The following is a 109,697-nucleotide window of genomic DNA, read 5'->3' on the forward strand; positions in this document are numbered from 1 at the left end:
ACCCCGATGGGCGGGCCGCCCTTCTGCAGCGGCAGGATGTGGGCGTTGAACAGCGGCATCCGCGGCTCTTCGACCTCGATCGTCCAGTACTTGCCCTTGTAGACGAACGGCCGCTCGCCGAACCAGATCTTCTGGATGATCTCCAAGGACTCCCGGGTCATGTCCCGGGTGTCCGCCCCGTTGATGCCCAGCAGCTTCCAGTCGGCCGGCACCGAGCCCGCCGCCACCCCGAAGTTCAGCCGGCCCTGGCTGACGTGGTCCAGCCAGGCCATGCGGTTGGCGACCACCGCGGGGTTGTGGTAGGGCAGGCAGATGCCGCCGGGCCCCAGCCGGATGCGCTTGGTCTCGCGCAGCGCCTGGGCGATCAGGATGTCGGGCGCGGGGTTGGGCTCCCACGGCAGGGCGTGGTGCTCGCCGAACCAGGCCTCGTCATAGCCGAACTCGTCCATCCAGCGGATGACCTGCAGGTCCCACTCCTGGCAGTCGTAGGGCGACTTGCCCGGCGGGTGGAACGCCTGGCCGAACATTCCAAGCTTCATCAGTGCGTCTCCCTTTCTCGCGGCGCCGCCCAGCCGGAGGTCGCCAGCCCCGCCGCCGGCCTTGCGCGGGTCTTGCCCTGCACGTGGGGCAGCACCTCGCGGCCGAACAGCTCCAGGGCCTTGAAAACCTTGTCGTTCGGCGCGCCTCCCTGCGCAACCTCCATCAGGAGGAGATCGACGCCCAGTGTCTCGGCCATGTTGTTGATGCGCGGGATCAGGTCGGCGGGGTCGCCCAGCAGCACCTGGTCCCCGCGGTCGAGGTCTTCGCCGCGGATCTCCTTGAAGAAATCGGGCACGTTGGTGACCCGCGCCCGGCCGCTCAGCCCGGCAAAGAAACGGTAGTAGTTGGTGGCGAACTGGCCGCCGTCGCGCAGCGCCTCGGCCTTGGTGGGCGCGCAGTACATCTGGGTGATGGCGCAGACCTCGCGCGAGGCGGGGTCGAAGCCGTGCTCGGCCAGGGTGTCGCGGTAGAGGGCGATCTTCGGGGCGATGCCGTCACGGTTGGGCCCGAACAGGGCGGTGCCCAGGTTGAACCCCTTGGAGGCGGCCCAGGTGAAGCTTTCGAGGGTGCCCGACGCCGAGGCGTAGATCGGCGGGTGCGGCCGCTGCACCGGCTGCGGGAAATACTGGTAGTTGTCGACATCGAAGTGCTGGCCGTGGAAGGAGATCGGGCCGGGCTCGGTCCAGGCCTTGACGATGAACTCGGCGGCCTCGCGGTAGCGGCTGTGGCTCTCCTCGATCGGCACCTTCAGCCAGTCGTACTCCTGCATCAGGAAGCCGCGGCCGACGCCGTACTCCAGCCGGCCGCCGCTGAGCACATCCAGCATGCCGTACTGCTCGGCCAGCACGATGGGGTGGTGCAGCGGCAGCAGCGACACGCCGGTGCCGATGCGGATCCGCTTGGTCCGCTGGGCCGCCGCCGCGGCGATGACGCAGGGGTTGCCGAACGAGTAGCCGGCGCAGTGGTGCTCGCTGAACCAGACCGTGTCGTAGCCCAGGTCCTCCAGCAGCTCGACCTGCTGCAGGATGGTCTCGTAATACTCGGCCGGGCTGCCGTGGATATCGGGGTGGTAGTCAATGTTGTAGCAGATGCCGAGCCGCATCGGTTTCCTCTCCCTGGTCCTGTCCTGGCCGTCCTGCCCGGCTTGTCGTCGTCCGGAGCCGGGCCGCACGCGGTTACGTCGCCCTGCGTCTCATCACGAGGGCGAGGAGCTGTCAATAAACTGTACCGGTCGGTTTCGTTATGCCGGCGCGAATTGGGTGAGATGACGCCCGGACGAGGTTGGAGGCGCGGCGCGCGGCGTGGCGGGCGGCCAGGAAGGCGAAGGTCATGGCCGGGGCCAGGGTGACTCCGGGCCCCGGGTAGCCGCGTCCCATCACCGAGGCCGTCGAATTACCGGCGGCGTAAAGCCCCTCGATCGCCTCGCCGCCCGGCCGCAGCACCCGGCCGTCCTCGTCGGTGAGCAGCCCGCCCTTGGTGCCCAGGTCGCCGAGGTGGACCCGGGTGGCCAGGAACGGCCCCTGCTCGATGGTCCCGAGATTGGGGCTGGGGCGGTGGGCGGGATCGCCCCAGTAGTTATCGTAGGGCGTGGACCCGCGGCCGAAGTCCTCGTCGACCCCGGTGCGTGCGAAACCGTTGAAGCGCTCGACGGTGGCGGCCAGGCCCGCGGGGTCGACGCCGCACTTCCGCGCCAGTTCCCCGAGAGTGTCGCCGCGCACGAAGAAGCCGGAATCGAACATCGCCTGCGGCGTCCGGCCCGGCCGCATGGCGCCGAACAGGTAGCGGCGGCGGTGCCGGGCGTCGAGGATCAGCCAGGCGTCCTTGATCCCCAGCCGCAGCATCTCCTGGCCGAAGACGTTGTAGGATTGCGACTCGTTGGTGAAGCGCCGGCCCCCGCCGTCGACGATCAGCGAGCCCGGCATCGACCGCTCCCAGAGAAAGAACCCCGGCTTGTCGCCCGGATAGAGCACGCAGGGGCCCCACCAGGCTTCGTCCATCAGGGCGGTTTCCGCCCCGAGGCCATCGGCGAGCTTGACCACGTCGCCGGTGTCGTCGGGACTGGCGGAGGTGTAGCGGCCGTCGACCCCCTGGTGGGCCATGCGCAGCGCGGAGTCGTGGGCGAAGCCGCCGGCGCAGAGCATCACCCCGGCGCGGGCCTCGATGCGGCGCAACCGGCCGCCCTCCTCCACCTCGACCCCGACGGCGCGGCCGTCCTCCACGACCACCCGGCGCAGGGCGACGCCCAGGCGCACCGGGGCGCCCGCCCGCTGCATGGCCATCATCAGCTGGGCCGCCAGGGCCCTGCCGCCGGTCAGCGGCGTCCAGCCGGCGAGCTGGGCCAGGCGATGGCGCAGCACCACCTTGAGCAGGGTCAGGGTCGAAGTCAGGCTGGTGAAGCCGCGGCCGACCCGGGAGCTCTCGCCGGTCTTGACCGCATAGGGGCGCGGCGCCGGGCGCAGGGTCCCGAGCCACGGGCCCAGGCGCTTGCCGTTGGTGAACACCGGCTCCATCAGCCGGCCCTTGCGTCCGCCGGGCTGTTCGGCGTGGTAGTCCGGCTGGGTCGGCTCCTGTTCCAGCCCCACGCCGTTGTCCAGCAGGAAGCCGATCATCTCCGGCCCGGCGTTCAGCAGGGCCAGCCGCCGCTCGCGCGACGAGGCGGGGCCGGCCTCGGCGACCACCTGGTCCAGGTAGGTCATGGCCGCGTCCACGCTGTCGCCCCCGCCGGCCGCCTGCATCAGCCGGTTGGCCGGGATCCAGATCCCGCCGCCCGACAGGGCCGAGGTGCCGCCCCAGGCCTGGGCCTTTTCGATCACCAGCGGCTTCAGCCCCGCCGCGGCCGCGGTCACGGCCGCGGTGAGCCCCGCGGCGCCCGAGCCCACGATCACGGCGTCATAGGATTCGTCCCACGCCTGCGCCATCGCCGCCCCAAAAGCCCATTGTTTTTGTCGAGTATGAAGAAAAATCCGGTCCTATTGTTCGGGCCTGGGACGGACACGGTCAATACCGGGCCGAACGGCGGTTCGGCGCCTGCGGTCTGGACGGCGGCCGGCGCCAGACCTTATCCTCGCTGCAGCCACATGCGGCGCCGCCAGGGCGCTCGTCCGCAGAACCGGAGGAATTCGAATGACCGCCTACACGCTCGTCGTCATGACCAACCCCGTCGAGGGCCGGGCGGACGAATACAACGACTGGTACAGCAATCAGCATCTGTCCGACGTGCTGCGCCTCCCGGGGGTCATGGCCGCCCAGCGGTTCAAGATCGGCGAAGGCTTCGACGGCCCGCACAAGTACATGGCGCTCTACCAGATGGAGACCTCCGATCCGGCCGGGGTGCTGGCCGAGCTGACCAAGCGGGCCAACACGCCCGAGATGCCGATCTCCGAAGCCATGGACAGGAACGTCAGCATGAGGCTGTTCGAGGGCATCACCCCGCTGATGAAATCCGAATAGTTCAGGCGCCCGGCGGGCCGAAGGCTGCGGCGGAAGCGGGAACGAAAGCCGCCTGGCTCCCCGCTTCCGCCGGGCGATCGCATAGGCCGCGGCCTGATCCTGATATCGCAAGATGCTCCCCCTCCCGGGGAGATGTCTGCCGTCAGGCTGACTGACGGGCCTTTTCCGGCGACGCCGCTTTCCCCCGCCGCCGCCTTGCGGATTTGCCGGCGCGCGGCGCAGCCGTTAAACGGGCCGGGAGGAATTTCCTCAGGTTGCGTCGCCGGCCCGCAGCCCGGAACGGCTGCGCCGCGGCGAAGGCGCTGACGCCGGCGGCGACCGTCCGGCGGCTGCGGAGGTCATTTTTGACGGATCTACAGGACAGCGACCCCGGCGAGGTCCGGCTCAGCAAGGCCCGTCTGGACCGGATCCTGGCCGCCGCCCAGACCATCTTCATGGCGCACGGCTTCAACGGCGCGACGACGGACATGATCCAGGCCGCCGCCGGCGTCTCGAAGTCGACCCTCTACCGGTATTTTCCCACCAAGGAGATCCTGTTCAAGGCGGCCTTCGAGGCCTTCAGCCGCGAGTTCCTGACCAACGTCGGCCGGCTGTGCCGTGAATCGGACGGCGTCGAGACCTTCCTCAACCAGTTCGGCATGGAGTTCCTGCAGGCGCTGATCGCGCCGCGCGGGCTCGACATCTTCCGGCTGATGGTCTCGGAAAGCCAGCGGTTCCCCAAGCCCGGCAAGCTGTTCTACCTCGTGGGGCCGAAGGCCACCGCCGACATGGTCGAAAGTTACCTGGCCCGCGCGCATCGCCGCGGCGAGCTGCATGTGGCGAGCCCCGCCATCGCGGCGGAACATTTCATCGGCATGATCCGCGGCGACCTGCACCTGCGCTGCCTGCTCGGCGTCTCCAAACCCCCCTCCACCGCGCAGCTGAAGCGGTTCGTGGCGGCGACCGTCGCGGCGTTTCTGGCGGCGTACAGGCCGGCCGCCGGCAAGGACCCCGAGCCGCCCTCGGCTCCCTCCTGAGTTGCACCGGACCGCTCGGTCGCAACCGGGAATTCGCTTGCGACGCTTACGACCCAAGTCTTAGATGCCGGCAGAAACACCCAGGCTCCACCAAGAGGGTCGGTCAGAGGGAGATCGAGACATGCGCCGCATCGCCGCCATGCTGTCCGGAGCTTGCTTTTCCGCGTCCGCCGTCGCCGCCCCGGCCTGGGCCCAGGCGCAGGCGCAGCCGGCGGAAGGCAACACCATCAGCGAGGTGGTGGTGACCACGCAGCGGCGCTCCGAGCGCCTGCGGGACGTGCCGATCTCCGTCGTGTCGCAGACCGGCGACCAACTCGCCAAGGCCGGGGTGACCAATGTGAAGGAGCTCTCATTCCTGGTCCCCGGCGTGAAGATCGACCAGACATCGAACTATGTGCAGCCGGCGATCCGCGGCATCTCCAGCGGGGTGGTGGGGCCAAGCACGGACGCGCCGGTGGCGATCTACCTCGACGGGGTGGTGCAGCCCAACCAGATCGCCAACCACTTCGACTTCGCCGACATCGACCGCATCGAAGTGGCCAAGGGCCCGCAGGGCACGCTGTTCGGCCGCAACGCCACCGGCGGGGCGATCTCGATCTTCACCAAGGCGCCGTCGTTCACGCCGACCGGCAACCTCTCGGTGGGCTACGGCAACCTGAACCACGTCACGGCCAAGGGCTACGTCAGCGGCCCGCTGGTCGGCGACGTGCTGGCCGGCAGCCTGTCGGGCTATTACGAGAAGCACGACGGCTATGACTACGACATCGCCCGCAAGCTGCGCACCAAGGGCCTGAACTCCAAGGCGGTCCGCGGCAAGCTGCTGTTCCAGCCCACCGACTGGGCGAAGCTGACCTTCATCGCCTCCTATCAGGATCGTTTCGACAGCGACACGGCGACGGGAATTGCGCCGCTGCGCAACACCGCCGCCAGCCTGGACCCCGCGGCGATCATCGCCACCAAGCCGCACACCATCTCGTTCGACACCGACTCCTTCCTGCACCTCAAGCAGACTACGGCGACCATCCGCGGCGAGTTCGATCTCGGATTCGGCAAGCTCACGACGATCAGCGGCTACAGCAAGGTCTGGGCTCACCTGGCCTACGACGCGGACCGTTCCAACTCCTCGCTGGTCCACGTGGCCTACTCCTATCCGCAGCCCGAGATCATGTACTCTCAGGAGCTGTCGTTCGCCTCGAACAAGATCGGGCCGTTCAGCTACGTGGTCGGCGCCTACTACTATTACGACGACAACAAATTCGCCGCGAACCGGGTGCAGACCTCGATCGATCCCGCCACGGACTTCATCGCCACATCCGTAAACCCGCAGCTCGCCTACGCGGGCTTCGCGGAAGCAAACTACGACATCACCGACCGGCTGACGGTGATCGGCGGCGTCCGCTACAGCTGGGAGCGTCGGGCCAACAAGGGCAAGGTGGGCTTCGGCGTGCAGCCCTCGCTCACCGCGCCCTACATGATCGGACCGGCGATCGACTTCCATGCCTGGACGCCGCGCGCCTCGGTCAAGTATCGCCTGACCGACGACACCAACGTCTATTTCACCTTCAGCAAGGGCTTCAAGAGCGGCGGCGTCCAGAGCACCGCCTTCCTTTCGCCGCCGGCCGCCTGGCCGGGCCTGATCTACCAGCCGGAAAAGATCACCGCCTACGAGGTGGGCCTGAAATCCGCGCCCCTGCCGAACCTCAGCTTCAACGTGGCCGGCTACTACTACGATTACACCAACCTGCAGGTGCAGGTGCAGACCATCACCGGCCTCTCCGAGACCCAGAACGCCGCCACCGCGAAGATCTACGGCCTGGACGCCGACGGCGTGTGGCGAGCCACGAACGACCTGACCTTCAGCGCCGGCGTCTCCCTGCTGCATGCGCGCTACGAGCAGTTCCCCAACGCGGTCGTCCTGCGCCCGGCGCCGCCGCTGCCGAGCGGCGGGTTGCAGGGCAACGTGAGCGTGGTGGTCGACGCCAGCGGCAACGTCCTGCCCCGGGCGCCGGACTACACCTTCAGCCTGGTGACCGACTACACGAAGGACGTCGGGCCCGGCACGTTCGGCGCCAACCTGTCGCTGTTCTATACGGACACCGTCTACTTCGACAGCGACCAGCGGGTGCACCAAGGCCCTTACGGCCTGGCCAACGCCCGGGTCTCATTCAAGCCGCGGGGCAGCAACTTCCGTGTCGAGGCCTGGGTGAAGAACCTGACCGACAAGGACTATATCTCCTCCACCTTCATTCAGAACGTCGCCGACGTGGTGGGCTACGGCCCGCAGCGCACCTACGGCGTCTCGCTGGACTACACATTCTGACCGGACCGCGGCCGGCCGCGGTCACAGAGAAGGAGTCGCGCATGGGCGGGAAGGTGACGCTGGAGGACCGGGCCGAGGTTTCGGACGTGCTGGCGCGGTACTGCTTCTTCGTCGACGAGGGGGAGTCCGACGCCTGGACCGACCTGTGGACCGAGGACGGCGTGTTCGCCGGGGTCACCCCCGAGCCGATCCGCGGCCGCGAGGCGTTGAAGCAGGTGCCGGTCTGGTCGCTCTCGGGCGGCTGCCGGCACAAGCTGGTCAACCCGATCCTGGAGTATGGCGACACGGACGACGAGATGATCGTCCGCTGCTACAATTTCGTCACCGCCTGGCTGAACGACGCCAGCATCAACTCGCTGGCGGTGGCGCGCTATCATCTGCTGCGGCGGGGCGACACCTGGAAGATCAGGAGCAACCAGGTGCGCATGCAGACGCCCGCGGGCTCCGATACGAACAACTATCCCGAGGGCTTCCCCTACCCGGCGAACCAGCCGACGAAGTTCCCGCCGATCTGACCTGACGAGGCGACCCATGGACGGCCTGGAGAAGCTCAAGGCCATCGCGGCCATCCGCCGGCTCAAGGCCCGGCGGGTCCGCTGCATGGACGAGAAGGACTGGCCCGGCTACGCCGCCTGCCACACGCCGGACGCCGTCTCCTACACCTTCCAGTCGCAGGGCTGGGCCGACAAGCCGATCACCGGGGCGCGGGCGATCGCCGATTCGCTGAAGGCGATCCTCGACGGCGAGATCAAGAAGACCACCGCCCACCAGATCCACGAGCCGGAGATCGACATCACCTCTCCCACCACCGCCCGGAGCATCTGGCCGATGGAGGACATGCTTTGGTGGGAGGAGGACGGCGTGAAGAAATGGCGCCACGGCTACGGCCACTACCGCCAGACCTACGAGAAGGTCGGCGGCGAGTGGCTGATCAAGAGCCGGGCGCTGACCCGCATCCGGGTCGATGACGGCGCCGGCGACCAGGTCGACGTCATGACCGCCCGGGGCGGCTCCATCGCCGAGGCCCTGGCCAAGGCCCGCTGATCCGGCGTCTGCGCCCGGCGGACGGCCTCAGGCGCCCGCGGGCGCCGTCCGCGGGCGGCTTAGCAGGACGAGGCGCAGGCCGCCGGCGGCGGCCCCGGCGATCGCCAGCGACCCGATCAGCAGGTACATGCCGTCCGGCCCGAGACCCTTGCGCAGCGGCGCCAGCACCAGCGGATTGACGAAGGCGCCCAGATACATCGAGAACTGCACCAGGCCGATGGCCGCACTGCGCGACGCCGCCGAAACCCGGTTGATCGGCATGGTCATGTAGAGCGGCAGGAAGGCGCCGCACCCCAGCGTGAACAGAGCGTTGCCCGCCGTCGCCAGCCCGATGCTGGGCGCCAGGCCGATGACCACGGCGCCCAGGCCCGTGAGCGCGACGCCGCCGCAGAGCACCGTGCGCTCGCCGAACCGCGCCTGCAGGTGACCGGAGCACAGCGAAGCGACGCCGGACAGCGGCGCGGTCACGCTGATCAGCAGGGCGAGGGTCTTGGTGGAGGTCAGGCCCAGCTGCGAGAACACCAGCGGCAGCTGGGTGCCGCCCATCATCATCATGATGTGCAGCACGAAGATCATCACGAAGATCGGCCAGATGCGCCGCACCCCGCCGTGCTCGCCGCCCTGGCCGGTCTCCGCGACCGCGGTCGCCCGGAAACCGGGGACGACGAGCAGCCCGAGCAGGACGACCGGCGCCGCCAGGCCTGCGAACATCGCGAAGGCCATCCGCCAGCCGAAGGCTTCGGCCAGCGCGCCGGACCCCAGCACCACGGGCATGACGGAGAGGCCCACGGTGGCCTTCCAGTAGCCGATCATCTTCGAGCGGCCGGTCTCGTCGTAGAGCTCGGCCATCAGGGCTATGCAGGCCGTGGTCAGGAAGCCGCCGGAGAAGCCCAGCAGCAGGCGCGTGACCGAGAAGGCCCAGATGTCGCCGAACAGGCCGCCGGCCGAGCCGAACACGCCGACGCCGGCGAAGGCCGCCAGCAGCAGCGGCCGCAGGCCCACGCGGGCCACCATCCAACCGCTGAGCGCGCCCGCCACCATGATGCCCAGGCTGGGCATGGTCATGCCGAGCTGGGCGGCGAGCTCGCCGTCGGCGCCGCCGAAGTGCGCCGCCATCTGCGGCAGGATCGGCGACAGCGTCATGTAGATCAGGCTGGCCACGACACCGCTCGTCAGCACCACCACGAAGACCAGCCGGCGCCGCAGGTCGCCCAGCGCAAGTCCGGCGGGAGTCACCCCCGCCCTGCTCGCCCCCATCACGCGTCTCCCATGCCGGCCTGCTCTTGCAGCCGTGGGGTTCATCTCACCCCCGGGGCGTCGACGCAACGGCGCCGGCGGACCGCATCCGGGCCCGGCGCCGCAGGGCTCAGGCGCCCTTCAGCCGGCGCTCCATGAAGGTGACCAGCAAGCCGTGGGTGCCGGAGGGCCGCACGACGATCTGGCGGTACACCTCCACGTCGGGATGGTGGTTGTAGTTGCCCTCGTACTGGATCTCGAAGCCGTTCCTGACCAGGTAGTCCTTGGCGTCGTCGAGGCTTTCCACCTCGTAGACCACGGTCAGCAACGCGCCCTCGCCCTGCGCCTTGAGCAGGCGGCCCATGCTGTCGGTCTCGTCCTGCGGGCAGACCAGCTCCAGCCCATGCTCCCAGTCGTGCCGGCAGACGATCGGGCGGCCGCTGACGTTGTGGTCCGGGGTGAAGTGGGCGCCGTTGAACAGGCGCTGGAACGTCGCCACCGCCGCGTCGGAGTCCTTGACCACGATTTCCGCGCGGTTGATCCCCAGCACCTTCATGCCCGCTCTCCCTTTTTGATCTGGACCGGCAATCTAGCGCCGGGCGCACCGGCCGGGAATTCGGAATCCACAGACGACGCACGCAACGCGACGCCCCGGCCGGCGCATCGTGGCGGCCCTGCACACCGCCCGGTCCGATTTGACGAGAGCGCTGCGGCCGGCGTCAAAATCGCCGGCCGGCCTTCGATCCGCAGCAGTCCACCCGTTCCCACCCCCCGCCCCCGATTGGAAACGACCGTGAAATTCACCCTCGACATCCCGCTGGGCGTCATCGCGCCCCCTGGAGAATTCCAGTCCCCGGACGCGGTCCGAGAGATGGCGCAGGCCCTGGAGACGGCGGGCGCCGCGGCCTGTTTCGTCACCGACCACCCGGCGCCGTCGGCCACGTGGCTGCACGCCAACGGCCACGACGCGCCGGACCCTTTCACCGCGCTGGCCTTCGCGGCGGCGGCGACCACCAGGCTGCGGCTGCACACCAACATCCTGGTCCTGCCCTACCGCAACCCGTTCATCACCGCGAAGGCGGCCGCGACCCTGCAGGTCTTCTCGGGAGGCCGGCTGATCCTGGGCGTGGGGGCCGGCTATCAGCAGGCCGAGTTCGCGGCGCTAGGCGTCGACTTCACCAGACGCGGCGTCCTGATGGACGAGGCGCTTGAGACCATCAAGCTCGCGTGGAACGGCGGGGCGGTGGTCAAGACGGGCCGCAACTTCGATGCGGCGGGCAACGAGCCCCGTCCGGCGCCCAGGCCGCAACCCGCGGTCTGGATCGGCGGCGGCAGCGACAAGGCGGTGGAACGCGCCGCCAGGTGGGGCGACGGCTGGTCGCCGTTCTTCACCGCGCCGACGCTCAGCGCCAACAACCGGGCGTCCGCGATCCAGGACGTCGCCCATCTCAGGGAGAAGATCGCCGTCCTGCGGGACCTCCGGGCGGAGCTGGGCAGGACCGGGCCCTTCGACATCGTCATCGCGGCCCAGGCGCAGGTCCGGGAGGCCACCCGCGCCGAAGCCGACCGCTACCTGCAGGCCGTCGGCGTCCTCGCCGAGGCGGGGGTGAACTGGATCTCCGCGGGCCTGCCGCACCCGAGCCGGGCGGCCTATCTGGAGTCCGCCCAGTGGTTCGGCGAGGAGGTGATCGTGCGGGCCTGACGGCGGGGTCCAATGCCTTCTGCGCCCGCGGCGATAGATAAACGGTATCGGGACCGATGAACTGACCGGTTGCCATGCGCCCGCCGGCGGCGTGGAATTGGCGGACGAGAATGAAAGCCGAAAGATGCAGTTCTCCCTGGCCGGCAAGATCGCGGTGGTCACCGGCGCCAGCAGCGGCATGGGCCGGGCGATCGCCATCCGCTACGCCGAGCACGGCGCCGACCTGGTGGTGACCGGCCGCGACCGGGCGCGGCTGGAGGACGTCGCGGCCGAGGTGCGGGCCGCGGGCCGCCGGGCCCTGGTGGCGCCGGCCGACCTGCTGGACCCCGAGCAGGCGGCCAGGCCGGTCGCGGCGGCGGTGGCCGAGTTCGGCCGCCTCGACGTGCTGGTCAACAACGCCGGCGGGGCGGGCATGTATGTGGAGCACGGCACGGCCACGCTGTTCGATACGCCGCTGTCGACCGTGGAGAGCCTCTTCAGGCTCAACGCCTTCTCGCCCTTCGTCTCAGCCCAGGCGGCGGCGCGGGTGATGCGGGACCAGGGCGGCGGGGTGATCATCAACGTCACCTCGGTCTCGGCCTATTCGCCGGCGCCGGACGTCCATGCCTATGCGGCGGCCAAGGCGGCCCTGCACGCCTTCGGCGTCGCCTGGGGCAAGGAGCTGGCGGCCTACAACATCCGGGTCAACGAGATCGTCCCGGGCGCGGTGGAAACCCACAACCTCTCCAGGCGGCTGTCCACGCCGGAGGGCCGCAAGGCCATGGAGCGCGGCAATCCGATGGGCCGGCTGGGCCGGCCCGACGACATCGCCGCCGCCGCCGTCTACCTGGCCTCCGACGAGGCGGCCTGGGTCACCGGGGCGGAGATCCGGGTGAGCGGGGGCAGCCGGTGAAGCCCTCGCAGGCCGCGGCGTGAACCGGCTGGCCGGCCAGAGCGCCGTGGTGGTCGGCGCGAGCCGCGGGATCGGCAAGGCCATCGCGCTGGCCCTGGCGGCGGAGGGCGCCCACGTCACCGCGGTGGCGCGGCGCGAGGGCGGCCGCGAGTTTCCCGGCTCCCTGCCCGCCACCATCGAGGAGATCCGCGCCGCCGGCGGCGACGCCGAGGCGGCCTGCTGCGACATCGCCGACAGCGCCGACGTTGCCGCCCTGGTCGAGGCGACCCTGGCCCGCCGCGGACGGATCGACGTGCTGGTCAACAGCGCCGTCTACATCGCCTACGAGCGGCTGCTGGAGCTGACGGACGCGGCCTGGGCGCGCGGCTTCGCCGTCAACGTCACCGGCGCCTTCTACCTGACCCGCGCGGTGGCGCCCTCGATGATCGCGCGGCGCTCCGGCCGCATCATCCACCTCACCGGGTCGGGCGCGCGCGAGGTGGGGGTGGTCAGCGTGCTGACCGGCGCCTCCAAGGCGGCGCTGGAGCGCTTCGTCCGCGGCGCGGCCCATGAGCTTGCGCCGCACAAGGTGGCGGTGAACCTGTTCGACCCCGGCGGCGTGAAGACCGAGCGCGCCGTGGTGCTGCAGGGCGCGGACCGCGACTGGAGCGGCTTCGCCACCCCGGCCCAGGTGGCGCCGGCGGCGGTGCACCTGGCGCTGCAGGACGCGGACGCCATGACCGGACAGATCTACAGCTATCGGGACTTTCGCGGAGGACGCCCATGAGCCTGGAATCGAGAGTGGCTGCGCTGGAGACGCGGCTGAAGCTTCTGGAGGACCAGGAGAAGGTCCGCCAATGCCTGGCCCGCTACGGCTACAACGCCGACCTGGGCCGCTCGGAGGAGTACGTCGCGGTCTGGACGGACGACGGGCTCTACGACCTGGCCGACGACACCAAACTCGCCGGCAAGGCGCAGATCCGCCAGATGATCACCTCGCCCGCCGGCGCCCACAAGTCGGAGATCGAGAACCGCAGCCTGCACACGGTGGGCAACCTGTTCATCAAGATCGAGGGCGACACCGCCTGGGCCGAGGGCTATTCGGTGGTGTTCGTGAAACAGGCGGACGGCGTCAGGCCCTACACCGCAGGCTACAACCACTGGGACTTCGCCCGCGACGGCGACGGCTGGCTGATGAGCCGCCGGCTGCGGCGCGCGATCGGCGGCTCCGAATGGGGCGGCGAAACCATCAAGAGCTACCTGGACGAGCCCCGGTAGGCGCCTGGAGCGCGATTGCTCTGCAGCATGTTTGGTCTCTTCGGACCAGACATGCTCCGCAAGTCTTTGAAATAGAGCGGGTTGAAATTGGTTGATCCGCCTCCGCTCACCCCGGCGAAGGCCCATGGGCGCTAATTAGTAAGGGCGACGGCGCCTTTTTCCTCCCCCCTCCCGAAGAGGACGGGGAGGGGGACCGCCGGCCGAAGAGCCGGTGGTGGAGGGGGCGTAGACTTGGCGCAGTGCGTCGGCTCGCCCCTCCGTCACGCCCTCGGAGTTTATCCTCGTGCCGGCCACAGGCCGGACCCCGGGGGCCGGGGCGAGCGGGTTTTGAGCGGGCGATTCGCCTGAAATCATCGTGCCCCGCCGTTCCACTCGACGTGGGCGCGCACGGCCTGCGTCGACTCGTCGACCCAGCCCTGCTTGCGGGCGAAGCCGATCATCTTGCCGAAGTCCGCCAGCCAGGCTTCGCCGCGCGGCGCGCCCTGCGCCCGCAGCCAGGCGTCGTTCACCCAGGCGTGGCCGTCGTCGACCCGGGCGGCGGCGGCGCCCAGGCGCGCGGCCAGCGCGGAGCCGGACTGCTGTTCGCCGGCCACGCGGACCTCGAAGGCGCGAAAGTTGTCGGCGTCCTCCAGGGTTACGGCGCCGGCGCGCGGGACGTTGACGTACATCGGGTTTCCTCCTGCAAAGGCGTGGTAGCCGGCTCCAGCCGCGCTCCAACCCTGCGATTCGGAGCCTTGAGGTCGGCGCCCACCTTACCCGAAAAAGCTCCGGCCTGTCGGATCAGGCCTCCGCCGGCGCCTTCGGCAAATCGGCGTAATAGCGGGCGTACTGCTGGCGGTACGACAGGATCGGGCCGTCGCCCTCCACCAGCATGGGGCTGGGCTCGAAGCGTTTGTGCTCCCAGATCGGGATGTCCTGCTCGATCTGGAAGACCAGGTTGCGGATCTGGGCCTTGGTGACCCGCATCCTGCCCTCGCTGATGTCCTGAGGGTGGTAGAATTGCTGCCGGATGTGAACGGTCGCGGAGTCGATGGCGGTCTGCTGCTGCGACAGGACGACGTCGCTGATGCCGTAGAAGCGGGTGAACGACTGGCCGGGACCGATGGCGCGCACCTCGATCCGGCCGTCCACCAGGCCGCGCGGGGTCTCCATCTTGGTGGCGACCGAGCTCCTGCGGCTGTAGCCCTCCATATGGTACTCCGGCGTCGGCGGCGACTTGGTGCCGTGCACCGCCCGGAAGTGGGCGTAGTCCATGCCGTTCTCGGTAATCTCCTGGATGTGGATCTTGACGATCCATTCGTGCTGCTCGGTCCTGACCCAGTTCTCCTCGGACAGCTCCGGAATGGTGGCCAGCTCCCACATCGGCTCGGCTTTGTGGGGATGGCGCCAGACGTAGACGACGCCCAGGCTCTCCTGCACCGGCCAGGCGGGCACGCAGGACGTCTTCAGCCTGGGCGGGACCACCCTGGCGTAGGGGATGTCGGTCACGCCGCCGGCGCCGTCGTAGCGCCAGTGGTGGAAGGGGCAGCGCAGGTCGTTGCCGACCACCTGGCCGCCGTAGCCCAGGTGGGCGCCCAGGTGCCGGCAGTAGGGGTCGAGCGCATTCAGGCCGCCGTCCTCGCCGCGCCACAGCACCAGCTCGGCGCCGAAGTACTTCAGGGTCCTGACCTGCCCCGCCGCCACCTCGTCCGACATCGCCACGGCGAACCAGCCGAACGGCAGCGGCAGATCGTAACCCCGCTCTCTGGCGGTTGGCGCCTGGCTCATGAATCCCTCCGCATGACTGCCGGCGACGTCTCGCCGGACCCGACGACTTGGTACTAACTTGCTGTCCCGCCAACAAGCGGATAAGTCCGTTGCAGGTCTGCGGGCCCCTGCAGCAACGCGGCCGCGGCTGCGGCAAGCCGGGGCCATCGACGAGGCAGGGGAGCAAGCATGCCGGTTCCGAAGAACATCCAGGTCATTGATCTGATGATCAATATCCCCACCGACGAGCACAACGCGGCGGGCTACGCCACGTTCGCCGCCCTGCAGCGGGACGAGGAGAGCCTGAAGGGCTTCCACATGCCGGCGCAGTACATGTTCAAGGACATCCCCTCGGTCGGGGCCGATCCAGCCGGGTTCGTCGACGCCATCGTGGGCGAGATGGACAAGCACAACATCGGCCTGGCGATGATCCCGCTGGCCGACGCCCTGCGCCATCCCGAAACCGCGGAGAGGCACCCCGGCCGCTTCGTCCGCCACTCGGCCGTCGACCCCAACAAGGGCATGGAGGAGGTGCGCCGCATCCGCCAGGCGAAGCAGGACCACGACATCAAGGCCCTGACCTACTTCCCGGCCGCGTCCATGCCGCAGGTGGCGATCAACGAGAAGGAGATGTACCCGATCTACGCCACGGCGATCGACCTCGACATCCCGGTCATCGTCAACGTCGGCGTCCCCGGCCCGCGCATCCCGATGCGCTGCCAGCACGTGGAGTTGGTGGACGAGGTCTGCTGGTTCTTCCCGGAGCTGAAATTCGTCATGCGCCACGGCGCGGAGCCCTGGGAAGAGCTCGCCGTCAAGCTGATGCTGAAGTACCCCAACCTCTACTACTGCACGAGCGCCTTTGCGCCGAAGCACTACCCGAAGGCGATCATCGACTACGCCAACAAGCGCGGCGCGGACAAGATCATGTACGCCGGATACTTCCCGGCCGGCCTCTCGCTGGACCGCATCTTCAGCGAACTGGAGACCGTGCCGTTCAAGGAAGAGGTCTGGCCGAAATTCCTGCGCGAGAACGCCGCCCGGGTCTTCAAGCTGTAGGAGGCGCGGGTCCTCACGCCTCAGGGGCGACGGTCAAGGCCAGGCCGTCGAGGGCGGGGACCATGCGGACCTGGCAGCCCAGCCGCTCGCCGGGGCGGGCGTCCAGCGCCTCCAGCATCTCCAGTTCGTCCGGGAACGCAGGCTGCAGCCGCGCGGCCTCCTCCGGCTCGAACTGCACCAGGCAGGTGCCGCAGGAGATGACGCCGCCGCAGACGCCCACGGCGTTGTCGACCCGGTCGCGGATCAGCACCATCAGCACGTCGTCCGCCTGCGCCGGAAGTTCGTGGACCGCGCCTTCGCGGTCGGTGACGGTCAGCTTCATCGGCGGTCGGGGGTTCGGCGCCTGGACAGGTTGCGAGGAGGCGAATGCCGGAGGAGGCATGCCTTTTTCGGACGCCCCGGTCAACGCGGAGGCCGCTGGGGCGGAATACGGCCCGGTCTCCCGACGGCCCGATGCGCGCCCGGCCGCCGCCGAAAAACCTTGACAATCGGCCGGCTTCTTGTTCTCTTTTTGTTCATGGCATTGACGGCGGAAATGGCGGAGCGGCACAGCCGCGTACTGGCGGAGCTCGCCGAGCTCGGGCTTGCGCTGGCCCGTGGGCTCGCTGCGCGGGCGCAGGCTGCGGAGACCACCGAGGCGGCCGAGGGATTGGCGCTCGCCTTCCACCGGTCTCCCGCTCGGTGCGCCTGAGCCTGGCCCTCGAGGTGCGCCTGATGCGGTCAGGAAGCACCGCGTCCTGGCCGCCCGCGCGGCCGGAACCCGCCAGGTCTGCGCCGAGACCGAAAGCGACGAGGCCGAGCGCCTGCTGGACGAACGGGAGGAGCGGCTCGACGAGGAGGCCCTCTACGAGGACTTCGCACAAGACCCCGTGGAAGCCTGCATCGCCCGCATCCGCGCCGGCCTCGGTCTTCCCCCACGGCTCCCGCCAACGATCCCGGATCGCCGCGCTCCACGGGACCGCCGGCCTGCGCCCGGCTCCCCGCACACCCTCGTAGAGCGCCCTGAAAGCCTCCTACCCTTCCGGGAACACCGGCGGCATGTCCGACGCGTGGGCGGCGAACTGCGGGGGCCGCTTCTCCAGGAAGGCCTTCACGCCTTCCTTGCCGTCGCCGACGCTGGTGTAGAACATCGCCAGCGACTCGGCCCGGTGCGCCTCCAGCGGCGTGGCGCTCAGGTGGCGCAGCATCATCTGGCGGATCAGCGCCACGCTCACCGGCGAACGCTCGGTGATCAGGGACCGTGCGAAGGCGCTGGCCTCGTCCAGCAGGGTTTCCGGCGAGGTCACCGCCCGCACCAGCCCCTTCGCATGCGCCTCCCTGGCGTCGAAGATGTCGGCCCGGTAGGTCCACTCCAGCGCCTGCTCGAGGCCTACGATCCGCGGCAGGAACCAGGAGGAGCAGGCCTCCGGCGTGATGCCCAGCCGCCCGAACACGAAGCCGAACCGCGCCTTCTCCGAGGCGAAGCGGAAGTCCATCGGCAGGGTCATGGTGGCGCCGATGCCCACCGCCGCCCCGTTGATCGCGCCCACGATCGGCTTCAGGCAGTTCACCATGGCCAGCGCCACCCGCCCGCCGGTGTCGCGCACCCCCTGCTGGATCGCCGGGTCGTCGAAGCGGTCGGCCAGGTCCGCCGGCGTCGGCCGCTGGCTCTCGTCCAGGCCGAAGACGTTGCCGCCGGTCGACAGGTCCATGCCGGCGCAGAACGCCTTGCCCGCGCCGGTGACCACGATGGCGCGCACGGCGTCGTCGGCGCTGGCGCGGGCGTAGGCCGCCTCCAGCTCGTGGGCCATGGTCACCGTGAAGGCGTTCATCTGCTCCGGCCGGTTGAGGCGCAGGGTCAGCAGGCCGTCCTCGACCTCGTACTGCAGGGTCTCGTAGGTCACGCAGGCGTCCTCCTTCCGATCCTGGCCCTGCATAGGCCGGTCCGGTGCGGATTTCGAGCCGCCGCTAGTCCCCGATCGGCCTTTCCTCGCAGATCCTCAGGCCATAGCCCTCAAGCCCCGCCAGCCGGTGCTTGGCCGAGTTGGACAGCAGGGTCATGTCCCGCACCCCCAGGTCGCGCAGGATCTGGGCGCCGACCCCGTACTCCCGCGTCAGCCGCCCGCCCGGCGCCGCGGCGTTCCAGGGCGGGTCGCCGATCCAGTCGTTGAGCGAGGCGCCGTGGCTGTGGCGCAGCAGGATGATCGCCCCGCCGCCGGCCTCGGAGATGATTCGCATGCAGTTCTGCAGCAGGTGCGCCCGCGGCCCGGTGCGGCCCAGGGCGTCGTCCAGGAACGACATGGTGTGCACCCGCACCAGGGCCGGCTTGTCCGGGGAGATCTCCCCCTTGACCAGCGCCAGGTGCTCGGTGCCCTCGCTGTGGTTGGCGTAGAGCCTGGCGCGCCACTCGCCGCCGTAGTCGCTTTCGAACCGGTATTCCCGGACGCATCTGATCAGGGTGTCGTGCCGGCAGCGGTAGGCCACCAGGTCGGCGATGGCGCCGATCTTGATCCCGTGCAGCTGCGAGAACTGCACCAGATCCGGCAGCCGGGCCATGCTGCCGTCGTCGTTCATGATCTCGCAGATTACCCCGGCGGGGTTGAGGCCCGCCAGCCGGGCGATGTCGACGGAGGCCTCCGTATGGCCGGTGCGCACCAGCACCCCGCCGGTGCGCGCCGTCAGCGGGAAGATGTGGCCGGGGGAGACGATGTCGGCGGCCCCGCACGCCGGGTCGATGGCCACCTGGATCGTGCGCGCCCGGTCCGCCGCCGAGATGCCGGTGGTCACTCCCTCGCGCGCCTCGATCGACACGGTGAAGGCGGTCTGCAGCGGCGCCTCGTTGCGCTGGCTCATGGCGACGAGGCCGAGCTCACGGACCCGCTCCTCGGTGAGCGCCAGGCAGATCAGGCCGCGGGCGTGGCGGGCCATGAAGTTGATCGCCTCGGGCGTCGCCATCTGGGCGGGGATGATCAGGTCGCCCTCGTTCTCCCGGTCCTCGTCGTCGACCAGGATGAACATCCGGCCGGCCCGCGCTTCCTCGATGATCTCTTCCGGGCTCGACAGCGCCTCCCGCGCCGACGAGGTCACGCCGCCGGCCGGCCCGCCGGATCGCCAGATGATTTCGTCGCCCGGGGCAGGCCCTGGGCCGCCGTCCGCGGTAGAAGCGCCCGATCCGTCCTGCATACGCCGGCCTCCGCGCCCATCTATACTTGGGCGTCAGGCGAGCGCCACGTCGACTGCCCGCCGATATCCACCCCTCGCTTCTGTGGCGCGGCCCGGCCACGGTCCAATACCTTTTCCACAGGCGCATCTTGCGGGAACGGCATCGGACCGGCCCTAGGAGGTGGAGAGCGACTGGCCGCGCGGAATCCGCATGAGCAGCAGGAACGGCATGCAGACCAGGGTCACGACGAACATCAGGCGGAAGTCGTCCAGATAGGCCGCCATGGCCGCCTGCCGGTTGATCTCGCCGTTCAATGCGGCCAGGCCCGCGACGGTGGACAGGTCTATCCGCGCGCTGGCGTCGGCGCCCAGGACGGGATTCGAGGGATCGATGCGCCCGCCCAGCTCGGCGTGCAAGACCTGGGTGTTCGAGACGATCAGGGCGTTCATGATCGAGATGCCGGCGCCGGAGCCCATGCTGCGCACCAGGTTGAACACCGACGCGCCCTCGGCCCGCAGCCGCGGGGCCAGCGTCGCGAACGCCAGCGTGCTGAGCGGCACGAACATCAGGCCGATGCCCAGGCCCTGCAGCAGACCTGCGAGCATGATCGGCTCGGCCGGCATGGTGAGGTCGAACTGCGTCATCTGCCAGAGCGAGAAGCCGCAGAGGCCGAAGCCGGCCATCATCACCAGCCGGCTGTCGAGCCGGCCGATGAGCTGGCCCACCACCAGCATGGAGACCATCGATCCCACCCCGCGTGGCATGTTCACCAGGCCGCTGGTCAGCACCGGATAGCCCAGCAGGTTCTGCATCAGCGGCGGCATCAGGGCCAGGGTGGAGAACAGCAGCATCCCCACCACGAAGGCCAGGACGCCGGCCATCATGAAGTTGCGGTCGCGGAACAGCGCCCGGTCGAAGAACGGATGCGGCGCCGTCATGGTGTGGATCACGAAGATCCAGGCGCCGACCAGGGCGGTCAGCCCCTCGATGCACACCTCGCGCGAGGCGAACCAGTCCAGCGACGGGCCGCGGTCGAGCATCAGCTGGAAGCCGCCGATGGCCAAGGCGAGCGCCCCGAACCCCAGGAAGTCGAAGCGCTTGGCCGGCTCGTCGCCGTCGCGGGCCATGAACGTCAGGATGCCGAGGATGGCCATGATCCCCACGGGCACGTTGATGTAGAACACCCACCGCCAGGTGAGCCGGTCCGTCAGGAAGCCGCCCAGCGCCGGCCCCATGACCGGTCCCAGCATGGTGCCCGCGCTCCACAGCCCCATCGACTTGCCGCGCTCGGCCGCCGGGGTGATGTCCAGCATCACGGTCTGCGACAGCGGCATCATCACCGCCCCGAACATTCCCTGCGCCAGGCGGAAGATCACGATCTCCGACAGGTTCGTGGACGCGCCGCAGAGCATGGAGGCGACGGTGAAGCCGATGATGGCGACGATGAACAGCCGCTTGGGCCCGATCCGCGAGGCCGCCCAGCCGGTGAGCGGCGTCGCCACCACGCCGCCCACGATATAGGAGGTGAGCACCCAGGAGATCTGCTCCTGCGAGGCCGAGATGCTGCCCTGCAGGTGCGGCAGGGCGACGTTGGCGATGGTGGTGTCCAGGGAGTTCATGATCATCGCCAGCATGATGGCGATGCTGAGCGGCCATCGATGCGCAGGATCTTTCAGCCTGGATGTCACGCACCTCTCCCTGCCCGCGCGGGCCTGAAATGTCCCCGGCCGCGAGGCTCGCCGCCGGGCCGCGCGGCGGCGGCCGGGATCAGGCTACACCACTTGAGCGTGGCCCGCAGGCCGGCGATAGGCCTATCATCCGCAGCGGGCCGGCCCGGAGGGGCCGCAGGGGGCGTGAGATGAAGCGGCGCAGGCGACGGGGCCTCTTCTCGTTGCGGATGGCCTGGGTCATTCCGGTGCTGGCGGTGGTCACCGTGTCGCTGGGGACCTGGGGCTGGCTCGACCACGGCCAGGACTTCGCCGATTCGCTTTACCGGTCGGGGGCGCTGTTCGCCTACAACGACGTCTACGGCGGCGGCGCGGGCTCCGCCGACTGGCGGTTCCGCACCGCGCGCTGGGCGGGCCTGGTGGTGGTGTTCTCCACCGCCCTGGTGGCGCTGGGCGCGCTCCTGCAGTCGCAGCTCGCCCTGGGCGTCGCGCGGCGCCTGCGCCAGGAGGTGGTGGTCATCGGCGGCGACGGCGTGGCCACCGCCGGCTTCGAGGCCGCCCGCGCCGCCGGCTTCAGCGTCCTGTGGCTGGGCGCACCCGCGCTCAGCGTCTCCACGGCCCGCGCCATCGCCCTGCCCTGGCCGCCGGAGGAACCCACCACCACCGTGCTGGAGCACGCTGTCGACGCCAGCCACATCCTGGTGTCCCTGGACGACGACGCCCTGGCCATGGCGCTGGCGCGGGCGGCGCGCGCCGCCGCGCCGCGGGCGCTGATCACCTTGATGATGCGCGACGTGCGCCTGGCCGAGGACGCCGCGGCCACCCTCAACGAGGCCCACACCCGCGTCCTGTCCCGGGCCGCCATCTCGGCGCGGACCCTGAACCTGGAGCACCCGCCTTTCCTCGTCGCCCGCGACCTGGGTCACGCCCGTATCCACGCCCTGATCGTCGGCTTCGGCCACACCGGCCACGCCATCGCCCGCGACCTGATCGTCAACTGCCGCACCACCTATCTGCAGCCGCCGCGCATCACCGTCATCGACCCCCAGGCCAAGGCGCTGGAGGGAGTGTTCCGGGTCCGCGCCCCGGAGGCCGACGCCTCGGCGGAGTTCGTCTTCATTGAAGGCCAGGTCAGCAGCGTCGCCATCTCCCCCGACCCCATCGCGGTGGCCCGGACCGTGGCCGTGGCCGGCCCCATCACCACCGCCTACGTCTGCCTGGCCAGCGACTCCGAAGCCCTGGCGGCGGCCGGCATGCTGCAGTCGCTGACGCGGGCCATCGACATCGGCCAGCCGGCGATCTTCGTGCGCCTGCGCGATTCCGCCACCGTCGCCGGCCGGAGCGGCGGCGCCCGCGGCCTGGACGCCCTGATCCCGTTCGGCGACCTGGACACCATCCTCGAGGCCAGCGAGTTCCTCTCCGCCCGGCCCGACGCCGCCGCCCGCGCCTTCAACGAGGCTTACCGTCGGTCCCTGGCGCCGGAGGTGCGCGAGGATCCCGCCAACCGCTCGGCCTACGCCTGGGACGACCTCGACGAGACCTTCCGCCAGGCCAACCGCGACGTGGTGGCCCACGTGCCGGCCAAGCTGGCCAGCGCGGGAATCGACCCCGCCCTGTGGCGCGGCGTCCGCGGCCTGCCGGTGCTGAAGACAGGGGCGCTCTACGCCGACGGCGCCGAGCTGGAGGCGCTCTCCGAACTGGAGCACGAGCGCTGGAGCGCGCAACGGCGCATGGACGGCTGGCGCCGGACGGAGCGGCCCGCCAAGGACGAGGCCAGACGCCTGCACCCCTCGCTGGTCCCCTACGACCAGCTCACCGATCCGATCAAGGAATTCGACCGCGGCAACGTCCGCGAGACCCGCCGCGCCTGCTGGCCGCAGAGCGACGGCTGAGGCAAGGGCGCCGACGCCGCTTAGGGTTGCGCTCAGTACGGAACGTCGTCCACCGTGGGCTTGGGCGCGGCCTTGCGCTTCGGCCGCGGCGCGGCCTTGACCGGCTCCGGCGCGGTCTCGGCCGCCGCTTCGGGCTGGAGGGCAACCGCCTCCGCCGGCTGCACGGCGGCAACCGGTCGCGGCGAGGCGGCGGCCGCCGTAGCCAGGCCGGTCTTCGCCTGGGGCTTCCTGCCGAACAGCGCCGGCGAGGCGAGGCCGAGGCCGATCAGCGCCACCAGCACCACCGCGGCGACCGCCAGCATTCCGGCCCGCTTTCTCGGCGCGGCCGGATGCGCGTCGGAACTGTCCGCCGCCGCGAGCGGCGCCTCGGCGCCGATGGTGTCGCGCACCAGCACCGGCGCATCGGCGGCGGGCGGCGGCTCGGGCTTGGGTTTCGGCGGCGGGGGCGCGGCGGCCTTGGGCGGCGGCGCAGGGGGCGCGACCGGGGCGGGCGGCTCCATCGCCGCCAGCGCCTCGACCTTGACCGGCGACGGCGCGGCGCGTTCGCGGAGCTCCGGCGCCTCGGCCTTGGCGGCGGCCAGCACCGGGTCCGGCTGCGCCTGGCCGGGCAGGGCCTGCGCGAGGCGCTCGCTCAGCTGGTCGATGGCCGCTTCCCAGTCGGCAAAGAAGTCGATCCACTGGCGGGTGGCGAATTCGTAGGCGAAGGCCTCGTTCGGCGCCACGTCCTCCACCCGGAGCGGCACGACGATCAGCCGCTCCTGGCTGGCCAGCGCCAGTTCCTTGGTCATTTCCTCGGAGGCGTTGGAATTGGCGGTGAACACCAGCAGCAGGATCTTCGCCTTGCGGATCGCGCGCACGATCGCGACCTGGAAGTTCTCCCCCGGGAGAATGTCGCGGCTCGAGAACCAGCACCTGAAGCCACGGCTCTCCAGCGCCTTGCACAAGGTGCTGGCGACCTTGCGGTCCGGCGCCGCAAAGCTGATGAAGATGCTCGCGCTCATTCCCGACTCTCGGCCCCGTCAGGCCGCACCTGTGCAGTCTCGAGAATTATTATGCGTGGAACCCAGAGGCAAGCTGCAATCGAACGCCGGTTTTTCTGCGCTCCGCCTGACGGAATTCCGTCCACGGAGCACCACCGGCCGGGGCGCGCACCGGCTCCAAATGCAAAGAAGGCGGCCCGTAGGACCGCCTCTGCCGCCTCGTACTGATCCGCGCGGAACCCGAAGGTTCCGGAGGCGCCGCGGGGCCCCACGCCCTGACGGCCAAAATATGACCGCCGTTAGCGACACTATCGACAGACATTTCATCCGGCGCAATGGTCTCCCGGCCGTCAAATATCGATCTCGGGCCAGGTGTGCCCGCCAGAGCACGCTCCCTCTCGCCGTGAAAGCGCCCAATTCCGAGCATTCTCGCGCCACAGCGCCGGGACAAAGTCCTCCCCGTCGGCTGATCGGAACCGGTTCGGACCCTGAACAGCCCCCCCAGCCCCCCGCATCGGAAGACGGGTCAGCCGACACCCTCCCCCAGCAGCCCGGCCGCGCGGAACGCCTGCGCGGTCGTTGTTTTTGGGGGCCGCCGCGCTGATGCTTCCTTCTTCCCTTGCGAGAGAAGGAAGGACGTCACTGCGAGGGCGCGGGGGCGATGGCGCCTTGCTTCACCGCCTCGATGGTGGCCTGCACCGCGCGGCGCTCGCCGTCCAGAACCTCCAGCCGTTCCGCCAGCCGTTGCAGGGCCAAGCCGGTCACGTCGCGCCCGTCGGCGGATTCGGCGCGGTTGAGGATGTCCTCGATGTCGGGGATGGGCAGGCCCGCCTGGCGCAGCTGGGTGATCTGCGCCAGCCTGCGCTGCGCGCGCTGGTCGAAGCGCCGGGCGTTATGGCGGTCGCGAGCCGCCTCGATCAGGCCGCGCTCCTCGTAGTAGCGGATCGCCCGGGCGGTCAGGCCGTGACGCCGCGTCAGCTCGCTGATCGAGGCGAAACCGCCCAGCATCCGTAAGGTCTGCATCACGCGAACTCCACCAGCACCTCGTCGGCGGCCACCGAGTCGCCGGCGGCGGCGCCGACGACCTTCACCACCCCGTCGCGCTCGGCGCGGATGATGTTCTGCATCTTCATCGCCTCGATGATGGCGATCTGCTGCCCGGCGCTGACCTGCTGGCCCACCGCCACGTCCAGGCTCACCACGAGGCCCGGCATGGGCGACAGGATCAGCTTGGAGGTGTCGGCCGCCTTCTTCGGCGGCAGCTTCTCGTGCAGCTCGGCCGAGCGGGGCGTCAACACCAGCACGTGCGCCTGGGCCGCCCGGTGGCGGATGACGAAGCCCTCGGCCGCCGGCTTCACCTGGGCGGTGAAGTTGACCCCGTCCAGCGCCCCGCGGAACACCGGCAGCCCCGGCCGCCAGACCACGTCGGTGAGGTTGAGCTTGCGCCCCTCGCCCACGAACTCGACGTTGAAGGCGCCGCCGCCATTGGTCAGGCGTACCAGCCGCTTGTCGCCGTTCTCCACCACCACCCATTCGCGGCGCACCAGTTGCGGCGCCGCGCGCGCGGTGAGGGTCCGGTGCATGGCGCAGCCCACCGCCGCCATCAGGTTGCGCTGGAAGTCCGTGGGCTTGGTTCCGTGGAAGCCGTCGGCGAACTCGTCCTTGATGTAGTTGGTGGAGAGGTTGCCGGAGCGGAACCGCTCCTGGTCCATCACTGCGGCCAGGAACGGGATGTTCTGTCCCAGGCCCTCGATGTGGAAGTCCTCCAGCGCCCGGCCCATGGCGTCGATGGCCTGCAGGCGGTCGGGCGCCCAGGTGGACAGCTTGGAGATCATCGGGTCGTAGAACATCGAGATCTCGTCGCCCTCGCGGACGCCGGCGTCGTTGCGCACCTTCACCGGCCCGAACTCGCCTTCGCGGGGCGGGTCGTAGCGCACCAGGCGGCCGATCGACGGCAGGAAGCCGCGGTAGGGGTCCTCGGCGTAGATCCGGCTCTCGATGGCCCAGCCGTCGATCGACAGGTCCGCCTGGCCGAACGGCAGCGGCTCGCCCGCCGCCGAGCGGATCATCTGCTCCACCAGGTCCACCCCGGTGATCAGCTCGGTCACCGGGTGCTCCACCTGCAGGCGGGTGTTCATCTCCAGGAAGAAGAAGCTCTTGTCCTGGCCGGCGACGAACTCGACGGTGCCGGCGGAATCGTAGCCCACCGCCTGGGCGAGCTTCACCGCCTGGGCGCCCATGGCCATGCGGGTCGCCTGGTCCAGCAGCGGCGAGGGCGCCTCTTCGATGACCTTCTGGTTGCGGCGCTGGATCGAGCACTCGCGCTCGAACAGGTGCACCACATGGCCGTGCTTGTCGCCCAGCACCTGGATCTCGATGTGGCGCGGGTTGACGATGAACTTCTCGATGAAGATCCGGTCGTCGCCGAAGCTGGCCTTGGCCTCGGCGCGCACCGCCGGGAAGCCCTCCTCGACGTCCTTGCGGTTCCAGGCGATGCGGATGCCCTTGCCGCCGCCGCCGGCCGAGGCCTTCAGCATCACCGGATAGCCGATCTCCTCGGCGATCTTGATGGCGTGGGCGGTGTCGTCGATCTCGCCCACGTGGCCCGGCACGACGGACACGCCGGCCGCGACGGCGAACTTCTTGGATTGGATCTTGTCGCCCATCGCCTCGATGGCGTGCGGGTTGGGCCCGATGAACACGATGCCCTCGTCGGCCAGCCGCCGCGCGAAGCCGGCGTTCTCCGACAGGAAGCCGAAGCCGGGGTGCACGGCCTCCGCGCCCGTCCGCCGGCAGGCGGCGACGATCTTGTCGGCGACGAGATAGCTCTCCGAGGCCGGCGCCGGCCCGATGGCCACGCTCTCGTCGGCCATCTCCACGGCCATGGAGTCCGCGTCGGCCTCGGAATAGACCACCACGGTGGCGATCCCCATCTTCCGGCAGGACTTGATGATACGGACGGCGATCTCGCCGCGGTTGGCGATCAGGATCTTGGAGAACATGGCGACCGTCTACAGCGGGATGTTGTCGTGTTTCTTGGCGGGGTTGCTCAGGACCTTGGTCTTGAGCGTCCTCAGCGCACGGATGATCCGCTTGCGGGTCTCCCGCGGCTTGATCACGTCGTCGATGTAGCCGCGGCTGGCGGCCACGAACGGATTGGCGAACCGTTCCTGGTACTCGGCCGTCCGCGCGGCCAGCGCCGCCGGGTCGCCGATCTCGGCGCGGAAGATGATCTCCACCGCCCCCTTGGCGCCCATCACCGCGATCTCGGACGTGGGCCAGGCGTAGTTCACGTCGCCGCGGATGTGCTTGGAGCTCATCACGTCATAGGCGCCGCCGTAGGCCTTGCGGGTGATCAGCGTCACCTTCGGCACGGTGGCCTCGGCGAAGGCGAACAGCAGCTTCGCCCCGTGGCGGATCAGCCCGCCCTGTTCCTGCTTGGTCCCCGGCATGAAGCCCGGCACGTCCACCAGGGTGATGAGCGGGATCTCGAAGGCGTCGCAGAACCGCACGAAGCGGGCCGCCTTGCGCGAGGCGTCGATGTCCAGCACCCCGGCCAGCACCTGCGGCTGGTTGGCGACGACGCCGACCGGCGCGCCGTCCATGCGGGCGAAGCCCACGATGATGTTGCGGGCGAAGCCTTCGCCGATCTCGAAGAAGTCGGCCTCGTCGACCATCTTCGTGATCAGCTCCCTCATGTCGTAGGGCTTGTTGGGATTGGCCGGCACCAGGGTGTCGAGGCTGGCTTCCTCGCGGTCCGGGGTGTCGAAGCTCTTGCGGAGCGGCGGCTTCTCGCGGTTCGACAGCGGCAGGAAGTCCACCATCCGCCGCACCTGGGTCAGGGCCTCCAGGTCGTTCTCGAACGCCCCGTCGGCGACGCCGGACTTGATGGAGTGGACCCGGTAGCCGCCCAGTTCCTCGTGGGTGACCTCCTCGTGGGTGACGGTCTTCACCACCTCCGGGCCGGTCACGTACATGTAGCTGGTGTCCTTCACCATGAAGATGAAGTCCATGATCGCCGGCGAATAGACGTCGCCGCCGGCGCAGGGGCCCATGATCACCGCGATCTGCGGGATGACGCCCGAGGCCAGGGTGTTCTCCAGGAAGATGTCGGCGTAGCCCGCCAGGCCGTCCACGCCCTCCTGGATCCGCGCCCCGCCGGCGTCGAACAGGCCGATGATCGGGGCGCCCACCTTCATGGCCTGGCGCTGGATCTTGACGATCTTCTGGGCATGGGCGTTCGACAGCGAGCCGCCGAACACCGTGAAGTCCTTGGAGAAGATGTAGACCAGCCGGCCGCCGATCTCGCCCCAGCCGGTCACCACCCCGTCGCCGGCGATCTTCTGGTCGGCCATGCCGAAGTCGACCACCCGGTGCTCGACGAACATGTCCAGTTCTTCGAAGGTGCCCTCGTCCACCAGCAGGTCGATCCGCTCCCGCGCGGTCAGCTTGCCCTTGGCGTGCTGGCTCGCCACCCGGCGCTCGCCGCCCCCCGCGCGGGCCTCGGCCCTGCGCCGCTCTAGCTCTTCGAGGATCTGTTTCATGGGCCTCTAGCGAAGTTGCGAAAACCTGGCGGCGCGCAGAGAGCGACCTATACTCTTGGCGATCGAACGCTTAAGCCGCTAAACCGGCGGAAACGCAAACAGGATCGTGCGAAACATTCGCCGAGGTCCCGTTACGGAAAGCGAAGTTGCGAACGCGCGAAAAGCTGTTCATCGGCCCCCGCGTCAGGGCCCTGCGTGAGGCCCGCGGCTGGACCTTGTCAATCAGCGCCCGGCATCTCGGCGTCTCTATCAGCTATCTGTCGCAAATCGAGGCGAACCAGCGGCCGGTGACCGCCCGGATCATCGCCGCCCTGAGCGACACCTTCGGCGTGCCGGCCGCCGCCCTCGACGCCGACGACGGCCAGCGGCTGGTGGCCGACCTGCGCGAGGCGCTGGCCGACGACGCCCGCGCCGAAAGCCCGGTCACCCTGTCGGAGATCCGCCAGGTGGCCCTGCAGTCGCCGGCCTTCGCCCGCCGCTACCTGGACCTGCACCGGGCCTTCCACCGCCTGGACGAGCGGCTGAAGCTGGCGGACGAGGCGGTGGGCCTCGACGAGGCGGTGGCGGCCAGCGCGCTGCTCCCCTACGAGGAGGTGCGCGACTTCTTCAACGACAAGAACAACTACCTCGACACCCTCGACTGCGCCGCCGAAGCCCTCTCCGCCCGGCTCGACCTGGAGAGCGCGGCCTCGAGCGAGCTGGCGCTGGCCGCCTGGCTGCGCGACGAGACGGGGGTCGCCGTCAACCTCGACGCCCGCGGCGAGACCATGCGCCGCTTCGATCCCGAGGCCCGGGTCCTGGCGCTCAACCCGGCGCAGTCGACCCAGACGCGGGCCTTCCAGATGGCCTTCCACCTGGTCTCCCACGCGCTCTCCGACCTGATCGAGGCCGAGCTGGCGCAGGCGGGCTTCCTCAGCCCCGAGGCGGTGGACGTCTGCCGCATGGGCCTCGGCAACTATGCGGCCGGCGCCCTGTTGATGCCCTATCGCCGCTTCGCCCTGGCGGCCCGCGAGATGCGCCACGACGTCGAGCAGCTGGCGCTGCGCTTCCACACCAGCCTGGAGCAGGTCTGCCACCGGCTCTCGACCCTGCAGCGGCCCGGCGAGCGGGGCGTGCCGATGTACTTCGTCCGGGTCGACGCGGCGGGCTCGATCACCAAGCGCCACTCGGCCACCCGCTTCCGCTTCGCCCGCTTCGGCGGGACCTGCCCCCTGTGGAACGTGCACGAGGCGGTGGGCGCGGCGGCGGGCTTCCACGTCCAGGTGGCCGAGATGCCCGACGGGGTGCGCTACCTCTGCGTGGCGCGCACGGTGCGCAAGTTGTCCGGCGCCTACCTGACCAAGGACCGCCGCTACGTCCTGGGCTTCGGCTGCGAGCTGCAGTACGCTGACGCCTTCGTCTATTCGCAGGGCGTCGACCTCAAGGCCCCGCCCGAGCCGATCGGCGTCAGCTGCCGCATCTGCGAACGCGAGGACTGCGCCCAGCGCGCCTTCCCCCCGGTCGACAAGCGCCTGGCCGTTTCGCCGCACGAGCGGGCGGTGGTGCCGTTCCGGTTGGTGAAGGGGTAGCCTCCCCTCGCCTCCACTTACCTCCCCCGTCCCGAAGCGGACGGCGGGAGGTGGACCGCTGGCCGAGCGCGGCGAAGAGCCGGTGGTGGAGGGGGCAAGCCCCAGGCAACGCCTCGACCTGATCCCGGTTTCAACCTGCAACCGCCAAGCAAGGCCCGTTTTACTGTTTCCCCGGCCTGCGGAAGCGAACCGCCGCGGCGCGCTGCCGCGCGTTCATATCGTAACCGATCCGCTGATAGGCGGCTGTCAGGCTTCCAAACCGACGAATGTAGGGGTTGGGATGCCGGGTGAGCTGCGAGGCCTCGATGAGGCTCATCGTAAGCTTGCCGCGCCTGGCGAGGAGCCGGCGCAGTTCCCCGAGCAACTCATCATCCGTTGGCGGGCGCATCACCGCGGCGCAACGTTCATCATCAGATGAAATCACCCCGTCCGCATCCTGGCCAGCCACCCGGTTGCGGTCGCTGAGGGCGCGCCAGCTCGAGAAAGGTCGGGCTCCCTATTTCCGTCGCTACGCGGGCTGCTTCGCGCCGAAGCGCTCGGCGGAGCGGGCCCTGGCCTTGGCGGCCTCCTCGTCGCGGTCCTTGGGCTGGGCGGCGGTTTCCAGGCTCTCGAACAGGCGGTGGGCGACGGCGGCGACCTCGCCCACGGCGGTGTCGAAGGCTTCGCGGTTGGCCTTCGAAGGGGCGTTGAAGCCGGACAGCTTGCGGACGAACTGCAGCGCGGCGTCGCGGATTTCCGCATCCGTGGCCGGCGGGTCGAAGTTGAACAGGGTCTTGATGTTGCGGCACATCGGCGGGCGTCTCCTTCTCCTCGGTCCCTTAGATGGGGGCCCGGGCGGCGCGCGCGACCTTGGCCAAGGCCGACCCGCGCGGCAAAGTCCGCGACGGCCCGCAACCGTGTCGACGCCATCGCGAAAATGTTTGACAGAACGAGCCTCGTATGTTCTCGTTTTGTTCGTGAACGCGCCCGCCGACATCGACGATCTCGCCATGCTGGCCGAGTTCGCCCAGCTCGCCATGGACCGCGCCCGCGCCGCATCTCGGCGCGCAGAGGCCGTCGAGGCCGAGGGCGGCGATCCAGCGCCCCATCTGGTCGCCTTCGACCGCATGGGCCGGGCCATGCGCCTCGCGCTCAGCTTGCGCCGCCGCTTCGCCGGCGAGGCCCGGGCCGCGGCGGTCCAGCGCGTGCAGGCCCGCAAGGAACGGCTCAGGGCGGCCCTTGCCCCGGCCATCCGCATCCATGCCCCTTTTGGTGATCGCCAGGAGCTCGAATGGGCGCTGGCCCATCGGCTCGAGACCGAGGCCGAGGCCTTCGCCGACCTCCCCTTCGATGTCGGCGTCGAACGCCTCTCCGAACTCCTCGGCCTGCCCGCCGAAAGCCCTACAGGTCCTCCCCCATCTCCACCCCCTCTGGGGGTGGCGAACGAAGTTCGGGGGGCCGGGTCGCGCGGCGACCCGGTGGGGGAGCGGGGCCGCGAAGCGGTGGAGGGGGTTCCAGCCGCAGCGCCGGGGGTTGCATCTGAGAACCGCGCGCCGCACTTGCACAACGCCGCGGCGGAACTCCTCACCCCCGACCTCGTCGCCTGCGCCCGCCAGATCGCCGAGCAAGCCACCGGCCCGCCCTGACGGGTCCGTCACCGCAGGGCGTCCGTCACGGCTTCAGCCGGTACCCGGTCTTGAAGATCCACCAGATCGCCGTCAGGCAGACAGCCATGAACACCGCGGTCATCGCCAGGCTGGCGCCGACGCCCACGTCGGAGACGCCGTAGAAGCTCCAGCGGAAACCGCTCACCAGATAGACCACCGGGTTGAACAGGGTGATCTTCCGCCAGAGTGGCGGCAGCATGCTGATCGAATAGAAGCTGCCCCCCAGGAACGTCAGCGGCGTGACGATCAGCATCGGCACGACCTGCAGCCGCTCGAAACTGTCGGCCCATATCCCGAGGATGAAGCCGAACAGGCAGAAGGTGATCGCCGTCAGCAGCAGGAAGCCGGCCATCCAGAGCGGGTGGGCGATGTGGTAGGGGATGAACAGCCGCGCCGTCGCCAGGATGATCAGGCCGAGCAGCACCGACTTGATCACCGCCGCGCCTACGTACCCCAGCACGATCTCCATCGCCGAGACCGGGGCCGAGAGCACCTGGTAGATCGTGCCGGTGAACTTCGGCATGTAGATGCCGAAGGCGGCGTTGGAGACGCTCTCGGTCAGGATCGCCAGCATCATCAGCCCCGGCACGATGAAGGCGCCGTAGCTCACCCCGTCGATCTGGGTCATCCGCGGGCCGATGGCCGAGCCGAACACCACGAAATAGAGCGCCGTCGAGATCACCGGCGAGGCGATCGACTGCAACAAGGTGCGCCAGGTGCGCCCGAGCTCGAACTGGATGATCGCCCGGATGGCGTAGACGTTCATGGGCGGGCCCTCACCAGGTCGACGAAGATGTCCTCCAGCGAGCTCTCGTGGGTCTGCAGGTCCTTGAAGTCGATCCCCAGTTCGTCCAGCCGCCGCAGCAGCCTGGCGACCCCCGTGTCGTCGCCCTGGGCGTCGAAGGCGTAGATCATCTCGCGGCCCTCGTCGGCGAGGGTGAGCGGGAACTCCGCCAGCTGCGGCGGTATGGTCTCCAGGGGCGTGCGCAGGTGCACCCCCAGCTCCCGCTTGCCCAGCTTGCGCATCAGGGCGGTCTTCTCCTCCACCAGGATCAGCTCGCCCTTGCGGATCACCCCCACCCGGTCGGCCATCTCCTCGGCCTCCTCGATGTAGTGGGTGGTGAGGATGATGGTGACGCCGCTGTCGCGCAAAGCCCGCACCAGGTTCCACATGTCGCGGCGCAGCTCCACGTCGACGCCGGCGGTGGGCTCGTCGAGGAACAGGATGCCGGGCTCGTGCGACAGCGCCTTGGCGATCATCACCCGGCGCTTCATGCCGCCCGACAGGGTGATGATCTTGGCGTCCTTCTTGTCCCACAGCGACAGGTCGCGCAGCACCTTTTCCAGGTGCGCGGCGTCCGGCGCCTTGCCGTAGAGCCCGCGGCTGAAGCCCACCGTGTCCCACACCGTCTCGAAGGCGTCGGTGGCCAGCTCCTGCGGCACCAGGCCGATCTTCCGGCGCGCCGCCCGGAAGTCCTTGCGGATGTCATGGCCGCCGGCGGTGACCACGCCCGCGGTCGCATTGACCAGGCCGCAGACGATGTTGATCAGCGTCGTCTTGCCCGCACCGTTGGGGCCCAGCAGCGCGAAGATCTCCCCCCGGGCGATCTCCAGGTCCACGCTCTTCAGCGCCTGGAAGCCGCCGGCGTAGGTCTTCGACAGGCCCTGGATGGAAATGATCGGCTGCACGCAAGGCCCCGCAGTTGTGTCGCGGCAGATAGGGCCGTGGGGGTGGGGAAGCTAGGGCTTGCCCGGATACTGTCCCCTTCTCCCACTTGCGGGAGCAGGCTGCGCCCGTCACACCACCCGCGGAATTCCCGGCTTTCCCAGATCGCATTCCAGCGCCGCCCGGTCCCAGCGGCCCAGGTCCGCCGCCGCCTCGTAGGTCGACTGCAGGAACGCCAGCAGCACGGCGTCCGGATCGGCCGCGCCCTGCACCGCCGCATAGGGCAGCACGAACTCCCTCAACCCGTCGTGGTAGAACGCCGCCGCCGGCGCGACCTTCGCCGTCCGGAACCCCGTGGGCTCGGGATAGGCGTAGGCGTAGAAGGCCGGGTAGTCGACGGCGCCTCCGCCGGGCCAGAAGCCGGCGCTCGACACCTCGTGCGAATAGGCCTCGCGCGTCACCGCGTCGCGCAGGTGCGGCACGCCGCCGGGATGCGGCGGCGCCGGCCGCCCGGAGAACCGCGTCGCCGCCAGGTCGAAGCCGCCCCAGAAGACGTGCGCCGGGCTGGCCTTGCCCAGGAAGCCGGTGCGGAAGGCGCTCAGCACCCGCCAGGCCTGGCTGAGCGCCAGCCAGAACCGCCGCGCCTGCGCCGCGTCATAGACCCGCGGCGCATGGTCCTTGGCGAAGGGTACGGCCTCGGCCATCTCGTTCGGCGTCCCGCCGATCTTCACGTCCACGCCGAGGCCCGCCAGCCCCTCCATCACCGCCCCGTAGAACTCGGCGACCGACATCGGCCGCAGCGCTACGGCCCGGGCGCCGCCGTCCGCCCGGCGCAGGCTGAGCGCGCCGGCCACGAAGTCGAACTCCATGTCGAGCGCGAAGGCCCCGCAGGGGACCGGCCCCGTGCCCAGCCCCCGCGCCGTCACGTAGAGAGGCACATGCCAGGAGTGGTTCAGCCAGGGCGCCAGCGCCAGCCGCACCTTGCCCACCACCTGCATCCAGAGCTGCAGGGTCGCACAGGTGTCCTGCAGCTCGGCGTAGACCAGCTCCGGCCAAGGGTTTTCCGCCATGCTCACCCGTCCGCGCAGGCCCGCGCCATGTCGCGGGCGTGGTCCGCCGGATCCTCCGGCGTCAGAGGCCCGCCCGCGGCCAGGGTCTCCACCTTCGACCCGCCCTCGATCGTGCGGTGCACGGGACAGCGGTCGGCGATGGCCATCATCCGCGCGCGCTGCCCGGGGTCAAGGTCGCCGGTGAGCTCGATCTCCCGCGTGAACAGGTCGGGCGGGGTCCGGTCCGCCGCCTTGGAGTGGGTGACGCCCACCTTGACGCCCGCCAGAGGCCAGCCCTTCAGCTCGGCGTAGAGCCGGAGCGTCATCGCCGTGCAGGCGCCCAGGCCGGCGCTGAACAGCTCGTAGGGCGTCGGCCCGGAGGCCAGGCCGCCCATGGAGACCGGCTCGTCGGCCAGGAACGTCGCGCCGCCCGCCTTCACCCGCACCTGGAACTTGCCGGCCCCGGTGGTCTCCACCTCCACCACACCGGGATCGGCCGCCGCCGCCGCGGCGGCCGGCGCGTCGGGCAGATAGCGGGACGCCCAGGCCGCGATCACGCCCGCCGCATAGGCGGCGTCCGCCGGCCGGGTCAACAGGTGGTCGGCGTGGTCCAGGGAGACGAAACTCTTCGGGTGCCGGGCGGCCATGAAGATCCGCGTGGCGTTCTCCACGTCCACCGTCCGGTCGATCGGCGCGTGCAGGATCAGGAGCGCCCGGCGCAGATGGCCGATCCGCTCGGCCTGGTCCTGCGCGCGCAGGTCGTCGATGAACGCCTTGCGCACCATGAAAGGCCGTCCGTCCAGCCGCACCTCTGCCTCGCCCGTCTCCTCGATCGCCTGCAGTCCGTCCGCGCCGAACAGCTCGGTGACCTGCTGCACATCGAACGGCGCCGCCAGCGTCGCCACCGCCGCCACGCCCGCCATGTCGCCGGCCGCGGCCAGCACCGCCGCGCCGCCCAGGCTGTGGCCGATCAGCAGGCTGGGCGGCGTTCCCGCCGCGGCCATGGCGTCGCGCGCGGCGTGCAAGTCGCGCACGCTGCCGCTGAAGGTCGAGGCCGCGAACTCGCCCTCGCTCTCCCCCAGCCCGGTGAAGTCGAACCGCAGCACCCCCACCCCCAGCGCCGCCAGCGCCCGCGAGATGCGGCTGGCGGCCACCGAGGTCTTCGAGCAGGTGAAGCAATGGGCGAACAGGGCCCAGGCCCTGGCCGGCCCGCCCTCAGGCCGCTCCAGCCGCCCGGACAGGCGCTGGCCGTCGGCCCCGGTGAAGTCGAACGGCTCGGTCGGCATGCGCGCGTCCCCTACCCGAACCGCGGGATCGGCCCATCCTGCGGCGTCGCTCGATCGCCCAGGTCGAAGAACACCTCGTCCACATAACACCAACCCCACCCCTCCGGCGGGTCGTAGCCCTCGATGATCGGGTGGCGGGTGGCGTGGAAATGCCCGGTGGCGTGCTTGTGGGGCGACTGGTCGCAGCAGCCCACGTGGCCGCAGGCCCGGCACAGCCGCAGGTGCAGCCAGACCCCGCCGATCTTCAGGCAATCCTCGCAGCCCCGGGCGCTGGGCTTCACGTCGGCGATGGTGTTGAGGTGGGTGCAGGCGACGGACATGGCGACCTCCGTTTGAGACCTTGAGCTTAGCGCCCGCCTGCGCGCTCCCTCCCAGGAACGATCCGCCCAATCTAGCCCTCGGCCGCTGCGGACGCCATGATCCGCCGCGCCGATGACTCGCATCCTCATCATCAAATTGTCCGCCCTGGGCGACTTCATCCAGGCTTCCGGGGCCATGGAGGCGATCGCGCGCGCCCATCCGGACGCGCGCCTCACCCTGCTGACCACGCCTCCCTTCGAGGCTCTGGCCCGCGCTGCCGGCTGGTTCGAGGAGATCTGGACCGACGGCCGCCCCGCCTGGCGCGACCTTCCCGCCGTGGCCCGGCTGATCGGCCGCCTGCGCCGCGCCGGCTTCGAGCGGGTCTACGACCTGCAGGGCCAGTCGCGCACCGACCGCTACTTCCAGCTGCTGCGCCCCGAGCCGCCGGCCTGGTGCGGCACGGCCTGGGGGGCGGCCTTCCGCCACCCGCAACGCCTGCGCCAGCAGCGCCACATCCAGGACGTGCTGGCCGAGCAGCTGGCCCTGGCCGGCGTGCATGACATCCCCCGCCCGCACCTCGCCTGGCTGCAGGGCGACGCCGCCCGGTTCGAACTCCCCGCCCGCTACGCCCTGATCGCCCCGGGCGGCGCGCCGCACCGGCCGCAGAAACGCTGGCCCGCCCCGGCCTTCGGCGAGATCGCACGGCGCCTCGCGGCGACCGGGACCGCCCCGGTCCTGCTCGGCCGCGGCGCGGAGGAGGAGGCCCTCGCCCGGGCGATCCAGACCGTCGAGCCCGCCGCCGTCAGCCTGGTCGGGCGCACCGGCTTCGCCGACATCGCCAGCCTCGCGCGCGGCGCGCAGCTGGCGCTGGGCAACGACACCGGCCCAATGCAGGTGGCCGCCGCCGCCGGGGCCCCTTCGCTGGTGCTGTTCTCTGCCGACAGCGACCCGGCCATGAGCGCGCCCAGGCCCTCCCGCGACGGCCAGGTGGTGGAAACGCTGCAGGTCCGCGACCTGCAGGCCCTGCCGCCAGCCGCCATCGTGGAGCGCCTGCGCGCCGCCCTCGGCTTCGGTCTCTAGAGGGGGTTGAAATTGGGTTGATCCGCCTCCGCTCATCCCGGCGAAGGCCCATGGGCGCCAACTTAAGCCTGCCGGGTTGGCCGCGGAGCTTTTCCTGCCCTGTCCCGAAGAGCACGTGGGAGGAAAGGTTCGCCGTCGCCCTTAGGTTAGCGCCTGTGGGCGAAGGCCGGGACCCGGATTCAGCCTGAGCGTCTCGGGGGTTTCACCTGGGCCCCGGCCGGAGTTTATCCTCGGGCCGGCCACCGGCCGGACCCGGGGGGCCGGGGTGAGCGGGTTTGGGGCGGGCGATTCCGCCTGACCTCATCGTGCTCCAGACCCGTGAATCTCACGTCCGGCACGACCGGCATCGCCCATGGGCCTCCACGGTGATGTGGCTGGGCTGGAAGTCGCTCTGGGCGCGGATGGCGTCGAGCAGGCCGCCGGCCGGGGTGGCGATCTCCTCCGCCGCCCCGCAGCAGTCGCAGATCAGGAACGAGGCCGAGTGCCCCTCGTCCGTCAGGTGGCAGGCGGTGTAGGCGTTCAGGCTGGCGATCCGGTGCGCCAGACCCAGCGACACCAGGGTGTCCAGCGCCCGGTAGACGGTGGGCGGCGCGGTCTGCGCCCCCTCCTTGAACCGGGCCAGCAGCTCATAGGCCTTGATCGGCCCGCCCGCCTCCAGCAGCAGCTCCAGGGCCCGCTGCCGCTGCGCGGTCCAGCGCTGGCCCGCCGACAGGCACCTGGCCCTGGCCGCCGCCATCGCCGTGCGCATCACGGCCTTGGTGGGCTTGGACGCGGCCTGGTGGGCGCAGCTCAGCGACATGGCGCGGTCGATCTCCTCCGCGGCGTCCCGGCCGCCGGTCCAGGCCCAAACATTGGGGCTTCGCGGGGTGCGGTCAAGCCGTGGCCCCTGCGCGGGCCTCCGAGTTCAGACGACCGGCGAGACGCCGCCGTCCACGTTGAGGGCCACGCCGGAGACATAGCTGGCCGCGTCCGACGCCAGGAACAGCGCCACGTTGGCGAACTCCTGCGGCTCGCCCACCCGGCCGATGGGGATGGTCTTGCCGGCCTGCGCCTTCCAGGCCGCCAGGTCGGCGTCGCCGGGATAGCGCCGGCGCCACTGGTCGCTGTCGACCAGGCCGGTCATCAGCGCGTTCACCAGCACGCCGTCGGCCGCCACCTCGCCGGCCAGCGCCTTGGTCATGGCCATGCTGGCCGCCCGCGAGACCGTGCTGGGCAGGCTGTTCTTCCCCGGCGCCTTGGCCCCCACGGCCAGCACGTTGATGATCCGGCCCCAGCGCCGCTGCTGCATCCCCGGCAGCGCCAGCCGGCAGAGCCGGATGTGCGCGAACAGCTTCAGGTCCAGGTCCTCCCGCCAGCCCTCGTCGGAGGTGGCCAGGAACGGCGCCGCCCGCGCCGCGCCGGCGTTGTTGACCAGGATGTCGACCCGTCCCAGCGCCGTTACGGCGGCCTCGAACGCCGCCTCGCAGCCGGCGGCCGTCGCCACGTCGGCCGCGATGGCGACCGTCCTGGCCCCCGGGGCGGCGGCCCGCACGGAGGCCTCGGCCGCCGCCAGCGTGGCCGCGTTGCGGGCCACCAGGGCCACCTCCGCGCCCGCCGCGGCGAAGCTTTCGGCCATCGCCAGGCCCAGGCCCTTGGAGCCGCCGGTGATCAGGGCCGTGCGGCCGGCCAGGGAAATCTGCATGCAGCCTCGTTATTGCGCGCCGCGCCCGGCTCGCCATTTGATCCGGGGGCGCGGCGATATAGCTTGCGCGCCCAACTTGCGTGGCGGGATTCCATAAATGAAGCAGTTCATCATCACCATGGCCGGCGTCTTCGCGGGCCTGATGATCTTCATGATCGGCGTCCCTTTCGTGCTGGTGGCCATGGCCGCCGGCGCGGCGCGTCCGGCGCCGGTGCCGGCGCATGCGGTGCTGACCCTCGACCTGCGCCAGCCGCTGACCGACCAGGATCCCGCCAATCCCCTGGTCAGCCTGGGCCGCCGCTCGTTGTCGGTGATGTCGGTGGTCGAGACGCTGCACCGCGCCCAGGACGACGACCGGGTGAAAGTCCTCCTCGTGCGCCTGCCGGAGGCCGGGATCGAGCCCGGCGCGGCCGACGAGCTGCGCCTGGCGCTGAAGCGCTTCCGCGCCCAGGGCAAGAAGGTGATCGTCCACAGCCAGGGCCTCTATCCCAGCGGCATGGTGGCCTCGACCTACATGCTGGGCGCCTCGGGCGACGAGCTGTGGATGCAGCCCGGATCCTCCTTCCAGGTCACGGGCGTGGCCGGCGAGGACCTGTTCTTCAAGCGCTTCTTCGACAAGTACGGGATCAAGGCCGACTACGAGCAGCGCTACGAGTACAAGAACGCGGTCAACCCCTATCTCTACGACGACTACACTCCGGCCCACCGGGAATCGAACCTGTCGTGGATGGGCTCGGTCTACGCCAACGCCCTGGGCGCCGCCGCCGCCGACCGCAAGAAGGACCCCGCCGTCCTGCGCACGACCCTCGAGGCCGGCCCCTACCTGGCCGAGGACGCGATGAAGCTCGGCCTGATCGACAAGGTGGGCCAGGTGAAGGAGGCCGAGACCGCCGCCCTCGCCGCGGCCGGAAGCGGCGGCGACCTGATCGAGTTCGGCGACTACGCCCGCCAGCGCAAGGAGCGCCCCCACCTCGACGGCGCCGCCACCCTCGCCATCGTGCAGGCCGAGGGCCCGATCATGACCGGCAAGGATGGCTCCTCCAACCCGTTCCAGGGCTCGGCCACCGTCTATTCCGACGACGTCTCCGAGGCGATCTACAGGGCGGTGAAGGACAAGGACGTGCGCGCCATCGTCTTCCGGGTGAATTCCCCCGGCGGTTCCGACACCGCCTCCGAGCAGATCCTCGCCGCCGTCCGCGCCGCCAAGGCGGCCAGGAAGCCGGTGGTGGTCAGCATGGGGACCTACGGCGCCTCCGGCGGCTACTGGATCGCCTCAGAGGCCTCGGCCATCGTCGCCGAGCCTTCCACGCTCACCGGCTCGATCGGCGTGTTCGGCGGCAAGTTCGTGGTGGGCCCGGCGCTGGCCCGCTTCGGCGTCGACATCCGCGAGACCGACGTGGGCTCCAGCTACGCCGGCGCCTTCGGCATGGGCCGCGAGTTCTCGCCCCAGGAACGGGCGGCCTTCGCGGGCTGGATGGACCGCATCTACGCCAACTTCATCGCCCGGGTCTCCACCGGCCGCAAGCTGCCGGAAGACCGCGTGCGCGAGATCGCCAGGGGCCGTGTCTGGACCGGCGTCCAGGCCCGCGAGCTAGGCCTGGTCGACGAGATCGGCGGCTTCTACCAGGCGGTGGACAAGGCCAAGCAGCTGGCCGGGATCACCGGCGAGGTGAAGCTGAAGCGCATGGAGCAGGGCTCGCCCCTCGAGGCGCTGCAGAAGGTGCTGGGCGTCTCCGGAACCTCCGTCCGCACGCTCGCCGCCGCCGCCTGGGTCTTCGGCGACCCGAAGGCGCAGGGCCTGCTCGACGACCTGGTCTCCGCCCGCCTGCGCGCCCAGGGCGCCACGGTGCTGGCGCCGACGCCCCTGCATTGAGGCAACCGGGGTCGCGGCGCGCGCCCTTCAGCGGCGCATGGTCTTGGGGCGTGGATAAAAGACCACCTGCCGGCGGCCGAAGTCGAGCTGGATGGCGTTGAACTGACTCATCACGTCGATGCCGATCAGGATGCTGGGGGTGTCTTGCAGGCCCCAGACGTCGAAGACGTGCAAGTCGGCGAACACCGTCGCCAGGCCGGAGATCTTCATGCCGCCCAGGCGCAGCAGCGGCAGGATCGCCAGCGACCCCTGCGCGGTCTGGCCGGTGGCGCTCAGCAGCGGCACGATGTAGCGCATCGCCTTCGGGTCCGGCTCGGAGCCCATCGCCACCCGACGCAGCGCGCCGTTGGCCACCGTGCTTTGCGAGCCGGAATCCAGGAAGGCGGTGACGCCGCGCCCCCGGACGTCGGCGGTCACGATGATCAGTTGGCCGAACCGGTAGCGGGCACGCGCCACCACCTTCGTGCGCCCCAGCAAAGGCACGACCCGGGCCGCGGCCTCCCGGCGCATGTCGAAGCCACTCGCGACGTCGCCCTTGGACGGACTGATCCGCAGTTCCTTGCGGCGGAAGTCGATGGTGACCAGCCGATCGCGCAGCACGTCGACGCCCAGCAGCCCCTCCGCACCGAGCCGGGCGCGGCTCAGGGTCGGGGCGCGCAGCCGCCTGGAGCGGACGGCGTCGACCTCCAGTTGGTCGATCATCGCCGTGGCGGCCGGTTCGACGCCGACGATGCCGTGAATGGCGGCGGGGCCGGTGTCGGGCAACTTCAGCGCCGCGGCGAGCTCGGTGGAGATCACGGTGCGGTTGGCGCCGGTGTCGACGACGAAGTCGAACGGCCCCTGTCCGTTGATCTTCACCGGCACGGTGACGCGGCCGGACACGTCCGCGCCGGTCCCCAGCTGCGCGCCGGCATCGGCGACCTGCGCGGGGATGGGAGGCGGAAGCGGCTGGAGGTCGGCCAGGTTGACCAGGGCGGCGTCGCGCGTCACGCAGGCGGTGAGCCCCGCGCCGGCCAGGCCCAGGCCGAAACCCCGCTTGGTCACCGAGCCCTGGCTCAAACCGTCCTCCCGCAACACGGATCGCACAGTGCGGCCGCGCGCAGGGAAGAGGCGGCGGCTCGCTCCGCCGCCTCCTCGGCGCCTGGTTCAGGAGCCCTAGAAGTTGGCCGTGACGCCCACGAACACGCGGCGGCCGAGCAGGTCGTAGGCCGTGTAGGTGTTCGGCAGAGCCCCGCCCACGATCGCGTTGGCCAGGATGGGCGGATCGTTGTCGAACACGTTGTTGATCCCGCCGCGGATGCTGAACTTGTCGTTCACATGCCACAGGGCCGAGACATCGAAATAGTTCTGGGCCTTGAGCAGGTGGGCGAAAGCGTCGGTCGTGCCGGCGCCGATGCTGGGTTCATTGGTGTCGCTTTCGTACTTCACCTCGCCGATGTACCGCCAAGCCACCGAGAGCGTCGCGTCGGCCCACGGCATGGTCCAGTTGCCGCGCAGCGTGTGACGCCACTTCGGGAACATGCTGCTGCATTGCGGCCCGAACAGGCCGGTGCAGTCGTATGCGTCGTCGCCCGGCAGCGGCGTCGTCGTGGTCTTCAACAGATACGAAGCGGCGAGCTCGAACGAGATCTTACCCACGCGGTCCAGACCCCAATCGGCCAGCGGCAGGGCATAGGCCCCTTGGATATCGAAGCCGGAGTTCACGCCGGCGCCGAGGTTGACGTTAGTGCCGTTGATATAGCCGCCCGCCCCGATCGAGGTCCCGAAGATGGTGCCGTTGACCGGGTTGCGCACGATCTGGCTGCAGAACAGCGGATCACCGGTGCTCAGGCATCGGTCCATGATGATACCGAGCGGGATGAAGCTGATCACGTCCTTCCGGGCGATGTGAAAGTAATCGAGGCTGGCCGTCAGGCCGGGGAGCCAACGCGGACGGGTGGTGAAGCCCACAGTGAAGGTCTTGGCGCGCTCCGGCAACAGGTCCGTGTTGCCCCCGTTGAGCACCGCGCACTGGTTGGCCGGGCATTGCGGAATCACGCCGTATTGCGCCGGCGTCACGCCCGTCCGTATGCACCCGGCCAGGGTGGCGGGAGCAAGGGCGCCCGCCGCGCAGGGGTCCTCGGACACGTCGCTGGTGTTGGTGACGGATTGCGGCGTGTAGAGATCAATTATGTTCGGGGCCCGGATCGCCTTGTTGAAGGAGCCACGGAAACGGATGTCGTCCACCGGCGCCCATTGCAGGCCGACCTTCCAGGTCTTGGCCTGGATACCGGTCGAATAGTCGGAGTAGCGGTAGCCGCCTTCGAACAGGACATCCTTGGCGAAAGCCCTGTCCTGGACCAGCGGCACACGCACTTCCCCGTAGGCTTCCGCGGCGCGCAGGCTGTTGTCGACGCGGACGGAAGCGCCGCCGAAGCCGGAGAGGTCGCCGCTCTCCTGCGCCGCGTCGGGTGAGAACCTCAGGTGGTCGCGACGTTGGGTCACGCCGAACGCCACGCCGACCCCGTCATTGGCGTAGGGCGACTTAACGCCATACTCGCCGAGGTCGCCCGTGACGGCCGCCTCGATGATCCGCTCGGTCGTCGAGCCGGTGGAAGTGCCAAGCTCGGTGAGCGCCGCCGCCGCGTCGGGGGTGACGCCCCCGTCCTGGAAGATGTTGTAGGGGATGCAACCCGCCCGGCGCGACAGGCAGAACGGGTTGGCGCCGCCGCCGCCGACCAGCAGGGCGTCCTGGATGCGCGCGAGGCTCAGGAAGTTCTCGATGCGCACATCAAGGGTGGTGTAATAGTACGATGCGTAGATGTCGTATTTCCAGGGGCCGGCGATCTCGCCGCGTGAGCCGCCGACGATGCGGTAGTTGATGTGCTGGTAGTACGAGTTGCGGGGCCCGCCTTCGACGTTCCGGCGGCCGATGTAAAGGTCCTTGGCGGCGCCGGAGGCGACGTCGCCGGCCGAACACTGTATGTCGGCCTGTTGGCTGGCGCTCAGGAACGGGTTGTTGCAGTTCACCAGGAAGCCGCCCGACGGAGTCACGCCGCTGCCCTGGAAGAGGGCGCTGGGCCCGACGTTCACATTGCTGACGCTGTGCATGAAGCTGAGGTCAGAATAGAGCTCGAAATGCTTGTTGACCTCATAGTTGGCGAAGAACCCGCCCGTGTAGCGGGTGTTGTCCTGGAGTAGATACTCATAGGGGTTGGCGTTGAAAATCGCCGGCGGGGTGGTCGGCGCCGTACCTTGAACGATGAAATCGCGCCCCAGCACCGAGAAGTGGGCGGTGGAGCCATCGGCTGCGTAGAAGACGTTCGAGTTGCTGGACCCCGTGCAGCTGGGCACGCCCGCGGAGTCGGTGTCCAACTGGCAGGCGGAGTAATCACGCTGCGACTGCTTCACCGGATCCTGGTGGGCGTAGGTGAAGTAGGCGGTGACGTTGCCCTTCCCGTCCGGCGCGTTGACGCCGAACAGCACGCTGAGATCCTGGGACTTTCCGTCCCATGCATTGTGCTTGGGTACCGGGTTGCCGCTCGCGCGTTCGATGCCTTGCATGAGGTCGTTATGCTGGCTGTGCTGATAGACGCCCCAGTTGGCGTCCATCTGCACGCCCTCGAAGTTGTGCTTCATCACGAAGTTGACGACCCCGGCGACAGCGTCGGAGCCGTAGACCGCCGAGGCGCCGCCGGTCAGCACCTCCACCCGGTCGATCAGCTGCGAGGGGATCTGGTTGATGTCCGGCGCCGAGTTGGTGTTGCCGGTGTTGGGGTCGCCGACGCCCAGGCGCCGCCCGTCCACCAGGACCAGGGTGCTTTGCGGGCCAAGGCCGCGAAGGTCGACGGTGGAGACGCCGCCCGGACCGTTCAGCGCATCGGAGGTCGGGCCGAGGTCCACCCCGGAAACCTGGGTGACCTGGGGCAGTTGGTTCAGGATGTCGATGGTGGCCGAACGACCGCCCAGCAGCACCTCCTGAGCGCCCACGATCTGGATCGGACTGACGCTGGTCAGGTTCGGTTGCGGGATGCGCGACCCGGTGACGACGATTTCGGAGACGTCGGAGTCCTGCGCGGAGGCGGGGGCTGCGGAGCACGCCAGGATCGCGGCGCCGCAGATCATCGAGGAGGCCAGCAGGCGCTCCCGCATGGTGGTCATTTTCAAGGTCAACATCCTCCAGCCATCGGCGCCGCTACGGGCGGCGCGGAGCAGGCCTCCTGAACTCAGCTCCCGAGGTGAATTCGCTCGGTTACATTTGTGTTACGAAGGTTACAGTCGGAGGGTCAACGCCCGTTTCCGACCCGATACATGATCGGCGCCAACCTGTCGCATTCTGGTCACAGATTGTCGCAGGGCGCCCAGCCGGCGCACGTTTCAACCCCGGTTGGCGGGGGAGCCCGCGGTTTCGGGCGTCACCGACCCTTGAGGCAGAGGTATCTTGCCCGGTGGTGGTCGATGATGTTGTCGACCCAGCCGGTGACGTTCGGGCTCACCAGGTTCTTGTTGACGTAGAAGAACACCGGCGCGACCGAGGCGTCGCGCAGCATCACCGCCTCGGCCTGGGCCATCAGGATAGCGCGGCGCCGGATGTCGGGCTCGTGGTCGGCCCGGGCCAGCAGGCCGTCGAACACCGGGCTCCTGTAGTCGCCGTAGTTCTGCGCCCCCGTCGACGACTGCTGCAGGTAGAGGAAGCTCATCGCGTCGTTGAAGTCGGCGATCCAGGCGGCGTCGGCCACCTGGAAGTCGCGCGCGCGATAGGCGGCGTAGGCGATCTGGGTCTCGTTCTGCACCAGGTCCGCGTGGACGCCGATCGCCTTCCAGTCGGCCTGGACGGCCGGCATGAACAGCATCGGGTCGTCCGTGTTGCGGTGCTTGATCTCGGTGCGCAGCGGACGGCCCGGCCCGTAGCCCGCCTGGGCCAGCAGGGCGCGCGCCGCCGCCTGGCGCCGCTCCAGCGGCCAGGCGGCCCAGACCGGCGCCGCCGCCGGGCGGTAGTTGGCCACCCCCGGCGGCACGAAGGTGTATGCCGGGACCTGCCCGCCGCGCAGCAGCTTCCCGGTGATGAAGTCGCGGTCGATCGCCATGTCGAGGGCGATCCGCACCCGCCGGTCGCGGAAAGCCGGAACGTGGGTGTTGAACGCCAGATAGGCGACGCCCAGGAAGGTGTGGGTGCGCACATAGGCCGGCATCCGCTGGCGCAGGAAGGCGATGCGGTTCGACTTGATGTCGGTCGAGACGTCCAGTTCCCCGCGCTCCACCCGCCGCTCGGCGCTCACCGCGTCGTTGGTCGGGTAGTAGTAGATCTGGTCCAGGCAGACCTTGTCCGCGTCGTAGAACCTGGGGTTCTTCACCGCTTTCACATAGTCGCCCAGCCGCCAGGCGGTGATCCGGAACGGCCCGTTGCCCACGAAGCGGTCCGGCCGGCTCCATCCGTCGCCATATTTCTCCACCATGTGCCTGGGCACGGGATACATGGTCTGGTGCTTGGCCAGCTCCGGCAGGTAGGGGGCCGGGTGCTCCAGGGTGATCTCCAGCACCTTCGGCCCCAGGGCGCGCGCCCCCAGCGACTCTCCGCCCAGCTTGCCCTCGTTCACGGGCTGGGCGTTCCTGATCAGATAGAGCAGCGAGGCGTACTCCGAGGCGGTCTCCGGGGCGAGGATCCGCCGGAGCGAGAAGACGAAGTCGTCCGCCGTCACCGGGACCCCGTCCGACCACAGGGCGTCGCGCAGGTAGAAGGTCCACACCAGCCCATCGGCGCTGGTCGTCCAGCGCTCGGCCATGCCGGGGATCGCCCGGCCGTCGGCGTCGTCCTGCACCAGGCCCATGATCACGTCGGAGACGATGCGGTCTTCCCAGGTGCCGGTGATCTTGTGCGGGTCGAGCGAGATCGGCTCCGAGCCGTTGCCGAGCAGCAGGCACTTGGCGTTCGCCGGGCAGGCCGGCCGCGCCGGCCGCCCGGGACCGCAGGCCGCCAGCATCGCCGCCGCGGCCGCCAGGACCGCGAGATTGCACGCGGCGCCCAGCAACGTATCAATGGTGCGACGACGCAACATGGAGTTTCAGCGATGACAGGTTTTCGGGCGCGGGCAAGCCTCGCCGCAGGCTTGCTGCTGGTCGCGGGCGCCGTCCACGCCGAACCGCAGGCCAAGGGCCGCGTCCCGGTGCTGCAGGGCCTGCTGGATTGCCGCAAGGTGGCGGCCGACGCCGCCCGCCTCGCCTGCTACGACGCCGCCGCCGGCGCCATGGACCAGGCCGAGGCCAAGGGCGACGTGGTGGTGGTCGACCGCGAGCAGGCCAGGACCGTCCGCCACCAGGGCTTCGGCTTCAACCTGCCCTCGCTGGCGATCTTCGACCGCGGCGAGACGCCGGAGGACATCCGGCGCGTCGCGCTGAAGGTGCTGGCCGCCAGCCGCGACGGGAACGGCAAATGGACCGTCACCGTCGAGGGCGGCCAGGTCTGGCGCCAGATCGACACCGGCGACTTCACCGTCACGCCGCGCGAGGGCATGACCGCCAACATCCGCCAGGCGATGATGGGCAGCTACATCATGAGCATCGGCGGCCACGCCGGCGTGCGCGTGCACCGGGATCGGTGAGCGGTCGCCGTCCGAGTTCAGGCGTCCGGCTGGGCTCGTCCCGGCCGCCGATGACGCCGACGCGTGGGAGCCTAGGTGTAGCCCTTCGCCCCCCTGGCCATCTGCTGAAGATTGTAGCCGGAGAGGTCCAGGCTTCCGCCCGCGTCCTTGGAAGGCGGCGGGGGTCCGCCCCAGCTCGGGAGCAAGCCCATTTCGTGGCAGAAATTCTGCGCCTCGATATTCTTGCCGTTGTAGGCTTCGGCTTCCGGCTCGGTGACCAGCCAGCGCACCACCTTGGCGGGCACGGCCGGCGGGGCGCCGCTGGGGCTGAAGCCGAACTTGACCATGTCCTGGGCCATGCGCTCGGTGGCGACATGGCCGGGCTGGACGTTGAAGCAGCGGATCCCCTGGGGGCCGTGCTCCACCTTGAGGAAGCCGGCGATCCGCTGGAACGCCCCCTTGGAGATGCCGTAGCCCATGCCCCAGCCGCCGCCGCCGCCCGCCGGCTCCCGGGGGTCGCCATAGCCCGCCGCCGAGGTGATGTTGACGATGGTCCCGCCGCCGTTGGCGATCATGTTCGGCAGCACCAGCTGGTTGATCACCAGGCCGGCGAAGACGTTGCCCTCCATCTGCTTGCGCAGCAGCTCGATGGGCGTCTCCAGGAATCGGTCCATGTGGCCCGGGCCGATGTAGCGGCCGTTGTGCACCACCACGTCGATGCGGCCCCAGCGCTCCAGCACCTGGGTCACCGCCGCGCCCAGCGAGGCTGAGTCCAGCAGGTCCGCCGCCACGGCCATCGCCTTGACGCCCTTGGCCTCGACCTGCGCCATCGTGCCTTCCAGGCTGCCCGGCAGGGGGGAGGTGTCCGACGCCTTCAGGGTGGAGGAGTGCTCCCGCTGCTCGCCTTCCTTGAGCGTGCGCGCGGTGATGGCCACGTCGTAGCCGGCGTCCGCCAGCTCGATGGCGCAGGCCTTGCCGATGCCCCGGCTCGCGCCGGTGATGAATGCGATTTTCCGGGTCATTCCGCGCTCCTGGGTCTCTCGGTCCATTGCACCACAACGGTGCGGGCGGTGATCAGCCAGCCGTCCGGGAACCGGCGGCACGTGTCGCGGTACTGCACGCCCATGGTCAGGTCCGTGCGTTCGCTGTCGGGAGCGGCCTTGTGGACCGCGATGGCGTAGCTCCACACGAGGGCATCGTCCCCGTCGAGCGTGACGTGCTGGTTGGTGATGTTGTGCTGGGTGGCGGCGAAGCCCGCGGCGCCCTCATAGACCTTCGGCAGGTACTTTTCGATCAGGGCCGAGCCATGCGTCCCCACCATCTGGGCGCCCTCGGCGAAGGCGCTGCGGCACAGGTCGTAGTCGCGCATGTCGATGCCCAGGGCGTAGATTTTCACGAGCTGGCTCGCCGCCAGCCGGTCGGCGAGCTCGGCCGGCCCCGGAGACGCAAACGGCCCCTTCCATTGGCGCAGATCGTCGTTCAGGCTCACCGGCGTCCTCCCACGGGCGTTGGACATCGCCCGCCATGTCTTCGAGTTACAGGACGGCCCGCGGGCGTTTTTACGGCCGACGTCGATTTTATCGGCGCGACGCCCGAGGTCCGCGAATACACTGCACCGCTCGGTCTTGTCCGGGCAAGCCTCAGGTTGTACCAAAGCTGATGTCGCGACGGTTTTTTCCGCGACGCCCGTCCGGGACGCCGCCGGCTGACCCGTTCAACGTCGAAAAGGAGTCCCGCCGATGGCCATCACCCTGGAAAGCCTGCTTCAGCCCGGCCGCGTCGCCTTCGTGATGTGCGAGGTCCAGCCCGGGGTCATCGGCGAGGCCGCGCCGTGGCCGGCGCTCACCGAGGCCGCCGCCAAGGTCGGGCTGATCCCCAACGCCGCCCGCATCGCCCAGGCCGCCCGCGACCGCGCCGCGCCGGTGGTCCATTGCACCGCCGAGCGCCTGCCCGGCCAATTCGGCGCCAACGCCAACGCCCGCCTGTTCGGCAACGCGCGCAAGCGCGGCGCCGCCGTGGTCGAGCGCGGCTCCAGCATGCCGGTCCCGGAGGTATGGCGCGACGGCGACATCCACCTGCCCCGCTTTCACGGCACCAGCCCGATGACCGGCGGCCCCCTGGACTCCCTGCTGCGTAACCAGGGGGTCACCACCGTGGTGCTCTCCGGCGTCTCCCTGTGCTTCGCCGTGCTGAACACCACCTTCGACGCGGTGAACCGCTCCTATCAGGTGATCATCCCCCGCGACGCCGCCGCCGGCTTCCCCGAGGCCTATGCCGAGCAGGTGCTGGCCAACACGCTCTCCATGCTGGCGACGATCACCACGACGGACGAGCTGCTGGCGGCCTGGCCGGCCGCCTGAGCCCTTTCCCCCCGTCCCAGTTCCAGACGTCATGGCCGGGCTTGTCCCGGCCGGCCATGAACGCCGGCCCCGAGATCCGTCCTGGGCCTCGGTGTTCGTGTGTCCCCGGCATTCCGCGCCACGCGCTGCAGCCGGGGATGACGCTCGGGAATAGGTCCCTCACCGGTCCTTCGGGTCGATGGCGTCCCTGAGCCCGTCGCCGATGAAGTTGAAGCTCATCAGCGTCACCACCATCACCACCGAGGGGAACACCAGCAGCCACCAGGCCAGCTCCATGTCCTGCGCCCCGTTGGCGATCAGGGTGCCCAGGGAGGCCATCGGCGGCTGCACGCCCAGGCCCAGGAAGCTCAGGAAGCTCTCCGCCAGGATCACTGCGGGAATGGTCAGCGTCACATAGACCACCACCGGCCCCAGCAGGTTGGGCACGATGTGGCGGGCGATGATCGCCGGCGAATCCAGGCCCGCCGCCCGCGCGGCCTCCACGAATTCCTTGTGCTTCAGGGTCAGCGTCTGGCCGCGGACGATGCGGCTCATGGTCAGCCACTCCACCGCCCCGATGGCCACGAAGATCAGGATGATGTCCGACCCGAAGGTGACCATCAGCAGGATCACGAAGAAGATGAACGGCAGCGAGTAGAGCACGTCGACGAAGCGCATCATCGCCTCGTCCAGCCGCCCGCCGATGAAGCCCGCCGTCGCCCCCCAGGCCACCCCGATCACCAGCGAGACCGTGGTCGCCACCAGCCCGATCGCCAGCGAGACCCGCAAGCCGATCAGCAGGCGCGCCAGCAGGTCCCGCCCCAGCGAATCGGCGCCCAGCAGGTGGCCGCCGGTCAGCGGCGGCGCCCAGACGTCGTTCTTGTTGATGGCGTCATAGGCGTAGGGCGCGAAGTACGGCCCCAGGACCGCGGCCACCACCAGCAGCGCCAGCACCGCCATCCCGGCCACCGCGGCGCGGTTGCGCAACAGCCGCCGGCGCGCGTCGTCCCACAGGCTGCGGCCCTTGACCGCCTGCTGCATCAGCTCGGGCCCGCGCCTCGAGCCGGGAACCAGGATGGTCGTGGTCATGTGAGCCGCACCCGCGGATCCAGCGCCGCATAGAGCAGGTCCGCCAGCAGGTTCAGCAGCAGGATCAGCGTCGCGTAGACGATCACCATCCCCATCACCACCGTGTAGTCCCGCTGCAGGGCGCTGATCACGAAGAACTTCCCCAGCCCGGGCAGGTTGAAGATCTTCTCCACCACCAGCGAGCCGGTCAGCAGGCCCGCGCAGGCCGGCCCCAGGTAGCTCACCAGCGGCAGGATCGCCGCGCGCAGCGCGTGGCGCCAGACGATCCGGCTCTCCGGCAGGCCCTTGGCGCGGGCGGTGCGCACATAGTTCGAATGCAGCACCTCGATCATCCCGGCCCGGGTCAGGCGCGAGATGATGGCGACCTGCGGCAGGGCCAGCACCGTCACCGGCAGGATCAGGTTGGGCAACGCCCCGCCGTTCCAGCCGGCGCTGGGCGCCCAGCCCAGCTTGGAGGCGAACAGCAGCACCAGCAGCGGCGCGGTCACGAAGGTCGGTACGCAAACCCCGAGGATCGCCAGCCCCATGACGCCGTAGTCGACCCCGCGGTTCTGCCGCAGCGCCGCCAGCACCCCCAGGGTCACGCCGACGATCCCGGCGACGACGATCGCCGACAGCCCCAGGATCAGGCTGACCGCATAATTCTCCTGCAGGATCTGCAGGACCGCCTTGTCCTTGTACTTCAGCGAGGGGCCCAGGTCGCCGTGCGCCACGTCGCGCAGGTAGCGCACGTACTGCTCGCCCAGCGGCCGGTTCATGCCGTACTTGGCCTCGACGTTCTTCTTGATCTCCGGCGACAGCTTGCGGTCCATGTCGAAGGGGCTGCCCGGCGCCGCGCGCATCATGAAGAAGGCGACCGTGACCACCAGGAAGAGGGTCGGGATCGCCACCAGGAGCCGGCGGCCGATGAAACGCAACATGGGGCTCTGCGGCCTTGGAGGCGGGCTTTCGGCGCCCGGGCGTTGCGAAACTTCCATCCGCCCCCGATGATGTCAACGAAGGGCCCCTCCCCTTGCGCAAGGTTCCCCAGATGGCCGATTTCCGACGCGTCACCGATGACCTCTCCGTCGCCCCGCAGATCAGCGTGGACGACTTGGCCGAGGCCGCCCGCCAGGGCTTCAGGCTGATCATCAACAACCGCCCCGACGGCGAGCAGCCCGGCCAGCCCACCAGCGCCGAGATGGAGGCCGCCGCCAAGGCCGCGGGCCTGGCCTATCTGCACATCCCGGTGGTCGGCGGCCCGACGCCAGCCCAGGTGGAGGCCGAGCGGGCGGCGCTGGCCGAGGCGCCCGGGCCGGTCCTCGCCTACTGCCGCTCCGGCACCCGCTCCATCGTCACCTGGTCGGTCGGCCAGGCGCAGTCGGGCGCCCGCAGCCGCCAGGAGCTGATCGGCCTGGGCGCCGCCGCCGGCTACGACCTTTCCGGCGTGCTGGGCGGTTGAAGGCCTGCCCCTCAGTCGCCAAGGACCCGTCATGATCCCCTATGTGCGCAAGATCGAGTTCGAGTACGGCCGGTGCGATCAGGTCTCGCCACTGATCCGCCGGGTGATCGCCAACAACCCGGGGCCCTTCACCTACACCGGCACCGGAACCTACATCGTCGGCCGGGGCGAGGTGGCGGTGATCGACCCGGGCCCGGAACTGCCCGAGCACTACGCCGCGCTGCGCGCCGCCACCGCCGGCGAGAAGGTGACCGCCATCGTCGTCACCCACCACCACATGGACCACTCGCCGCTTTCCGCGGCCCTGCAGGCCGACACCGGAGCGGCGATCTACGGCTGCGCGGTCAAGTCCCATGCGGCGGACGACAGCGGCGTGCGCACCGAGGCCCCCGGCGACCTCAGTTTCCGCCCCGACGTCAGCCTCTGCGGCGGCGGCGGGCGCATCGCCGGCCCCGGCTGGACGCTGGAGGCCATCGCCACCCCCGGCCACACCTCCAACCACATCTGCTACGCGCTGTTGGAAGAGAACGCGGCGTTCACCGGCGACCACATCATGGGCTGGTCGACCACCGTGATCACGCCCCCCGACGGGGACATGACCGACTACATGCAGAGCCTGGCCAGGATCCGCGACCGCGACTTCGACACCCTGTGGCCCACGCACGGCCCGCCGGTGCGCGAGCCGCGGCCATTCATCGACGCCTATATCGCCCACCGCCGGCAGCGCGAGGCGCAGATCCTCGGCGCGCTGGCGGCCGGCCCCACCCGGATCGGCGACATGGTGCCCGGCCTCTACGCCGACGTGGACCCCGGCCTGTGGCCCGCCGCCGGCCGCTCGGTGCTGGGCCACCTCATCGACCTCGTCCGCCGCGGCCGGGCGCTGAGCGACGGCCCGCCCGGCCCGGACAGCCTCTTCCGCCTGCCTTGAGGCCTGTGGCGGGTTCGCCATGCCGCCCCCCGTTCGGCGACCAATGTTCCGCCATTAAGGTTTCAGCAAGAAACCTGCGACATTTTGCCTCGGACGACTGCGACACGCATGGTCAGGAGGCGTCATGTTCCGGATTGAATACCGCTTCACCGGCTTCGGGGTCTGGAACGCCACCGCCGGCCTCGCCACCGCCCAGGGCGCCTGGGGCCAGGCCCGCGGCATGGACATGCCGCTGCGCGCCGACGAGGTGCGCGTCGTCCCCTCCGGGGCTCCCGTCCCCCGGTTCGACCTGAAGGTCTGAGGCGGCTCAGAGCAACGCCGCCAGGAGGTTGATGGTCAGCGCCACCACGACGGTGTTGAAGGTGAAGGCCACCACCCCATGCACCGTGCCGATGCGCCTGAGCGCCTTCGAGGTGAACGCCACGTCCGCCGTCTGGCACGCGACCCCGATCACCACGGAGAAGTGCACGAAGTCCCAGTAGTCGGGATCCTCGTCTCCGGGGAACATCAGCCCCCCGACGACCGCCTCGCCTCCCGCCGCCTCGTCTGGCGCGTAATACTCGTGGGCGTAGTGCAGGGCGAAGATGAACTGCACCATGGTCCAGGAGGCGGCCACCGTCGCCGCCGCCAGCACCACCCGCGCGCCCTTCTCCCAACCGTGGCCGCCCCGGGCCAGCGACAGTTCCCCGGCGATGGCCGCCAGGCTCACCACGGTGGCGGCGATCACCAGCCCCAGGATGAAACCCCGCCCCTCGTCCTGGGTGGCCGCCTTGGCGCGGATCTGGCGCCGGTCGCGGTCGACCATCTCCGGGACCACGAGGGCGATGAACGCCAGGCAGACGACGTTCCAGGCCAGCACCGCGCAGGTGCTCCAGCGCAGGTCGTATGGCCCGTAGGCGCACCAGGTCCACACCGCGATCCCGAAGGTCAGGGCCACGCTCAGCCGCGGCCGCGTCGCCAGCGGGGCGAACGGGGCCAGCATCCGGCGCCACCGGCCTCGGCCCGGCGCGGCGATCGTGGGCTCGGCCATCAAACGCCTCCCTGGGCCGCTTCCGGCCGCCCCTCGCTCGCGGAATCGGGGGCGAGGAGCTCCCCTAGGCCGCCGCGTCCACCGCCACCGTCGCCCGGCGCTCCAGCGCGCCCCAGCCGACCAGCGGCCCGCGCACGGCGGTGACCACCGACTTGGCCACCACATAGTACATCAGCTGCCGGTAGCCGAACCGTTGCAGCGGGGTCCAGAGGATGTCCCGCCAGGGCGCGCGGCGTTCCATCGCCAGCCCCAGCGCGCAGGCCGACAGGTCCACCAGCACGAAAATCGCCCAGTAGGCCAGCGGCAGGATCAGCTTCTCCTGGTTCCACTGGTCGGGGTGCGCCGCGTGGGCGACCACCCCGGCGACCAGACTCCAGACCATCGCCAGGTCGACCAGCGGGGCCGCGCAGGCCAGCACGATCTGGAACAGCCAGATCTGCGGCAGGGCCAGGAAGCCCAGCACCGGATGGGCCCGGTCGAACAGCGCCCCGCGATGCTTCCACAGGCACTGCAGCGTCCCGAACGACCAGCGGAACCGCTGCTTGAGCAGGCCCCGCACCGTGTCCGGCGCCTCGGTCCAGGCGCGTGCGTCGGGGTCGAACTCCACCCGCCAGCCGGCCCGCTGCACGGCCAGCGTCAGATCCTGGTCCTCGGCCAGGGTGTCGTCCGGATAGCCGCCGATCGCCTCGATCGCCGAGCGCCGCCACGCCCCCACCGCGCCCGGCACCACCGTCACCGCGCCCAGCGCCGCCAGCGCCCGGCGCTCCAGGTTCTGGGCGACGACGTACTCCAGCGCCTGCCAGCGGGTGATCAGGTTGACCCGGTTGCCCACCAGGGCGTCGCCGGCCACCGCCCCCACCGTCGGGTCGGCGAACCAGCGGGCCAGCTTGGTGATGGTCTTGGGCTCGAACTGGGTGTCGGCGTCGAGGGCCACGACGATCTGCCCCCCCGCCGCCGCCAGGCCGCGGTTCAGCGCCCGGGCCTTGCCGCCGTTGGGGAAGCTCATCAGCCGCACCCGGGACTCGTCCGCGAAGCGCGTGCGCACCTCTTCAGCCGTCCGGTCGGTGGAGCCGTCGTCCAGCACGATCACTTCCAGCCGCGGCCAGGTGGAGCCCAGCACCCGCCGCACCGAGGCGGCGATCACCTTCTCCTCGTTGAAGCAGGGGATCAGCACGCTGATCAGCGGCGCATCGGGGTCGGCCAGCAGCGGCGGCGTGCGACCCTCCCGGCTGCGGTGCACCAGCGCCAGCGAGGCCATCAGCGCCAGCCGGGCCGCCCCGAGCGCGATCGCCGACAGGAACAGCGCATACAGCGCCGCCTGCACCGCGCGGGCGAAACCGAAGCCCATCCGGTCGAGGAACAGCGACACCGGCGCCCGGTCGGCGGAGGGCAGCGCCTGGGCCGGGGTCATCCCCGCCAGGTCCGCCACCGTCACCAGCCGATAGCCGTGCGCCCGAAGCGCGTCGATCAGCGCCGGCAGCGCCTCCACCGTCCGGCTGCGGTCGCCGCCGGAATCGTGCAGCAGCACCACCTGCCCGCCGGTCTCCGGATTGGTGTCGGCCAGCCGCTCCAGGGTCCGCGCCACGATGTGCCTGGGGTCGGGCTTCTGCCAGTCGTCGGGGTCGATCCTCAGGCCCACGATCAGGTAGCCCAGCTTCTGCGCGGCCAGCAGCGGCGCCACCTCGCTGGGGGTGGAGGGCTCGGCGTCGCCGAAATAGGGCGGCCGGAACAGCCGCTGCGACTTGCCGGTCAGCGTCTCGAACAGCCGCTGGGTGGCGTTCAGCTCCAGCGCCGTCTCCGCCGGCCCGGTCTCGCCGATGTTCGGATGCGTCCAGGTGTGGCCGCCTACCATGTGGCCCTCGCGCACCTCCCGCTCCACCAGGTCGGGCAGGGTCTGCATGTTCTGGCCGATGACGAAGAAGGTGGCCGGCGCGTGCCTGGCCTTCAGGATGTCGAGGATCTTCGGCGTCCAGCGCCGATCCGGTCCGTCGTCGAAGGTCAGCGCCACCAGCCCGGGATGGGCCCCGTAGCGCTGCAGCACATAGGAGGTGGGCAGGACGTCGTAGTGCTCGCTTTCGATCAGGCGCGAGCGGGGGTCGACCGTGAAGCTCCGCTTGCCCGGCGTCGGCGTCGCCGACACCCGCAACACTTCGCCGGTGCCGTCGAAGTCCACGTCCTGACCGGGACCCAGCACGCGCAGACCCTGCGGGCTCAGCGCCGAGAACGGCTTGTCCAGCAGGCTCCAGACCCCGGGGTCCTCCGACCCCAGCCGCCACAGGCCATAGCCCTTGGGCCGCCAGGGATTGGCCGCGGCCATCTGGTTGTAGAACGTCACCGCGTCCAGGAACCAGACCTCGTGCGGCCGGCCCTGCTCGTCGGCATAGGCGAAATGCGGATTGAGCGAGGCCGGGTCCAACGGCACGTCGACCTCGGAATCGTGGGCGATCAGCGCGGCCTCGTGGAAGGTCACCGTGTCGGCGTGCGGCTTCGTCCCCTGGGTCCAGTCGTAGCCATAGGCGCCCAGGGCGATCACCGTCCGCTGCGGGTCGAGGTCGCCGAAGTCCTGGGCCAGATTGGACTGGAACCAATCCTGCGCCGCCGCCGGTCCGGCGCCCCCGGTGGCCCAGTGCTGGTCGTAGGCCATCATCACCACCACGTCCGACGCCGCCTGCAGCGGCTTCAGCGGCCAGGAGCGGTCGGCGAAGGGCGCGGTCACCCACACCTGCAGGCCCAGCGGCCGGAACGCCGCCCGCGCCTGGCCGAGGAAGGCCGGATAGGCCGCCAGCCCCGCGGGCGACAGCGATTCGAAGTCGAACACATAGCCGCTGTAGCCGCGCTTCCCGGCAAGCGCCGCCAGGTTGGCCAGCAGCCTGGCGCGGGCCGTCGGGTCGGTGATCACCCGGTCGCCCAGCGGGCCGTCCCACACCTCCTCGCGGGCGTTGTAGACCAGCGGCATCAGCGTGGGCTTGCGCGCCGAGGCCTGGATGATCGCCCGGGCCTGCGGGTCGTTGGTCACCGTGACGTCGCCAGGGCGAACCTGCAGCTGCACCCACTGCGGCGCCACCACGTCCAGTTGCTCCACATGCGCGCGCAGCGATTCGCGCGAACGCTCGTCCCAGCTCACGTAGAAGCCCACCGACAGCGGGCGCGGATCGGCGACGGCCCCGGGCGCGCGTGGCGCGCGCGGCGGGCTCCAGCGGGTCTTCTTCAGCACGGCATGCGCGTTGGTGTCGTGCAGCGCCGTGAGGATCCGCGGGTCCTTCAGCGTCAGCTCCGGCATCTTCGGCGCGAACGCCAGCGTCGCCGCGAACCCGGCGAACAGCGCCAGGGCGAAGGACAGCAGCACCCCGCCCGACAGCCCCGCCCGCCGGGCCCGACGTCCGGATGGATCGTGAAAGACGAATCCGCTCACTGGTTATGCATCCCGCGCCCCCGCGACCGCCAAACTCACGACGCTGCGGACGCCACGGCCCCTCAGGCCGCGGATCGAAGGCGCCGGCGGTATAGGCTTTCCGCCGCGGCTGGGGAATCCCCCGCGCATCGTTCGTCCGTTGCGGAAGAAGGAAAACCCGTCCTACCGCCGCCGCAGCAGCGCCGCCGGCCGCCCCACCGGCCGGGCCGGCTCATCCGGAAAAGGGCGCCTGGCTCCCGCCGCGGCCTCCTCGGGCTGGCCCTGTGACGGGGACTCGGCGGCCTCCGGCAGGGCGTAGTCTCTGAACCGCTCGCGGATCGCCTTCTTGTCGATCTTGCCGGTGGCCCCCAGCGGGATGTCGTCCACCTCCAGCACCTCGTCGGGCGTCCACCACTTGGCGATCCTGCCCTCCAGGAAGGCCAGCATCTCCGCCTTGCAGACGCTCATCCCCGGCTGGGGCTTCACCAGCAGCAGCGGCCGCTCGCCCCACTTGGGATGGGCCACCCCGATCACCGCGGCCATCAGGCACGCCGGATGAGCCGTCGCCAGGTTCTCGATCTCGATGGAGGAGATCCACTCGCCGCCGGACTTGATCACGTCCTTGGCCCGGTCGGTGATCTGCATGTAGCCCATCGGGTCGATGGTAGCGACGTCGCCGGTGTCGAACCAGCCGTCGGGATCGAGCGCCGTCCCGGTCTCGCTGCGGAAGTACTCCCGCGCCACGAACGGCCCCTGCACCTTGAGCCGGCCGAAGGTCGTCCCGTCGTGCGGCAGGGCCGGGTCCTCTTCGTTCGACAGCTTCATGTCCACGCAGAGCGGCGAGCGGCCCTGCTTCAGCCGGTACTGAAACTGCGCCTCGGGGTCCATCGCCGCCACCGCGCCGTTGGGCGAAGCCAGGGCGCCCACCGGCGACATCTCCGTCATGCCCCAGGCCTGGGTCACCTCCACTCCATAGTCGTCGCGGAAGGCGCGGATCAGCGCCTCCGGCACGGCCGAGCCGCCGCTCAGCGTCCGTTTCAGGGTGGGGACCTTGCGGCCGGTCTGGCGCAGATAGGCCAGCAGCGTCTGCCAGACCGTCGGCACGGCGCCGGAATAGGTGACGCCCTCGCTTTCGATCAGTTCGTGGATCGAGGCGCCGTCCAGTTTCGCCCCCGGCAGCACCAGCTTGGCGCCGGCCGCCGGACAGGAGAACGCCAGGCCCCAGGCGTTGGCGTGGAACATCGGCACGACCGGCAGCACCGTATCCCGCGCCGACAGCGCCAGCACGTCGACGCCCATGGTCATCAGGGTGTGCAGGAAGTTGGAGCGGTGGGAGTAGAGCACCCCCTTGGGGTCTCCCGTGGTGCCGGAGGTGTAGCAGAGCCCGCAGGCGGTGTTCTCGTCGAAGCCGCCCCAGGCGCAGTCCTCCGAGACGCCGGCCAGCAGGGCCTCGTAGCAGAGCGCCTCGCCGGCGCCCTCCATATGGGCCTCGTCGGTCATCAGGATGAACCGCTCGACCGACGGCATCCTCGCCCGGTGCTCCAGCAGCACCGGCAGGAAGGTCAGGTCCGTGAAGATGATCCGGTCCTGGGCGTGGTTGATGATGTAGCAGAGCTGATCGGCGAACAGACGCGGGTTCAGGGTATGGCAGACGGCGCCGATCCCCATGATCCCGTACCAGACCTCCAGGTGCCGGGCGGTGTTCCAGGCCATGGTCGCCACCCGGTCGCCGGGCTTGATCCCCAGTTCGAGGAGCACGTTCGACACCCGCTTCGCCCGGGCGTGGATCTCGGCGTAGGTGGTACGCACGATGGGCCCTTCCACCGAACGGCTCACCACCTCCCGCGACCCGTGCCAGGCCTTGGCGTGGTCCAGAATCCTGTCGACCGTCAGCGGCCAGTCCTGCATCAGGCCCAGCATGCCCATCCTCCCGCGCCGGCTGCGGCCAGCCCAAGCCGACGCTAGTTTCGCCGCGGGCTTTAAGCAACGGCCCATGGGTCGGACGCGGGAGCGCTACCCGCCCAGGCTTCCGCCGCGGCCGCCGCCGGCCCGGTCGCATCCACCACCGCCCAGTCGATCACGCCCGGGTCCGCCGCCAGCTGGGCCTTCAGCGTCGCCAGCGTCGCATCGGAAGCGTCGCCCCGCCGCGCCGCGACCCGGGCCGCCAGCACTTCCGGCGCCGCCTGCAGCCACACGCCCTGGAACGGGACCCCCGCCTTCCGCGCCGCGTCAGCCGCCCTCGCCCGCAGCTCCGGCTGCAGGAAGGTCGCGTCCAGCGCCACCGCGCGCCCCGCCGCCAGCGCCCGCCCCGCCTCGGCGAACAGGGCGTCATAGACCGCCCCGTCGGTCCCGGGCCCATAGGCGGCGTCGGGCAGCACGGCGTCCGGCCCCGCGCCCGCCAGCCGCTTGCGCACCTCGTCGCTGCGCAGGATCACCGCGCCCGGCGACGCGCCCAGCCCCGGCGCGATCAGCCGCGCGAAGCCGGACTTGCCCGACCCGGAGCGCCCGCCCACCGCCGTCAGGCTGGGCGGCGGGGGCGCGAGGTGCGCCAGCGCCGCATCGAGGTAGGCGCCCGAGCCCGCCAGGTCGCCGCTGTGGGCGCAGACGTGGGTCCGCACGCCGGCCCGCACCGACAGCATCAGCGGCAAGGCCGCCAGCCCCTCCCACAGCCCCGCCGGGAACGTCCGCGCCGCGCTGTCGAGGTAGGCCGACAGCACCCTTGCCGCGCCATCGCGGCGCCGGCGGAAGTCCAGGTCCATCAACAGGAAGGCCAGGTCGTAGAGGACGTCGATCTCGGAGAGCACGTCGTTGAACTCGATGCAGTCGAACAGCACCGGCCGGCCGTACTCCAGCAGGATGTTGCCCAGGTGCAGGTCGGCGTGGCAGCGGCGGGCGAAGCCCTGGTCCCGCCGGGCGTCCAGCAGCGCCGCGCGGCGGAAATATTCCGCGTCGGTGGCCGCGATCAGCGCCTCCACCCGGTCCCCGCCTAGCCGCGGCGCCAGTTCGCGGATCAGGTGGGCGTTGGAGTCGATGGTGTACTTCAACGCCTTGCCGCCGCCGCCCCGCGGCCGGAGCGGCGCGGCCGCGTGCGCCTGCGCGACCGTCCGCCCCAGCGCCTCGGCCAGGTCGCCGTCCAGCGCCCAGGGCTGGACGGACAGCACCGCGTCCTCATCGAACCGGCGCATTTCCAGCACGTGCTCGACCACCGGCCCCGCGCCGTCCAGCTCCAGCCCGCCGGCCGGCGTGCGCGTCACCCGGCGCACGGCGCGGTAGATGTCGCTGGCCGCGGCCCGGTTGAACGCCAGCTCGCGCTGCAGCGCCCACAGCCTCAGCTCCGGCGTCGAATAGTCCAGGTAGCCCAGCTCCACCCGCCGCTTGACCTTGAAGGCCGTGTCGCCGGCCAGGTAGATCCGGGCGCAGGCGGTCTCGAAACTGCGGTCGGCGCGGCCCGCGAACCAGGCCGCCACCTCCGCCTCTTCCGGATCGGTCAAGGGAACAGCCGCTCGCTGGTCCAGCCGCCGTCCGCGCGGTGGAACGCCAGCCGCTCGTGCAGCCGGAACGGCCGGTCGCGCCAGAACTCGAACATCTGCGGGACCAGGCGGAAGCCCGACCAGTTGGGTGGCCGGGGCGGCGCCTTCAGCCCGAACCTCAGGCCCACGGCGGCGATGCGCTTCTCCAGCGCCAGCCGGTCCTTCATCGGCCTGGACTGGTCCGAGGCCCAGGCCCCGATCTGCGCCGAGCGCGCGCGGCCGGCGAAGTAGGCGTCGGCCTCCGCCTCGGTGACTTCGCTCACCGCGCCCCGCACCCGCACCTGCCGCCTCAGCGACTTCCAGTGGAACAGCAGCGCCGCCTGCGGACGGGCCAGCAGCTGGCGGCCCTTGGCGCTCTCGAAGTTGGTGTAGAAGACCAGGCCGCGGGCGTCGTAGTCCTTGAGCAGCACCATGCGCACGTCCGGCAGGCCGGCGTCGTCCACCGTGGCCAGCGCCATGGCGTTGCCGTCGTTGACCTCGCTCTTCAGCGCTTCGCCGAACCACTCGGCGAACAGGGCGAAGGGGTCGGTGGCGGAGAGCAGCGGCTGCGGGGCGGCCTCGGCCACCTGGCGCACGTAGTCGTCCTCGCTGGGCGAGGGCGGGATCAGGCGGGCGTCGCGGTCGCTCATGCCTGCGGTATAGCGCGGCGGCGCCCCGGACGTCAGCCTTAACGGCCCGTTGACCATGCCCGCCTAACCCTTGCCCGATGGCTGGGACCGAGGGCGCAATTTCGTTCAAGCGGGCGCGCGAAGTGCTGGGCGTCCCCGTGCTCGCCGGCCAGGCCGAGATCCGCGCCGCCTACCACGCCGCCGTCAAGCGCGTTCACCCCGACCGTCCGGGCGGCGACGCCGACGCGTTCCGGGAGGTGGTGGAGGCCTACGGTCGCCTGCGCGACCACGGCTTCGGCCAGCGCCTCAACCAGCCGCCGGCCCCGATGCGGCCCCGCCGCGCGGCTTCCGGCGTCCTGGAGATCACGCCGGGCGTGGCGGTCCAGGGCGGCGAGGTGGAGCACGCCCTGCCCGACGGCCGGCGCCTGCGCATCACCCTGCCCGCGGGCCTGCGGGACGGCGAGGCGCTGCGCGCCGGCGAGGCGCAGCTGACGGTGACGGTCCGGCGCGACCGCGCCCTGATGCTGCGCGGCGACGACCTCTGGCTCAGCGTGCAGGTGGACCCCGCGCTGCTGGCGCAGGGCGGCCGAATCGCCATCGACACGCCGCTGGGCCGCCGGGTGGTCTGGATCACCAAGCAGGCCGGCGCCCGCGGCCTGGTGCGCCTGCCGGGCCAGGGCCTGCCGGCCCGCGCCGGCCGCCGCCAGGGCCACATGTTCCTTAGGCTCGCGCCCCAGGCCGATCTTTCCGACTCGGCCGCCCGCACCCTCCTGCGCCGCTTCGCCGCCGCCTGGGCGGCATAGCGGCGCCGCGCGGAGATCCGCAGCCTCGCCGTTGGCCTGCCGCCCCGATGCGGCTACAAGCCCCGCCATGTCGCACAACACCTTCGGCCACCTGTTCCGCGTCACCACCTGGGGCGAAAGCCACGGGCCGGCGCTGGGCTGCGTGGTGGACGGCTGCCCTCCGGGGATCCCGCTGGCGGAGGCCGACATCCAGCAGTGGCTGGACAAGCGCCGTCCCGGCCAGGGCAAGTTCGTCACCCAGCGCCAGGAGCCGGACGCGGTGAAGATCCTCTCCGGCGTCTTCCGGGACGAGCGCAGCGCGGGCCAGGTGACCACCGGCACGCCCATCTCGCTGGTCATCGAGAACGTCGATCAGCGCAGCCGCGACTATTCCGAGATCGCCCAGGCCTTCCGCCCCGGCCACGCCGACTACGCCTACTTCGCCAAGTACGGGGTGCGCGATTACCGGGGCGGCGGACGCCAGTCCGCGCGGGAGACCGCCGCCCGCGTCGGCGCCGGCGCCATCGCCCGCAAGATCCTGCCCGGCGTCGCCATCCGCGGCGCCGTGGTGCAGATCGGCCCCCACGCCGTCGACCCGGCCCGCATGGACTGGGACGAGACGCTGAAGAACCCCTTCTGGTGCCCGGACGCCGGGATGGTTTCCGTCTGGGAGGCGCATCTGGAGAAGGTGCGCAAGGCCGGTTCCTCCACCGGCGCCGTCGTGGCGGTGGAGGCCATGGGCGTGCCCGCCGGCTGGGGCGCGCCGATCTACGGCAAGCTGGACGCGGAGCTCGCGGCCGCCTTCATGTCGATCAACGCCGCCAAGGGGGTGGAGATCGGCGCGGGATTCGCCGCAGCCGCCTTCTCCGGCGAGGAGAACGCCGACGAGATGCGGCCCGGCCCCGACGGGCCGGTGTTCCTCTCCAACACGGCGGGCGGGGTGATGGGCGGCATCTCCACCGGCCAGCCGGTCACCGCCCGGGTGGCCTTCAAGCCGACCTCGTCGATCCTGTCGCCGCGCCACAGCATCAACGAAGCCGGCGAGGCGATCGAGCTGCGCACCAAGGGCCGCCACGACCCCTGCGTGGGCATCCGCGCCGTGCCGGTGGTGGAGGCGATGGCCGCCTGCGTGCTCGCCGACGCCTTCCTGCGCCACCGCGGCCAGACCGGCGGCGGCGCCTTTTCGCCCGGGGGCTCCGGACGCCAGTGAACACTTCCTCCACATTTTCGCCCGCAGGCGCCTGGAATATTCCCAGCGACAGCGCCTGACACGGGAGGCCTTCGCCTCTTGAGCGAACAATGGTTTTTGGATTGACCGCGTTTGTGACCCCCCGCTAAGGGGGGGCCGCCCGAAATCTGCGACAGGTTTCGGCGGGGGCTATTTGGCAGGATAATCCACGACGTGCGCTATGAGCTGCTGAAGATCCTGCTTGTGGACGACAACCACCACATGCGGGTTCTCCTGGGGGAGATCCTGCGCGCCATCGGTTGCCGGCACATCCGCGAAGCCAACGACGGCGCCGAAGGCCTGCAGGTGCTGCGCAACCATCCCGTCGACATCGTCATCACCGACCTGTCCATGCAGCCGCTGGACGGCATCGACTTCGTGCGCCTGCTCCGCAACTCGCCGGACAGCCCCAACCCGATGATCCCGGTGATCATGATCACCGGCCACGCCACCCAGCGGCGGGTGTCCGAGGCCCGCGACGCCGGCGTCAACGAGTTCCTGGCCAAGCCGCTCACCGCGCGCGGCGTGGTCGAGCGGATCAGCCAGGTGGTGGACCACGCCCGCGGCTTCGTCCGCACCGAAGGCTACTTCGGCCCGGACCGCCGCCGCCGCGTCGATCCCAGCTATGGCGGCCCCATGCGGCGTTCCACCGACGCGAAAACCGGCGACGCCGAAGAATAGGGGGCTCAGCCCACCGCCATCGCGCAGCTTTCGCCGACGCTCGGGCGCGAGACCACGATGCGCGCCAGGCTGGGGAAGGCGGGCTTCAGCCGGGCGGCGAAGTGCCGGCACAGGTGCTCCAGCGTCGGACTCTCCAGGCCGGGCGTCTCGTTCAGGAACCCGTGATCCAGCTCGGCGGCGGCAGCGGCGAGGGCGGCGTCCAGCGCGCCCAGATCCTCCACCCAGCCCACGGGACCCTGCATCTCGCCGCGCAGGGTCGCCTCGACGCGGAAGGAATGGCCGTGCAGGCGGGTGTAGGGGCCCACGGGCCCTTGCGGCAGGTGATGGGCCGCGTCGAAGGACGCAGCCTTGGTGATCTCGAAAATCGGCGGACTCATGGGCGGGCGGGAAGCATCCGAAGAGGGCGGCCGGTCAGGCGATGCCCAGGTATTTGTGGGTCTGGACGCTTAAACGCCAGCGGGGATGGGCGAGGCAATAGGCGATGGCCGCCACGGTGTTCGCCGCCCGGTCGGGCCCGTCCATCGGCTGCAGCAGAAACCGCTCGAAGGCGAGGTCTTCGAACCGGGCCGGATCGTGTCCGGCCTGCGGGTAGACCAGCTTCAGCTCGTGGCCGCTGCGCTGCACGACGAGCGCGTCGGCCTTGGGACTGACGCAGATCCAGTCGACCCCGGGCGGAACCGGCAGGGTGCCGTTGGTCTCCAGGGCGATCTCGAAGCCGCGGCCGTGCAGGGCCTCGATCAGGGGCCCGTCCAGTTGCAGCAGGGGCTCGCCGCCGGTGCAGACCACCAGCCGGTCGGCGGCCCCGCCCTCCCAGGCGGCCTCCACGGCGGAGGCCAGGGCGTCGGCGTCGGCGAAGCGGCCGCCGCCGGGGCCGTCCAGGCCGACGAAGTCGGTGTCGCAGAAGGTGCAGACCGCGCCCACCCGGTCGGCCTCGCGCCCCGACCAGAGATTGCAGCCGGCGAAGCGGCAGAACACCGCCGGCCGGCCGGCCTGGCCGCCCTCACCCTGCAGGGTGAGGAATATCTCCTTGACCGCGTAGCTCATGGGACCAGCGCCGGGCGCCCCTGATCGGTCCAGGCCGCCCAGCCGTGGGCCCTCAGGCCGCAGGCCGGGCAGTCGCCGCAGCCGTAGCCCCATACGTGGCGGGCGCCGCGCTCGCCGCGGTAGCAGGTGTGGCTCTCCTCGAGGACCAGCTCCACCAGGGCCTCGCCGCCCAGCCGCTTGGCGAGCGCCCAGGTCTCGGCCTTGGTGAGCGCCATCAGCGGCGTCTCGATGCGGAAGTCCTGGCCCATGCCGAGGTTCAGCGCCTTGCCTTGGGCCTCGATCGCGACGCGGCGGCAGTCCGGGTAGCCGGAGAAGTCGGTCTCGCACATGCCGCCCACCAGCACGCCCGCGCCGCGCCGGTCGGCCAGCGCCGCGGCGTAGGCCAGGAACACCAGGTTGCGGCCGGGCACGAAGGTGGAGGGCAGGCCCCTGGCCGTGACCTCGAAGGCGCGCTCGGCGGTCATGGCCGTCTCGGCGATGGCCCCGAAGCCGCGCATGTCCAGCACATGGTCGCCGCCCAGCCGGGCCGCCCAGGTCGGGAAACGCTCGCCCAAGGCCCGACGCACCACCTGCCGGGCGGTCATTTCGACGGCGTGACGCTGACCGTAGTCGAAGCCCACCGTCTCCACCCGGGCGTAGCGCTCCAGCGCCCAGGCCAGGCAGACGCTGGAATCCTGGCCGCCGGAAAACAGCACCAGGGCGTGGTCGTGGGCCGCCATCTCGCTCATCGGCCTCATATGAACTCCCGACGGCCGTTGCGGAAGCCCGGGCGCCCGGTGCGCGCGGCTCTTCGGGCGCCCGCCACGTCGAATTTAACCTCTCCGCAAGCGCTTGCGGTCATGATCAACGCACGTTTCCCGTATCCCCAGGTCCATGTCCCCGCTTCCCCAGCCCCTTCGAGATCGCATCTCCGACGAAATCCGTCAGCAGATGGACGGCGTGCTGGCGCTCGCCGACCGGATGGCGCGTCATAGCCTGTCGCCCGACGCCCAGGCCTGCGTCGCCGGCGTCGCGGAGGCGGCTGGCGCGGTGTTGGAGATCATGAACCGCGCCCGCGACCTGGAGAACGCCGATGGCCCGGGCCTGACGCTGACGCAGGCGCCGCGGCGCCTGCGGGAGCTGATCGACGAGATCCAGGACCGCTGGCAGGAACGCGCCGCGCTCAACGGCGTCACCCTGCTGGTGGCCTACGACGGCGATCCCGAAGCCTGCGCCCTGGTGGACGGCCCGCGGCTGTTGCAGCTGTTCGACGGCCTGATCGGCGAGGCGGTCGCCGGCGTCCGCCGCGGGGCGGTGGAGGCGAGCCTGAAGGTCTCCAGCCACGGCGAGACCCTGCACCTGGAAGGCCGGGTCCGCGGCGGCGAGCGCGACGGCGGCGCCGACCTCGAGGAGATCGAAGCCCGCTACGGCCTGCAGACCGCGCTGGGCGTGACGCTCGGCCATCGCGTGCTGGAGGCGTTCGGCGGCGACCTGCGCCGCGAAGCCAACACCGGCGCCGGGGCGACGGTGGTGTTCGAGTTCGACGCCGAGCCCGCGCCCGCGGCCAAGGAGGCCCATCCCGAGGCCGCCGACGCCCAGCGCACCGCCCATGTGCTGGTGGTCGACGACAACGCCACCAACCGGATGGTGGCCCAGACGCTCTGCGAGATGTTCGACTGCACTTCGGAGTCCGCCGACGACGGCGTCGAGGCGGTCGAAGCGGCGCAGACCGGCCGCTTCGACCTGATCCTGATGGACATCAAGATGCCCCGCATGGACGGGGTGGCCGCCACCAAGGCGATCCGCGCCCTGTCGGGCCGGCCCGGCCGGGTGCCGATCATCGCCCTCACCGCCAACGCCGACCCCGAGGACGCGGCGGCCTATGTCTCGGCGGGCATGAACGGCGTGGTGGAAAAGCCCATGAAGCCCGAGAACCTGCTGCACGCCCTGCAGCAGGCGCTAGCCGAGGCCGGCGCTGCGGAAGCCGCCTGATTTTCTGACGGCGCCGCATGGGGCTTGTCAGCCCGCGGATCTCGTCCCATCCTGATCTGACCGGCGTTCAGATCGGGGGGAAACAGATGCGAGCTCTGATCATCGGGACCGCGCTTGCGGCCAGCGTCGGATTGGCGTCCTGCGGCAAGTCCGGGGACGACGCCGCCGCGCGCCCGCCCAAGAAATCCCTGGCCCGCCAGGCGGTGTTCTACGCCGGCCAGGAACAGGTCACGTCCGTCGTCTCGGGCACGGCCGAGCCGGGCCCTACGCCGGGCACCCTGGTCCTGAAGGTGGACGCCACGCTGCCGTCCGCGGGCTATATCGACGCCGGCTTCAAGCCCCGGGTCTACGCCGCCACGCCGCCGGACGGGATCTACGAGGTGGACGTGGTCGCCACCCGGCCCGCGACGGCGGCCGCCCAGGCGGCGACGCCGGTCCACATTGAAGGCGCCTGGGACGGTTACCATCAGGACCGGCTGAAAGGCGTGAAGTTCATCGCCGGGACCAACGACCTGACGGCGATGCTGCCTGCCAAATAGGCCTCTGGCGGCGATGCGCCATGCGCTGCGGGCCTCGCTCGAGCCCGGCGTCGGATATCATGAACAGGTCATGGCCGCCGTGGTCCACGCGGCGGACGCAAGGCAAATTGATCGCTGCGAGGCGGCGCCGTGGGAACTGCCGACCCCGCCCGGAGCTTGTCCTGCGAGGAATCCGGTCATGTCGCCTATCGATCCGTATGACGATCCCACCGACGCCGATAGCATCGACGGCGAGGTGGTGCTGATCGGCCCGGGGACGATCGCCGCCTCGATGACGCCAAAGGCGGCCGCCGAGACCGCGCGCCGGCTGCGCCACGCCGCCCGCAAGGCCTGCGGCCAGGCGGCGCCGTCCACTCCGGAGAGCGATGACGGCTAGGTCGTCTTGCGGCCCCAGAGGTCCGACCACAACTGCGCCTGGCGCGCGTAGCAGCCGCAGGCCAGCCGTTCGAGACCCCCGCGGTCCCTCAGCTCGATCACCCCGACCGGTGCGGATCAGGCCCTGGCGCTCCATGGCGGTGGCGAGACTGGTGACGCTGGTGCGCTGCACGGCGAGGCCAGCAGCTCCTGGGTCGCCACCACGTTCTCCCCACTGCTGGCGTCATGGGCGTTGAGCAGGGTGGTCGAGAACCGCGCCGCCAGCGGATGGAAGGCAAAGCAGGTGACCATCAGGTCGCTGCTGGTCGCCAGGGCGTCGGCATAGGCGTCCATCAACCCCCGGAGCTCGCGCGAGCCCTGCACCGCCTCGACGAAGCGGCCGGCCTCCATCCGCAGGGCTTCAGCCTGCACGTGGCCCACCACCTAGTGGTATGAAGGATGCCGCGACAGCACGTTGGTGGCCCCCGCCACGCCTTCGCGGCCGATCACGCCCACGCCAACCGACCGCCCGTCCTCGATCAGCGCCAAGCGGCAGAGCAGGCCGCTTTGCACGAAATAGACGTGCTCCACCGGATCGCCCATCCGATAGACCACCTGATCGGGCTTGATGACGACCGGTTCGAGCCACGGCCGCAGGGCCTCCGCGGACGGCGCGCTCAGCACACGGAGCATATGATTGGTAAAGGACATCGTGGCGGTCAGAAGCGTCGGCTGTGAAGGCGTCGAGGCCGCACCTACGCCAGCCCGCCCGGGCTCATCTGTCGGGAATCCTACGAATACCAACGCTTGGTCGGCATAGCCGCGACCGCTGCGACGCGGGCAGGTCCCCGTGTCGCCGTCGTGCGTTCGGGGCGCGCGAACGACGACGCCTGGAAAGCCCGGATGGCGGCGTGCGCCGGGATGCAGGGCCTGGAGGTGTAAAATCAATGCTCTGCGTGTTCTTGAATTGGCGTTCAACTAGGGCGGGTCCCCAGCCGCGCAACTCGGATTCGTCAATATCCGCCGCGGCTCCGTAGAAATGTCGGGTTTCCGACGGAGTTCCCGGACAGATAATTCTCGACGCAAGTCTTTGTTAAGCTATACTCTCACGGTCGCGTTCAGTCGCCTTTGGGATTGGCGCGAGGCCGTGGGGCGTCGAGGCGAGCTCCCGCTCAAGGTTTACGGGAGACCATGAATGGCAACTTACACCTTCTATCCTTGCAAGGCGGATGGCGTCTCGACGTCGTTTATCGCCTTTGACCTGGACTCGGACGAAGAGGCCCGGGAACGCGCGCAACTCGTCCTCGACGATCACGCCAGCTGCGCTTACGTCGAGGCTTGGCAGGGCGAGCGCAAGGCGCTGACCCTGGGCAGGCTCCCGGAACCTTACGCCACTCACAGCGACGGGCGCCGCCTGGGCGCCTAGTCGCCGGCCGGGGCGGTGTGCATGCCCGCGCGGGATATCGGACCGCCATAGAGACGGCGGTTCTCGGCCGTATCGGCCACCGGCCCGTTGGTCACCGTCCGCACGGTGTAGGTCGGCGCCGGCGTGACGACGGCGGAGGCGGGAGCGACATAGGCGTCGGCGGAGGTCGCGGTCTCGTTCATCCGCTCCGTCGCGCTGGCGTCGGCGGCCTGGGCCGCAGCGTAGGCGTTGCGGGCGGGCGCTTCCGCGATGGCGATCTTCACCTGGGACATGGCGTCCCGATAGGCCGCATCGCGGCAGGACGGCACGATCGGCACGGAGGCGGCGTCACCCTCGCCCAGCTGGTCGCAGAGATCCCGGGCGGTGTCCTTCACCCGCGACTTCAGCGCCGCCTGGTCGGAGGCGAGGGTCAGGTCGAGGTCGCTGTAGCTCACCGCTCGCGACAGGCTGCGCGGCTCGCCGTCCGGTCCCATCCGGCCGGTGACGGTCAGCTCCTCCACGGTCTGGGCGAAGGCGGGGGCGCCGGCCAGGACCACGCCGGCTGCGGCGACGGCGTATAGCTGGCGGCTGGAAAAGATATTCGACAGATTTCGCATGGTTGTCCGCTCCTGAATTCATAGACGACCCCGTCGACGGGCCGCGTCGCCGGGAGCGCCGGAAAACACTTCGAGCTAAACGACAAGCGGGAAGTCTAGTTCCTGAGCTCCGGACATGCTTACGGAGACTCGAGCCTCGCCGGCAGAAAGCTTTGCCTTGTCGCGAGGTTGGCGGCGGCGCCCGAAATGCACTGGCCGAAATGCACACGAAAGAAGGGCGCACCTGCGTCACGCGGGCGGGGACGCCCGGCGGCGGCCTATTCCGGGCCGAACTTGTAGGCGCAGAGCTTGTTGCCATCCAGGTCGCGGACATAGGCGAAATAGGCGTTGGCCGCGACCGGCCCGCGCAGGCCGGGCGGCCCCTCGCAGGCGCCGCCCATCTCCATGGCCTTGGCGTAGAAGGCGGCAACCTGCGCGCGGGTCTCCAGGCCGAAGCCGGACATCGCGCCGTTGCCCACGGTGGCCCTGGCGCCGTCATAGGGACCCAGCACGCCGAACATCGACTTGGGCGTCCCGTAGATGCGGCCGCCGGAGGGATGGTCGAACATCTTCTGGACGCCCACCGAGCCCAGCAGGGCGTCGTAGAACGCCTTCGCCTTTTCGAGGTCGTTCGACCCCACGGCCGCGTAAGTCAGCATCGCCGTCTCCTCCCGGTGTTGAACCAGGGCCCGCCGCGCGGGCCCGCCCCCTCCTAGCCGACCCCTGTGACCGCTTCAATTCGCCGCCCCGCCTCCGGCCGCCGAACAACGCCCGTAACAGCTTGGCTTCGGACGCCGCGGGGGCTACTCGGCGGTCGTCGGCGCCCGACCGGATTCCCGGGAACGCCTTTCACCGCCGCCGGAGCCGCGATGCCGCCGACCGAGACCCACAAGGCCGAGACCGCCGCGCAGGCGGCGCGGGCGGTGATCGGCGCGCCGCAGTCGCACGGTCGGGCGATCGCCAAGGCCCTGACGTGGCGGGCGGTGGGCACGGCCGACACCTTCCTCTGGAGCTGGCTGATCATCGGCGAGCCGGCCGCCGCCGGAGCCATCGCCTCCCTGGAGACCCTGACCAAGGTCCTGCTGTTCTACCTGCATGAACGGGCCTGGCGGCTGATCCGGTGGGCGCCCAGCGCACGGCTGCGCTCGCTGGTGAAAGCCTTCACCTGGCGGGTGGCGGGCAGCCTCGACACCTTCAGCCTCAGCTTCATCGTCACCGGCAGCGCGCGCAACGCAGTCTCGATAGCCACCCTGGAGGTGCTGACCAAGATCGCGCTCTACTACCTGCACGAGCGGGCGTGGCGCCGGGTGGCCTGGGGCCGCCTGGACGCGCCGGAACCCGGGGCCGGGGCCCCACCCCGGGCCGCCTGAGACGTCTCCAGGCGTGCAGCCTGGGCTAGCGGAGCGGGACGCGGTCCCGCAGATAGATGACCTGCGGCGGGCGGGAGCTCAGCGCGTGGCCGAGGACAAGTCCCGCCAGGAAGATCAGACCCACGGCCGCATAGGGCCGCTCGGCGATCGACGTGCGCGCCTGGGCCGAGCGCTGGCCCGCCATGTCCTTCGACTTGCGGATGATCTCCCTGGCCTTGCTGGTCGCCTGGTCCAGCAGGACCCCCGCATGCTCCTTGACCTCGGCCGCCGCCTCCTTGAGCCGGCTTGCGGCAGGGGGTTCAGTCGCAGGCTGCGACGGGGTGTAGTCGGTGTCCAGAGTCATGGTGTCCTCGATCGGCTAGGGGCGCCTCAGGCGGGAAGGCGCATGGACGGCCTTCGGTTCCAAGGCGTGGACGGCGTCGCACCCCGCCAGAGTCCTCCGCCGCGGCCCCGGCCGCAAGACCGGGCGCGGCCCGCCGGTTGGCGTGATGTTCACGGGACGCTATGGGATGAAGCGACGCTGTCCCGCCTGGCGGGACGGCTCGAGCAGGCGGCGCCTTGGACGGCCCGCCGGCCCAACCATCCGACAAGAGGCCGCGATGTATCCCGGAACCTACGGCAAGACCCAGCCCGACAAGGCCGCGGTGGTCCGCGCCGCCACCGGCGAAACCCTGAGCTACCGCCAGCTCGACGACCGCTCCAACCGGCTCGCGCGCCTGCTGCACGCCCACGGCCTGCGGCGCGGCGACCACGTCGCCCTCTATATGGAGAACAGCCTCGTCTTCTTCGACGTGATCTGGGCCTGCATGCGCTCCGGCCTCTACCTGACGCCGATCAACCGTTACCTGACCGCCGAAGAGGCGGCCTATATCGTCGACAACTGCGACGCCCGGGTGCTGATCGCCTCCGCGCAGCTGGCGGAGTCCGAAGCCCTCGGGCGGCTGTCGCCGCGCTGCGACATGAAGCTGGCGGCGGGCGGCGCGATCCCCGGATTTACGGACTACGAGCCGGCGCTCGCCGCCCAGCCGGCCCAGCCCCTGGACGAGGAGCGCCTGGGCTCCTTCATGCTGTATTCCTCCGGCACCACCGGCCGGCCGAAGGGCATCCTGCGGCCGCTGCGGGACATCCCGCCGGTGGACGGCAATCCGCAGATGAAGATCACGGCCGAACAGTTCGGCTTCGATGCGTCGACGGTCTATCTGTCGCCCGCCCCTCTGTACCATGCGGCGCCGCTCGGCTCCGCCACCTCCGTCCTGCAGGCCGGCGGGACGGTGGTGATGATGGACAAGTTCGAGGCCGCGACCGCCCTCGACCTGATCGAGCGGTATCGCGTCACCCACAGCCAGTGGGTCCCCACCATGTTCGTGCGCATGCTGAAGCTGGAGCCCGCCCAGCGCGCCCGCGACCTCTCCAGCCATCGCTGCGCCGTCCACGCCGCGGCCCCCTGCCCGGTCGATGTGAAGCGCCAGATGATCGAATGGTGGGGTCCGATCCTCGAGGAATACTACGCCGCCACGGAAGGCGTCGGCATGGCCGCGATCAGCAGCCGGGAGTGGCTGGAGCATCCGGGCTCGGTCGGCCGCGCCCGCGGCAAGCCGTTCCACATCTGCGACGAGGCGGGAAACGATCTGCCCGCCGGCGAGGCCGGCCTGATCTACGGCGAGCCGGTCTCCGGCGTCGCCTTCGGCTACCACAAGGACGCGGGGAAGACCGCGGGCTCGACCCACCCGACCAATCCGGACTGGATGACCGTGGGCGACGTGGGCTACCTGGACAAGGACGGCTACCTGTACCTCACCGACCGCAAGGCCTTCATGATCATCTCCGGCGGGGTGAACATCTATCCGCAGCAGATCGAGGACGTGCTGGCGCTGCATCCGAAGGTGGCCGACGTGGCGGTGATCGGCGTGCCCAACCCCGACCTCGGCGAAGAGGTGAAGGCGGTGGTGGAGCCCGCGCCGGGCGTCGCGCCCTCCGAGGCGCTGGCGCAGGAGATCCTCGACTTCATCCGCGGCAAGCTCGGCCGCCAGCTCACGCCCCGGTCGGTGGACTTCACCGACGCCCTGCCCCGCCTGCCCACCGGCAAGCTCTACAAGAAGGCGCTGAAGGACAGGTATTGGGGCGCGGCCCCGGAGGCCGCGCCGCTCTCCACCCGCTGACCGGCCGTCAGCGAGCCGGCGGGTCTTTCCCCGCGAACGCCACGACGTTCCCGCGTATCCGCGCCGAGCCGTCGTCGGCGAGATCGACCCGGGTCGCGGTGAGCCGGACCGGCCCGTCGAGGGCCGCATTCACCGCGTCGAGCCCGACCTTGGCTTCGGTTCCACGACGGATGAGGTAGCGCAGCGACAGCCGCGCCCGGTCGGCCACGGTCGGCTGGGTGCCGTGCAGGGTGCAGGGGTGCCACATCGCCGCGAAGCCCGCGGGCCCGGTGAGCACCCGCTGGCGCACGGCCCGCTCCCGCCCGCAACGGTCCGCGTAACGCCAGCCCCCGCGCCCGTCGGCGGTGAGCGCGTGCGGGAACACCGTGGCCCCGAGCGCGTGGCTGCCCTCCAGGAGGTACAGCGGGGCGTCGCGGCGGTCGACGGCGTGCAGATAGACGTAGAGGGTGACGAAGTCGGCGTCCCGGTCCTTGTAGTCGATCAGGTCCTGATGGAAGTCGATGCCGTAGAAGTAGGTCACGTCCCGCAGCTCCGGCTTCACGAAGGCGCCCAGGTTGTTGACCGGGTTGCCCTTGATCCGCCGCTTCAGCCACTCGGGAACGGCGGAGTCGGGCGCCCCGCAGACCACCTTGCGGTCCAGCACCTGGTAGCCCGCGCCCAGGATGGCGGTCAGGCCCGCAACGATCGCGGGGTCCCGCTCCACGAACCGCAGATGGTCGTCGAACCGCTCCAGGAGGTTGCGCCCCGGCCGCGGGTTGACGCCGGTGTAGACCGGGTCGGCGTCGAACGCCGCCTCGGTGAGGAAGAGGCTCCCGTCGAAGCGGCGCAAGCTGCGGATCTCGCGCAGCAGGGCGCCCGCCGCCGCCGCGTTCAGCGGCGCGGGGAAGACGTGGGCGCCGGTGGCCAGGAAATCGCCGAGCACGCCGCGGGCGGATCCTTCGGGCGCGGACTGGGGGAGCATGACGGCGCCTCATGGCGAGGGAATCGGAGCCCGTCAATCCTGCGGTCAAAGCCTGTAGGAATAGTCAACGCGCGATCGGCTACGCCAGCCGCGCCTGAAGCGCCGAGACCTGCGCAGGCCTTGGGCGTCGGTTGCAGGGCGCCGCGGCCGCCGCCCGGATTAAGGCTCCATTAACCACTGCGGTGGCGCCATGTCCGCCTGACCGGGGGTCGGAGATGTTCGAACTGGCGATCGTTCCCAGGGGCGCATCCTGGGTGTTGCTCAACGAGGACTGCGGCGAGGTGGCCCGCTATCCATCCGAGGCCGCCGCCCTGACCGCGGCCCAGCACTACATCCTGGGCCAGGCCCAGGGCGCCTTCGTACTGATCGCCAGCCCCGACGGCGAATGGCGCGAGGAGGAGATCGAGGCGCCGCTCTATCAGTAGAGCGGGCGGCGCCGACAGGCCTCTCGACGTCGTTCGCCGCCAGGTCAGATCCTCCGCGACGATAGCCCGGGCCTTGCCGCCGCCGGTTTCGCGAACGGCCCCGGCGGACGATTGACCAGCTTCAGGAGCCCGACATATTGGCGCGCCAGGTCCAGGGGGGACAGGACCTGGAGGGCGTCGTGGACCATGCGCAGTTCGGCGAGCACGCCGCGCACCGGTCCGACCTTGCGGTACTTCCTGATGTTCGCGACGCCGGGCCAATCGACGACCTCGATCCGCAGCCTGGCGTCGATGATCAGCTGGTTGATGAAGGTCTCGCCGCCCCAGCGCGGCAGACCAGCCATGGCCGCCGCCTGGTGGCGAACCAGCCAGGCCGGAATCACCCGCTCCCCGGAGACGAAATCCAGTCCGGTCATCCGGTAGAAGGCGAGGCTGTTGCGGCGCAGGCTGATGCTGACCTCCGCCCGGCCGCCGACGATCGGGGCCGCAAGCAGATCGATGTTGCGAGGGGTCAGGCCGGCAAGGTCGGCGTCCAGAAACATCAGGTGTTCGCCCGTCGCCGCGGCGATGCCCTGGCGCATGGCATGGGTCTTGCCGCGATTGTCGCTGTAGGAAACCAGGCGAATGCCCGGGTGCGCCCGGACGAGGGCGATGGTGTCGTCGGTCGAACCGTCGTTGACGACGATGAGCTCCTTCACCGCCGGATGACCGTTGACCGCCCGCAGGATGTTTCCGATCCGGTCGGCTTCGTTGTAGGCGCAGACGATGCAGGAGATTCCGTGCACGAAGAGATCCGCCGATCGGTTGCCGCCCCGCTGCAATTCGTCGGCTGGATGAAGGTTCCCCAGGGGGCTCCTTCGGCCGCCTGCAGGGCGCCGTTCGCCGGCAGAAAAGTGTGCCGCGGCGATCCGCAGGGATCTCGCGGCATGGTGGTCGGAACGGCGCCGGGGCTTGTTCGTTAGGAGCGTTGGGGGCGGCCGCCACTGCGCGGCGCCAATCGACAGGACTGTCGCCTTGCCCGGCCTCGCCCAGGACGCTCTTGCCCATCCCATCGTCGACGCGGGCCAGAAGGCCCAGACGGCGTTGCGCGAATACCCGCTGGTCTGGGGAAAGCTGGTCGACCTGGCCGGCAGCCTGGCGATCAACCTGACCATGGCGCTGCTGATCCTGACGGCGACCTTCTGGGCGGCCACCTGGGCGGGACGGCTGGTCCGCAAGGCCATCGGCCGGCTGCATGTCCACAACGGGCCGGACACCACGCTGCAGGCCTTCGGCTCGTCCGTGGCGCGCTATGCGGTCGGCATCACCGGCCTCATCGCTGTGCTTCAGCAGCTGGGGGTGAAGACCACTTCGATCATCGCGGTCCTGGGCGCGGCGTCCCTGGCCATCGGCCTCGCCCTGCAGGGCGCGCTGTCGAACGTGGCCGCCGGGGTGATGATCCTGCTGTTCCGGCCCTACCGCGTGGGCGACCTCGTCGAAAGCCTCGGGCGCACCGGCCAGGTGCGGGCGCTGGACCTGTTCGTCACCGAGTTCGAGACCCTGGACGGCCTGAGGATCATGGTCCCCAACAGCAAGATCTTCGGGGACGTGATCATCAACCACAGCTTCCATCCGCGGCGCCGGGCCGACGTGCTGTTCCACGTGCCGCTGGCCGCGGACATCCAGGCGCTGATGGCGCGGCTGCGCGAACGGCTGGCCGCCGATCCGCGGGTGATGAAGACCCCGTCGCCTATCGTCGAGGTCACCGGCATGGCCGAGGCCTGGGTGGAGGTCGCCTCGCGGCCCTGGGTGAACAGCAAGGACTACGGGCCGGTGAAAGCCGATCAGCTCCTTTGCGCGCGGCTGCTGGAGGCCGACCCGACCGCCGCCCTGCCGCCGCGCGCCGGAACGCCGGATCTCCGGGACCGGAGGGGCGGCGATCAGGACAGGGCCGAACTCGTGGAACCGCCCTGGTGAAGGATTGCAGCGGACGGCGATATGTCCGAGGCTCCTCCCGGCTGGGCGCCTCAGTGCTGGGCGGGCGCCTCGAACACGCCGACCAGTTCGCCGTCGGCCAGCACCCGGCTCTTCATCGCGTCCACCAGGGCGCGCAGGTTGGCGTCTTCCGGTTTCAGGCCCAAGGGACCGTCCAGGGCGAAAATCTGGAAATGGTAGTGGTGCGGGCCGTGCCCGGCCGGCGGCCTCGGCCCGAAATAACCGAACGAACCGTTGTCGTTGCGGCCCTGCACGGCGTTCTGCGGCGTCACCAGGCGGGCGCCGTTCGGCAGGCCCTCGGGGAGCGAGGCCGTCTCGCCGGGGATATTCCAGATCAGCCAGTGGACGAACGGCGTCTCCCGGGGCGCATCGGGATCCTCCAGGATCAGGGCGTAGGCGCCGGCGCCTTCCACCGGCGTCCAGCGCAGCGGCGGGGAGAGGTTGTCGCCATAGGCGCTGTGGCGCATGTCGACGGCGCCGTCGGCGCCCAGGGCGCCGGAGACCAACTCCAGAACGGCGCCGGGGTTTCGCGGCTGGATGCGCGCAAGGCTCAGGGCCTGGGGTGAATGCTGTGGCGCGGCGGGCATGGCGGGCCTCGTGGCTGGGTCGGCGGACTGGCCCCGTCCGCATCCGAGAAGCGCGAACAGCACGACCAGGGCGTAGCTGCGCATCGCTGTTCTCCGACTGGCGAGGCCTGTCCCTCAACGGCTGGAGGCCGCCTCCGGTTCGCCCGTCCGTCAGGAACCACGCCCCCGCGTGGGTGTTTTATCGGCGCAGGTGCGGGGACAGATCGAAACGAGGCGCCCCATGAACACCAGCCCCAAGATCCTGTCGGCGGTTGCGGCCGGCCTGCTCCTCGCAGCCTGCGGAACCACGGTGACGGAACGCGCCGCGACGGGCGGCCTCGCCGGGGCGGCGGTCGGCGCCGCGGTCGACAGCTCGCTGACCGGAGCCCTGGTCGGCGGCGTGGCCGGCGCGGCGATCGGCGCCGCCACCGCTCCGCGTCTCGATAACGTCAATCGCCGCCAGTATTTCGACGAGGGGGCCCACCGCTATTATTTCTATGATCCCGGCGCCCGGCGCTACTATTGGGAAGACGGCAGCGCACGGCGCTGACGACGCCACGGCGGGACCCAGGAGCCGGCAATGGACGACACCCCCTCTGAACACGCCCTGATCCTGTCGAGCCGGGTGAAAGACGCGGCTGTCTTCGACCCGAAGGGCGAGCGCATCGGCCATGTGGAGGACCTCTCGATCAACAAGGTCAGCGGCGCGGTGGTCTATGCGATCCTTTCGTTCGGCGGCTTCCTCGGCCTCGGCGAGAAGTTCCATCCGCTGCCCTGGTCGATGCTGACCTACGAACCGGCCAAGAGCGGCTACGTGGTCCCATTGGGGAAAGCGGAACTGGAAAGCGCGCCCTACTACGATCGGTATGAACTCGACGCCCTCGGCGGCCCGAGCCATCAATCCTATGGCGAGCGCATTTTCGGCTACTACGGCCCCTATGGCGCGCTCCCCTACTGGTGAGCGTCGGCGCGCCAGCGGGGGCGCATCACCAGCAATTCGAGGGTGGTGACGCGACGCTCCATCTTGCCCATGGCGAGACGCTATTTGCCCGTGCGCTTCACCACCCCGGTAAAGCCGCACATGTCACCATGGTATGACATGCAAGAGTCCTCATGCATGTCCCAGCCGCCGGGAATTTTGGTCATCGTGACGCGGCAGGTCATCCCGCTTTCGGTCGCTGTGAGAACGAGACGACCCTTCGGATCAAAGGTGGCGAAGCCGGCGACGCCGCCGCCACAGCCGCTCATGCCTGTCTGGACATCCACCTTGTATCGAGGCGGCGCCCCACGAATGTGCATGAGCGCCGGGCCGCCCTCCTCGGTCCCCTCGTAGGTCCCGACGATGGCAGCCGGCGCGGCGTGGGCGCCGAACGCTACACCGCCGCACAGCGCCAGTACGCCGATTGCGGCGATCGAACTTGCCTTCATCATCGCATCCCCGGATTGGATGACGCGGATTTTTACACACCATCCCGCGGGCCGATAGTGGCTCCAACCCGCCTGCCGCGCCTCAAGATCGAGCTCATGCCGCCCGGGTCGACGTGGTCCTGCACGGCAACCTCGCGCCGATCGTCTTCCGCCAAGGCGCACACACCGGAAACGAATGATGTCTCTAGTGGTAGCTGGGGGCGGGATCGAACCGCCGACCTGTGGGTTATGAATCCACCGCTCTAACCATCTGAGCTACCCAGCCGCAGGCCTTTTGGGCGAGCGGCGGGTTATAGGGTCTCGCCCTCGCCGCTTCAAGCGGCTTGGGACTGCGGCCGGGGTCGGATAGGCTCCGCGCCGGGATGAGTGTGCTGCATCTTCTGGGAACCTCGGGCGAAGGCGGGGCCGAGACCTACTTCGTCGGCCTCATCCAGGCCATGGCGCGCGAAGGCGTGGTCCAGGCCGCGGCTCTCCGCCGGCATGCCGGGCGCGAGGCGGCGCTGCGGGCGGCGGGCCTGGCCGTCGGCGTGTTCGGCTTCGGCGGCCCGGTGGACATCCTGACGCGGCCACGGGTGGCGAGCTTCGCGCACCGGCGCGGGACCAAGGCGGCGCTGGCCTGGATGAACCGCGCCGCGCGCCACACCCCGCGCGGGCCCTGGGCGCGGATCGGGCGGCTGGGCGGCTACTACAACCTCAAATACTATGAAGGCTTCGACGTGCTGGTGGCCAACACCGAGCACATCGCCGACTGGATCGTCGATCAGGGGTGGCCGGCCGGCCAGGTGCGTTGCATCCCCAACTTCGCCGCCGCCTCCGAGGCCGCCGCGCCCGTCAGCCGCGCAAGCCTGGGCACGCCGGAACGCGCCCCCCTGCTGCTCTCCATGGGCCGGCTGCATGAGGCCAAGGCGCACGACGTCACCCTGGCGGCGCTGTCGCGCCTGCCCGAGGCCTATCTCTGGATCGCCGGCGTCGGCCCGCAGGGGGCCCGGCTGATGGCCATGGCCGCGGCGCTGGGGGTGGAGAGCCGGGTGCGGTTCCTGGGCTGGCGCACCGACGCCTCGGCCCTCTACCGGGCGGCGGACGTCTGCGTCTTCCCCTCCCGCTACGAGCCGCTGGGCAATGTGGTGATCCAGGCCTGGGCGCATGGGCTGCCGGTGGTGGCGGCGGCCAGCCAGGGTCCCGCCGCCCTGATCCGGGACGGCGCGGACGGCCTGCTGGTCCCGGTGGACGACGCCGACGCCCTGGCCCAGGCGACCCGCCGCATGCTCGACGACTCCGCCCTCAGGGCGAGGGCCGCCAAGGCGGGGATCGCCCGGGTCGCCGGCGAGTTCTCCCCCGCCGCGGTCGTCGCCCGATGGCGGGCGCTGTTCGCCCACTTCGGAGCCGACTGATGTGCGGCATCGCCGGCGTGCTGGGGGCGGACGGCTCCGCGCGGCCGCTGATCGGCGCGCTGGCCCACCGCGGGCCGGACGGGATCCGGGTGGAGGGGGGCGACCACCGCTCCCTCGCCCACGCGCGACTTTCGATCATCGACCTGCAGCGCGGCTGGCAGCCGTTGCACGCCGCGGGCGCGACGGTGGTCGGCAACGGCGAGATCTACAACTATCTGGAGCTCGCCGCCGAGTTCGGCCTGGGCGACCAGCTGGCCACCGGCTCGGACTTCGAGCCGCTGCTGCACCTCTACGCCCGGGAGGGCCCCGCGGCCTTTTCGCGCCTGCGCGGCATGTACGCCTTCTGCCTGCTGGGCGGCGACGGCCGCGCCTGGCTGGTGCGCGACCCCTTCGGCATCAAGCCGCTCTACATCATCGAGCGCGACGGCGGCGTCGCCTTCGCCTCCGAACCGCGGGCTTTCCTGCAGGCCGGCTGGCTGGCGCCGGAACTCGACACGGCCAGGGCGCGGGATCTGCTGGGCCTGAACTACGTGCTGGGCGAGGACAGCATCTTCCGCGGCGTGCGCCGCCTGGCGCCCGGCGAGATCGTCGAGGTGGTGGAGGGGAAGCTGATTTCCCAGGGTCGCCGACGCCCTCTTTCCTCCCACGTCCCGAAGAGAACTGGGGAGGAAAAGGATCTGATCGCCCGCCTTGACGCCGTGCTGGAGGACAGCGTGCGGGTCCACCAGCGCAGCGACGTGCCCTACGGCCTGTTCCTCTCCGGCGGGATCGATTCCGCGGCGGTGGCGACCCTGATGGCGCGGCTGAACGCGCGGCCGGTCACCGCCTTCACCTGCGGCTTCGACGCCCCCGGCGCCCGGGACGAGCGGGCGCAGGCCGAGCGGGTGGCCGAGGCGCTGCAACTCGACTGGCGCGAGACCCGCTTCGGGGAGGAGGATTTCTGGCGCGTGCTGCCGCAAGCCGCCTGGGCGCTGGACGACCCCACCGCCGACTACGCCATCCTGCCGACCTGGAAGCTGGCCGAAGCCGCCAAGGACACGCTCACCGTCGTGCTCACCGGCGAGGGCGGCGACGAACTGTTCGGCGGCTACGGCCGCTACCGCCGCGCCCTGCGGCCCGCCTGGCTGGGCGGTCGCCCGGCCGAGCCGCGGCCGGGCGACCCGGCGGTGCTGGCGGCCTGGCGCAAGACCGCCCGGGCGCCCGGCGGGCTCACCCGCCTGCAGGCCGCCCAGGCCGCCGACGTGGCGACCTGGCTGCCCCACGACCTGCTGCTGAAGCTCGACCGCTGCCTGATGGCCCACGGGCTGGAGGGCCGGACGCCCTTCCTCGACGCCGCCGTGGCGGACTTCGCCTTTCCCCTCCCCGACCGGTTCAAGGTGCGCGGCCGCTACGGCAAGTGGCTGCTGCGCGCCTGGCTGGAGCGCGCCTGCCCTGCCGCCCGGCCCTGGGCCCGCAAGCAGGGCTTCACCGTGCCCGTCGAAGCCTGGATCGCCCCCCGCGCCCAGGACCTGGGGCCCCGCATCGCCAGGGTCGCGGCCGTCCGGCAGGTCTGCGCGCCGGGGGACGTGGAGGCCGCCTTCGCCGACCCGGCCTCGCCCCGCCGCTGGCCGCTGCTGTTCTTCGCCCTCTGGTCGCTGATCCACCTGGAGGGCGCCGATCCCGCGTCGGCCCTCGCCGCTGTGGCGGGAACGGTCTGACGGGGCCCGGGCTTTGGCGTCGCAAGGAGGCGCGACGGCGCCTATGATGCGCCGGTGACCGCCGCTCCCCTTCCCGACGCCGACGCCGCCAACTGGGTGGACCGGCGCGCGCCCGCGCGCTTGCGGCCCTGGCTGAAGCTCGGCCGCTTCGACCGGCCGGCGGGGATCTGGCTGCTGATGCTGCCCGGCTGGCAGGGGGCGGCGCTGGCCGCGGCGATGCAGCGCCAGGCGCCCGACCTGGCGCTGCTGGCCGAGATCTTCGCCGGCGCGGCCCTGATGCGCGCCGCCGGCTGCGCCTACAACGACATCGTCGACCGCGACATCGACGCCCGGGTGGCCCGCACCGCCGGCCGGCCGATCCCCGCCGGCCAGATCACCGTGCGCCAGGCCTGGGCTTTCCTGGCCGGCTGCAGCCTGGCGGCGCTGGCCATCCTGCTCACCCTGCCGCCGCTGGCGATCGGCCTGGGCGTGGGCTCCCTGGCCCTCGTGGCCGCCTACCCGTTCATGAAGCGGATCACCTGGTGGCCGCAGGCCTGGCTGGGCCTGGCCTTCAACTGGGGCGCGCTGCTGGGCTTCGCCGCGGCGGCGGGAGCGCTGCGGCCGCCCGCCGCCCTGCTCTATGCCGCGGGCGTCTTCTGGACCTTGGGCTACGACACCATCTACGCGATCCAGGACCTGGAGGACGACGCCCTGGCCGGGGTGAAGTCCTCCGCCCGCCGGCTGGGTGCCGCCGCCCCGCGCGCGGTGGCGGGCTTCTACTTGGCGAGCTTCGCCCTCGCCGTCGCCGCCGCCTGGAGCGCCGGCCTCTCGCCGCTGTTCCTCGCGCCCGCCGCCCTGGCGGCCCTGCACCTGGCCTGGCAGGCCGGCCGGGTGCGCGTGGACGATCCGCGCCGGGCGCTCGTGCTCTTCAGGTCCAATGCGCTCACCGGCCTCCTGCTGTTCGCGGCCTTCGCGGCCGGCGGCGTCCCCTGGCGGTGACGTGATCCTCGACCGCCGCGCCTTCATCCTGGAGAACACCCGCCTCCAGGCGCCGCCCCACACGCCGGAATTTGTGCTGCACCTGGCCGACGAGATCACGCCCATCTGGCGGATGACCGAGGAGGCCCTGGCCAAGATCGGCCTGCCGCCGCCGTTCTGGGCCTTCGCCTGGGCCGGCGGCCAGGCGCTGGCCCGCTACGTCCTCGACAATCGGGGCCTCGTGGCCGGCCGCCGCGTGCTGGACTTCGCCTCCGGCTCCGGCATCGTCGGGATCGCCGCCGCGAGAGCCGGCGCCGCATCGGTCGCCTGCGCCGACATCGACGGCTTCTGCGCCGAGGCCGCCCGGCTCAATGCGGCGGCCAACAGCGTCACGGTCGAGGTGGCCGAGGACGACCTGCTGGACGCCCCGCTCCCCGCCGTCGACGTGATCCTGGCCGGCGACATCTGCTACGAGAAGCCGCTGGCCCGCCGGGTCATGGCCTGGCTGCGCGCGGCGCGGGCCGCCGGCGCCGAGGTGCTGATCGGCGACCCCGGCCGCAGCTATTTCTCCGCCGAGGGCCTGACGCGCCTGGCCGAATACCAGGTCCCCACCACGCGGGAACTGGAGGACATGGCGGTGAAGCGCACGGCGGTGTGGACTCTGGACCGCTGAAGCTCTACCTTGGAACAAACTGGCAACTTAAATTCGCTGGTCTGCAGGTAAGGAAAACGAAGCAACCTACCGTTGAGACTGGGCGGCGAGATCATGGCGAACCTGCAACCGAGGGGGTTTGGAATGCGTGCGTTTCTGGCGGCCGCCGCGGTCGCGATCTGGACTGTGGCCGGCGCCGCCGAGGCCGGCATGTCCAAGCCGGTTCTGCCACCGCCTGTGGAATCCTCGCATCTGCCGCCTGGCGCTACACCCCGGCCAGTGACGCTCGCGCGGGCGGTCATCTCCATGAAGGATGGGGAACTCTGGAGACATGTCGGCGGAGTCCCTTGCTTTGACGCCGTCGAATTGAGATGGAGCGCCGACAAGAGCGAATTGGATGTAGATCGGTTTAAGCCAGTCTTCAACGAAGAACTCGCCAAAGTCGGATATATAAAACTGAATGCATCAAGTCTTTTCGAAGAAACATCTCCGACTGAAGAATACCAAGTTGGCCTCCGCATAACAAATATAAAATCGTATGCATGCGCTAATATTATGGATAAAATCAATGAAACGATGCTGATCGACGCAGAGTGGCAGATCTACGATCCAGTGAAGCGTGAAGTCATGGCGCGAGTGCAAACGAGCGGCGGTGCGAAGCTTTCACTCACTCGGCTTAGCGACGTTCAGTTCCTCCTGCTCGCTGCGGTACGCGAGAACACTCGTGCACTCCTCGCCGACACTTCGTTCCGGCAGGTCATTCTCTCTGCAGCCGACTCGCCGTCCGCTCCCAGCATATCGGGCCCCATCACGCTTGCCGGTGCAAAGGCCGCAACGCCGCGCCCCATTTCCGACGTCGCCGGTTCGGTTGTCGCCCTTTTCACCGGCGCCGCCATGGGCAGTGGCTTCCTGGTCTCGAAGGACGGATTCCTGATCACCAACCACCACGTGGTCGGCAGCGCCAAGACCGTGCGCGTCCGCTGGTCCGACGGCTTCGAGACCACCGGCGAGGTGATCCGCGCCGACCGGCGCCGCGACGTCGCCCTGGTGAAGACCGACCCACACGGCCGCCCGCCCCTGGCGCTGCAGCGGGGCGCGCCAACGGTGGGCGACAGGGTGTTCGCCGTCGGCACGCCGCTGAAGGAATCGCTACAGAACACCGTCACCCAGGGGATCGTCTCCGCCAACCGGATGATCAACGGCTTCGCGTTCATTCAGAGCGACGTGGTGGTGGATCATGGCAACAGCGGCGGCCCGTTGCTGGACGAGAGGGGCCGGGTCATCGGGATCACCGAGATGACGCTGAGCGACGACGACACGCAGCGCGGCCTCAACGCCTTCATCCCCATCGGCGACGCCCTCGATTTCCTGGCGTTGAAGACCGGCCCCTGACGCCTTCCGTCGCGCCGCGCGGCGCGGATTGCGGGCAAGTCCGCCGGAGCCGGCCCCCGCCGACGTGCGCGCCCTCTGGTGGGTCGCCGCGGCCCGGGACCCCAGCGCCTACGGCCTGGAATGGGCCTCCGGCCGCCTGGCCGCCCAGGGCGTCAGCGACCTGGTGTTCATCTGGGACCATCCGGCGGTGGGGATCATGGACCCCGGCTCGCTCAGCGCCGTCGGCTGCTTCTTCCTGGCCCGCGCCGGCCATCCCGCCGCGGTGACGCCGTTCTACGTCAGCCCTGCGCGCAACCCCAGCTTCGTTCAGACCGCTCCCCGGGTGAACAACCTTCGTAGCTTCGACAGCTAAGCCGCCTCGCGCACCGAGGCGTGGCGGGCGTAGAGGAACTCGATCACCGCATGGCGCGCCGCCACGTAAGGCGCGGTGGCGTCCACCGCGATGCGGTTGCGCGGCCGGTCCAGCGCCACAGCGGCGATCTCGCCGATGGTCGCGGCCGGCCCGTTGGTCATCATCACGATCCGGTCGGACAACAGCACCGCCTCGTCCACGTCGTGGGTGATCATCAGCACCGTGTTGCCCAGCTGGGCGTGGATCTCCATGACGCTGTCCTGCAGGTTGGCGCGGGTCAGCGCGTCCAGCGCCCCGAAGGGCTCGTCCAGCAGCAGCACCTTGGGCTCCATGGCCAGCGCCCGGGCCAGGCCCACCCGCTGCTTCATGCCGCCGGAAATCTCCGACGGCCGCTTATCCTTGGCGTGGGCCATGTGCACCAGCGCCAGGTTGTGCATCGTCCAGGCATGGCGCTCGGCGCGGCTCTTGCCGTTCCGGAACACCTTGTCCACCGCCAGCCGGACGTTCTCGTAGACGTTCAGCCACGGCAGCAGGGAGTGGTTCTGGAACACCACCGCCCGGTCCGGGCCGGGGCTGTCCACCGCCATGCCATCCAGGATCACCGCCCCGGTGGTAACCGGCAGCAGCCCCGCCACCACGTTCAGCAGCGTGGACTTGCCGCAGCCGGAGTGGCCGATGATCGAGACGAACTCGCCACGGTCGACCTGCAGGTTCACGTCGCGCAGCACCTCGGAGCTCTTCGCGCCCGACTGGAAGGTGATCCCCAGATGCTCGATCGAAAGATAGGCTTTGGGCATGGCGCGTCCTCTCAGTTCGCTGTGGAGCCGCGGGTGACGATGTGGCCGAGCAGAGCGATCAGCCGGTCGAGGGCGTAGCCGACCAGGCCGACCCAGACGAGGGCCACGATGATGTCGGAGATGCGGGACGAATTGTACTGGTCCCAGATGAAGAAGCCGACGCCGACGCCGCCCAGCAGCATCTCGGAGGCGATGATGGCCAGCCAGCTCATGCCGACCCCGATGCGCAGGCCGGTGAAGATGTAGGGCGTGGCCGCCGGCAGCAGGATGGTGAAGAAATACTCCGGCGGCGAGAGCCGCAGCACCCGGCCGACGTTGCGGTAGTCCTGCGGGATGTTGCGCACGCCCACGGCGGTGTTGATCACCACCGGCCAGATGGCGGTGATGAAGATCACGAACAGGGCCGAAGGGTTGGCCTCCCGCAGCGCCGCCAGCGAGATCGGCAGCCAGGCGAGCGGCGGCACGGTGCGCAGCACCTGGAAGATCGGGTCGAGGCCCCGGTGCGCCAGCCTGCTGGAGCCCACCAGCACCCCCAGGGCGACGCCTGCGACGGCGGCCAGGCCGAAGCCCACCGCCACCCGCTTCAGGCTGGTCAGCGCATGCCAGAACAGGCCCTTGTCCACGCCGCCGTGATCGAAGAACGGGTTGAGGATCAGGTCCTTCGAGTCCAGCCACACCCGGCTGGGCGCCGGCAGGCCGGAGGAGGCCGAACCCGCCAGCACCTCCCAGACCACCAGGACGACGAGCAGGGTGACGGCCGGCGGCGCCACGACGCCCGCCAGCGCCTTCAGACGCTCGCCCAGGCGCGGCGAGGCGGCGCGGCGCGGCGCCGGCTCCAGCTCGGCGGCCGACGCGGCGGAGCGGGCCGGGGCCGGGGCCGGCGTGATCGACAGGGCTGGCAGGCTCATGGGTACGCTCCTTCGGATCGCCGTCAGACGAGCTTCTTGATCGGTTGGCTGGCGAGGTAGGCGGCAGGGTTCGAAGGGTCGAAGACCTTGCCGTCGAAGAACCGCTCGACGCCGCGGTTGTCCGAGGCCGGCGCGGCCACGCCCAGACCCTTGGCCGCCGCGCGCCAGATGTCCGCCCGGTTGACCTTGTTCACCAGCGCCATCTTGTTGGTGGACGCCGGCAGGACGCCCCAGCGGACGTCCTCGGTCAGGAACCATAGCTCGTGCGACTTCCAGGGGAAGGAGGCGTTGTCGGCCCAGAACTTCATGACATGCCCGGAGCCCTTGAGCGTACGGCCGTCGCCATAGTCCACCGTGCCCTGCAGCCGGGGCAGGATGTCGCCCATCGGCACGTTGATGTACTGGCGGCCGGAGACGATCGAGCACATGGCCGGTCGGTTGGCCATCTTGTCGCACCACATCTGGGCTTCCATCACCGCCATGGTGATAGCCTCGGCGGCGCGCGGGTACTTGGCGACCCAGTCGGCGCGCATCCCCAGCGATTTCTCCGGATGGTTCATCCAGAGCTCGGAGGTCAGGCAGGCCGTGTAGCCGATCTTCTGGTTGACGGTCTGGCCGCCCCAGGGCTCGCCGACGCAGAAGGCGTCCTGGGTTCCGGCCTTGAGGTTCGCCACCATCTGCGCCGGCGGGATGACGATGGTGGCGACGTCGGTCTCGGGATTGATGCCGCCCGCAGCAAGCCAGTAGCGGACCCACAGGTCGTGCGTCCCTCCCCGGAAGGTCATCGCCACCTTGGCGATATCCCCGGCGGCCTTCAGCTGGGCGAACTTGGCCTTCGCGCCATCGGAGTTCAGCCCCACCTTCACGACCTTCAGGTCGTTGCCGACCGAGATCGCCTGGCCGTTCAGGTTCAGGCGGGCCAGGATGTTCATCGGCAGCGGCTTGCCGCCGGTCGCCTGCCCGGTCGTGAACAGGTAGGGCATCGGGGTCAGGATGTGCGAGCCGTCGATGCCGCCCCCGGCCGAGCCCAGCACCATGTTGTCGCGCACCGCGCCCCAGGAGGCCTGCTTCAGCACCTCCACGTCGGGCATGCCGTACTTGGTGAACAGGCCCCGCTCCTTGGCGATGATCAGCGGCGAGGAGTCGGTGAGCGCGATGAAGCCCAGGCGCGCCTTGCTCACCTCCGGGCCCGGCCCGGCGGCGAAGGCGCCGCTGGGCAGCAGAGCCTTGGCGGCGGCGATGGTCGCCGCCGCGGCCGTGAGGGCGCCGCGGCGCGTGAGACCCTTCTGGTCGATGGCGATGGTCTTGACTTTGGTCATGATGATTTCGTCCGCAAACGGAGTGTTTCGGTCAGAGCTTGTATTCGAGGGTGAACCAGATCTTGGTCCGCGACGGCGGCGGGGTCGCCGTGCCGAGCGGCACGCCCTTCACCCGCTTGAAGTCGGCGTACTTCAGCGCCGCGGTGAGCTTGGGATTGATCGCCGCCTGCAGCTGGGCGTCCCACTCGTGGGCGAGGTTCGCGCCGGTCCGCTGGTCGTTGAAGTCGTGGTAGCGGACGATAATGTCGCTGTTGAAGAAATAGGTCGCCTTGAACCGCGGCTTGATGTTCACGCTGAAGTTCAGGTCCTTCAGCCCGTCCACGAAGCCCTTGTTGCCGCCCAGCGGCTGCACCCAGGCGTCCGCCCAGCCCTGGAAGGCGTGGGTGGTGGCCAAGGGCGTGGTGAAGCCCCGGGTCCCGTTGCCCTCCAGCGACTCGTAGGAGACCTTGGCCGTGTAGATGTCGAAGGTCCCGGCGAGGTCCGCACCCCAGTAGTCGAGGCTGTAGTTCGGCGTGTTGTGGCGATAGTCCCGCTGGTTGGCGTAGGTGGCGTTGTAGGCCAGCTGGAACAGGCCGACCCAGGTCTTGCCCGAGGCCTTCACCCCCTTGGTGACCGACGAGTTTGCCACCGAGTTGCCGAAGTCCAGCGCATAGACGAAGCCCTGCAGCTTCAAGGGCTCGGACAGCGACCAGGTGGCGTTGAACAGGTGGCTGTCGGAGTCCCAGTCGCGCAGCTCGGCCAGCACCCGATTGACGTGGGTCACATAGGCGTAGGTGGCCTTGAACTTGCCGTAGGCCGCATCGATGCGTCCGGCGTCGAAGGTCTGCTCGTCCTGGCGCCAGCCGACGTTGCCCACGAACCGCTGGTCGTCGATCAGGATCCGCTGGCGGCCCAGCGTGCCCTGCAGCGCCGCACTGGGCGTCCAGGTGAGCTGCAGGCGGTTGAGCTCGGTCACGTCCGGGTCGTTGATGACCGGGAACTTTGCCTTGTCGGCCCCGTTCAGCGGCGGCGTCGCAGCCCCCGGCACGTTAACGGCGTAGTGCTCCGCGCCGACCTGGCGGACGTCCTCGAACTCGACGAGTCCCCTGAACCCGCGCCAGTCGGCTGTTTCCCAGCCCAGGCGGGTGCGCACGGTGAACGCTTCGCCGCGCCGGGTGAGCGTGGCCGTGCGGGTCTGGTCGACGTCCTCGTAGCGCGCGCGGACCTCAAGCAGCAACTTGCCGCCGGTGATGGCGTCGCTGATCGTGGGCGGGGCCGGCGGCGGTCCCTGCGCTGCGGCCAGCGCCGGCGCGGGCGCTTCCGCAGGCGGCGCGCTGATGGGCGGGCCGTCCCCAAGTCCATCCTCCGCCACGGCGGGCCCCGCGGCGGGCGGCGCCTCCGTGGGCGGCGCCTGAGCCGCCGCGGCTGTTCCCCAGGCCAAGACGGCAAGCACCGTCGCGCGCAAAAGCGCGTGTTTCGAAAGCCTCATGGCTATCCCCCAAGCCAAAACAAAAAAACGCCCGGCGGGCGTGAGCCCACTCGGACGTCGGTGTCCATCTGTGACCCGGCGTTCGTTCGCCGGCGGCCCTCTCAGGCCTTGCGAAGCGTCATTGCCTCGCGGTGTCGGACCTCAACGGGCCACCGCCGCGCTCAGGCTGCAATGCGAACCATCGGTGCGGCACGCTTGGCGACCACTTTTCAATCGCCTGCTTTTCGGCTGGGCGCCCACTTCCGGTGCATCGCACAAAAAACGGGCGAGACCCCGGCCTCAGATCGCCGGTTCAGCGCCGCGTCCGCCCGATTTCGAAGCCCGCGGCATATTTCTGGGGCTGGCCCGCATCGAACTTCCGCCCGTCGAAGAACAGGTCCGGCGCCATGGCGATCGGGGCCGTGGCCTCGTCCAGCATCCACGGGCCGCTGTGCAGGCCCTCCACCTTTTCGTCGACGACAGGGGCCGGCGCGCCCAGGTCGGCGGCGGCCTCGCGGTAGAGGTCGGGACGGTAGGCCGCCTCCGCCGCCGCAGCGATGTCCACCTCCGGCCCGATCTGGCCCCAGCGCAGCATCTGGGTGAGGAACCAGACCGCGTGGCTGCGCCAGGGAAAGCTCGCCGCGTAGCGGTGGTAGATGATGTAGTCCAGGCTGTCGGGGCCGGGCTCCCCGGGCGCATAGGGCGGCGAGCCCACCAGCGAGCGGGCCACCACCTCTTCCGGGGCGTCCACGTAGCGTTCGTGCGCCAGGATCGTGGCCAGCTCCGCGCGGTTGCCCGGCTCATCCGCCCAGGCGGCGGCCTGGATCAGCGCCCGCAGCATCGCGCGCAGGGCGTCGGGGTTGCGCTCCGCCCAGGCCTCGGTGACGCCGAACACCTTGTCGGGCCCCACCCGCCAGAACTCGGCGGCGTAGATCATGATTTCGCCGTGGCCGTCCTGCACCGCCTGGGCGTTCCAGGGCGCGCTCACGCAGAAGCCATCGATGTCGCCCGCCGCCAGCCGGGCGTTCATCCGCGCCGGCGGCACGGCGGTGATGCGGACGTCGCGGTCGGGGTCGATCCCCGCCGCCGCCATCCAGTAGCGGAGCTCGTAATTGTGCACGGAGAAGGGAAACACCACCGCGAAGGTCAGCGGTGGCGCGGCGGCCTGGCGACGGGCGGCGACAACCCTGGCCAGGGGATCGGCGGTGCGCGGCCGGGCGGCCATGCCCTCGGGGTCGGCGGCGCGCATGGCGTCGGCCAGGGCCTTGGAGACCGTGATCGCGCTGCCGTTCAGGTTCAGCGACATGGGCGTGATCATCGGCGTCCGTTCGCCGCTGAGGCCCAGGTTCACCGCGATCGGCAGCGGGCCCAGCATGTGCGCCCCGTCCAGCGCCCCCATCGCCACCTTGTCGCGGATGTTGGCCCAGGACGCCTCGCGGCTCAGCTCCACGCGAAGGCCCTCGGCCTCGAAGAAGCCCTTCTCCCTGGCCGCCACCAGCGGGGCGCAGTCGTTGAGGGCGATGAAGCCCAGGCGGAAGTCCCGAAGACCGCTCATTTCGGCGTTCCCTTGAGCACGCCGGCGTAGGTCAGCAGGTCGTTGGCCACCGCCCCGATCGAACGGCCCGCGTCCATCGCCAGTTTGCGCAGCACGGCGTAGGCCTGGTCCTCGTCGATCCCGCGCTCCTTCATCAACAATCCCTTGGCCCGCTCGATCGCCTTGCGCGACGCGAGGTCCGCCTTGGCCTTCGCCAGCTCGGACCTCAGTTTCTGCATCAGATCGAAGCGGCTCATGGCCACCTCCAGCACCGGCCGCACGCGGCCGGCGGAGAGGCCGTCCACCACATAGGCCGCGACCCCCGCCTCCACCGCCGCCTCCGCCAGCCCTGGGGAGGAGCGGTCCACGAACATCACCACCGGCCTGGGATTGGCCTCGGTGGCGTCGCGCAGGCTTTCCAGCACGTCGCGGTCGGGACTGTCGCAGGCAATGACGATCACGTCCGGCGCGAAGCTCGCCAGGTCGGACTCGATCTCTTCGAAGGTGGCGACGCGGCGCACGTCCTGCGGCCGGACATCGCCCAGTCCCTCGGCGACGAGGGCGGCGCGGGCCTCGTCCGGATCGATAATCAGCACTCTCATTGCGCGTCTGCGCCTTGTCCTCTTGCCCCGGGGGCATGGCCACGACGGCGTCTGCAGGCAATATTGAAGCTCCCCCGCCGACAAAATGAGCGCGGAACGCCTAAGGATCGGGCGTATTTCCCGGGCCGGCGCCCCAACCCGAAGTTAACCCCGCGGCAGCTCCACGAGGCTGTCGGGCAGTTCGTCGGGGTTGTCCGCCCGGAGCGGGAAGTGCTCCGCCAGCACGTCGCCGCACAGGCCGACCGCCGCGGCGAACCCGGCCGCGGGCTCGCCCCGCTTCAGCCCCTCCACCAGCGCCGCCATGGCCCGGGTCCAAACCTCGGGGCCGACGGCGGAGGCGATCCCCTCGTCGGCGACGATCTCGGCCATGCGCTCGTCCACGGCCACGAAGATCAGCACGCCGGTCCGCTCCCGGGTGGCGCGCAAGTTGCGGCTCAGGAACTGCTCCTGCGCCTTCTCCCGCACGCGATGCCGCTTCAGCGCCTTCGGCGTCAGGGCCCGGCGCACCGGCGGCAAGGCGACCACCAGGGCGGTGACCAGGAACAGCGCCGCCTGCAGCAGGATCGCCCCGGTCAGCGCCGCCCGCGCCGCACGGCTCGCCACGTCGCCCACCTGCGCCGCCGTCCAGCCGCCCGTCAGGTCCGGCGCGCTGATCTGCACCCCGCCCGCCAGCAGCAGCGCCGGCGCCAGCAGCGCCACCCCCGCCGCCCAGGCCAGCACCACCTCGCGATAGTCGGAGGCGGCCTGGGCCACCACGCAGTAGATCTCACCCCGCGTGCGCGCCTCGGCCTCGCGCACCGCGGCCTCGATGGCTTCGCGATCCTTCGGGCTCATCATCTCACCAGCTCCCCGAGGCGCCGCCGCCGCCGCCGGACCCCCCGCCGCCGGAGAACCCGCCACCACCGCCGAAGCCGCCGCCGCCGCCGCGTCCCGAAAGGATCAGCGGCAGCAGCCACCAGGCCCCGCCGCCACGGCGCCCGCGCATCAGGCTCGCCAGCACCCAGAACACCAGCAGGAACACCACAAGCCCGGAGATGTGCGGCCCGGCGTCCCTGGCGGCCTTCGGCGCCGCCGCCTGGGCGACCTTCGCCTTGGCCTGGTCGTCCGGCAGGGCGAGTTGCTCGATGACCGCCTCGGTCCCGGAGACGATCCCCGCCTCCACCTTGCCTGCGCGGAACTGCGGCAGCACCCGCTCCTGCAGGATCACGCTGGACAGCGCGTCGGTCAGCACTGGCTCCAGGCCGTAGCCCACCTCGATGCGCACCTTCCGCGAACCGGGCGCGACAATCAGGATCGCCCCGTCGTTCACGCCCTTGCGCCCGATCCCCCAGGTCCGCAGCAACTGGTAGCCGTAGTCCTCGATCGCATAGCCCTGCAGGTCGGGGATGGTGGCCACCGCCACCTGCCGCCCGGTCCGGGCCTCCAGGTCCGCCAGCTCGGCCGTCAGCTTCGCCTGCGCCGGCTGCGACAGCACGTGGGCGTCGTCCACTACCCGTCCGGTCAGCGGCGGGAAGCTGGGCGCGGCGTGGGCGAGAGAGGCGAGGAAGAGGAAAAGAAGCGCAATGAACAGCCTTCCCCCTCGATGGGGGAGGGTTGGGTGGGGGTGTGGCCGCCCGCGTGGAAGGAAGAGCGACGGTCGGCGCCAACTCGCGCTTTTTCTCGAGTCCCGTGCGAGCACCCCCAACCCTGTCCTTCCCCCATCGAGGGGGAAGGACTCTGGCGCCACGGCTACAATCACTTCGTCGCCGGAACCGGCGCCATCGAGACGGACGGGGCGGCGGGCGCGGTGTTGAAATTGACGCTGGGCGCCGTCTGCGCCTGGGAGGTGGCGGTGAAGGTCACCATCGGCTTGGCCCAGCGGTGCACCATCCCGGCCCACAGCGCGCCGGGGAAGGTGCGGATCTCGGTGTTGTAGTCGCGTACCGCCTCATTGTAGTCGCGCCGGGCGATGCTGATCCGGTTCTCCGTCCCTTCGAGCTGGCTCTGCAGGGCCAGGAAGTTCTGGTTCGACTTCAAGTCTGGATAACGTTCCGAGATCACCATCAGCCGGCCCAGCACCCCGGAGAGGTTGTCCTGCGCCGCCTGGTACTTCTGGAACGCCGCCGGGTCGGTGAGCGTCGAGGCGTCCACCTTGGTCTGGGTGGCCGAGGCCCGCGCCTGGGTCACCGCCACCAGCACGTCGCGCTCCTGGGCCGCATAGCCCTTCACCGTCTCCACCAGGTTGGGGATCAGATCGGCCCGGCGCTGGTACTGGTTCTGCACCTCGGCCCACTGCGCCTTGGCCCGTTCCTCCTTGGTGGGAATGGTGTTGATCCCGCAGCCGGAGAGGATCAGCGGAGCCAGCACGATCAGGGCCAGGCGGGTCAGGTTGAGCTTCACAGGGGGCCTCCGCAGGCGGTCAGCGTTCACGGTCTTTTGTGGGCCCGCCACATCGTCGGCGCAATGGAGGCCATGTAAGACGACAATCCTCCCCACACCCTTGCGTTGCGTACCCCTGTGCCAGAGTCGCGTCCTTACTATTCCGAGCGGGGCCTGAGCGCCCGCTACTATGACCTCGTCACCAGCCTGGACGCCACGCTGGAGGGCGACGTCGAGCTCTACGCCGGCCTCGCGCCGCCGGGCGGGACGTTCCTGGAGCTCGGCTGCGGCACCGGCCGGCTGGCCGTGGCGCTGGCCCGCCGCGGCTTCCAGGTGGAAGGCGTCGACCTCGCCCCGGCCATGCTGGAGCAGGCCCAGGCCAAGCGCGCCGCGCTGGCCCCCGGAATTGCCGGCCGCATCTCGCTGCGCCAGGGCGACATGGCGGCGCTCAACCTCGACCGGCGCTTCGACGCGGTGGTCTGCGCGTTCTTCGGCCTGGCCCACCTGCCGGCCGGCGCCGCCTGGCGCAACGTCTTCCGGGTGATCGCCCGCCACCTGAAGCCCGCCGGACGCTGCGCCGTCCACCTGCCCCTGGCGGAGCTGATGGCCCGGCCGGGACCCGCCGACGCCAGCCTGCCGGTCATGCGCACCCCCACGGGGGAGGCCGGGCGCACCCTGCAGCTCTTCGTGCGCGAGCGCAGCTTCCGTCCCGCCATCGGCCGCATGGACCAGGTGCTGGACTATGTGGTGACCAACGCCGCCGGCGCGGTGGAGACGCGCAGCTTCGAGCGGCAGACCTTCTACGCCGCCGACCCGGTCCCCTTCGCCGCCGAGGCGGGGCTGGTCCCGGACCGCGCGCCGATCCGCCTGGGCGACGTCGGCGACGTCTTCGTCTTCCGTCCGGCGTAGGCGGCCGGCTTCGCCGCTGGGCGTTGTCGCGGGCGCGTTCGCCTGCCATCGTCCGCCACAGCTTGCCGGGAGGGCGCCTTGACCGAAGACCTGAGCCGCTTCCTGCCCGAGGCCCAGGCCGCCGGGGCGAGCGGCATGACCCAGGCCGTCTGGGCCCGCGTCCAGCCGGACGCCGTGCAGATCTACGACCCGAACGGCGGCGTCCGCACCTGGGGCCAAGTCAACGCCGCCGCCAACCGCATCGTCCGCCTGCTGCGCGCCCGTGGCCTGCAGCCCGGCGACGCGGTGGCCCTGGTCTGCGGCAACCGGGCGGAGTACGTCGAGGTCCTGGCCGCGACCCTGCGCGGCGGCTTCCGCATCACCCCGGTCAACTGGCGCCTGACCGCCGCCGAGCTGGCCTACATCATCGACAACTGCGAGGCCAAGGCCCTCTTCGCCGAGACCGCCGTGCCGGCCGTGGCGCCCGCCGCCGCCGGATGTCCGCGCCTGGCGGTTAAGGTGGCCATCGGCGCCCCGGCCCCCGGTTTCCTCGACTACCAGCCGGCGCTGGACGACCTCGACGGCTCGGACATTCCCGACCCGGTCCTCGGCCAGACCATGCTCTACACCTCCGGCACCACCGGCCGGCCCAAGGGCGTCTTGCGGCCGAACGCGGTGCAGCACGCGGTCATCGCTGCGCTGAATCTCGCCCACTACCAACCGGGCCGCTCCGTGCAGCTCGGCGCCGGCCCCGCCTATCACGCCGCCCCGCTGGCCTTCGACGTGCGCGCCTCGATGAACAACGGCGCGCCGCTGGCCTTCCTGAACAGGTGGGACTCCGAGCTGGTGCTGAAGACCATCCATCAGCGCCGGATCAGCCACATGCACCTGGTGCCGATCATGTTCCAGCGCCTGCTGGTCCTGCCAGACGCGGTGAAGGCGAAGTACGACCTCTCCAGCCTGCGCTACGTGGTCCACGGCGCCGCCCCCTGCCCGCCGGAAGTGAAGCGGGCGATGATCGAGTGGCTGGGTCCGATCCTCTACGAGTACTACTCCGCCTCGGAGGGCGGCGCGGCGTTCGTCATCACCAGCGAGGCGTGGCTCAAGAAGCCCGGCAGCGTCGGCAGGCGCCCCCCGCCCCCGCCCCGGGTCCGCATCCTCGACGAGGACGGTCGCGACCTCCCCAACGGCCAGCGCGGCGGCGTCTTCTATGAGCTGCCCCCTCAGGGGATGTGCTACTTCAAGGACCCGGAGAAGACCCGCGCCTCCCGCCGCGACGGCTTCTTCACCACGGGCGACGTGGGCTATTTCGACGAGGACGACTACCTGTTCCTCACCGGCCGCAGCGCCGAGGTGATCATCTCCGGCGGGGTGAACATCTATCCGCAGGAGATCGACAACGAGATCCTCAAGCACCCCGCCGTCGCCGACTGCGCCACCGTCGGGGTGCCCGACGCCGAGTGGGGCGAGGCGGTCAAGGCCGTGGTCGAGCTCAGCGACGGCTATGAGCCGTCACCCGCCCTCGCGGGGGAGATCCTGGCTTTCGTCCGCGGGGGCTTGGCCGGCTTCAAGGTCCCGCGCACCCTCGACTTCGCCCGCGACCTGCCCCGCACCGAGGCCGGCAAGGTGCTCCGCAGCCAGCTCCGCGCACGCTACTGGGAGGGGCGGGACCGCGCGATCTGAACCGCTTCCGTCCGTGGCGCGCAATGCCTCCCCGGACAGCATTTCACCTGCACGAGCGGACGCCCGCCGCGCAGGGCGCGATCGGAGGGAACTCCTCGTCCGCTGGACGCTTTCCCTCGCTCGCAGGATATACGCACCTCGTTTCATCGCTCCCGCACAGGCCGCACATGTCGCACGAACCGGATACCGCGCCGCGCTTCGGAGACGTTGAGCTCCACGAGGCCGAGATCATTCAGCTCGAAACCGCCCAAAGCCGCTACAACGAGGCCGCGGCGACCTTCGCCGGCCGCCGCCCGGCGATGGGCGAGCTCTGGTGCGTAACCTGGCGGCTTTACGATATCGACGGCGTTCCATTGCCGCATAGCGAATGCCCGATGGCCATCACCCTGCGGGAAGGACGGCCGGTGCGTGGCGTGGAAGCGATTGCGGAGCGGCCGGACGGCTCCCGCGTGACCTTCCTGCCCTATCCCACGCCGCTGTTCGACGACACGGGCAGGCTGGTCGGCGCGGTGAACATGCTGGTGGACGTCACCGACCGCAAGGCGGCGGAAGAAGAGCAGCGGCTGCTGACCCACGAAGTGAACCATCGCGCCAACAATCTGCTGTCGGTGGTGCAGTCGATCGTCCGGCTCACCAAGGGCGATGACGTCGAGGCGTACAAGGAGGCCATCGGCGGGCGCATCGAGGCGCTTGCACGGGCGCACAGCCTTCTTGCAAAGATCCGCTGGATGGGGGTGGACCTGCAACCGCTCGTGAGCGAGGAGCTGGCGCCGTATATGGGCGAGGACGCCCGCGCCTGGATCGGCGGGCGCTCCCTCCCTCTCAAGCCCGTCGCCGCTCAATCCCTGGCCATGATCCTCCACGAGCTCGCGACCAACGCCGCCAAGTACGGCGCCCTGTCGACGGACGAAGGCCGGGTCCACATCGATTGGCGGCGGAACAAGCGCGACGAGCTGATCATCCGCTGGCGGGAGGAAGGCGGACCGCCGCCCTCGAAGCCCGCGACCTACGGCGTCGGCTCCACGGTGATCGCCCGGGCTGCGGCTCAGCTAGACGCCCACGTGCAATATGCCCGACTGCCCCCCCCGGGGGGGGGGGGCCGCCGAGAACATCGTCCTGGACCAGGGCTAGGACGCGCGCGCCGGCTCCCTCAGTCCCACGCCGGATGCAGCCCCCGCTCGCGGCACAGGTCCTGCGCCTCGACGGTCTGGCCCGAGAATGCTGCGCCTTCGTCGGACGTCACCAGCCACGACACTACGGCCCCGATCACCGACGGCGGCGCCGCGCCCACCAGTTCCTTGCCGTACTCGCGCACCGACAACTGGTTGCGCTCGGTGCCGACGAACCCCGGCTGGACGTTGAAGGCCCGGACGCCGCGATCCTTGAACTCCGCGTGCAGCACGCCGACGAGCGGATGGCCGGACGCCTTGCCCACCGCATAGCCCAGGCCCCAGCCGCCCTGGCCGGCCGGCGCCGACGGGGCGACGTAGGCCGCCCCGGAGGTAATGGTCACCACCTGTCCGCGGCCTCGCTGCAGCATGCCCGGCAACAGCGCCTTGGTCAGGATGATCGGCGCGATGCAATGGGCTTCGAAGAACTTGCCGTAGGCGTCCACCGGCGTGTCCAGGAACACGTCCATCAAGCCGGGCCCCAGGTAGCGGCCGTTGTGCACCAGAAGGTCGACCTTCCCCCAGCGGTCCAGCAACAGCTGGGCGCAGGCGCCAACCGAGGCCCTGTCCGTCAGGTCCGCGGCCGCCGTCAGCGTCTGGCCGCCCGCGGCCTCGACCAGCGCCGCCGTCTCCTCCAGGCTGCCCGGCAACGGGCGGCTGTCGGTACGGTGGACGCTCAGCGAATTGTCGCGCGTCTCCCCGGGGCGCACCGTCCGGGCGGAGACGGCCACGTCATAGCCCGCCCTGGCCAACTCGATGGCGATCGCCTTGCCGATGCCCCGACTGGCCCCGGTGACCAGCGCCTTCGGTCGCTCCATGACGTCTCTCCCTGCGTTCGACCTTCCACCCATTCGGGCAGGCGGCGCGCCGCCTGCCCGCGGGGTCGCAAGAATCCGACACCAAGCGTGTTTTGCGGCGCAGCACGAGCCCGTGGCATGAAGCCCGCGAATCTAGCCACCGGACGCTCCCCATGTCGATTCCGTTCATCGACCTCCAGGCCCAGCGCAAGCGCCTCGGCCAGCCACTGGAGGACGCCATACTCAAGGTGGTCCGCTCAGGCGCCTATGTCATGGGCCCGGAGATCGCCGCCCTGGAAACCGAGCTCACCCGTTTCGGCCAGGCGCCGCACGCGCTGTCCTGCGGCAGCGGCACCGAGGCGCTGGTGCTGCCGCTGATGGCCTGGGGGATCGGTCCGGGCGACGCGGTCTTCTGCCCCTCCTTCACCTTCGCCGCCACCGCCGAGGTCATGCCGCTGGTGGGCGCATCGCCGGTGTTCGTCGACATCCGGCCCGACACCTACACCCTGGATCCCGACGCCCTGGACGCCGCCGTCGCCGCCGTGCGCCGCGAGGGCCGGTTGACGCCCCGGGCGGTCATCGCCGTGGACCTGTTCGGCCAGCCCGCGGATTACCCGGCGCTGGCCGCCGTGGCGCAGGCGCACGGCCTGAAGCTGATCGCCGACTCCGCCCAGGGCTTCGGCTGCACGCTCTCCGGACGCCATCCCATCCACTGGGCGGACGTGACCACCACCTCGTTCTTCCCGGCCAAGCCGCTGGGTTGCTACGGCGACGGCGGCGCGGTGCTGAGCAAGGACGCCGCCTTGCACGAGACCCTGGTCTCCCTGCGCGTCCACGGCCAGGCCACCGCCTCGGACATCGCCGGCCGCACCTTCGAGCATGACCCCAAATACCTGAACCTGCGCATCGGTATGAACAGCCGCATGGACACCCTGCAGGCGGCGGTGCTGCTGCAGAAGCTGACCATCTTCGAGGACGAGATCGCCGCCCGCAACCGGGTGGCCGATCGCTATGAGGAAGGCCTGGGCGACGTGGTCCGTACACCGACGGTGATCGCCGGCGGGACCAGCGTCTGGGCGCAGTACACCATCGAGGTCGCGGAGCGCAACGCGCTGGCGGCGCATCTACGCGAGCAGGACGTGCCCACCGCCGTCTATTACCCGATCCCGATCCACCGCCAGCCGCCCTACGCAGGCTTCCCGCAGGGCCCCGGAGGGCTGCCGGTCACCGAGGCCAAGGCGGCGACGGTCATCAGCCTGCCGATGCACCCCTATCTGCAGGCTGATGACCAGGACCGCGTCGTCACGGCCGTCCGGGGCTTCGTGAAGCGCAACCGCTGAGCCGCCGCCTCTTCCATCGATGCGGAGAGGCTTACCCCTCGTTCGTGAAGATGATCGTGCCGGCGGCGGCGAACATGCCGCCCACCCCATGGCACACCGCGATCTTCGCGCCCGGAACCTGGGCCGGGGCGATCCCGCGCATCTGGCGTATGCTCTCCTGCAAAGCGTACATGCCGTACATGCCGGAGTGCATGTAGGAGAGGCCGCCGCCGTTGGTGTTCATCGGCAGCTTGCCGCCCGGCGCGGTGTTCCGCTCACGGATGAAGTCCTTGGCCTCGCCCCGCTTGCAGAAGCCCAGGTCCTCCAGGCCGTAGAGCGGCAGGTGGGCGAAGGCGTCGTAGATCATCAGATGGTCCACGTCGGCGTGGCCGATGCCGGCCTCGGCGAAGGCCGCCGCGCCCGAGATCCGGAAGGCCCGCGAGGTGGAGAAGTCCTCCATCATGCTGATCATCGGGCCTTCGACGCTCTCGCCGGTTCCCAGCACATAGACCGGCTTCGTCGGGAAGTCCTTGGCCCGCTCGGCGCTGGTCAGGATCAGGGCGCCGCCGCCGTCGGTGACCAGGCAGCACATCAGCCTGCGGAACGGCCAGGCGATCATCGGCGAGTTCAGCACGTCGTCGACGGTGATCGGCTCCTTCTGGCTGGCGCGGGGGTTCTTGGCCGCCCATTCCCGCTGGATCACGGCCACGCGGGCAAGGTCCTCCACCGTGCCCGCGGTCTCCTTCAGGTAGCGAAGCACCGGGATGGTGAACATGGTGGGGGCGGCGGCGACGCCGTAAGGCATCTCGAACTGGCCCGCAAGGCTGGTCGGCGGGATGAACCACCGCCCGACGCCCACCCGCGACTTGCCGGACTCCCCGTGGGTGATCAGCACCGTGTTGCAGTAGCCCGCCTCGATGGCCGCCGCCGCATGGCGCACGTGCAGCATGAACGAGCAGCCGCCGACGCTGGTGCCGTCGACCCAGCGAGGCGTGATTCCCAGGTAGGCGGCGATCGACTGGGGAGTGTCCCCGGCGGTGGCCACGCCGTCGATGTCCGACGGCTTCAGGCCTGCGTCCCGCATGGCGTTGAGCGCAGCGTCGGCGTGCAGCCCGATCACCGACAGCTCCGGGATCAAGCCGAGCTTGGTGGTTTCCGCGGCCCCGACGACCGCGACGGCGTTGCGCTTCATGACCTCAGCTCCCCGCCGGCTGGAAAAGCGGGAGCGAGATGTCGTCGCTCTCCTTCTGGAAGGTGACCTTCAGCGGCATGTCGAGCTGCAGCGCCTCCGGCGTCTGCGGGCAGCCTATGATGTTGGTCATCATCCGCGGCCCCTCCGTCAGTTCGACAACGGCGATGGCGTACGGCTCCTTTCCCATGTCCGGACGCGGACGCTGGTTGATGACGAAGGAGTAGAGTGTGGCCTCGCCGCTGGCGGCGTAGACTTCGACGTTGCGGCTGGCGCAGTGCGGGCAGAACGGCCGCGGCGGAAAGTAGGACTTGGCGCAGTCGGCGCAGCGCTGGAGCCGAAGCTCGCCGGCCTTGCAGCCTTCCCAGAAGTGACGGGTTTCCGGCGTCGGTTCCGGCAGCACTCTCGGCATAGGTACATCCTTGCGATCCCGCCACGTCACGACTGCGGCGCGGATTGCTTATCGACGCCCGGCCGCCGTTCCGCAAGCCGTCAGAACGACAGCCGCAGCGCTGTCTGCAGGACGTTTTGGCTCTGCTTGGGCGCAGTTCCCGCCAGCGCGCGGGACGGGCGTTTCGAGGAGACATGCTGGGCCTCGAACACCAGGTCGGCGTGGGACGCCAGGTGATGGCGCCAGGCGCCGGTGAGCGCCCAGCCCTCCTCGTCGTTGTTGTCGAGCACCTTGAAGGTGCGGTCGTTGGTCTCGAACCAGTCGATGCGGCCGCTCAGCGCGTGCGCGCCGTAGCCGCGCGAGGCCAGCAGGTAGGCCGCGCGGTAGCCCACATCGACCCAGATCCCGCCGGGCATGCGGTAGCCCATCAGGGTCTCGCCGTTCATCGCCTGGGCCAGGACCTTGGTGCGCTCGTCCACGTCCCAGCGCATGCCGATGTTGAGGAACCGGGTCTCCCAGGCCCACTGCAGGTTCTCCACGGCGATGCGGTTGCCGACGTTGTCGTAGTAGAGGGCGTTGAAGCTAACCGGCGCAGGCGGGCGCCATTCCAGGCGGCCGTAGTAGCCGACGCGGTTGTCCAGCTCGAGGCGGGGGTAGGTCTCCTCGGCCTGCTTGGTCGCCATGAAGGCCGAGAGCGGCGGCAGGTCGTAGTCGGTGCGCCATCCCGCCTTGATCCCATGCAGCGCCCAGCCGCGGAAGCTGAGCAGCGTGCCGGAGGTGTCGTTCCAGCCGAACACCGCCGCGGTGGCCGAGACTTCGTGCCGGCCGAAGGCGTGGGTGATCGTGCCCTCGGCGCCGACGACCTTGACCTCCTCGCCGATCCAGCTGTTCAGCGCCGAGGCCGAGAGCATGTCGGGCGTGGTCCAGGCCGTCCCGTCGTGCTCCATCGAGACCGGCGGATAGAAATAGCCGACCCGCCCGGAGATCCGGCCCGCGGGGCTCGGCGGCGCCTGCAGCTTCAGATAGGCTTCGGAAACGTCGAAGGCGGGATGGACCTGCGGCTGCAGCTCGAGGGCCAGCACGCCGCTGACCGCGAAGCTGAACCGCGGCTTCCACTCCAGCGCCGCCTCGGCCAGCCTGGGCTTGACCTTGACCCCGCCGCCGTCGCCAGAGACCGCGGTCTTGCCGAAGCCGCCGTAGAGCCAGCTCTTCTCGCCGTCCGCCGCGCTGACGCGGACGTCGGCGATCCCGTGCAGGGTCTCAGGACCGAAGATCTGGGCCTGGGCGCAGGTTCCCGTCACCGACAGGGTAGCGGCGGCGACCAGTCCAGCGGCGCATTCTCGAAGTCCCACGGCCCGTCCCCGTCAGCCGTATCGGCGAACCTTGGCCTTATCTTCGTGCAGAAACTTCAAAAGTTCGTTTAGCGGCTGGGGCTTGGCGATCAGGTAGCCCTGCACATTGTCGCACCCCATCCCCGCCAGGATGGCGTAGGCGGCGTTGGTCTCCACCCCTTCGGCGGTCACCTTCAGGCCCAGGCTGTGGGCCAGGTCGATGGTGGAGCGGACGATCAGGGCGTCACGCTGGCTTTCGGTGACGCCCTCGATCAGCGCCTTGTCGATCTTCAGTTCGTGGCCGCGGATCTGCTTCAGGTAGGCCAGCGACGACAGGCCCGTGCCGAAATCGTCGATGGAGATCGATATCCCCGCCTCGGCGAAGCGGTCGATCATCTCCAGCGCCAGATCCGGGTTTTCGATGACCGCCGTCTCGGTGATCTCGAAGCAGATCCGCCCGCGCGTGCGGTTCACCTCGGCGATGGCGAAGTCGGCGAAGTCGCGGTCGCCCAGCAGGCGGCCGGAGATATTCACCGACACCTCCACGTCATGTCCCCGGCCCAGCAGCACCGCCTGGTCGGCGATGGCCCGGCGCAGCACCCAGTCGGTCAGGTTGCGGATGTGGCCGGTCTCCTCGGCCATGGGGACGAACAGGTCCGGCCGCAGCATGCCCCGCTGCGGGTGGCGCCAGCGCACCAGGCCCTCGACGGCGGTGACCCGCGCGCCGCGCACGTCGTACTTGGGCTGATGGAACAGCTCGATCTGGCCGACCTCGATGGCGTTCAGCATGCCGCTCATCAGTGAGAGGTTGGCCGAGGGGTCGCCATAGGCCGCCGCGTCGAACGCGGCGATCTTGCGCCGGCCGGCGCGCGCCTGGTCCAGGGCGATGTTGGCCTGCTCGATGGCCTGGGCGGCACCCCCCGCCCCCGGCGACAGGGGCGCCAGGCCCACGCTGAGCGCCACGTCGATGGTGTCGCCGCCGACGTTCAGCGGCTGCTCCAGCTCGGCCAGAACGCGGGCTGCGGCCGCCTCGGCCTCCGCCGCCGTCTCCGCCCTCAGGGTGCAGCCCAGCACGTCCGTGGACAGCCTCGCCACCCGCGCGCCGCCCTCGAGGCCCGCCAGCCGGTTGCCGGTCATGCGGATCACCTGGGCCGCCAGCGAATAGCCGATGGCGCCGCGCACATAGGCGAAGCGGTCGACGCCCACCGCCGCCACGAAGATCCCGCCGCGGACGCCTTGCGCGTCGGCGGCGTGCTCCAGCGCCAGCCGGTTCGGCAGGCCGGTCTCGGCGTCATGCAGGGCCTGGTGAGTGATCCGCCGCTCGCGGTCGCCGATCTCGGTGGCCATGGTGTTGAAGCTTTCGGCGAGGCGGCCGATCTCGTCGTCGGTGGTGACGGCGACGTGCGCCTCCTTGCCTCGTTGCAGGCGGTGGGCGGCCGCCTCGAGTGCGGCGATCGGCCGGGTCAGCCGCCGGGCGAGCACCCAGCTTCCCACCACCACCAGGGCCAGGCCCGCTGCGCCGGCCGCCACGATCACCGCCAGCAGCGCCCGGTAGGGCGCCAAGGCCTGGGCCAGCGGATAGCGCAGCAGCAGCACCGCCTTGTCCCGTCCCGTCAGGGAGTCCAGCGGCTTGACCAGCGCCACGGCCGCGCCCCGCACGCCCGCCAAGCCCTGCGCCTCGGCGCTGCGCCGGGCGAGCGCGTCGTCGATGAACCGGCTCACGACCCGTTGCTCGCGGGGATCGCCGCCCTCCCAGCCCGCCGGGCCCCTGCGCAGCACCGCGGCCTTGAGCGGGATCGCCGCCAGCCGCTCCAGGGACGACATTTCCTGCGTGTCCAGCCTGGAGCCGAACACCACCCAGCCGATCAGGTCCGGCGACAGGATCGGCGCCGCCACCACCTGGTAGGGGGAGCCGCCGAGGGTGATCACCCCCGCGGGATCATCCGCCTCGTTCAGCGCCGCCGCGAGGTCGGCGGCGTGCGCGCGGATGGGGCCGGCGTCCAGCGCGCTCACCCGGCCGTCGACGCCGATGATGAACGCCAGGTCGATGCCGAAGCGGCTGCGCAGGTTCTCCATCGCCGAGACGATGGTGGCCTCGTCGCGCGACGCCACCGCCTCGCGGAACCCGAAGTCGCGCGAGAGCAGGCCGGCGCCTTCGCGCAGCTGGTCCGAGCGCAGCGACCACACCCGGTCGAACACCGCCCCCGAGGCGGTGAGCTCGCCGCGCACCTGGCGGCGGGCGTTGTCCGAGATCGCCGAATAGGCCGCCGCCGACACCAGCAGCAGGGTGACGCCGAACAGGGTGGCGTACAGCACCGTCAGCTTGACGTGCAGGCGCCGGAACATCAGTAGCCGCCGCGCCGCATGGGCGGGGTCCGCAGGTCGGCCGCGACATTCAGCCGCAAAGCCGCCGCCGTCAGGGTCACGTCGCGCGCCGCCTCGTTGCGCGGCGCCTTCAGGTACGGATGCCAGACGATGACCGCCGCCGCCCCCGCCGGCAGGTCGTGGATCACCGCCTCGCCGGCCGCGTCGGTCTTGGCCGCATAGGGCGTGTCCACCACCCGGATGAAGCCCACCATGCCGTCGTGGATGTTGCAGCCCACGGCCACCACGCCCGGCTTGTCGAAATGCACGTTGCGGGTCTCGTCGTGACCGTAAAGCTTCAGCTCGAAGGTCTTGGCCGACGAGAACGAATAGACATGGTGCAGCACCAGGTCGAGGTTGGGAAAGGACACGTCCGCCCCCACCGGGGCGATCAGCACGAAGGGCGCGAACTGCATCGACTTCTGGGCCATGCGATAGGGCCAGGGGAAGCGGATCGGCCCGCGCGGGACCCCCGCCTGCGGCCGGACCATCACCACGGCGTCGGCCACGGGCCTGCCCGCCGTGGTCCTGACGGACACGGCCAGGTCGCCCGCCCTGGCGGAACCCGGGCCGGCGAGCAGTAAAATCAGGGCTAAATACAAACGCATCGGGCCCGCAGGCTAAGCGTTCGTAGTGAACCGCGCGTAAAGCACGGCCGCGCCGGGGCGATTTCCTACAGCGGCGTCGGAAACTCCAGCCGGGCGACGAAACCGCCGGGCTCGTAGCGCCCTTCGACCCGGCCGCCCTGCTCGCGCAGCGCCCGGTGCATCAGGCGGGCGCCGAATCCCGACTGCCCGGGCGCCGCCACCGGCGGCCCGCCGGCCTCCTTCCACCGGATCACCGTCAACCCCGGGGCGGCGGCCTCGCGGGCAACGCTCACCCGGCCGCCGTCGTTGGAAAGCGCCCCGTATTTCAGGGCGTTGGTGGCCAGTTCGTGCACCAGCAGGGTCAGGCCGAGCGTGAGTTCGTTGGTGAGCTTGACCGTCGCCAGGTCGGGCGCCAGGTCGAAACGCTCCTGGTCGAACGGCTGCAGCACGGCCGCCAGCAGGGTCGGCAGATGCAGGGAGCGGCCCTGCGCCTCCGTCACCAGATCCTGCGAGCGGGCCATCGCCTCCAGCCGCGACAGGATCGCCGCCTCGTAATCCGCCACGGAGGCGGCCCGCCGTGCGGCCTGCCGCACCATGGCCATCATGTAGCTCAGGCCGTTCTTGCCCCGGTGCGCCAGCTCGGCCATCACCAGCGCCCGCCGCTCCTCGGCCGAGCGCCGCTCCGTCACGTCGAGCGTGGTGCCCACCACCACGCGCGGGCCGCGGTCGTCCCACAGCACGCGCCCGTGGGACAGCACCCAGCGGGTCTGGCCCGACGGGATCGTCACGCGATACTCGCTGGCGAAGTCGCCGCCGCCCGGCGTCCCGACGGCCTTTCTGTAGTTGGCGCCGACCATCTCCCGGTCGTCCGGGTGGATTGATTTCTTATAGGAGTCCGCCGTGATCTCCGCGTCCGCCGGCAGGCCGAAGATCGCCTTGCTGCGCTCGGTCCAGACCAGGGCGTCGGTGCGCATGTCGAGCTCCCAGAACCCGAGGCCGGTAGCCTCCGCCGCCATCTCCAGCCGGCGGTGTTCCTCCTCCAGCTCCGTTTCCGCGCGCTGCCGGTCGGTGACGTCGATCTGCAGGCCGTCCCAGACCAGGTCACCGTTCTCCAGGCGGTGCGGCGCCGCCGTGATCCGGCTCCAACGCACCTCGCCGTCCGGCCGCGCCAGGGCGACCTGCATTTCCACGGACTCCAGACCGGCGGCGGCCGCCGCGGCGATGGTCCTCAGCCGCGCCCGGTGCTCGGGAAGCAGCAGACCGTAGAAGGCGTCGGTGTCCGCCAGCACCGCCGCGGCCGGCACGCCGTTCATTTCCAGACAGCGCGGCGAGACATAGGTGAACCGGGCCGGCGCCCCGTCGGCGGGGACCAGCACCTGGAACGCCATGCCGAGCGCGATCTGGTCGGCGATGGCGTGAAACGGCGGGTCGATCGGGACGTGCGGGTCAATCATCGGGTCCACGGGCCTTCTGCGGGCCTTCAGACGCTGGCTCACAATTTCCGGTACGGGGAATCCGTCAACAACACAGAGTGTAGAGTTCCCCACAATCCGGACATATCGCCGCGGGCGAATGGCGCGAAGGAAGCTTGACGATGGCTTTGGGTTTGGTTCTCGCCGGCGGCCGTTCGCGGCGATTCGGCCGCGAAAAGGCCGCGGCCGAGCTCGGCGGCCTCACCTTGCTGGAGCGCGCCCACCGCCGGCTGGCGGCCGTCTGCAGCCAGGTCGCCGTCAGCGCGCCGGCGGGCGCGGCGGCGGAGCGCCTCGCCGGAAGCCTCGGCGCACCGCTGCTGCCGGACCCCTACGGGGCTCCGCGCGGGCCGCTGTCAGGGGTGCTGGCCGGCCTCGACTGGGCGCTAGGCCAGCGTGAGGAACTGCTCATCACCCTGCCCTGCGACGCGCCGCTGCTGCCCGACGACCTGGAGGCGCGGCTGCTGTCGGAGATCGGCGCCGCGCCGGCCGCGGTCGCGCGGACCCCCGACGGCCTGCAGCCGCTCTGCGCGCTCTGGCGGACGGCCCTCGCCCGTCCTTTGCGCGCGGCTCTGGCCGACGGCCTGCACCCGCCGGTGCACCAGGTGCTGACCGACGCCAACGCCGCCCAGGTGGCCTTCACCGACCGCGAGGCCTTTCTCAACGTGAACACCCCGGCCGATCTCGCCGAGGCCGCGCGGCGCCTGGCGGCGCGGGGCTGAAGGCCCGCCCAGCTCGAAAGCGTGACAGGCGGGCCCGCCCGCCCTAGCTTCGCGCGCCGTCGATCCCCGGGAGTTCCCATGGCCTATCGCTCGCTCAGGGAGTTCCTGGCCCGGCTGGAAGCGGCGGGCGAGCTCGTGCGCGTCGCCGAGCCGGTCTCCACGGTGCTGGAAATCACCGAGATCCAGCGCCGGCTGCTGGCGGCCGGCGGCCCCGCGGTGTTGTTCGAGAAGCCGGTCCTCGCCGACGGGACCGTCTCGCCCATCCCGGCGCTCGCCAACCTGTTCGGCACGGTCAGGCGGGTGGCCATGGGCGTCACCCTGGGAGGCCGCGAGCGTTCGACGCCGGAGGACCTGCGCGAGGTGGGCGAGCTGCTGGCCTTTCTGCGTGCGCCGGAGCCGCCGCGCGGGCTGAAGGACGCCGTGGACATGCTGCCGCTGGCCAGGACCGTCATGTCCATGCGGCCGCAGACGGTGAAGCAGGCGCCGGTGCAGGACGTGGTGCTGACCGGCTCCGACATCGACCTCTCCAGGCTGCCGATCCAGACCTGCTGGCCGGGGGAGCCGGCGCCGCTGATCACCTGGCCGCTGGTGGTCACCAAGGGGCCGTCGACCTCGCGGGAGGACGATTTCAACCTCGGCGTCTACCGCATGCAGGTGCTGGGGCCGGACCGGACCGTCATGCGCTGGCTGGCCCACCGCGGCGGCGCGCAGCACCATCGCCGCTGGAAGGCCGAGGGCCGGCGCGAACCGCTGCCCGCCTGCGCGGTGATCGGCGCCGATCCGGGGACCATCCTGGCGGCGGTGACTCCCGTACCGGACACGCTGTCGGAATATCAGTTCGCCGGCCTGCTGCGCGGCGCGAAGATGGAGCTGGTCGCCGCCAGGACCGTCCCGCTGCTGGTGCCGGCCAACGCCGAGATCGTCATCGAGGGCCATGTGCTGCTGGACGAGTATGCCGACGAGGGCCCCTACGGCGACCACACCGGCTACTACAATTCCGTCGAGCGGTTCCCGGTGTTCCAGGTCAGCGCCATCACCATGCGCCGCGACCCCATCTACCTGACCACCTTCACCGGCCGGCCGCCGGACGAGCCCAGCATCCTGGGCGAGGCGCTCAACGAGGTGTTCATTCCGCTCCTGCGCCAGCAGTTCCCGGAGATCGTCGACTTCTGGCTGCCGCCGGAGGGCTGCAGCTACCGGATCGCCGTGGTCTCCATGAAGAAGGCCTACCCCGGCCACGCCAAGCGCGTGATGATGGGCGTCTGGAGCTACCTGCGGCAGTTCATGTACACCAAGTGGGTGATCGTGGTGGATGACGACATCGACGCCCGCGACTGGAAGGACGTCATG

The 109,697-nt window shown here is 70.5% G+C and carries 109 protein-coding genes, 1 tRNA gene and 1 pseudogene (1 of these 111 running past the window's edge); 46 read left to right on the forward strand and 65 right to left on the reverse strand.

Annotated elements, in window-relative coordinates:
- From VGL30_RS09415 to VGL30_RS09425, 3 genes are all read right to left on the reverse strand, one after another.
- A partial coding sequence (locus VGL30_RS09415; protein ID WP_331539219.1) for an LLM class flavin-dependent oxidoreductase occupies positions 1-539 on the reverse strand: 539 nt, incomplete at its 3' end.
- Positions 539-1,642 carry an LLM class flavin-dependent oxidoreductase gene (locus tag VGL30_RS09420; protein WP_331539221.1) on the reverse strand — a complete coding sequence of 368 codons (1,104 nt, stop codon included), beginning with the start codon at positions 1,640-1,642 and terminating at the stop codon, positions 539-541. The genes VGL30_RS09420 and VGL30_RS09415, both read right to left, overlap by 1 nt.
- Before the next feature lie 112 nt (positions 1,643-1,754).
- Positions 1,755-3,458: an FAD-dependent oxidoreductase gene (locus tag VGL30_RS09425; RefSeq protein WP_331539223.1), complete on the reverse strand. Its 1,704-nt coding sequence runs from the start codon at positions 3,456-3,458 to the stop codon at positions 1,755-1,757.
- Between the two features lie 205 nt (positions 3,459-3,663).
- Between VGL30_RS09425 and VGL30_RS09430 the strand changes: the two genes are divergently transcribed.
- The 5 genes from VGL30_RS09430 (at position 3,664) to VGL30_RS09450 (ending at position 8,370) form a co-directional block, all read left to right on the forward strand.
- Positions 3,664-3,990 (forward strand): hypothetical protein, encoded by a 327-nt coding sequence (locus VGL30_RS09430; protein ID WP_331539225.1) that lies wholly within the window; start codon positions 3,664-3,666, stop codon positions 3,988-3,990.
- A gap of 344 nt (positions 3,991-4,334) precedes the next feature.
- Positions 4,335-5,006: a TetR/AcrR family transcriptional regulator gene (locus tag VGL30_RS09435; protein ID WP_331539227.1), complete on the forward strand. Its 672-nt coding sequence runs from the start codon at positions 4,335-4,337 to the stop codon at positions 5,004-5,006.
- 121 nt (positions 5,007-5,127) lie between these two features.
- Positions 5,128-7,326 (forward strand): TonB-dependent receptor, encoded by a 2,199-nt coding sequence (locus tag VGL30_RS09440; RefSeq protein ID WP_331539229.1) that lies wholly within the window; start codon positions 5,128-5,130, stop codon positions 7,324-7,326.
- Between the two features lie 41 nt (positions 7,327-7,367).
- A complete protein-coding gene (locus VGL30_RS09445; RefSeq protein ID WP_331539231.1) occupies positions 7,368-7,841 on the forward strand; it encodes a nuclear transport factor 2 family protein in 474 nt (157 codons plus the stop codon).
- A 16-nt stretch (positions 7,842-7,857) separates the two neighbouring features.
- Positions 7,858-8,370 carry a nuclear transport factor 2 family protein gene (locus VGL30_RS09450; RefSeq protein ID WP_331539233.1) on the forward strand — a complete coding sequence of 171 codons (513 nt, stop codon included), beginning with the start codon at positions 7,858-7,860 and terminating at the stop codon, positions 8,368-8,370.
- Between the two features lie 27 nt (positions 8,371-8,397).
- Here VGL30_RS09450 and VGL30_RS09455 read toward each other — a convergent pair whose 3' ends face one another.
- Together VGL30_RS09455 and VGL30_RS09460 are read right to left on the reverse strand one after the other, a co-directional pair.
- Entirely contained in the window at positions 8,398-9,627 is a 1,230-nt protein-coding gene (locus VGL30_RS09455; protein ID WP_331539235.1) for an MFS transporter, read from the reverse strand.
- A gap of 109 nt (positions 9,628-9,736) precedes the next feature.
- The gene (locus tag VGL30_RS09460; protein WP_331539237.1) at positions 9,737-10,162 is read right to left on the reverse strand and encodes a hypothetical protein; all 426 of its coding nucleotides are present in this window, start codon (positions 10,160-10,162) and stop codon (positions 9,737-9,739) included.
- Positions 10,163-10,399: 237 nt separating this feature from the next.
- Between VGL30_RS09460 and VGL30_RS09465 the strand changes: the two genes are divergently transcribed.
- The 4 genes from VGL30_RS09465 to VGL30_RS09480 all read left to right on the forward strand — a co-directional run bounded on the left by VGL30_RS09465 (position 10,400) and on the right by VGL30_RS09480 (position 13,457).
- Positions 10,400-11,308 carry a TIGR03619 family F420-dependent LLM class oxidoreductase gene (locus VGL30_RS09465; protein WP_331539239.1) on the forward strand — a complete coding sequence of 303 codons (909 nt, stop codon included), beginning with the start codon at positions 10,400-10,402 and terminating at the stop codon, positions 11,306-11,308.
- A 124-nt stretch (positions 11,309-11,432) separates the two neighbouring features.
- The gene (locus tag VGL30_RS09470) at positions 11,433-12,200 is read left to right on the forward strand and encodes a glucose 1-dehydrogenase (RefSeq protein WP_331539241.1); all 768 of its coding nucleotides are present in this window, start codon (positions 11,433-11,435) and stop codon (positions 12,198-12,200) included.
- Between the two features lie 19 nt (positions 12,201-12,219).
- Positions 12,220-12,966 (forward strand): SDR family oxidoreductase, encoded by a 747-nt coding sequence (locus VGL30_RS09475; RefSeq protein WP_331539243.1) that lies wholly within the window; start codon positions 12,220-12,222, stop codon positions 12,964-12,966.
- The gene (locus VGL30_RS09480) at positions 12,963-13,457 is read left to right on the forward strand and encodes a nuclear transport factor 2 family protein (RefSeq protein WP_331539245.1); all 495 of its coding nucleotides are present in this window, start codon (positions 12,963-12,965) and stop codon (positions 13,455-13,457) included. The genes VGL30_RS09475 and VGL30_RS09480 overlap by 4 nt, the downstream gene beginning before the upstream one ends.
- A gap of 350 nt (positions 13,458-13,807) precedes the next feature.
- Here VGL30_RS09480 and VGL30_RS09485 read toward each other — a convergent pair whose 3' ends face one another.
- Both VGL30_RS09485 and VGL30_RS09490 read right to left on the reverse strand, forming a co-directional pair.
- Positions 13,808-14,125 carry a hypothetical protein gene (locus VGL30_RS09485; protein WP_331539247.1) on the reverse strand — a complete coding sequence of 106 codons (318 nt, stop codon included), beginning with the start codon at positions 14,123-14,125 and terminating at the stop codon, positions 13,808-13,810.
- 112 nt (positions 14,126-14,237) lie between these two features.
- Positions 14,238-15,224 carry a Rieske 2Fe-2S domain-containing protein gene (locus VGL30_RS09490; protein WP_331539249.1) on the reverse strand — a complete coding sequence of 329 codons (987 nt, stop codon included), beginning with the start codon at positions 15,222-15,224 and terminating at the stop codon, positions 14,238-14,240.
- A gap of 168 nt (positions 15,225-15,392) precedes the next feature.
- Between VGL30_RS09490 and VGL30_RS09495 the strand changes: the two genes are divergently transcribed.
- Positions 15,393-16,262 carry an amidohydrolase family protein gene (locus VGL30_RS09495; protein WP_331539251.1) on the forward strand — a complete coding sequence of 290 codons (870 nt, stop codon included), beginning with the start codon at positions 15,393-15,395 and terminating at the stop codon, positions 16,260-16,262.
- A 13-nt stretch (positions 16,263-16,275) separates the two neighbouring features.
- On the opposite strand, the gene VGL30_RS09500 is transcribed toward VGL30_RS09495, so the two are convergent.
- Positions 16,276-16,584 carry a ferredoxin gene (locus VGL30_RS09500; protein ID WP_331539253.1) on the reverse strand — a complete coding sequence of 103 codons (309 nt, stop codon included), beginning with the start codon at positions 16,582-16,584 and terminating at the stop codon, positions 16,276-16,278.
- Positions 16,585-16,779: 195 nt separating this feature from the next.
- Here VGL30_RS09500 and VGL30_RS09505 point away from each other — a divergent pair, with 195 nt between their 5' ends.
- The gene (locus tag VGL30_RS09505; RefSeq protein ID WP_331539255.1) at positions 16,780-16,953 is read left to right on the forward strand and encodes a hypothetical protein; all 174 of its coding nucleotides are present in this window, start codon (positions 16,780-16,782) and stop codon (positions 16,951-16,953) included.
- Positions 16,954-17,275: 322 nt separating this feature from the next.
- Here VGL30_RS09505 and VGL30_RS09510 read toward each other — a convergent pair whose 3' ends face one another.
- The 3 genes from VGL30_RS09510 to VGL30_RS09520 form a co-directional block, all read right to left on the reverse strand.
- Complete coding sequence (locus VGL30_RS09510) at positions 17,276-18,145, reverse strand: crotonase/enoyl-CoA hydratase family protein (protein ID WP_331539257.1); 870 nt, start codon at positions 18,143-18,145, stop codon at positions 17,276-17,278.
- Positions 18,146-18,209: 64 nt separating this feature from the next.
- Complete coding sequence (gene ribB / locus VGL30_RS09515) at positions 18,210-19,424, reverse strand: 3,4-dihydroxy-2-butanone-4-phosphate synthase (protein WP_331539259.1); 1,215 nt, start codon at positions 19,422-19,424, stop codon at positions 18,210-18,212.
- 153 nt (positions 19,425-19,577) lie between these two features.
- A complete protein-coding gene (locus VGL30_RS09520) occupies positions 19,578-21,092 on the reverse strand; it encodes a DHA2 family efflux MFS transporter permease subunit (RefSeq protein ID WP_331539261.1) in 1,515 nt (504 codons plus the stop codon).
- A 209-nt stretch (positions 21,093-21,301) separates the two neighbouring features.
- Here VGL30_RS09520 and VGL30_RS09525 point away from each other — a divergent pair, with 209 nt between their 5' ends.
- Positions 21,302-22,963: a RyR domain-containing protein gene (locus tag VGL30_RS09525; protein WP_331539263.1), complete on the forward strand. Its 1,662-nt coding sequence runs from the start codon at positions 21,302-21,304 to the stop codon at positions 22,961-22,963.
- Between the two features lie 32 nt (positions 22,964-22,995).
- On the opposite strand, the gene VGL30_RS09530 is transcribed toward VGL30_RS09525, so the two are convergent.
- The 4 genes from VGL30_RS09530 to VGL30_RS09545 all read right to left on the reverse strand — a co-directional run bounded on the left by VGL30_RS09530 (position 22,996) and on the right by VGL30_RS09545 (position 28,487).
- A complete protein-coding gene (locus tag VGL30_RS09530; protein WP_331539265.1) occupies positions 22,996-23,964 on the reverse strand; it encodes a toll/interleukin-1 receptor domain-containing protein in 969 nt (322 codons plus the stop codon).
- A 618-nt stretch (positions 23,965-24,582) separates the two neighbouring features.
- A complete protein-coding gene (locus tag VGL30_RS09535; RefSeq protein ID WP_331539464.1) occupies positions 24,583-24,966 on the reverse strand; it encodes a MerR family transcriptional regulator in 384 nt (127 codons plus the stop codon).
- Positions 24,966-26,945, reverse strand: coding sequence for an acetyl/propionyl/methylcrotonyl-CoA carboxylase subunit alpha (locus VGL30_RS09540; RefSeq protein ID WP_331539267.1), 1,980 nt, complete (start codon positions 26,943-26,945; stop codon positions 24,966-24,968). Before VGL30_RS09540 ends, VGL30_RS09535 begins: the two co-directional genes overlap by 1 nt.
- A 9-nt stretch (positions 26,946-26,954) precedes the next feature.
- Positions 26,955-28,487: an acyl-CoA carboxylase subunit beta gene (locus VGL30_RS09545; RefSeq protein ID WP_331539269.1), complete on the reverse strand. Its 1,533-nt coding sequence runs from the start codon at positions 28,485-28,487 to the stop codon at positions 26,955-26,957.
- 146 nt (positions 28,488-28,633) lie between these two features.
- Between VGL30_RS09545 and VGL30_RS09550 the strand changes: the two genes are divergently transcribed.
- Positions 28,634-30,055 (forward strand): helix-turn-helix domain-containing protein, encoded by a 1,422-nt coding sequence (locus VGL30_RS09550; protein ID WP_331539271.1) that lies wholly within the window; start codon positions 28,634-28,636, stop codon positions 30,053-30,055.
- A gap of 160 nt (positions 30,056-30,215) precedes the next feature.
- On the opposite strand, the gene VGL30_RS09555 is transcribed toward VGL30_RS09550, so the two are convergent.
- Positions 30,216-30,503: a hypothetical protein gene (locus tag VGL30_RS09555; protein WP_331539273.1), complete on the reverse strand. Its 288-nt coding sequence runs from the start codon at positions 30,501-30,503 to the stop codon at positions 30,216-30,218.
- A gap of 60 nt (positions 30,504-30,563) precedes the next feature.
- Entirely contained in the window at positions 30,564-30,845 is a 282-nt protein-coding gene (locus VGL30_RS09560) for a DUF2277 domain-containing protein (RefSeq protein ID WP_331539275.1), read from the reverse strand.
- A gap of 166 nt (positions 30,846-31,011) precedes the next feature.
- Here VGL30_RS09560 and VGL30_RS09565 point away from each other — a divergent pair, with 166 nt between their 5' ends.
- On the forward strand, positions 31,012-31,680 hold the full coding sequence (locus VGL30_RS09565) for a hypothetical protein (protein WP_331539277.1): 669 nt from the start codon (positions 31,012-31,014) through the stop codon (positions 31,678-31,680).
- Positions 31,681-31,705: 25 nt separating this feature from the next.
- On the opposite strand, the gene VGL30_RS09570 is transcribed toward VGL30_RS09565, so the two are convergent.
- The 5 genes from VGL30_RS09570 to VGL30_RS09590 form a co-directional block, all read right to left on the reverse strand.
- The gene (locus VGL30_RS09570; protein ID WP_331539279.1) at positions 31,706-32,467 is read right to left on the reverse strand and encodes an ABC transporter permease; all 762 of its coding nucleotides are present in this window, start codon (positions 32,465-32,467) and stop codon (positions 31,706-31,708) included.
- The gene (locus VGL30_RS09575) at positions 32,464-33,390 is read right to left on the reverse strand and encodes an ABC transporter ATP-binding protein (RefSeq protein WP_331539281.1); all 927 of its coding nucleotides are present in this window, start codon (positions 33,388-33,390) and stop codon (positions 32,464-32,466) included. The genes VGL30_RS09570 and VGL30_RS09575 overlap by 4 nt, the downstream gene beginning before the upstream one ends.
- 108 nt (positions 33,391-33,498) lie before the next feature.
- The gene (locus VGL30_RS09580; protein WP_331539283.1) at positions 33,499-34,437 is read right to left on the reverse strand and encodes a DUF5996 family protein; all 939 of its coding nucleotides are present in this window, start codon (positions 34,435-34,437) and stop codon (positions 33,499-33,501) included.
- Between the two features lie 2 nt (positions 34,438-34,439).
- Positions 34,440-35,702 carry an alpha/beta fold hydrolase gene (locus VGL30_RS09585; protein WP_331539285.1) on the reverse strand — a complete coding sequence of 421 codons (1,263 nt, stop codon included), beginning with the start codon at positions 35,700-35,702 and terminating at the stop codon, positions 34,440-34,442.
- Positions 35,703-35,713: 11 nt separating this feature from the next.
- On the reverse strand, positions 35,714-36,022 hold the full coding sequence (locus tag VGL30_RS09590; protein ID WP_331539287.1) for a UBP-type zinc finger domain-containing protein: 309 nt from the start codon (positions 36,020-36,022) through the stop codon (positions 35,714-35,716).
- A gap of 112 nt (positions 36,023-36,134) precedes the next feature.
- Here VGL30_RS09590 and VGL30_RS09595 point away from each other — a divergent pair, with 112 nt between their 5' ends.
- Complete coding sequence (locus VGL30_RS09595; RefSeq protein WP_331539289.1) at positions 36,135-37,082, forward strand: glycosyltransferase family 9 protein; 948 nt, start codon at positions 36,135-36,137, stop codon at positions 37,080-37,082.
- 325 nt (positions 37,083-37,407) lie between these two features.
- Here VGL30_RS09595 and VGL30_RS09600 read toward each other — a convergent pair whose 3' ends face one another.
- Together VGL30_RS09600 and VGL30_RS09605 are read right to left on the reverse strand one after the other, a co-directional pair.
- A complete protein-coding gene (locus tag VGL30_RS09600) occupies positions 37,408-37,881 on the reverse strand; it encodes a Fur family transcriptional regulator (protein ID WP_331539291.1) in 474 nt (157 codons plus the stop codon).
- 105 nt (positions 37,882-37,986) lie between these two features.
- Positions 37,987-38,763 carry an SDR family oxidoreductase gene (locus tag VGL30_RS09605; RefSeq protein ID WP_331539293.1) on the reverse strand — a complete coding sequence of 259 codons (777 nt, stop codon included), beginning with the start codon at positions 38,761-38,763 and terminating at the stop codon, positions 37,987-37,989.
- Between the two features lie 97 nt (positions 38,764-38,860).
- Here VGL30_RS09605 and sppA point away from each other — a divergent pair, with 97 nt between their 5' ends.
- Positions 38,861-40,636 carry a signal peptide peptidase SppA gene (sppA, locus tag VGL30_RS09610; protein WP_331539295.1) on the forward strand — a complete coding sequence of 592 codons (1,776 nt, stop codon included), beginning with the start codon at positions 38,861-38,863 and terminating at the stop codon, positions 40,634-40,636.
- Between the two features lie 27 nt (positions 40,637-40,663).
- Here the strand turns inward: sppA and VGL30_RS09615 are convergent, their stop codons facing one another.
- The 3 genes from VGL30_RS09615 to VGL30_RS09625 form a co-directional block, all read right to left on the reverse strand.
- Entirely contained in the window at positions 40,664-41,695 is a 1,032-nt protein-coding gene (locus tag VGL30_RS09615) for an aspartyl protease family protein (protein ID WP_331539297.1), read from the reverse strand.
- Positions 41,696-41,791: 96 nt separating this feature from the next.
- Positions 41,792-44,791, reverse strand: a complete 3,000-nt coding sequence (locus VGL30_RS09620) for a TonB-dependent receptor domain-containing protein (RefSeq protein ID WP_331539299.1) — start codon at positions 44,789-44,791, stop codon at positions 41,792-41,794.
- Positions 44,792-45,030: 239 nt separating this feature from the next.
- Entirely contained in the window at positions 45,031-46,671 is a 1,641-nt protein-coding gene (locus VGL30_RS09625) for a peptide ABC transporter substrate-binding protein (protein WP_331539301.1), read from the reverse strand.
- A gap of 12 nt (positions 46,672-46,683) precedes the next feature.
- Between VGL30_RS09625 and VGL30_RS09630 the strand changes: the two genes are divergently transcribed.
- On the forward strand, positions 46,684-47,214 hold the full coding sequence (locus VGL30_RS09630; protein ID WP_331539303.1) for a hypothetical protein: 531 nt from the start codon (positions 46,684-46,686) through the stop codon (positions 47,212-47,214).
- A gap of 71 nt (positions 47,215-47,285) precedes the next feature.
- Here VGL30_RS09630 and VGL30_RS09635 read toward each other — a convergent pair whose 3' ends face one another.
- Together VGL30_RS09635 and VGL30_RS09640 are read right to left on the reverse strand one after the other, a co-directional pair.
- Positions 47,286-48,215 carry an SDR family oxidoreductase gene (locus tag VGL30_RS09635; protein WP_331539305.1) on the reverse strand — a complete coding sequence of 310 codons (930 nt, stop codon included), beginning with the start codon at positions 48,213-48,215 and terminating at the stop codon, positions 47,286-47,288.
- Positions 48,212-48,682, reverse strand: a complete 471-nt coding sequence (locus VGL30_RS09640) for a nuclear transport factor 2 family protein (protein WP_331539307.1) — start codon at positions 48,680-48,682, stop codon at positions 48,212-48,214. The genes VGL30_RS09635 and VGL30_RS09640 overlap by 4 nt, the downstream gene beginning before the upstream one ends.
- Positions 48,683-48,932: 250 nt before the next feature.
- Between VGL30_RS09640 and VGL30_RS09645 the strand changes: the two genes are divergently transcribed.
- Entirely contained in the window at positions 48,933-49,553 is a 621-nt protein-coding gene (locus VGL30_RS09645; protein ID WP_331539309.1) for a cysteine hydrolase, read from the forward strand.
- Positions 49,554-49,712: 159 nt separating this feature from the next.
- On the opposite strand, the gene VGL30_RS09650 is transcribed toward VGL30_RS09645, so the two are convergent.
- Positions 49,713-50,621 (reverse strand): ABC transporter permease, encoded by a 909-nt coding sequence (locus VGL30_RS09650; protein WP_331539311.1) that lies wholly within the window; start codon positions 50,619-50,621, stop codon positions 49,713-49,715.
- A complete protein-coding gene (gene oppB, locus VGL30_RS09655; protein WP_331539313.1) occupies positions 50,618-51,541 on the reverse strand; it encodes an oligopeptide ABC transporter permease OppB in 924 nt (307 codons plus the stop codon). Before oppB ends, VGL30_RS09650 begins: the two co-directional genes overlap by 4 nt.
- A 110-nt stretch (positions 51,542-51,651) precedes the next feature.
- On the opposite strand from oppB, the gene VGL30_RS09660 reads away from it, so the two are divergent.
- From VGL30_RS09660 to VGL30_RS09670, 3 genes are all read left to right on the forward strand, one after another.
- Entirely contained in the window at positions 51,652-52,062 is a 411-nt protein-coding gene (locus VGL30_RS09660; RefSeq protein ID WP_331539315.1) for a TIGR01244 family sulfur transferase, read from the forward strand.
- A 31-nt stretch (positions 52,063-52,093) separates the two neighbouring features.
- Positions 52,094-52,990 carry an MBL fold metallo-hydrolase gene (locus VGL30_RS09665; protein WP_331539317.1) on the forward strand — a complete coding sequence of 299 codons (897 nt, stop codon included), beginning with the start codon at positions 52,094-52,096 and terminating at the stop codon, positions 52,988-52,990.
- Between the two features lie 124 nt (positions 52,991-53,114).
- A complete protein-coding gene (locus VGL30_RS09670; RefSeq protein ID WP_331539319.1) occupies positions 53,115-53,291 on the forward strand; it encodes a hypothetical protein in 177 nt (58 codons plus the stop codon).
- 6 nt (positions 53,292-53,297) lie between these two features.
- On the opposite strand, the gene VGL30_RS09675 is transcribed toward VGL30_RS09670, so the two are convergent.
- The 5 genes from VGL30_RS09675 to pdxH all read right to left on the reverse strand — a co-directional run bounded on the left by VGL30_RS09675 (position 53,298) and on the right by pdxH (position 61,570).
- Positions 53,298-54,020, reverse strand: coding sequence for a DUF1345 domain-containing protein (locus VGL30_RS09675; RefSeq protein WP_331539321.1), 723 nt, complete (start codon positions 54,018-54,020; stop codon positions 53,298-53,300).
- A 64-nt stretch (positions 54,021-54,084) separates the two neighbouring features.
- Positions 54,085-57,432: a glycosyltransferase gene (locus VGL30_RS09680; protein ID WP_331539323.1), complete on the reverse strand. Its 3,348-nt coding sequence runs from the start codon at positions 57,430-57,432 to the stop codon at positions 54,085-54,087.
- A gap of 162 nt (positions 57,433-57,594) precedes the next feature.
- Complete coding sequence (locus VGL30_RS09685; RefSeq protein ID WP_331539325.1) at positions 57,595-59,331, reverse strand: long-chain-fatty-acid--CoA ligase; 1,737 nt, start codon at positions 59,329-59,331, stop codon at positions 57,595-57,597.
- A 59-nt stretch (positions 59,332-59,390) separates the two neighbouring features.
- The gene (locus VGL30_RS09690) at positions 59,391-60,902 is read right to left on the reverse strand and encodes an AAA family ATPase (RefSeq protein ID WP_331539327.1); all 1,512 of its coding nucleotides are present in this window, start codon (positions 60,900-60,902) and stop codon (positions 59,391-59,393) included.
- Positions 60,899-61,570 carry a pyridoxamine 5'-phosphate oxidase gene (gene pdxH / locus VGL30_RS09695; protein WP_331539329.1) on the reverse strand — a complete coding sequence of 224 codons (672 nt, stop codon included), beginning with the start codon at positions 61,568-61,570 and terminating at the stop codon, positions 60,899-60,901. Before pdxH ends, VGL30_RS09690 begins: the two co-directional genes overlap by 4 nt.
- Positions 61,571-61,647: 77 nt before the next feature.
- Here pdxH and VGL30_RS09700 point away from each other — a divergent pair, with 77 nt between their 5' ends.
- The 3 genes from VGL30_RS09700 (at position 61,648) to VGL30_RS09710 (ending at position 64,240) form a co-directional block, all read left to right on the forward strand.
- On the forward strand, positions 61,648-62,352 hold the full coding sequence (locus VGL30_RS09700) for a DnaJ domain-containing protein (RefSeq protein ID WP_331539331.1): 705 nt from the start codon (positions 61,648-61,650) through the stop codon (positions 62,350-62,352).
- A 67-nt stretch (positions 62,353-62,419) separates the two neighbouring features.
- A complete protein-coding gene (gene aroC / locus VGL30_RS09705) occupies positions 62,420-63,541 on the forward strand; it encodes a chorismate synthase (protein ID WP_331539333.1) in 1,122 nt (373 codons plus the stop codon).
- A 192-nt stretch (positions 63,542-63,733) separates the two neighbouring features.
- Complete coding sequence (locus VGL30_RS09710) at positions 63,734-64,240, forward strand: response regulator (protein WP_331539335.1); 507 nt, start codon at positions 63,734-63,736, stop codon at positions 64,238-64,240.
- A 5-nt stretch (positions 64,241-64,245) separates the two neighbouring features.
- Here the strand turns inward: VGL30_RS09710 and VGL30_RS09715 are convergent, their stop codons facing one another.
- Genes VGL30_RS09715 through queC form a run of 3 tightly spaced genes read right to left on the reverse strand, consistent with a single transcriptional unit; the run spans position 64,246 to position 66,003 of the window.
- Positions 64,246-64,617, reverse strand: a complete 372-nt coding sequence (locus tag VGL30_RS09715; RefSeq protein WP_331539337.1) for a 6-carboxytetrahydropterin synthase — start codon at positions 64,615-64,617, stop codon at positions 64,246-64,248.
- A gap of 34 nt (positions 64,618-64,651) precedes the next feature.
- Entirely contained in the window at positions 64,652-65,284 is a 633-nt protein-coding gene (queE, locus tag VGL30_RS09720; protein ID WP_331539339.1) for a 7-carboxy-7-deazaguanine synthase, read from the reverse strand.
- Positions 65,281-66,003 carry a 7-cyano-7-deazaguanine synthase QueC gene (gene queC / locus VGL30_RS09725; protein WP_331539466.1) on the reverse strand — a complete coding sequence of 241 codons (723 nt, stop codon included), beginning with the start codon at positions 66,001-66,003 and terminating at the stop codon, positions 65,281-65,283. The genes queE and queC overlap by 4 nt, the downstream gene beginning before the upstream one ends.
- Before the next feature lie 154 nt (positions 66,004-66,157).
- Here queC and VGL30_RS09730 point away from each other — a divergent pair, with 154 nt between their 5' ends.
- From VGL30_RS09730 to VGL30_RS09740, 3 genes are all read left to right on the forward strand, one after another.
- Positions 66,158-67,255 carry a response regulator gene (locus tag VGL30_RS09730; RefSeq protein WP_331539341.1) on the forward strand — a complete coding sequence of 366 codons (1,098 nt, stop codon included), beginning with the start codon at positions 66,158-66,160 and terminating at the stop codon, positions 67,253-67,255.
- Positions 67,256-67,341: 86 nt separating this feature from the next.
- Entirely contained in the window at positions 67,342-67,794 is a 453-nt protein-coding gene (locus VGL30_RS09735; protein ID WP_331539343.1) for a hypothetical protein, read from the forward strand.
- 178 nt (positions 67,795-67,972) lie between these two features.
- On the forward strand, positions 67,973-68,170 hold the full coding sequence (locus VGL30_RS09740) for a hypothetical protein (RefSeq protein ID WP_331539345.1): 198 nt from the start codon (positions 67,973-67,975) through the stop codon (positions 68,168-68,170).
- 116 nt (positions 68,171-68,286) lie between these two features.
- Here VGL30_RS09740 and VGL30_RS09745 read toward each other — a convergent pair whose 3' ends face one another.
- Together VGL30_RS09745 and VGL30_RS09750 are read right to left on the reverse strand one after the other, a co-directional pair.
- Positions 68,287-68,580, reverse strand: a complete 294-nt coding sequence (locus tag VGL30_RS09745) for a hypothetical protein (RefSeq protein WP_331539347.1) — start codon at positions 68,578-68,580, stop codon at positions 68,287-68,289.
- A gap of 12 nt (positions 68,581-68,592) precedes the next feature.
- Positions 68,593-68,841: a cyclic nucleotide-binding domain-containing protein gene (locus VGL30_RS09750; protein WP_331539349.1), complete on the reverse strand. Its 249-nt coding sequence runs from the start codon at positions 68,839-68,841 to the stop codon at positions 68,593-68,595.
- A gap of 502 nt (positions 68,842-69,343) precedes the next feature.
- Here VGL30_RS09750 and VGL30_RS09755 point away from each other — a divergent pair.
- Complete coding sequence (locus VGL30_RS09755; protein ID WP_331539351.1) at positions 69,344-69,574, forward strand: hypothetical protein; 231 nt, start codon at positions 69,344-69,346, stop codon at positions 69,572-69,574.
- Here the strand turns inward: VGL30_RS09755 and VGL30_RS09760 are convergent.
- Together VGL30_RS09760 and VGL30_RS09765 are read right to left on the reverse strand one after the other, a co-directional pair.
- On the reverse strand, positions 69,571-70,170 hold the full coding sequence (locus VGL30_RS09760) for a UrcA family protein (RefSeq protein ID WP_331539356.1): 600 nt from the start codon (positions 70,168-70,170) through the stop codon (positions 69,571-69,573). The two genes, VGL30_RS09755 and VGL30_RS09760, sit on opposite strands and share 4 nt — an antisense overlap.
- Positions 70,171-70,427: 257 nt before the next feature.
- A complete protein-coding gene (locus tag VGL30_RS09765) occupies positions 70,428-70,808 on the reverse strand; it encodes a VOC family protein (protein WP_331539358.1) in 381 nt (126 codons plus the stop codon).
- A gap of 210 nt (positions 70,809-71,018) precedes the next feature.
- On the opposite strand from VGL30_RS09765, the gene VGL30_RS09770 reads away from it, so the two are divergent.
- Positions 71,019-71,519, forward strand: a complete 501-nt coding sequence (locus VGL30_RS09770; protein WP_331539360.1) for a DUF2061 domain-containing protein — start codon at positions 71,019-71,021, stop codon at positions 71,517-71,519.
- Between the two features lie 25 nt (positions 71,520-71,544).
- Here the strand turns inward: VGL30_RS09770 and VGL30_RS09775 are convergent, their stop codons facing one another.
- Positions 71,545-71,862, reverse strand: a complete 318-nt coding sequence (locus VGL30_RS09775; protein WP_331539362.1) for a hypothetical protein — start codon at positions 71,860-71,862, stop codon at positions 71,545-71,547.
- Between the two features lie 256 nt (positions 71,863-72,118).
- Between VGL30_RS09775 and VGL30_RS09780 the strand changes: the two genes are divergently transcribed.
- The gene (locus VGL30_RS09780) at positions 72,119-73,678 is read left to right on the forward strand and encodes an acyl-CoA synthetase (RefSeq protein ID WP_331539364.1); all 1,560 of its coding nucleotides are present in this window, start codon (positions 72,119-72,121) and stop codon (positions 73,676-73,678) included.
- A gap of 7 nt (positions 73,679-73,685) precedes the next feature.
- Here the strand turns inward: VGL30_RS09780 and VGL30_RS09785 are convergent, their stop codons facing one another.
- The gene (locus tag VGL30_RS09785; RefSeq protein ID WP_331539366.1) at positions 73,686-74,639 is read right to left on the reverse strand and encodes a hypothetical protein; all 954 of its coding nucleotides are present in this window, start codon (positions 74,637-74,639) and stop codon (positions 73,686-73,688) included.
- A gap of 215 nt (positions 74,640-74,854) precedes the next feature.
- Here VGL30_RS09785 and VGL30_RS09790 point away from each other — a divergent pair, with 215 nt between their 5' ends.
- The gene (locus VGL30_RS09790; protein WP_331539368.1) at positions 74,855-75,064 is read left to right on the forward strand and encodes a hypothetical protein; all 210 of its coding nucleotides are present in this window, start codon (positions 74,855-74,857) and stop codon (positions 75,062-75,064) included.
- A gap of 44 nt (positions 75,065-75,108) precedes the next feature.
- Here the strand turns inward: VGL30_RS09790 and VGL30_RS09795 are convergent, their stop codons facing one another.
- Complete coding sequence (locus VGL30_RS09795) at positions 75,109-75,885, reverse strand: glycosyltransferase family 2 protein (protein ID WP_331539370.1); 777 nt, start codon at positions 75,883-75,885, stop codon at positions 75,109-75,111.
- 193 nt (positions 75,886-76,078) lie between these two features.
- Between VGL30_RS09795 and VGL30_RS09800 the strand changes: the two genes are divergently transcribed.
- Complete coding sequence (locus VGL30_RS09800) at positions 76,079-77,020, forward strand: mechanosensitive ion channel family protein (RefSeq protein ID WP_331539372.1); 942 nt, start codon at positions 76,079-76,081, stop codon at positions 77,018-77,020.
- Between the two features lie 50 nt (positions 77,021-77,070).
- Here VGL30_RS09800 and VGL30_RS09805 read toward each other — a convergent pair whose 3' ends face one another.
- Complete coding sequence (locus VGL30_RS09805; RefSeq protein ID WP_331539374.1) at positions 77,071-77,709, reverse strand: YbhB/YbcL family Raf kinase inhibitor-like protein; 639 nt, start codon at positions 77,707-77,709, stop codon at positions 77,071-77,073.
- Between the two features lie 136 nt (positions 77,710-77,845).
- Here VGL30_RS09805 and VGL30_RS09810 point away from each other — a divergent pair, with 136 nt between their 5' ends.
- Both VGL30_RS09810 and VGL30_RS09815 read left to right on the forward strand, forming a co-directional pair.
- Positions 77,846-78,154 (forward strand): hypothetical protein, encoded by a 309-nt coding sequence (locus VGL30_RS09810; protein WP_331539376.1) that lies wholly within the window; start codon positions 77,846-77,848, stop codon positions 78,152-78,154.
- 30 nt (positions 78,155-78,184) lie between these two features.
- Positions 78,185-78,565 (forward strand): PRC-barrel domain-containing protein, encoded by a 381-nt coding sequence (locus VGL30_RS09815; RefSeq protein WP_331539378.1) that lies wholly within the window; start codon positions 78,185-78,187, stop codon positions 78,563-78,565.
- Between the two features lie 80 nt (positions 78,566-78,645).
- Here the strand turns inward: VGL30_RS09815 and VGL30_RS09820 are convergent, their stop codons facing one another.
- A complete protein-coding gene (locus VGL30_RS09820; protein WP_331539380.1) occupies positions 78,646-79,035 on the reverse strand; it encodes a hypothetical protein in 390 nt (129 codons plus the stop codon).
- 185 nt (positions 79,036-79,220) lie between these two features.
- A tRNA-Met gene (locus VGL30_RS09825) sits at positions 79,221-79,297 on the reverse strand.
- A gap of 97 nt (positions 79,298-79,394) precedes the next feature.
- Between VGL30_RS09825 and VGL30_RS09830 the strand changes: the two genes are divergently transcribed.
- From VGL30_RS09830 to VGL30_RS09855, 6 genes are all read left to right on the forward strand, one after another.
- The gene (locus VGL30_RS09830) at positions 79,395-80,423 is read left to right on the forward strand and encodes a glycosyltransferase (RefSeq protein WP_331539382.1); all 1,029 of its coding nucleotides are present in this window, start codon (positions 79,395-79,397) and stop codon (positions 80,421-80,423) included.
- Positions 80,423-82,120: an asparagine synthase (glutamine-hydrolyzing) gene (gene asnB, locus VGL30_RS09835; protein ID WP_331539384.1), complete on the forward strand. Its 1,698-nt coding sequence runs from the start codon at positions 80,423-80,425 to the stop codon at positions 82,118-82,120. The genes VGL30_RS09830 and asnB overlap by 1 nt, the downstream gene beginning before the upstream one ends.
- A 54-nt stretch (positions 82,121-82,174) precedes the next feature.
- Complete coding sequence (gene ubiA, locus VGL30_RS09840) at positions 82,175-83,098, forward strand: 4-hydroxybenzoate octaprenyltransferase (protein ID WP_331539386.1); 924 nt, start codon at positions 82,175-82,177, stop codon at positions 83,096-83,098.
- A 1-nt stretch (position 83,099) separates the two neighbouring features.
- Positions 83,100-83,750: a class I SAM-dependent methyltransferase gene (locus VGL30_RS09845; RefSeq protein WP_414694971.1), complete on the forward strand. Its 651-nt coding sequence runs from the start codon at positions 83,100-83,102 to the stop codon at positions 83,748-83,750.
- Between the two features lie 123 nt (positions 83,751-83,873).
- Positions 83,874-85,121 (forward strand): S1C family serine protease, encoded by a 1,248-nt coding sequence (locus VGL30_RS09850; RefSeq protein ID WP_331539388.1) that lies wholly within the window; start codon positions 83,874-83,876, stop codon positions 85,119-85,121.
- Between the two features lie 28 nt (positions 85,122-85,149).
- The gene (locus VGL30_RS09855) at positions 85,150-85,473 is read left to right on the forward strand and encodes a hypothetical protein (RefSeq protein WP_331539390.1); all 324 of its coding nucleotides are present in this window, start codon (positions 85,150-85,152) and stop codon (positions 85,471-85,473) included.
- On the opposite strand, the gene VGL30_RS09860 is transcribed toward VGL30_RS09855, so the two are convergent.
- From VGL30_RS09860 to VGL30_RS09900, 9 genes are all read right to left on the reverse strand, one after another.
- Complete coding sequence (locus VGL30_RS09860) at positions 85,470-86,270, reverse strand: ABC transporter ATP-binding protein (RefSeq protein WP_331539392.1); 801 nt, start codon at positions 86,268-86,270, stop codon at positions 85,470-85,472. The genes VGL30_RS09855 and VGL30_RS09860 overlap by 4 nt on opposite strands.
- An 11-nt stretch (positions 86,271-86,281) precedes the next feature.
- Positions 86,282-87,178 carry a nitrate ABC transporter permease gene (ntrB, locus tag VGL30_RS09865; RefSeq protein WP_331539394.1) on the reverse strand — a complete coding sequence of 299 codons (897 nt, stop codon included), beginning with the start codon at positions 87,176-87,178 and terminating at the stop codon, positions 86,282-86,284.
- 23 nt (positions 87,179-87,201) lie between these two features.
- Entirely contained in the window at positions 87,202-88,503 is a 1,302-nt protein-coding gene (locus VGL30_RS09870) for a CmpA/NrtA family ABC transporter substrate-binding protein (RefSeq protein ID WP_414694972.1), read from the reverse strand.
- Positions 88,504-88,528: 25 nt separating this feature from the next.
- Positions 88,529-89,848: an alginate export family protein gene (locus VGL30_RS09875; protein WP_331539398.1), complete on the reverse strand. Its 1,320-nt coding sequence runs from the start codon at positions 89,846-89,848 to the stop codon at positions 88,529-88,531.
- A 409-nt stretch (positions 89,849-90,257) separates the two neighbouring features.
- Positions 90,258-91,499, reverse strand: coding sequence for a CmpA/NrtA family ABC transporter substrate-binding protein (locus VGL30_RS09880; RefSeq protein ID WP_331539400.1), 1,242 nt, complete (start codon positions 91,497-91,499; stop codon positions 90,258-90,260).
- Positions 91,496-92,080 carry an ANTAR domain-containing response regulator gene (locus VGL30_RS09885; RefSeq protein WP_331539402.1) on the reverse strand — a complete coding sequence of 195 codons (585 nt, stop codon included), beginning with the start codon at positions 92,078-92,080 and terminating at the stop codon, positions 91,496-91,498. Before VGL30_RS09885 ends, VGL30_RS09880 begins: the two co-directional genes overlap by 4 nt.
- Positions 92,081-92,224: 144 nt before the next feature.
- Positions 92,225-92,914, reverse strand: coding sequence for a TPM domain-containing protein (locus tag VGL30_RS09890; RefSeq protein ID WP_331539404.1), 690 nt, complete (start codon positions 92,912-92,914; stop codon positions 92,225-92,227).
- 4 nt (positions 92,915-92,918) lie between these two features.
- Positions 92,919-93,569 carry a TPM domain-containing protein gene (locus tag VGL30_RS09895; RefSeq protein ID WP_331539406.1) on the reverse strand — a complete coding sequence of 217 codons (651 nt, stop codon included), beginning with the start codon at positions 93,567-93,569 and terminating at the stop codon, positions 92,919-92,921.
- 245 nt (positions 93,570-93,814) lie between these two features.
- A complete protein-coding gene (locus tag VGL30_RS09900) occupies positions 93,815-94,459 on the reverse strand; it encodes a LemA family protein (RefSeq protein WP_331539408.1) in 645 nt (214 codons plus the stop codon).
- Positions 94,460-94,564: 105 nt separating this feature from the next.
- Here VGL30_RS09900 and VGL30_RS09905 point away from each other — a divergent pair, with 105 nt between their 5' ends.
- The 3 genes and pseudogenes from VGL30_RS09905 to VGL30_RS18815 form a co-directional block, all read left to right on the forward strand.
- Positions 94,565-95,347: a class I SAM-dependent methyltransferase gene (locus VGL30_RS09905; protein WP_331539410.1), complete on the forward strand. Its 783-nt coding sequence runs from the start codon at positions 94,565-94,567 to the stop codon at positions 95,345-95,347.
- 78 nt (positions 95,348-95,425) lie between these two features.
- On the forward strand, positions 95,426-97,009 hold the full coding sequence (locus VGL30_RS09910; RefSeq protein WP_331539412.1) for an AMP-binding protein: 1,584 nt from the start codon (positions 95,426-95,428) through the stop codon (positions 97,007-97,009).
- A 515-nt stretch (positions 97,010-97,524) separates the two neighbouring features.
- Positions 97,525-97,740 (forward strand): annotated as a pseudogene (locus VGL30_RS18815) (HWE histidine kinase domain-containing protein); the annotation flags it as partial.
- Between the two features lie 419 nt (positions 97,741-98,159).
- Here VGL30_RS18815 and VGL30_RS09920 read toward each other — a convergent pair.
- Positions 98,160-98,996: an SDR family oxidoreductase gene (locus VGL30_RS09920; RefSeq protein WP_331539416.1), complete on the reverse strand. Its 837-nt coding sequence runs from the start codon at positions 98,994-98,996 to the stop codon at positions 98,160-98,162.
- Between the two features lie 152 nt (positions 98,997-99,148).
- Between VGL30_RS09920 and VGL30_RS09925 the strand changes: the two genes are divergently transcribed.
- Positions 99,149-100,315, forward strand: a complete 1,167-nt coding sequence (locus VGL30_RS09925) for a DegT/DnrJ/EryC1/StrS aminotransferase family protein (RefSeq protein ID WP_331539418.1) — start codon at positions 99,149-99,151, stop codon at positions 100,313-100,315.
- A gap of 31 nt (positions 100,316-100,346) precedes the next feature.
- Here VGL30_RS09925 and VGL30_RS09930 read toward each other — a convergent pair whose 3' ends face one another.
- The 6 genes from VGL30_RS09930 to VGL30_RS09955 all read right to left on the reverse strand — a co-directional run bounded on the left by VGL30_RS09930 (position 100,347) and on the right by VGL30_RS09955 (position 107,610).
- Positions 100,347-101,486 (reverse strand): thiolase C-terminal domain-containing protein, encoded by a 1,140-nt coding sequence (locus VGL30_RS09930; protein WP_331539420.1) that lies wholly within the window; start codon positions 101,484-101,486, stop codon positions 100,347-100,349.
- Positions 101,487-101,490: 4 nt separating this feature from the next.
- Positions 101,491-101,895 (reverse strand): Zn-ribbon domain-containing OB-fold protein, encoded by a 405-nt coding sequence (locus tag VGL30_RS09935; protein ID WP_331539422.1) that lies wholly within the window; start codon positions 101,893-101,895, stop codon positions 101,491-101,493.
- Positions 101,896-101,975: 80 nt separating this feature from the next.
- The gene (locus VGL30_RS09940) at positions 101,976-103,175 is read right to left on the reverse strand and encodes a hypothetical protein (RefSeq protein WP_331539424.1); all 1,200 of its coding nucleotides are present in this window, start codon (positions 103,173-103,175) and stop codon (positions 101,976-101,978) included.
- A gap of 63 nt (positions 103,176-103,238) precedes the next feature.
- Complete coding sequence (locus VGL30_RS09945; protein ID WP_331539426.1) at positions 103,239-105,551, reverse strand: putative bifunctional diguanylate cyclase/phosphodiesterase; 2,313 nt, start codon at positions 105,549-105,551, stop codon at positions 103,239-103,241.
- Entirely contained in the window at positions 105,551-106,177 is a 627-nt protein-coding gene (locus VGL30_RS09950) for a methylamine utilization protein (protein ID WP_331539428.1), read from the reverse strand. The genes VGL30_RS09945 and VGL30_RS09950 overlap by 1 nt, the downstream gene beginning before the upstream one ends.
- Positions 106,178-106,242: 65 nt before the next feature.
- A complete protein-coding gene (locus VGL30_RS09955; protein ID WP_331539430.1) occupies positions 106,243-107,610 on the reverse strand; it encodes a sensor histidine kinase in 1,368 nt (455 codons plus the stop codon).
- Positions 107,611-107,750: 140 nt separating this feature from the next.
- Between VGL30_RS09955 and mobA the strand changes: the two genes are divergently transcribed.
- Together mobA and VGL30_RS09965 are read left to right on the forward strand one after the other, a co-directional pair.
- Entirely contained in the window at positions 107,751-108,347 is a 597-nt protein-coding gene (gene mobA / locus VGL30_RS09960) for a molybdenum cofactor guanylyltransferase (protein ID WP_331539432.1), read from the forward strand.
- A 78-nt stretch (positions 108,348-108,425) separates the two neighbouring features.
- On the forward strand, positions 108,426-109,697 hold the 5' portion of the coding sequence (locus tag VGL30_RS09965) for a UbiD family decarboxylase (protein WP_331539434.1). The gene runs 255 nt beyond the window's last position; 1,272 of the gene's 1,527 nt are visible here — the first part of the coding sequence; it begins with the start codon at positions 108,426-108,428; its stop codon lies off the right edge, out of view.

The sequence above is a fragment of the Phenylobacterium sp. genome (assembly GCF_036502675.1).
Classification (GTDB): Bacteria; Pseudomonadota; Alphaproteobacteria; order Caulobacterales; family Caulobacteraceae; genus Phenylobacterium.

Excerpts from the sequence above, each read along its gene's own strand:
- VGL30_RS09545 (WP_331539269.1), bottom strand. The coding sequence starts at position 28,487 with ATGAAACAGATCCTCGAAGAGCTAGAGCGGCGCAGGGCCGAGGCCCGC.
- VGL30_RS09620 (WP_331539299.1), bottom strand. The coding sequence starts at position 44,791 with ATGTTGACCTTGAAAATGACCACCATGCGGGAGCGCCTGCTGGCCTCC.
- VGL30_RS09930 (WP_331539420.1), bottom strand. The coding sequence starts at position 101,486 with ATGAAGCGCAACGCCGTCGCGGTCGTCGGGGCCGCGGAAACCACCAAG.
- VGL30_RS09945 (WP_331539426.1), bottom strand. The coding sequence starts at position 105,551 with ATGTTCCGGCGCCTGCACGTCAAGCTGACGGTGCTGTACGCCACCCTG.
- VGL30_RS09445 (WP_331539231.1), top strand. The coding sequence starts at position 7,368 with ATGGGCGGGAAGGTGACGCTGGAGGACCGGGCCGAGGTTTCGGACGTG.
- VGL30_RS09950 (WP_331539428.1), bottom strand. The coding sequence starts at position 106,177 with ATGCGTTTGTATTTAGCCCTGATTTTACTGCTCGCCGGCCCGGGTTCC.
- VGL30_RS09470 (WP_331539241.1), top strand. The coding sequence starts at position 11,433 with ATGCAGTTCTCCCTGGCCGGCAAGATCGCGGTGGTCACCGGCGCCAGC.
- VGL30_RS09675 (WP_331539321.1), bottom strand. The coding sequence starts at position 54,020 with ATGGCCGAGCCCACGATCGCCGCGCCGGGCCGAGGCCGGTGGCGCCGG.
- VGL30_RS09630 (WP_331539303.1), top strand. The coding sequence starts at position 46,684 with ATGACAGGTTTTCGGGCGCGGGCAAGCCTCGCCGCAGGCTTGCTGCTG.
- VGL30_RS09815 (WP_331539378.1), top strand. The coding sequence starts at position 78,185 with ATGGACGACACCCCCTCTGAACACGCCCTGATCCTGTCGAGCCGGGTG.
- VGL30_RS09750 (WP_331539349.1), bottom strand. The coding sequence starts at position 68,841 with ATGCTCCGTGTGCTGAGCGCGCCGTCCGCGGAGGCCCTGCGGCCGTGG.
- VGL30_RS09715 (WP_331539337.1), bottom strand. The coding sequence starts at position 64,617 with ATGAGTCCGCCGATTTTCGAGATCACCAAGGCTGCGTCCTTCGACGCG.
- pdxH (WP_331539329.1), bottom strand. The coding sequence starts at position 61,570 with ATGAGCGACCGCGACGCCCGCCTGATCCCGCCCTCGCCCAGCGAGGAC.
- VGL30_RS09830 (WP_331539382.1), top strand. The coding sequence starts at position 79,395 with ATGAGTGTGCTGCATCTTCTGGGAACCTCGGGCGAAGGCGGGGCCGAG.
- VGL30_RS09455 (WP_331539235.1), bottom strand. The coding sequence starts at position 9,627 with ATGGGGGCGAGCAGGGCGGGGGTGACTCCCGCCGGACTTGCGCTGGGC.
- sppA (WP_331539295.1), top strand. The coding sequence starts at position 38,861 with ATGAAGCAGTTCATCATCACCATGGCCGGCGTCTTCGCGGGCCTGATG.
- VGL30_RS09590 (WP_331539287.1), bottom strand. The coding sequence starts at position 36,022 with ATGTCCGTCGCCTGCACCCACCTCAACACCATCGCCGACGTGAAGCCC.
- VGL30_RS09700 (WP_331539331.1), top strand. The coding sequence starts at position 61,648 with ATGGCTGGGACCGAGGGCGCAATTTCGTTCAAGCGGGCGCGCGAAGTG.
- VGL30_RS09890 (WP_331539404.1), bottom strand. The coding sequence starts at position 92,914 with ATGAGCCCGAAGGATCGCGAAGCCATCGAGGCCGCGGTGCGCGAGGCC.
- asnB (WP_331539384.1), top strand. The coding sequence starts at position 80,423 with ATGTGCGGCATCGCCGGCGTGCTGGGGGCGGACGGCTCCGCGCGGCCG.
- VGL30_RS09570 (WP_331539279.1), bottom strand. The coding sequence starts at position 32,467 with ATGAACGTCTACGCCATCCGGGCGATCATCCAGTTCGAGCTCGGGCGC.
- VGL30_RS09580 (WP_331539283.1), bottom strand. The coding sequence starts at position 34,437 with ATGGCGGAAAACCCTTGGCCGGAGCTGGTCTACGCCGAGCTGCAGGAC.
- VGL30_RS09760 (WP_331539356.1), bottom strand. The coding sequence starts at position 70,170 with ATGCGAAATCTGTCGAATATCTTTTCCAGCCGCCAGCTATACGCCGTC.
- VGL30_RS09665 (WP_331539317.1), top strand. The coding sequence starts at position 52,094 with ATGATCCCCTATGTGCGCAAGATCGAGTTCGAGTACGGCCGGTGCGAT.
- VGL30_RS09560 (WP_331539275.1), bottom strand. The coding sequence starts at position 30,845 with ATGTGCCGCAACATCAAGACCCTGTTCAACTTCGACCCGCCGGCCACG.
- VGL30_RS09730 (WP_331539341.1), top strand. The coding sequence starts at position 66,158 with ATGTCCCCGCTTCCCCAGCCCCTTCGAGATCGCATCTCCGACGAAATC.
- queE (WP_331539339.1), bottom strand. The coding sequence starts at position 65,284 with ATGAGCTACGCGGTCAAGGAGATATTCCTCACCCTGCAGGGTGAGGGC.
- VGL30_RS09635 (WP_331539305.1), bottom strand. The coding sequence starts at position 48,215 with ATGACCCGGAAAATCGCATTCATCACCGGCGCGAGCCGGGGCATCGGC.
- VGL30_RS09780 (WP_331539364.1), top strand. The coding sequence starts at position 72,119 with ATGTATCCCGGAACCTACGGCAAGACCCAGCCCGACAAGGCCGCGGTG.
- VGL30_RS09485 (WP_331539247.1), bottom strand. The coding sequence starts at position 14,125 with ATGTACGTCAACGTCCCGCGCGCCGGCGCCGTAACCCTGGAGGACGCC.
- VGL30_RS09525 (WP_331539263.1), top strand. The coding sequence starts at position 21,302 with ATGGCCTGGGTCATTCCGGTGCTGGCGGTGGTCACCGTGTCGCTGGGG.
- VGL30_RS09495 (WP_331539251.1), top strand. The coding sequence starts at position 15,393 with ATGCCGGTTCCGAAGAACATCCAGGTCATTGATCTGATGATCAATATC.
- VGL30_RS09530 (WP_331539265.1), bottom strand. The coding sequence starts at position 23,964 with ATGAGCGCGAGCATCTTCATCAGCTTTGCGGCGCCGGACCGCAAGGTC.
- VGL30_RS09850 (WP_331539388.1), top strand. The coding sequence starts at position 83,874 with ATGCGTGCGTTTCTGGCGGCCGCCGCGGTCGCGATCTGGACTGTGGCC.
- VGL30_RS09430 (WP_331539225.1), top strand. The coding sequence starts at position 3,664 with ATGACCGCCTACACGCTCGTCGTCATGACCAACCCCGTCGAGGGCCGG.
- VGL30_RS09645 (WP_331539309.1), top strand. The coding sequence starts at position 48,933 with ATGGCCATCACCCTGGAAAGCCTGCTTCAGCCCGGCCGCGTCGCCTTC.
- VGL30_RS09820 (WP_331539380.1), bottom strand. The coding sequence starts at position 79,035 with ATGATGAAGGCAAGTTCGATCGCCGCAATCGGCGTACTGGCGCTGTGC.
- aroC (WP_331539333.1), top strand. The coding sequence starts at position 62,420 with ATGTCGCACAACACCTTCGGCCACCTGTTCCGCGTCACCACCTGGGGC.
- VGL30_RS09775 (WP_331539362.1), bottom strand. The coding sequence starts at position 71,862 with ATGACTCTGGACACCGACTACACCCCGTCGCAGCCTGCGACTGAACCC.
- VGL30_RS09735 (WP_331539343.1), top strand. The coding sequence starts at position 67,342 with ATGCGAGCTCTGATCATCGGGACCGCGCTTGCGGCCAGCGTCGGATTG.
- VGL30_RS09670 (WP_331539319.1), top strand. The coding sequence starts at position 53,115 with ATGTTCCGGATTGAATACCGCTTCACCGGCTTCGGGGTCTGGAACGCC.
- ribB (WP_331539259.1), bottom strand. The coding sequence starts at position 19,424 with ATGCAGGACGGATCGGGCGCTTCTACCGCGGACGGCGGCCCAGGGCCT.
- VGL30_RS09740 (WP_331539345.1), top strand. The coding sequence starts at position 67,973 with ATGTCGCCTATCGATCCGTATGACGATCCCACCGACGCCGATAGCATC.
- VGL30_RS09880 (WP_331539400.1), bottom strand. The coding sequence starts at position 91,499 with ATGAGCGGTCTTCGGGACTTCCGCCTGGGCTTCATCGCCCTCAACGAC.
- VGL30_RS09755 (WP_331539351.1), top strand. The coding sequence starts at position 69,344 with ATGGCAACTTACACCTTCTATCCTTGCAAGGCGGATGGCGTCTCGACG.
- VGL30_RS09460 (WP_331539237.1), bottom strand. The coding sequence starts at position 10,162 with ATGAAGGTGCTGGGGATCAACCGCGCGGAAATCGTGGTCAAGGACTCC.
- VGL30_RS09810 (WP_331539376.1), top strand. The coding sequence starts at position 77,846 with ATGAACACCAGCCCCAAGATCCTGTCGGCGGTTGCGGCCGGCCTGCTC.
- VGL30_RS09440 (WP_331539229.1), top strand. The coding sequence starts at position 5,128 with ATGCGCCGCATCGCCGCCATGCTGTCCGGAGCTTGCTTTTCCGCGTCC.
- VGL30_RS09765 (WP_331539358.1), bottom strand. The coding sequence starts at position 70,808 with ATGCTGACTTACGCGGCCGTGGGGTCGAACGACCTCGAAAAGGCGAAG.
- VGL30_RS09490 (WP_331539249.1), bottom strand. The coding sequence starts at position 15,224 with ATGAGCCAGGCGCCAACCGCCAGAGAGCGGGGTTACGATCTGCCGCTG.
- VGL30_RS09595 (WP_331539289.1), top strand. The coding sequence starts at position 36,135 with ATGACTCGCATCCTCATCATCAAATTGTCCGCCCTGGGCGACTTCATC.
- VGL30_RS09955 (WP_331539430.1), bottom strand. The coding sequence starts at position 107,610 with ATGATTGACCCGCACGTCCCGATCGACCCGCCGTTTCACGCCATCGCC.
- VGL30_RS09600 (WP_331539291.1), bottom strand. The coding sequence starts at position 37,881 with ATGTCGCTGAGCTGCGCCCACCAGGCCGCGTCCAAGCCCACCAAGGCC.
- VGL30_RS09535 (WP_331539464.1), bottom strand. The coding sequence starts at position 24,966 with ATGCAGACCTTACGGATGCTGGGCGGTTTCGCCTCGATCAGCGAGCTG.
- VGL30_RS09420 (WP_331539221.1), bottom strand. The coding sequence starts at position 1,642 with ATGCGGCTCGGCATCTGCTACAACATTGACTACCACCCCGATATCCAC.
- VGL30_RS09790 (WP_331539368.1), top strand. The coding sequence starts at position 74,855 with ATGTTCGAACTGGCGATCGTTCCCAGGGGCGCATCCTGGGTGTTGCTC.
- VGL30_RS09925 (WP_331539418.1), top strand. The coding sequence starts at position 99,149 with ATGTCGATTCCGTTCATCGACCTCCAGGCCCAGCGCAAGCGCCTCGGC.
- VGL30_RS09500 (WP_331539253.1), bottom strand. The coding sequence starts at position 16,584 with ATGAAGCTGACCGTCACCGACCGCGAAGGCGCGGTCCACGAACTTCCG.
- VGL30_RS09450 (WP_331539233.1), top strand. The coding sequence starts at position 7,858 with ATGGACGGCCTGGAGAAGCTCAAGGCCATCGCGGCCATCCGCCGGCTC.
- VGL30_RS09785 (WP_331539366.1), bottom strand. The coding sequence starts at position 74,639 with ATGCTCCCCCAGTCCGCGCCCGAAGGATCCGCCCGCGGCGTGCTCGGC.
- VGL30_RS09625 (WP_331539301.1), bottom strand. The coding sequence starts at position 46,671 with ATGTTGCGTCGTCGCACCATTGATACGTTGCTGGGCGCCGCGTGCAAT.
- VGL30_RS09660 (WP_331539315.1), top strand. The coding sequence starts at position 51,652 with ATGGCCGATTTCCGACGCGTCACCGATGACCTCTCCGTCGCCCCGCAG.
- VGL30_RS09540 (WP_331539267.1), bottom strand. The coding sequence starts at position 26,945 with ATGTTCTCCAAGATCCTGATCGCCAACCGCGGCGAGATCGCCGTCCGT.
- VGL30_RS09650 (WP_331539311.1), bottom strand. The coding sequence starts at position 50,621 with ATGACCACGACCATCCTGGTTCCCGGCTCGAGGCGCGGGCCCGAGCTG.
- VGL30_RS09935 (WP_331539422.1), bottom strand. The coding sequence starts at position 101,895 with ATGCCGAGAGTGCTGCCGGAACCGACGCCGGAAACCCGTCACTTCTGG.
- queC (WP_331539466.1), bottom strand. The coding sequence starts at position 66,003 with ATGGCGGCCCACGACCACGCCCTGGTGCTGTTTTCCGGCGGCCAGGAT.
- VGL30_RS09860 (WP_331539392.1), bottom strand. The coding sequence starts at position 86,270 with ATGCCCAAAGCCTATCTTTCGATCGAGCATCTGGGGATCACCTTCCAG.
- mobA (WP_331539432.1), top strand. The coding sequence starts at position 107,751 with ATGGCTTTGGGTTTGGTTCTCGCCGGCGGCCGTTCGCGGCGATTCGGC.
- VGL30_RS09770 (WP_331539360.1), top strand. The coding sequence starts at position 71,019 with ATGCCGCCGACCGAGACCCACAAGGCCGAGACCGCCGCGCAGGCGGCG.
- oppB (WP_331539313.1), bottom strand. The coding sequence starts at position 51,541 with ATGTTGCGTTTCATCGGCCGCCGGCTCCTGGTGGCGATCCCGACCCTC.
- VGL30_RS09685 (WP_331539325.1), bottom strand. The coding sequence starts at position 59,331 with ATGCTGGGCCTGATGCAGGACTGGCCGCTGACGGTCGACAGGATTCTG.
- VGL30_RS09585 (WP_331539285.1), bottom strand. The coding sequence starts at position 35,702 with ATGCCGACCGAGCCGTTCGACTTCACCGGGGCCGACGGCCAGCGCCTG.
- VGL30_RS09425 (WP_331539223.1), bottom strand. The coding sequence starts at position 3,458 with ATGGCGCAGGCGTGGGACGAATCCTATGACGCCGTGATCGTGGGCTCG.
- VGL30_RS09505 (WP_331539255.1), top strand. The coding sequence starts at position 16,780 with ATGGCATTGACGGCGGAAATGGCGGAGCGGCACAGCCGCGTACTGGCG.
- VGL30_RS09885 (WP_331539402.1), bottom strand. The coding sequence starts at position 92,080 with ATGAGAGTGCTGATTATCGATCCGGACGAGGCCCGCGCCGCCCTCGTC.
- VGL30_RS09605 (WP_331539293.1), bottom strand. The coding sequence starts at position 38,763 with ATGCAGATTTCCCTGGCCGGCCGCACGGCCCTGATCACCGGCGGCTCC.
- VGL30_RS09920 (WP_331539416.1), bottom strand. The coding sequence starts at position 98,996 with ATGGAGCGACCGAAGGCGCTGGTCACCGGGGCCAGTCGGGGCATCGGC.
- VGL30_RS09805 (WP_331539374.1), bottom strand. The coding sequence starts at position 77,709 with ATGCGCAGCTACGCCCTGGTCGTGCTGTTCGCGCTTCTCGGATGCGGA.
- VGL30_RS09480 (WP_331539245.1), top strand. The coding sequence starts at position 12,963 with ATGAGCCTGGAATCGAGAGTGGCTGCGCTGGAGACGCGGCTGAAGCTT.
- ntrB (WP_331539394.1), bottom strand. The coding sequence starts at position 87,178 with ATGAGCCTGCCAGCCCTGTCGATCACGCCGGCCCCGGCCCCGGCCCGC.